Raw genomic sequence first — 115,343 nt, forward strand, 5'->3', positions numbered from 1 at the left:
GGTGCATCCGGGAGGATTCGAACCTCCGACCGCTCGGTTCGTAGCCGAGTACTCTATCCAGCTGAGCTACGGATGCAAATGGCGGTGAGGCGGGGATTCGAACCCCGGATGCAGCTTTTGACCGCATACTCCCTTAGCAGGGGAGCGCCTTCAGCCTCTCGGCCACCTCACCACACGCCTCTTATGAGTGCTTCGAAGAACTTGTTTATCGCTCATCGTCGCTGCGTGGCGCACATATTACTTTCTGAGACTTATAAGTCAAACAATTTTTCCCACACTTTTATCGTTTGCACACTTCGCGCTCAATTAGTCTGTAAAAACGTCAAAAAGAGTGTTTTATCAACAGAAAAACAGGCCTCTGACAGGTAGCAGTGATAGATAAAAATGGTGGCAAAAGTTAAATGAACGGGAGTAACGCGAAAAGAAAATGAAACGAAGGAGAAATTTTGAGGGTGCGTCTCACCGTTAAAGATGAGACGCGGAAAGATTAGTAACTGGACTGCTGGGATTTTTCAGCCTGGATACGCTGGTAGATCTCTTCACGGTGAACAGAAACTTCCTTCGGGGCGTTTACGCCAATACGTACCTGGTTGCCCTTTACCCCTAAAACTGTCACGGTGACCTCATCCCCAATCATGAGGGTCTCACCAACTCGACGAGTCAGAATCAGCATTCTTTGCTCCTTGAAAGATTAAAAGAGTCGGGTCTCTCTGTATCCCGGCATTATCCATCATATAACGCCAAAAAGTAAGCAATGACAAACACATTACATCTAAGCAGTCATGGCATTACATTCTGTTAAACCTAAGTTTAGCCGATATACACAACTTCAACCTGACTTTATCGTTGTCGATAGCGTCGATGCGAATGCCGTGAAGCAAGTCCACGGCATTGCCTGACGCTTATATTATTGCAATTTCGCGCTGACCCAGCCTTTCACACTGGCTAACGCTGCAGGTAAGGCCGCAGCATCCGTACCACCGGCTTGCGCCATGTCAGGACGTCCACCACCCTTGCCGCCCACCTGCTGAGCGACCATACCAATCAGTTCCCCTGCTTTCACGCGATCTGTGACATCCTTAGATACGCCTGCAATCAGAGAAACCTTACCTTCGGCTACCGTTGCCAGCACGATAATTGTCGACCCCAGCTGATTTTTTAAATCGTCAACCATGGTGCGCAACATTTTCGGCTCAACACCGCTAAGCTCACTAACCAACAGCTTAACACCATTAACATCAATTGCCTTACTGGAAAGATTCGCACTCTCCTGTGCAGCAGCCTGTTCTTTAAGCTGTTGTAACTCTTTTTCCAGCTGACGCGTACGTTCCAGTACTGAACGTACTTTATCAGCCAGATTATTGCTATCACCTTTCAGCAGATGCGCAACTTCACTTAAGCGATCGCTGTCTGCATGAACGGTGGCAATAGCGCCTTCTCCGGTTACCGCTTCAATACGGCGAACACCTGCAGCAGTACCCGATTCAGAAATGATACGGAACAGACCAATATCACCGGTGCGGCTAGCATGAGTACCACCACAAAGCTCAGTGGAGAAATCGCCCATGCTCAACACTCGTACACGTTCATCATACTTCTCGCCGAACAGCGCCATCGCACCTTTCGCTTTCGCCGCTTCGAGATCCATGATGTTGGTTTCGATAGGCAAGTTACGACGAATCTGCGCGTTGACCAGATCTTCGACAGCACGAATCTCTTCTGGTTTCATCGCTTCGTTATGCGAGAAGTCAAAACGCAGCACCTTGTCATTAACCAGTGAACCTTTCTGGGAAACATGAGTACCCAGAACCTGACGCAGCGCAGCGTGCATCAGGTGCGTTGCGGAGTGATTCAGACGAATACGCGCGCGACGTGCTTCATCTACATCCGCCTGTACCGCGTCGCCCACTTTCAGAGAACCCGCAGCAAGTTTACCGATGTGACCAATCGCCTGGCCGTATTTCTGCGTATCTTCCACCGCAAAGGAGAAGTTAGCACCTTTCAGTTCGCCTTTATCGCCAACCTGACCGCCGGATTCTGCATAGAATGGCGTTTGATCCAGCACGACTACTGCTTCCTGGCCTGCATTAATGGCATCAACAGCTTTACCATCAACAAACAGCGCAGTCACTTTGCCGTTCAGTTCCAGATGGTCATAACCTTTAAATTCAGATGCACTGTCAACACGGATCATCGCGTTGTAATCGGCACCAAAGCCGCTGGCTTCGCGTGCGCGACGACGCTGTTCTTCCATTGCTGCTTCAAAACCAGCTTCGTCAACTTTGATGTTGCGCTCACGACAAACATCAGCCGTCAGGTCAACCGGGAAGCCATAGGTGTCGTACAGACGGAAAGCAGTTTCACCATCCAGCGTATCACCAGAAAGTTTTGCCAGCTCTTCATCCAGCAGCGCCAGACCGCGCTCCAGAGTACGGGCAAACTGCTCTTCTTCAGTCTTCAGCACCTGCTCAACCTGCGCCTGTTGGCGTTTCAGGTCTTCACCCGCAGAGCCCATGACGTCGATCAGTGGCCCCACCAGCTTGTAGAAGAAGGTTTCTTTCGCGCCCAACATATTACCGTGACGCACCGCGCGACGAATGATACGACGCAGTACATAACCACGGTTTTCGTTGGACGGCATTACGCCATCCGCTACCAGGAACGCACAAGAACGAATGTGGTCAGCGATTACGCGCAGTGATTTGTTGCTCAGATCGGTCGCGCCAGTGACTTTCGCTACCGCCTGGATCAGCGTGCGGAACAGGTCAATGTCATAGTTAGAGTTAACGTGTTGCAGCACCGCAGCAATACGCTCCAGACCCATACCGGTATCTACGGACGGCTTCGGCAGCGGTTCCATAGTACCGTCAGCCTGGCGGTTGAACTGCATGAAGACGATGTTCCAGATCTCAATGTAGCGGTCGCCGTCTTCTTCCGGACTTCCCGGAGGGCCGCCCCAGATGTGGTCGCCGTGATCGTAGAAGATTTCGGTGCACGGGCCGCACGGACCAGTGTCACCCATCTGCCAGAAGTTGTCAGATGCGTATGGCGCACCTTTGTTATCGCCGATGCGAATAATACGTTCGCGCGGGATGCCGACTTCTTTTTCCCAGATTTCGTAGGCTTCGTCGTCGCTTTCATAGACGGTAACCCACAGACGTTCTTTCGGCAGGGCAAACCATTTTTCGCTGGTCAGTAATTCCCATGCAAACTGAATAGCATCGTGTTTGAAATAGTCGCCGAAGCTGAAGTTGCCCAGCATTTCGAAGAAGGTATGGTGACGCGCGGTGTAACCGACGTTTTCCAGGTCGTTGTGTTTACCACCCGCACGCACACAGCGTTGGGAAGTGGTAGCGCGGGAATAATTACGCTTGTCGAGCCCAAGGAACACATCCTTGAACTGGTTCATCCCGGCGTTGGTAAACAACAAAGTTGGGTCGTTGTGGGGTACCAGGGAGCTGCTGGCAACTACCTGATGTCCCTTACTATGGAAAAAGTCGAGAAACGCCTGACGGATCTCAGCGGTGCTCTTGCTCATAATTATCCTGAAATCAAGCTAACGAAATATCGCCACCAGCCATCGCGTGTCGTTAACCGCCCGGCTGGTAACTGAAAAAGTGGGAATAAGATAAGTTTTCTTGACTGGGAAGTAAAATACCGTATGCGTTCAGTCGGCAAAATTTCGCCAAATCTCCTGGATATCTTCCATCAGATAGCCACGATAGAGCAGAAAACGCTGGATCTTAACTTTTTCCGAAAAGACAGTTGGTAGCGGTTCGCCATATTTTCGCGTCGCCTGGTCGCGCGCCAGCGAGCACCAGTCGATATCACATTCACGCATCGCTTTTTCTGTCGCTTCGCGGGAAATACCTTTCTGGTTCAGCTCCTGACGAATACGCGCCGGACCATATCCTTTGCGGCTGCGGCTGGCAATAAAGCGCGCAACAAATCGGCTGTCATCGAGATAGCCGTTTTCATGGCACCAGGCAATAACGCGATCGTAATCTTCTGCCGTGGCATCAATCTCTTCCGGGCCATTTTTACCCATAATCGGTGCCGCGAGTTTACGTCGCAGTTCTTGCTCACTGTGATCGCGTACCGCCAGTATGCGTACCGCACGATCCAACAGGCGAGCATATGCCGGGCGACGGGACGTTGATTCTGTCATGGCATATCCTTACAACTTAAAAAGCAAAAGGGCCGCAGATGCGACCCTTGTGTATCAAACAAGACGATTAAAAATCTTCGTTAGTTTCTGCTACGCCTTCGCTGTCATCTACAGAGAAATCTGGCGTTGAGTTCGGGTTGCTCAACAGCAACTCACGTACTTTCTTCTCAATCTCTTTCGCAGTTTCCGGGTTGTCTTTCAACCATGCAGTCGCATTCGCTTTACCCTGGCCGATCTTCTCACCTTTATAGCTGTACCACGCGCCTGCTTTCTCGATCAGCTTCTCTTTCACGCCCAGGTCAACCAGCTCGCCGTAGAAGTTGATGCCTTCACCGTAGAGGATCTGGAATTCAGCCTGTTTAAACGGCGCTGCAATTTTGTTCTTCACCACTTTCACGCGGGTTTCGCTACCCACTACGTTTTCGCCCTCTTTCACCGCACCGATACGGCGGATGTCGAGACGAACAGAGGCGTAGAATTTCAGCGCGTTACCACCGGTAGTGGTTTCCGGGTTACCGAACATCACACCAATTTTCATACGGATCTGGTTGATGAAGATCAGCAGCGTGTTGGACTGCTTCAGGTTACCCGCCAGCTTACGCATCGCCTGGCTCATCATACGTGCCGCAAGGCCCATATGAGAGTCGCCGATTTCGCCTTCGATTTCCGCTTTTGGCGTCAGTGCCGCCACGGAGTCAACGACGATAACATCTACTGCGCCAGAGCGTGCCAGGGCGTCACAGATTTCCAGTGCCTGCTCGCCGGTGTCCGGCTGGGAGCACAGCAGGTTGTCGATATCGACACCCAGTTTACGTGCATAGACTGGGTCCAGCGCGTGTTCAGCATCGATAAACGCACAGGTTTTACCTTCGCGCTGGGCAGCGGCAATCACCTGTAGTGTCAGCGTGGTTTTACCGGAAGATTCCGGTCCGTAGATTTCGACGATACGGCCCATCGGCAGACCACCTGCCCCGAGCGCGATATCCAGTGAAAGCGAACCAGTAGAGATAGTTTCTACATCCATGGAACGGTCTTCACCCAGGCGCATGATGGAGCCTTTACCAAATTGTTTCTCAATCTGGCCCAGTGCTGCCGCCAACGCTTTCTGTTTGTTTTCGTCGATAGCCATTTTTACTCCTGTCATGCCGGGTAATACCGGATAGTCAATATGTTCTGTTGAAGCAATTATACTGTATAGTCATACAGTATCAAGTGTTTTGTAGAAATTGTTGCCACAGCGTATTTAAGGCATAAGCCGTCGCCTTCCGACGCACGGCATCGCGGTCACCGCTAAAGCATTCCCGGCGGGTAATGCCTTCACCGCTGGCAGAGGCAAAAGCAAACCAGACGGTGCCGACAGGCTTCTCTTCACTGCCGCCATCCGGCCCGGCAATACCGCTGATAGACACGGCATAGTCAGCACGAGCCGCTTTCAGTGCGCCTATCGCCATTTCCACCACGACAGGTTCACTCACCGCGCCATGCTGCGCCAGCGTCTCTTCGCGCACGCCGATCATCTGCGCTTTGGCTTCGTTACTGTAGGTGACAAATCCGCGTTCAAACCAGGCGGAACTGCCGGCAATATCGGTAATCACTTTCGCTACCCAACCGCCGGTACAAGACTCAGCGGTTGTTACGGTTGCGCCACGGGATTTCAGCGCCAGCCCTACCTGCTCGCTTAACTGCATCAGTTCACTGTCAGTCATCACAACCTCTGTCAGTCAAAAATTTATGCCGGACAAGATAGCACTTTCCCGCAGAAGATGGGGACGAGCGACTCATTTTACGAGTCGCATTCCGAAATAAGACTGTTACGACCAACCGGCAAAGAAAAAAGGCTACCATGCCGCATTCACATTGATATGTATTCACAAGGAGAGGAAAGCAATGGCAACAAAGAAAACGGATAACACCCCACAAAACGTGCTCAAACAGACCACACAAATGCGTATGTGGGTCACCATTGGCGGTGTCAGCGCCCTGGTTTCAGTGGTATGTAAGATTTTATCTTCTGGCTATCTTGAACCTTTCGATTTTGGCCAGGCTGCGTTAGGCGTTGTATGCCTGGGATATGCGATTTCGCTGTCGAAAAAAATCAAGCAATTACGTCATTCGAATAAACAGTAAGATAACAGAGGGAGATTTAACCTCCCTCTTGCCAATAGTTACTGTACGCGCGCCAGCGCTACGGCTTGTCCTAACTGCCAGACCGCCATTGCGTAATGGGTGCTGTGGTTATAACGGGTAATGGTGTAGAAGTTCGGCAGACCGTACCAGTACTGATACCCCGTCCCAACATCCAGACGCAGCAAGCTGGCCTGCTGATGATTGCCCAGCGACTGTTGTGGCGTCAGACCTGCCGCTGCAAGTTGTGAAATGCTGTACTTGGTTTTGAAACCATTTGGCAAGCCCGGAGCCTGACCGTTTGCCATTACAGCGACCTGATCGCCTTTCACCCAGCCATGCGCTTTGAAATAGTTCGCCACGCTACCAATGGCATCCACCGGGTCCCACAGGTTGATATGCCCGTCGCCGCTGAAATCCACGGCGTATTGTTTGTAAGACGATGGCATAAACTGACCGTAGCCCATTGCCCCGGCAAAGGAACCTTTCAGATTGAGCGGATCGTCCTGCTCATCGCGCGCCATTAGCAGGAAGGTTTCCAGCTCACCAGAGAAATATTCCGCGCGGCGTGGGTAGTTAAATGACAGCGTCGCCAGCGCATCGAGGATACGGGTTTTACCCATCACGCGTCCCCAGCGGGTTTCAACGCCGATAATCCCAACAATAATTTCTGGCGGTACGCCATACACCTGCCACGCGCGATTCAGTGCATCTTCATACTGGTTCCAGAAAACCACGCCGTTCTGCACGTTATCCGGAGTAATAAATTTTTTACGATAACGCAGCCATGCGCCGTTCGGGCCAGATGGCGGCTTCACCGATGTGGTTGGTGCCTGGTTATCCATCAGCCGCAGTACCGAATCCAGACGTTTCGCCTGGGAGAGGATTTCCTGCAATTGCTGACGATCGAAGCCGTGTTTTTTCACCATTTTGTCGATGAACTGCTGCGCATTCGGGTTGTTAGCGAAGTCACCGCCCATCTGCATCACATTGTGCTGCGGCTCAAGCAGGAAGCCGCCAGACGGCGTTCCGGTGGTCGTTTCAGTCTCGGTAGGTTTTGGCTTGCTGCTACAGGCGGCAAGCAACACAAAAAGGGGAAGCAATGTTACATAACGACGCTTGAACATGAGGAGTCCATTTAACAGATTCAACCAGGGGCAAGTATGGTAAAGCATCCCACCCCGCACAAGGAAGCGGTAGTCACTGCCTGATACAGACTTTACATAACACAAATCACCTTCATCACCATCCCTTTAGCTAAACTTTCAAATTAAAATATTTATCTTTCATTTTGCGATCAAAATAACACTTTTAAATCTTTCGATCTGATTATATTGGTTTGCTGTTTGGTAATGAAACAATAAATTTCAAAGGAGAGAACAATGATAGAAACCATTACTCATGGCGCAGAGTGGTTCATCGGGCTGTTCCAGAAAGGTGGAGAGGTGTTTACCGGGATGGTGACCGGCATTCTTCCACTGTTGATAAGCCTGCTGGTTATCATGAACGCATTGATTAATTTTATCGGTCAGCATCGTATTGAACGATTTGCTCAACGTTGCGCCGGTAATCCTGTTTCCCGTTACCTGCTATTACCGTGTATTGGCACATTTGTTTTTTGTAACCCGATGACTTTAAGCCTGGGTCGTTTTATGCCAGAAAAGTACAAACCCAGCTATTACGCGGCGGCCTCTTATAGCTGCCACTCAATGAATGGCCTCTTCCCCCACATCAACCCCGGCGAATTGTTTGTTTATCTTGGAATTGCCAGCGGTCTGACGACACTGAATCTGCCACTTGGCCCACTGGCAGTAAGCTATCTGCTGGTTGGGCTGGTCACTAACTTCTTCCGTGGGTGGGTGACCGATCTGACCACCGCCATTTTCGAGAAAAAGATGGGCATTCAACTTGAACAGAAAGTTCGCCTGGCAGGAGCAACATCATGACACGTATTCGGATCGAAAAAGGGACGGGTGGATGGGGCGGCCCGCTTGAACTGGACGCCACTCCGGGGAAAAAAATCGTCTATATCACCGCCGGTACACGTCCTGCGATTGTCGACAAACTGGCGCAGCTTACTGGCTGGCAGGCTATCGACGGATTTAAAGAAGGTGAACCCGCAGAAGCGGAAATCGGCGTTGCGGTAATCGACTGTGGCGGCACACTGCGCTGCGGCATCTATCCAAAACGGCGTATTCCCACCATCAATATCCACTCGACGGGCAAGTCTGGTCCGCTGGCGCAGTACATCGTGGAAGATATTTATGTCTCTGGCGTGAAAGAAGAAAATATCACAGTGATGGGTGCTGCAACGCCACAACCGTCTTCCGTGGGCCGTGACTACGACACCAGCAAGAAAATTACCGAACAGAGCGATGGTTTACTGGCAAAGGTGGGAATGGGCATGGGGTCTGCCGTTGCCGTACTGTTCCAGTCCGGACGCGACACCATCGACACCGTATTAAAAACCATTCTACCGTTTATGGCGTTTGTCTCGGCGCTTATCGGCATCATTATGGCCTCCGGTCTTGGAGACTGGATTGCCCACGGTCTTGCTCCGCTGGCCAGTCATCCTCTGGGGCTGGTGATGCTAGCGCTTATCTGCTCCTTCCCGCTGCTTTCACCTTTTCTCGGCCCTGGTGCCGTTATCGCGCAGGTTATCGGTGTATTGATTGGTGTGCAGATTGGCCTCGGCAATATTCCGCCGCATCTGGCTTTACCGGCGCTGTTTGCCATTAACGCGCAAGCCGCCTGCGACTTTATCCCGGTCGGTTTGTCGCTGGCGGAAGCCCGTCAGGATACGGTTCGCGTCGGTGTCCCTTCTGTACTGGTGAGCCGCTTTCTGACCGGCGCGCCTACTGTCCTGATCGCCTGGTTTGTCTCCGGTTTTATCTATCAATAGAGGCTGAAACATGACCGTTATTTATCAGACCACCATCACCCGTATCGGCGCGAGCGCCACTGACGCCCTCAGCGACCAGATGCTCATCACCTTTCGTGAAGGCGCGCCTGCGGATCTCGAAGAGTATTGCTTCATTCATTGCCACGGCGAGTTGAAAGGTGCGCTCCATCCCGGTTTGCAATTTTCTCTCGGGCAGCATCGCTATCCGGTGACCGCCGTTGGCAGCGTGGCGGAAGACAATCTTCGCGAGCTGGGTCATGTCACCCTGCGCTTCGATGGTTTAAGCGAAGCGGAATTTCCGGGCACTGTCCATGTGGCAGGCCCTGTACCCGACGATATCGCGCCGGGATCGGTTTTGAAGTTTGAATCTGTTAAGGAGTAAAAAATGAATCAGGTTGCCGTTGTCATCGGTGGTGGGCAAACCTTAGGCGCGTTCCTGTGCCACGGTCTGGCTGCCGAGGGGTATCGCGTGGCGGTTGTCGATATTCAAAGCGACAAAGCTGCAAATGTGGCGCAAGAAATTAACACCGAATATGGTGAAGGAACAGCGTACGGTTTTGGTGCTGACGCCACCAGCGAGCAGAGCGTTCTGGCGCTCTCTCGTGGGGTAGATGAAATCTTTGGTCGCGTGGATTTACTGGTCTACAGCGCCGGAATTGCAAAAGCAGCGTTTATCAGCGATTTCCAGCTTGGGGATTTTGACCGCTCGCTACAGGTGAATCTGGTGGGCTATTTCCTGTGTGCGCGTGAATTTTCGCGTTTGATGATCCGCGACGGTATTCAGGGACGCATTATTCAGATCAACTCAAAATCCGGCAAAGTGGGCAGCAAACACAACTCTGGTTATAGCGCCGCGAAATTTGGCGGTGTCGGTCTTACTCAGTCGCTAGCATTGGATCTGGCGGAATACGGCATTACAGTTCATTCACTGATGCTCGGTAACCTGCTGAAATCGCCGATGTTCCAGTCTTTGCTACCGCAATACGCGACCAAGCTGGGTATCAAACCGGATGAAGTCGAGCAGTATTACATCGATAAAGTGCCGCTCAAACGTGGCTGCGATTATCAGGACGTGCTGAATATGCTGCTGTTCTATGCCAGTCCTAAGGCGTCGTACTGCACTGGACAATCGATTAATGTCACTGGCGGTCAGGTGATGTTTTGATCAACAGCGGAGATCCTTAAAGGATCTCCGTGCGACTAATAAAATGCCTGATGCGCTACGCTTATCAGGCCTACAGGACTTCCTCCACGACATTAAGGAGAAGTTATGGTATCAGCTCTCATCACCGTCGCCGTTATCGCCTGGTGTGCGCAACTGGCCTTAGGCGGCTGGCAAATTTCTCGTTTTAATCGAGCCTTCGACGCGCTCTGCCAGCAAGGGCGCGTTGGCGTGGGACGTTCCAGCGGGCGCTTTAAACCGCGGGTCGTGGTCGCCATTGCTCTGGACGATCAGCAGCACATCGTCGATACCTTGTTTATGAAAGGACTGACCGTTTTCGCCCGACCACAAAAAATTCCCGCAATTACGGGTATGCATCGGGGTGATTTACGACCTGATGTGATCTTTCCCCATGATCCACTATCACAGAATGCTCTATCATTGGCGCTTAAACTGAAACGTGGATAATTTCGTTGTGAATGTTACTTGCTTGCGAAGTTATCATTTTGAAACCTAAATCAGGTAATCACACCCATGAAACCTCGTCAGCGTCAGGCCGCCATTCTGGAGTACCTGCAAAAGCAGGGGAAATGCTCGGTTGAAGAATTGGCGCAATACTTTGACACCACAGGCACAACCATTCGCAAAGATCTGGTCATTCTGGAACATGCCGGAACCGTCATTCGTACTTATGGCGGCGTGGTGTTGAATAAAGAGGAATCCGATCCGCCTATCGATCATAAAACTCTTATCAACACCCACAAGAAAGCGCTGATTGCAGAAGCTGCCGTCAGTTTTATTCATGATGGAGACTCGATCATTCTTGATGCTGGCAGCACCGTGTTGCAGATGGTCCCCATGCTATCGCGCTTTAATAACATCACGGTGATGACCAACAGTTTGCATATCGTTAATGCGCTATCCGAACTGGATAACGAACAAACCATCCTGATGCCAGGCGGAACATTTCGCAAAAAATCGGCCTCATTTCACGGGCAACTGGCGGAAAATGCCTTCGAGCATTTCACCTTCGACAAATTATTCATGGGTACTGACGGCATCGATCTGAATGCGGGCGTAACCACCTTCAACGAGGTTTTTACCGTCAGTAAGGCGATGTGTAATGCCGCGCGTGAAGTCATTTTGATGGCTGACTCATCGAAGTTTGGTCGTAAAAGCCCCAACGTGGTTTGCAGTCTTGAAAGTGTCGATAAGCTGATTACCGACGCAGGTATCGATCCCGCGTTTCGTCAGGCGCTGGAAGATAAAGGGATCGACGTGATCATAACCGGAGAAAGCAATGAGTGAAGCACTACTGAACGCGGGGCGTCAGACGTTAACGCTAGAGTTGCAGGAAGCAAGCCGTTTACCGGAACGTCTGGGCGATGATTTTGTTCGCGCCGCCAATATCATCCTGCACTGCGAAGGCAAAGTGGTGGTTTCCGGAATTGGCAAATCGGGCCACATTGGTAAGAAAATCGCCGCAACGCTTGCCAGCACCGGCACACCGGCTTTTTTTGTCCATCCGGCAGAAGCACTGCACGGCGATCTGGGGATGATTGAAAGCCGCGATGTGATGCTGTTTATCTCTTACTCCGGTGGCGCGAAGGAACTGGATCTGATTATTCCGCGTCTGGAAGATAAATCTATCGCGCTGCTGGCAATGACCGGTAAACCGACGTCACCGCTGGGCCTGGCAGCGAAAGCGATACTGGATATTTCCGTAGAACGCGAAGCCTGTCCGATGCACCTTGCGCCGACCTCCAGCACCGTCAATACCCTGATGATGGGCGACGCGCTGGCGATGGCAGTCATGCAGGCGCGCGGTTTTAATGAAGAAGATTTTGCCCGTTCACATCCAGCCGGAGCGCTGGGCGCTCGCTTGCTGAATAAAGTGCATCATCTGATGCGCCGTGATGACGCTATCCCGCAGGTGGCGTTAACCGCCAGCGTAATGGACGCGATGCTGGAACTCAGCCGTACCGGATTAGGACTTGTGGCGGTGTGCGATGATCAACAGCAGGTGAAAGGCGTCTTTACCGACGGCGATTTACGTCGCTGGCTGGTTGTCGGCGGCGCCCTCACCACGCCAGTTAATGAAGCGATGACGGCAGGCGGCACCACATTACAGGCGCAAAGCCGCGCCATCGACGCCAAAGAAGTTCTGATGAAGCGCAAAATCACCGCCGCCCCGGTGGTGGACGAAAACGGCAAACTCACCGGCGCGATTAACCTGCAGGATTTCTATCAGGCCGGGATTATTTAATCCTTCAATCCCAGACGTTTCGCCAACCGATGCAGGTTGGCGACGTCAGTTTCCAGCATCCGCGCACAGGCAGCCCAGTTGTGATTATTTTGTGCCAGTGCCTGGCGAATGGTTTCACGCTGGAACTCTTCTGTCGCTTCACGCAGGTTTTGCTTAACGACGGGCATTGTCGTCACTTCTGCCGGCGGCAACGTCACCTCAGGAAAAGCAAAATGTTGCGCCTCAAGAATCACTTCATCGCCGCTGCGGGTCGCTCTCGCCAGCACTACCGCCCGATGAATAGCATGTTCCAGTTCGCGCACGTTTCCCGGAAAACTGTAGTGTTGCAGTAAATTTCTCGCCCCGGAACTTAATACCACGCGGGAAAGCCCCAGCCGCAGACGGCACTGCTCACAGAAATACCCCGCCAGCAGAATGACGTCATCGCCCCGCTCACGCAGAGGCGGCACCGAAAGCGGAAACACGCTCAGGCGATGGAACAAGTCGGCGCGAAATCGCCCTGCCAGCACCTCTTCGCGCAAGTCGCGATTAGTCGCCGCCAACACGCGCACATCGACCCGCAAACTGCGGTCATCGCCAACGCGCTGAATATCGCCATACTGTAACACCCGCAGCAGCTTGGCCTGCAATGCCAGAGACAGCTCGCCAATCTCATCCAGAAATAGCGTGCCGTTATCCGCCATTTCAAACTTCCCGCTGCGGTTACTGATAGCGCCAGTAAACGCCCCTTTTACATGCCCGAACAACTCACTTTCCGCGACACTTTCCGGCAGTGCGGCACAGTTGAGATAGACCAGCGGATTCACCGCCCGCGGCGAGGCTTCATGAATCGCTTTCGCCACCAACTCCTTACCCGTTCCCGTCTCACCGCTGATTAAGACGTTGAGATCGGACGCCGCCACAATCTCAATCTCTTTTTTCAGTTGCGTCATGCCAGGCGACAGACCGATCATCTGCGTCTGTTTCACCGCTTCAAACGGCGCGACATCCCCTGGCAGCATATTCTGGCTTTCCAGTTGTTCAATCAGCAACGCATTGCTTAACGCCCCCGCCGCCAGCGCGGCAATCAGCCGTAACTCTTCATCGCTGAAAACATCGAACTGGTCGGGCTGCATCCCGTCGAGCGTCAGTGCGCCGATCAGGTTTTGTCCGGCAAACAACGGCAGGCCAACACAGGCGTGAACTTTCAGACTCTCCTGCCCGGGAATCAAACCGTCATAGGGATCGGGCAATTCACTGTCTGCGGGAAAACGCACCACATCACCCGCGCGGGCAATCGCTTCCAGCCGTGGATGTCCTTCCAGCGCAAAACGTCTGCCGAGTACATCCTTCGCCAGCCCGTCGATGGCAAGCGGAATAAACTGCCGCGAATCGTAACGCAACAGCGCGGACGCATCACACTCCAGCACCTGACGCAGCGTGGTGATCAGGCGCTGAAAACGATCCTGATGACCAATCCCACGCTGCAATTCGATGGCGATATTCGCCAGCACATCAACGGAAAAACTCATCTTTGCCTCACTGTCAATTTGACTATAGATATTGTCATATCGACCATTTGATGGATAGTCATTTTGACTACTCATTAATGAGCATAAATAAATTTATATAGCAAAAACAATCAGATAAAAAACTGGCACGCAATCTGCAATTAACAAGACATCTTTTTAGAACACGCTGAATAAATTGAGGTTGCTATGTCTATTGTGGTGAAAAATAACATTCATTGGGTGGGTCAACGTGACTGGGAAGTGCGTGATTTTCACGGCACGGAATATAAAACGCTGCGCGGCAGCAGCTACAACAGCTACCTCATTCGTGAAGAAAAAAATGTACTTATCGACACCGTTGACCATAAATTCAGCCGCGAATTTGTGCAGAACCTGCGTAATGAAATCGATCTGGCGGATATCGATTACATCGTGATTAACCATGCTGAAGAGGATCACGCCGGGGCGCTGACCGAACTGATGGCGCAAATTCCGGATACACCGATCTACTGCACTGCAAACGCCATCGACTCAATAAATGGTCATCACCATCATCCGGAGTGGAATTTCAACGTGGTGAAAACCGGTGACACGCTGGATATCGGTAACGGCAAGCAACTCATTTTTGTCGAAACGCCAATGCTGCACTGGCCGGACAGTATGATGACTTACCTGACGGGCGACGCGGTGCTGTTCAGTAACGATGCCTTCGGTCAGCACTACTGCGACGAGCATCTGTTCAACGATGAAGTGGATCAGACGGAGCTTTTCGAGCAGTGCCAGCGTTACTACGCCAATATCCTGACGCCGTTCAGCCGCCTGGTGACACCGAAAATCAACGAGATTCTGGGCTTTAATTTGCCGGTCGATATGATTGCCACCTCTCACGGTGTGGTGTGGCGCGATAACCCGACGCAAATTGTCGAGCTGTACCTGAAATGGGCGGCGGATTATCAGGAAGACAGAATCACCATTTTCTACGACACCATGTCGAATAACACCCGCATGATGGCTGACGCTATCGCCCAGGGGATTGCGGAAACCGACCCGCGCGTAGCGGTGAAAATTTTCAACGTTGCCCGAAGCGATAAAAACGAAATCCTGACCAATGTCTTCCGCTCAAAAGGCGTGCTGGTCGGCACTTCGACGATGAATAACGTGATGATGCCGAAAATCGCCGGGCTGGTGGAGGAGATGACCGGGTTGCGCTTCCGTAACAAACGCGCCAGTGCTTTCGGCTCTCATGGCTGGAGCGGCGGTGCGGTGGATCGTCTTTCCACGCGCTTGCAGGATGCAGGTTTCGAAATGTCACTGAGCCTGAAAGCCAAATGGCGCCCAGACCAGGACGCACTGGAGTTATGCCGTGAACACGGTCGCGAAATCGCCCGTCAGTGGGCGCTCGCGCCGCTGCCGCAGAACACGGTGAATACGGTGGTTAAAGAAGAAACTTGTGCCACCACAACGGCTGATCTCGGCCCACGGATGCAGTGCAGCGTCTGCCAGTGGATTTACGATCCAGCAAAAGGCGAGCCAATGCAGGACGTTGCGCCAGGAACGCCGTGGAGTGAAGTCCCGGATAACTTCCTCTGCCCTGAATGTTCCCTCGGCAAAGACGTCTTTGACGAACTGGCATCGGAGGCAAAATGAGCAACGGCATTGTGATCATTGGTTCGGGCTTCGCCGCCCGCCAACTGGTGAAAAATATTCGCAAACAGGACGCCAGTATTCCATTAACCCTGATTGCCGCCGATAGCATGGATGAGTACAACAAACCTGACCTCAGCCATGTTATCAGTCAGGGGCAACGTGCCGACGACCTTACCCGCCAGACGGCGGGAGAATTTGCCGAACAGTTTAATCTGCGCCTGTTTCCGCAAACCTGGGTGACGGATATCGATGCCGAAGCCCATGTGGTGAAAAGCCAGAATAATCAGTGGCAATACGAAAAATTAGTGCTGGCAACCGGTGCCAGCGCCTTTGTCCCGCCAGTGCCTGGGCGTGAGTTAATGCTTACTTTAAACAGTCAGCAAGAGTATCGCGCCTGTGAAACACAACTGCGGGATGCCCGACGCGTGTTGATTGTTGGCGGTGGTTTGATTGGTAGTGAACTGGCGATGGATTTTTGTCGGGCAGGCAAAGCGGTAACGCTAATCGACAACGCTGCAAGTATTCTGGCGTCGTTAATGCCACCGGAAGTAAGCAGTCGCTTACAGCATCGGTTGACAGAGATGGGTGTCCATCTGCTGCTGAAATCTCAGTTGCTGGGGCTGGAAAAAACGGATTCTGGCATTCAGGCAAGGCTGGACCGTCAGCGTACCATCGAAGTGGATGCGGTAATTGCCGCCACCGGACTACGCCCGGAAACCGCGCTGGCACGACGCGCCGGGCTGACGATTAATCGCGGCGTTTGCGTCGATAGCTATCTGCAAACCAGTAATGCCGATATTTACGCGCTGGGCGATTGCGCAGAGATTAACGGTCAGGTGCTGCCGTTCCTGCAGCCAATTCAACTTAGCGCAATGGTGCTGGCAAAAAATCTTCTTGGCAACAACACGCCGCTGAAACTTCCGGCGATGCTGGTAAAAATCAAAACGCCGGAATTACCGCTGCATCTGGCAGGGGAAACCCAGCGTCGGGATTTGCGCTGGCAGATTTGTACTGAAAGCCAGGGGATGGTGGCGCGCGGCGTTGACGATGCCGACCAGCTTCGTGCCTTTGTGGTCAGTGAGGATCGGATGAAAGAGGCGTTTGGATTGTTGAAAACGTTGCCAGTGTAGGCGGGCTACTGTACCTAAAATGTCGGATGCGACGCTGGCGCGTCTTATCCGACCTACGGGGATGTATGTGTAGGCCGGATAAGGCGTTTACGCCGCATCCGGCAATGGTGTCCAAATGCAACACGCTTTATCCGTTCTGGACTTCACCCGCTAACCAACGCGCCGCAGCAATCACCCCCTGCCCCAGAGACAACCCGCCATCACCCGCCGGTAAATTTTGCGGAAAGAGCAACGTGAAATCAGCGAGATAATGCGCCAGACGTGCACGCAGCAAACGGTTATGAATAACCCCACCACTAAATACCAGCGTAGTGATACCGCGCATCGTTGCCTGCTCACGCATCAACGCGGCAAAACCGTGCGCCAGCGCATCATGAAATACCCACGCTCGTTGATTAACCGGGGCGTGCCAGTTCAGCCACTGCTGCCAGAAGGTGGCGAGATCCAGTTGATTATCCACCAACGGCATCGTCACCGGATGCGTCACTCCGAGGCACGAAGCCGCCAGCGCCTCCAGAGCACAAGCCGCTTCGCCTTCATAACTTAACGTCGCTGGCGCACAGCCCAGCGCCGCCGCCACAGCGTCGAACAAACGCCCACACGATGACGCCAGCGGCGCGTTAATTCCACGCTCAATGGCCCGCGCCAGCACGCTCCAGTTTTGCTGTTGCACACTCGTCGTTTCGGGATAATTCTGCCACTCAGGCACAAAGCGCAGGCACTGTGCCAGCAGGTTTCGCCACGGCTGCTTTGCGGCAAGATCGCCACCAGCAAGCGCCACCGCAGGCAAGCCGCCCAGGTGCTCGCATTCACGATAGTTCACCCGCAGGCACTCGCCGCCCCACAACGCGCCGTTCTCCCCCATACCAATACCGTCGAGCGTCAAAGCAATGACATCACCGCCATCCAGCGGCCACTGATGCTCTGCCAGACACGCAGCTGCGTGGGCATGATGATGCAGCACCGTTTGCGTCGGCAGATTCATCTCGCGCGCCCACTGGCTGGAGACATAGCCCGGATGCGCGTCATGCACAACGTATTGCGGGGTGAAATCGTAGATGTTTTGCATCAGGCGTAACGCATCGCGCCACTGCATCTGGATGCCATCGTCACTTAAATCGCCCAGATGCTGACTCAACACCGCTTGTTCACCGCGCACCAGACAGAAGGTATTTTTCAGATCCGCGCCGAGGCACAGCACAGGCGGAACATTTTTAAAGCCCGGAGGCAAAGCCAGCGCGTCCGGTACATACCCCCGCGAACGGCGCAGCATTTCGCCGCTTTCGCGCACCACCGAATCATCCATCCGCTGAACGATGTCACGGTTATGTATCAAGAATCCGTCGGCAATGCCCTGCAAATCGTCCAGCGCCTGTTCGTTGCTGATAGCCGGTGGTTTGCCGCTCAGGTTGCCGGAGGTCATCACCATCGGGCATTGCAACTCCTGTAACAGCAAATGCTGGAGCGGGTTTGCAGGCAACAACACCCCCACTTCGTTAAGGCCAGGGGCGATATCGTCACAAAGTGCAGGAACGTATTTTTTATCCACCAGCACAATCGGCGCGGCGGGCGTGGTGAGTAACTGGCGGGCAGCGTCTGGTAAACCTTCTGCCGTTGGCAACATAACCGCCAGCGGTTTCGCCGGGCGATGTTTGCGCGCCCGAAGTGTCGCCACCGCGTTACTGTTACGCGCATCGCAGGCGAGATGAAATCCGCCAATTCCTTTGATGGCGACAATGTTGCCCGCTTTTAGCTGTGCGATAGCCGCCTGTAATGCCGCTTCTTGTTCGGCACGTTCGCCATGACTTACCCATTCAAGATGCGGACCACACTCCGGGCAGGCCACCGGCTGGGCGTGAAAGCGACGGTCAAGCGGGTCGCGATATTCTTTATCACAGGCCGGACACAACGGAAACGCCGCCATCACGGTAAACGGGCGGTCATAAGGCATCGCGCGAATAATGGTGAAACGCGGGCCGCAGTGGGTACAGTTGATAAACGGATAACGCCAGCGCCGCTCGCCTGGGGTATTCATTTCGGCAAGACACGCTGGACAAGTGGCGGCATCGGGAACAATTTGCGTATTCATGGCGCCGCCTGCGCTCTGGCGGATAGTGAACTCAGTGGGCAGTTGTGACCAGATAAACGGTTCACGCTCAACGCTATCGATACGTGCCAACGGCGGGCAGTGCAGATGCAATTGCGCAAGAAACGTTTCCGGGTCTTCCAGCAGTCGGACTTCTACGCCATCGCCGTCATTACAGACATCGCCGTGAAGATTTAATTGCTGTGCCAGTTGCCAGACAAACGGACGAAAACCGACGCCCTGCACTTTGCCACGAATACGCAGTTGGACACCGCAAGAAGTGTTTTTTGCCATTGAGTTATTCCCGCCATCATGAATTGCGTAACCCGCCCTGCCGGACACGACCGCATCGCATCCGGCAGTCACAGGTCGGCGATATCGCCCACTCCGTATTCTACGAATATTTCCGGGAATTCCTTTGATGCCAGAACAGTTCTGTAAGATTTTTAGAACATCAGCGCTGTGCGGCGGCGTTTTTCTGCGCTCAACTGTTCAAGTTTATTACGATCGACACAAATCAGCGCATGGGTCGGGCAAGCCGCCATACACGCCGGGCCGTCTTCACGATGGTTACAGAGGTCGCATTTATTAGCTTCGGCTTTGTCAGCTCGTACGTTAAGTCCCGCGCCGCTGTTGCGAATCACCGGACGCACCACCACTTCCATCGCGCCATACGGGCAAGCCACAACGCAGGTTTTGCAACCAATGCAGCGTTCCTGCATCACATGAACAAACCCTTTATCACGGCTGATAGCACCATTCGGGCAGACGTTAGCGCACGGTGCATCTTCACACTGACGGCAGACTGTCGCCGTGGAAATGTTCACACCTTTAATGACATGGATACGCGGTAAAAAAGTTTCCGGGGTCAGCGATGCACAGTCCTGATTTTCCTGATGAGAAACCACGCACGCCACTTCACAGGTACGGCAACCAATACATTTACTCGCGTCAGCAATGATGAAACGGTTCATCAAATTCTCCAGCAATGACAGTTAATGCGCCGATACATACACAAATCATGCCAATTCTTAATTGACTGTTATTTAAGGAAATTAAATTCTGTGGTGCAGGAAAAACGATGTCATCGACACTAGTGACGATGACATGTGATGACAGTGTTTATCGCAAAAGAGCAATGAGGGAGTCGCGGTGGATCAGTGTAGGCCCGATAAGCGTAGCGCATCGGGCAATCTGGCGTTTGCCATTAGTTCTGATTCACCCCATCAAGAACATCCCCCGTTATCAAACAACGTTGCGTCAGCGTCAGATCTTCCGTTTGCGGGTCGCGTCCAGCGATGGGTTTGAGAACGAGTTTACGGTTGGGGGTATAAGTAAAACGCGTGAGTGCGGGATAGCTTAACTTACCAAACCAGCCGTGAATACGCTGCCATTTGGCGTCTTTTACCTGATACAAACTGGTTAGCCAGTAACCGGAATCAAACTGCATATCCAGCAATTGCGTGTGACCATTACCTTGCAAATCCAGCAAATCATCAACGCCAGTTTCGCTTGCGGTGTAGAATCCCCAGGGTTCAAAGACACAGGGACGACCTTCGTGTGTGAACGTCAACAGGATTAAATGTGCATAAGGAGCCAGACCATTACCGGCACTGGGTAACCAGATAACCAGATCCTGAATGCCGTTACGATCAAGATCGGCGCGATAGAGTTGCCCATTGCCCGCCATGTTTGCCAGCATACCCACAGGCACAGTCCAGGATTTACCGGCGCGGTCTTTTGCGGTTAATTGCCAGTCATCCTCTTCATTTGGCATCTTCTCAAGCGTCACGCCAGCAACGCCGACTTTTCTAAAATGCCAGTTTTGCTCGGTATAATAAGGCATAGTCAGGAGAGGTATCAGCGCCCGCTTTTGCGCGTATTCGCTGTCACTCATTGGCAGATATTCGGTAAAGCTGGTGGCCTGCGCAGGCAACACTAAGCTCAATAAAAAAGCGCACATCCCTGTCCTGATTTTCAATTCCCTGTATTCCTTACTGAAAAACTACTCTTCTTCTACCGCTAACTGCGCGAAGCCGCCGTTTCCTTCCCAGCCTTCCAGTCGCTGATAAACCGTTTCTACCGCATCTTTAATCGGCTGGGTCATCGGGTAGTAAAAACCGACGATATCCGGCTGGATGCCGAGGAAAATCACTTCGCCAACGTCTTCTTTCAACTGGTCGATGAGATAGTTCAGCGGCATGTTATGGGTAGTCATCATAAACATCTCGGCGATGTCATCCGGGTCGATAATGCGGATCTCGCCGGGGTTTAGCCCCATATCCGTGGCGTCGACAATCAGCAGCCGTGTCGGGCGCAGTTCGCGGATGGCGACAATGTCGTTTTCCGGTGCGCTACCGCCGTCAATCACCACCCAGTTACCTTTCGGCGCGGCGGCGCACTTTTCCGCCAGCAGCGGACCTGCGCCATCATCGCCCATCATGCTATTGCCAACACAAAGTAAAACGTCAGTCACGCAGTCTCCTCACCATCAAATAGATGGCGTTTTCCTGATGAATATCATGCAGCATACTTAACAGCATTGTACTCCATTCCTTCTGCTGCGAAGTTTGCGTTGCCCGGGCTTTATCGAATGCGTTGGCCAGCATCGGCACATGGTTAATGTCGATGACGATCTCACCATACTTCGGCACGCCTTCCATTTTGCGGCGGGCTTCGCTGCCCGCCTCCAGAGTAGCAATCCATGCCAGATAGTCATCCCACGGGCAGGTGAGCGCCGCTTCCAGGCAATCGATAACCCCAAGGTGGTGACCAATCGCCAGGCTGTAATAGACCACCTGCTGCGCCTCGGCGGGCGTGGCATCGTTCTCATCAATAAATTTACGGCTCAGTTGACTGAACACCACCTTTTCACTCATCGGATACGCGCCTCTTCAACAACATGATTCAGATGGCTGACAATCTCGTTCAGACGCGGATCGTTTTCCGCTTCCAGCCAGCGTGCAACCTGCTCTTCGCCCTGCCCTAACTGTGTCAGGAAATCATCGGCAATCTGGCGACCATAACGGTAACCCGCCAGGCGGCGTGCTTCGCGATCTACTTTCACGCGCAGCGGCTGCACCATTTCCGGGTGCAGGATTTCTGCCGGTTGCTCATCCAGTTCGCCTGGCTCACGGGCGTGGATTTTCTGCTCCAGCAGGCCGAGCGCCATTGCAAAGCCGTACAGCGTAGCGGCAGGTGTTGGCGGGCAACCTGGAATGTAGACATCCACTGGGACGATTTTATCCGTACCGCCCCACACGCAGTAGAGATCGTGGAAAATGCCGCCACTGTTGCCGCAGGCACCGTAGGAGATACAGATTTTAGGGTCCGGCGCGGACTGCCACGCACGTAGCGCAGGGGATCGCATCGCACGGGTGACCGCGCCGGTAAACAGTAAAATATCCGCATGACGCGGGGACGGAACGACTTTAATGCCGAAGCGTTCTGCATCGAACAGCGGCGAAAGCGTGGCGAAAATCTCTATTTCGCAGCCGTTGCAGCCGCCACAGTCTACGCGGTAAACGTAGGCAGAACGTTTGATTTTTTTCAGTAACGACGCCTTCATGCTGGCGATGGATTCATCCACCGTCATCGGGACCGGAATGCCGTTGGCGTCACGGGGGCCTAATAAATTGCTCATCAGATGGCCTCTTTCATATGGCGAGTCAGTTCAATACGGTCGGACGGCACCAGGCATTTCTGGCGCTTACATTCCGGGCAAGTCTCAAAGCTTTCGCGGTGGTTTTCCGCGCGGCTGTCGCCATTGTGCTTAAGCAGCGCAATGGCGTAATCGATCTCTTTCTGGACGGCGAAAGGACGATTACAGACGCGGCAGTTGCACAGCGCGAAGCGGGACTGTTGCAGGAAGTCTTCTTTCTTCCACACTGCCAGTTCGTACTCTTGCGACAGTTTGATTGCCGCCGTCGGGCAGACTTCTTCACAGCGTCCACAGAAGATGCAGCGCCCGAGATTGAACTCCCACGCCAGCTCGCCGGTGGCGAGGTCAGTTTCAACCGTTAAGGCGTTTGACGGGCAGGCATTGACGCAGGCCGCGCAGCCAATGCACTGCTGCGGGTTCTGCTCTGGCTTACCACGGAAGTTTTTATCAACCGCAATCGGCTCCAGCGGATAAGACGAGGTCGCCGTGCCGGTTTTGATGACTTTTTTGATAAAGGTAAACATGGCGATTCCTTATTTCAGCGGCGAGTTTTTACGCTCAATGCTGTAGCGCTCGAGTTCTTTGTACGGCACCACTTTGCTCTTCTTCTTACGCACATCGACCACGGTCATGCGGTCAGTACAGGAGTAGCAAGGGTCGAGGCTACCGATAATCAGCGGCGCATCGGAAACGGTGTTGCCGCGCAGCATGTAGCGCAGGGTCGGCCAGTTCGCGTAGGTCGCGGCACGGCAGCGCCAGCGGTACAGCTTCTGGTTGTCACCAGTCATGCTCCAGTGGATATCATCGCCACGCGGCGCTTCGGCAAAGCCCAGCGCAAAGCGGTGTGGAATGTAGGTGAATCCTTCCACCGCCAGCGGGCCGCCTGGCAGGTTGTCCAAGCCGTAGTCGATCATATTGAGCGAGGTAAAGACTTCGTTGATACGCACTTTCAGACGTGAAATAACGTCGCAGCCCTGCTCGCTGTGAACTTCCATCGGCAGCAGACCATAACCAACAAACGGGTGATCGGCGCGGGTATCGCGGGCGTGACCGCTGGCGCGAACCATCGGGCCGACGTTACTGAAATCACGGGCGATTTCTGGGTCCAGACGGCCAATGCCGACGGTACGCTGTTCCATGTTTGGCGTACTCAGCAGCACATCCACCAGCTCCTGCACTTCACGACGCATTTGCTGCGCCAGCTGGCGGGTCTGGATCATGTCATCTTTCAGCAGATCGCGACGAATCCCGCCGATCAAGTTCAGACCGTAAGTTTTACGCGCCCCGGTAAGGATCTCCGCCATTTTCATGGAGGATTCGCGCACGCGGAAGAACTGCATAAAGCCGGAGTCAAAGCCAGTGAAGTGGCAGGCGAGGCCAAGGTTGAGCAGATGCGAGTGCAGGCGTTCCACTTCCAGCAGAATGGCGCGGATCATCTGCGCACGCTCTGGCACCTGAATGCCCATCGCGTTTTCCACCGACGTGGTGTAGGCGGTGCTGTGGGCGAAGCCACAGATCCCGCACACACGGTCAGAGAGGAACGTCACTTCGTTATACCCCATGCGGGTTTCCGCCAGTTTTTCCATGCCTCGATGGACATAGAACAGGCGGTAGTCAGCGTCGATAATGTTTTCGCCATCAACGAACAGACGGAAGTGGCCCGGTTCGTCGGAAGTGACGTGCAGCGGACCAATCGGCACGACGTTGTTTTTCTTGTCACCCAGTTCGTTGATGAACTCGTAGGTTTCAGCATCGGTGGTCGGCGCCGGACGCTGACGATAATCCATGCTGTCTTTACGCAGCGGGTAGAGTTCATCCGGCCAGTCATCCGGCAGCACCAGGCGCCGTTCATCCGGCAGTCCAACCGGAATTAAACCGTACATATCGCGCACTTCACGCTCGCCCCAGACCGCCGCCGGAACGCGCGGTGTCACGGACGGATATTCCGGTTTGTTGGCGTCAACTTCAACGCGAACCGTGATCCAACACTTGGTGCCTTTCTCCATCGACAGAACGTAGTAAACGGCGTAATGACCGTTCAGTTTGCGTTCATCGTTACCAAACAGCACCGACAGCCAGCCGCCCTGTTTGTAGTAGAGGAATTCCACCACTTCCGGCAGATAGTTCACCTTCACGGTGACAGTCAGCTGATCTTTCGTCTGCCAGGCGTGGTCCAGCACGACGCCCGGAAATGCCTCATTCAGCGCAGCGAGATAATGTTGACCTAATTTTTCTTCAGACATGCTCAAACTCTCTTTAATCACGCCGCCAGCAAGGAGACGAACGCTAAAAATGCAAAACCAAAACCAGCCCAGGTAATGCGCGGAGTAATATCAAGACGCAGACGGGCCATGCTGTTTTCGAATAGCGCGATAACCAGTACGCCGGCTACCAGTTTGACGATGGCAATCACCAGCGCCAGCAGCAGTCCACCAGCGGTGAAGGTTTCCATTTGTCCCCACGGAATAAACACTCCGACGAACATCTGCAACACCACCAGTTGTTTCAGGCTGATACCCCATTTCATTACGCCAAAACCGCTACCGCTGTATTCAGAGAGCGGGCCTTCCTGCAACTCCTGCTCGGCTTCCGCCAGGTCGAACGGCAGTTTGCCCATTTCGATGAAGGTGGCGAATGCACAGGCACAGAGCGCCAGCACCAGCGGAATGCTCTGGCTCAGAGGCCAGTGATAAACGGTGTCGGTGATGTTGCTGATGTTGGTGGAACCGGCAACCTGCGCGGCGACCCACAGGCCAAGCAGCAACATCGGCTCGACCAGCACACCGAGCATTGCTTCACGGCTCGCGCCGATAGCGGTAAACGGGCTGCCAGTATCCAGACCGGAAATGGCAAAGAAGAAACGCGCGATGGCAAAGAGATACAGTAAGGTGATCAAATCGCCCAGTTGCGGCAGCGGAGAACCGACGGTCACCACTGGCAGCGCGGTAGCGATAGTCAGCATTACGCCCACCATCACATACGGCGTCAGGCGGAACACCCAGCCGGAGGCATCCGGGCCAACACTCTGGCGGCCCAGCAGTTTGATAATGTCGCGATACTCCTGCAACACGCCCGGCCCGCGACGGTTATGCAGACGGGCGCGTGCCACGCGGGTAATACCGGAGAACAGCGGCGCAACGGCAAATAACACCAGCGCCTGAATTAACGGATATAAAACACTCATTCTCAGGCTCCTCGTGAAACAATAATCACCACCAGTACCGCCAGTTCAACCAGCGCCATCCGGCGGAACAGCAACGCACTCCCCTCGCACTGCCAACCCGGCACCAGCGACACCGGATTCAGCCATTTACGCAGTTTCAGCACTGGCGCAAACGCCTGTTTAACCGGCATGGCAAAACCGTGAGCGGTAATCACCATTGATTTTTCGTGGTCGTAGCCGCACACCCAGGCTGCGCCACGGGAACGTGACGGCAGACGGTCGCCTTTGCAAATCGCCATGATGATGAATGGCAGCAGCGGGCAGGCAATCAGCAGCAGTGTGATCATCGGTTGAGAAACGGTGGTGTTGGCAGGCTCCAGCGGCAGAGGTACAGCAGCCGACAGCATTGGCAGCAACCACGGCGCAGCAACACCGCCAATCACGCAGCAAATCGCCAGTGCCACCACGCTGATGCTCATCAGGAGCGGCGCACAGGTGGCGTTTTCGGCTTCTTTGGTACGCGGTGCGCCAAGGAAAGTGACGCCATAGACTTTCGCCATACACATCACCGCCAGCGCCCCGGTAATCGCCAGACCCACGGCGAGCAGCGGCCCCAGCAGACGGGCAACGAAGGTCCCGCTATTACTCAGTTTGAAGAAGGACTGGTAGATAACCCATTCACCAGCAAAACCGTTCAGCGGCGGCAGCGCAGCCATTGCCATCAGCCCGACTAGCATGGCGATAGAGATAACCGGCATTTTCTTGCCAATACCACCCAGTTTTTCGATATCGCGATGACCGGTACGGAACCAGACACTCCCCGCCCCAAGGAACAGTACGCTTTTGAACAGGCTATGGTTAAGCAGATGGTACAGACCACCGACCAGGCCAAGAGCAATCAGCGCCGGTTGTTCGAGCGCAATACCCGTTACACCCGCGCCCAGTCCCAGCAGGATGATGCCGATATTTTCCAGTGTGTGGTAAGCCAGCAGACGCTGGATATTGTGCTCCATCAGCGCATACAGACCGCCGACGAACGCAGTGATCATGCCGAGCACCAGCAGCGCAATTCCCCACCACAGCGGCGCATTACCGCCCAGCAGAGACAGAGTTAAAATACCCAGCAGTCCGATTTTCATCACCACCGTGGAAAACAGCGCCGCAGCTGGCGCAGAGGCGTTAGCATGAGCCTGCGGCACCCAGCCGTGCAGCGGGATAATCCCGGCCAGCAGGCCAAAACCAATCACGCCGAGCAGCCAGATATCGGAACCGAGCGGCAGTTGCTGCACACGCATATCCAGCAGGCGCAGATCCAGCGTGCCGTAACGCTGCCAGACCAGCCAGCAGGCAATCGCCAGCAGTAAAGTACCGAGGCGTCCCAGCGCAAACCACAGTTTGCCCTCTTTGCTGTTGCTGGTGAGGAACACCGCGCACAGAGCCATGATTTCAGCCATTACCACTAACATGCCCAGGTTGCTGGCGATGACGGCACACACGGCGGCAGCCATCAACATATTGATCTGCAAGCCGTTGCATTTCACCTGCGCATGGCGATGCCAGTCAATGTTGTAGAGGCTGACAAACAGACCGCACAGGCCGAGGGTAATCAGCCAAATCGCGTTAAGCGGAGAGATTTGAATATCGAAACTCACCAGCGAAAGCGCGCCGCTCACGCCAACCGCGCCAGTCAGCACGGTGAAACCCGCGGCTGCCGTGTACACGCTACCGACTGCGCCGCCAATTCCGGCAATCCAGCCACTTAGTGCCTTATGAAAAGAAAAGAGAAATGCCAGAACAGCGGCGGCGGCAAACCACGCCACGCCGCTATTGATCAGTGAAATTGCGCTCATTTAGCCTCTCCACTTTGAGCCTGCTGAAACAAGGTGAGATCGCCAAAGTCCGTGTTAAAGGTCAGCTCACGCTTACGTTTGCTGACGCGGGCGATATCGGTGTTATCCACCAGATGCAGGGCTTTGGTTGGGCACATCCGCACACAGGCCGGGCCTTGTTCATCAAAGCTACAAAGGTCACATTTGACGGCGATAGCGCGAATACCCGGCACCCAGTCAAGCAGCGTGCTGACACGCGCCGGAGCAGGCGGTGCCGGTGGCGCTTTCGGGGTATTGGCATTTGCCGGAATATCCAGCGGACGGCTGCCGGAAAACTCAATGGCGCCAAACGGGCAGGCGATGCCGCACAGTTTGCAGCTTACGCACAGACTTTCATTCAGCTGGACTGCACCATCAACACGAGTGATAGCGTTAACCGGGCAGACTACCGCACAGGGCGCATCTTCACAGTGGTGACAGAGCTGCGGCGCAGATTCTTTATCATTAAGCATCACTCTCAGGCGCGGCATAGACTGAAGGCCGTGCTGGCGATGCGTCTCTGAACAGGCGGCCTCACAGGTGTGGCAGCCGATACAGAGCGTGGAGTCAGCAATTACAAAACGATTCACCGGGCATTCCTCAGGTGATTGTCATTTTTGACGAAAACATGCCGATAAAATGTCATTTTCGACACTCATCGACACGCCCATCCCCAAACAGGCATGACGCCTGCAAAACAGACAAAGCTTCAGCTCATGCTGCTGAACTTTGTCCCTTTACCAGTTGGCTTAAACTCACCGGCGTATTGTTCTCAATGGCGGTGTATAAGCTGTCGTAAACACCAGCGATTTTTTCGAGATAGTGTTCCAGAACCTGTTCTCGATTACGGATGTTGACCTTGCCATCAATCATGCCGTCAATACTTAACTGAGCCTGTGCTATCCGCTGTTTATCTTCACCGTCTTTCGTTTCGACGTAGTACTCGATGGTGTGGCTGTTAAAACCATCCGCCAGGGTGACGTAAATGCGAAAATGTTCAAAAAGTACGAAACAGAGTTCTTTATCTGGCGCGCAGCTCATGGCGTGGTGCAGGCGCGCTTTTGATAACGTGATCCCCTGAACCAGCGAATTGCAGTAGATATGCCACTGGTCCTGTAGGCGACGATGCCGCTGTGCGATGTAATCGGCTTTCTCGCTTATTTCCCAAATAGTCATTGTCAGGTTACCCGTTTAACAGAGATGCCTGCCCTTAAGCATTTTCTGTGCCAATTTTTATCTTATTGTTATTTATGTGTTTTCCATAAAATAGTCGACTTTCGACGCCATGACGACGTGTCATTTCGACATCATCGACATTGTTCACATCAGGGATAATCAACACTGGCATAATTATTGCTTGTCACGGGCAACAGTTAATGGGAGGCGATATGCACGAAATAACCCTCTGCCAACGGGCACTGGAATTGATTGAACAACAGGCCGCAAAGCACGGCGCAAAACGCGTAACTGGGGTCTGGCTCAAAATTGGCGCATTTTCTTGTGTCGAAACCAGCTCTCTTGCCTTTTGTTTTGATCTGGTTTGCCGTGGCAGCGTGGCAGAAGGTTGTAAACTGCACCTCGAAGAACAAGAGGCCGAATGCTGGTGTGAAACATGCCAGCAATATGTGACGCTACTGACCCAGCGCGTCCGCCGCTGTCCACAGTGTCATGGCGACATGCTGCGCATTGTGGCAGACGACGGTTTACAGATTCGGCGGATAGAAATAGACCAGGAGTGAGCGATGTGTACAACATGCGGTTGCGGTGAAGGCAACCTGTATATCGAGGGTGATGAACATAACCCTCATTCCGCGTTTCGTAGCGCACCTTTTGCCCCGGCGGCACGGCCGAAGATGAAAATCACCGGCATTAAAGCGCCTGAATTTACCCCCAGCCAGACCGAAGAAGGCGACCTGCATTATGGTCACGGTGAAGCTGGCACTCACGCGCCGGGTATGAGCCAGCGTCGGATGCTGGAAGTCGAAATTGACGTGCTGGACAAAAACAACCGTCTGGCTGAACGCAACCGCGCGCGCTTTGCTGCCCGTAATCAACTGGTGCTCAACCTGGTATCCAGTCCTGGTTCCGGTAAAACCACGCTGCTGACTGAAACCTTAATGCGCCTGAAAGATAGCGTTCCGTGTGCGGTGATTGAAGGCGACCAGCAAACCGTGAACGATGCCGCCCGCATTCGCGCTACCGGCACACCAGCGATTCAGGTGAATACCGGTAAAGGCTGCCATCTTGATGCCCAGATGATTGCTGATGCCGCTCCGCGCCTGCCACTGGACGATAACGGCATTCTGTTTATCGAAAACGTTGGTAACCTCGTATGCCCGGCCAGTTTCGATCTGGGTGAAAAACATAAAGTGGCGGTGCTCTCGGTCACTGAGGGTGAAGATAAGCCGCTGAAATATCCGCATATGTTTGCCGCCGCCTCACTGATGCTGCTCAACAAAGTTGATTTGCTGCCGTATCTCAACTTTGACGTTCAGAAGTGCATCGCCTGCGCCCGCGAAGTGAACCCAGAAATTGAAATCATCCTCATTTCCGCTACCAGCGGCGAAGGGATGGACCAGTGGCTGAACTGGCTGGAGGCACAGCGATGTGCATAGGCGTTCCTGGCCAGATTCGCACCATTGACGGCAACCAGGCGAAAGTCGACGTCTGCGGCATTCAGCGCGATGTCGACCTAACGCTAGTCGGCAGTTGCGATGAAAACGGTCAGCCGCGCGTAGGCCAGTGGGTACTGGTCCACGTTGGTTTTGCCATGAGCGTAATTAATGAAGCCGAAGCGCGGGACACTCTCGATGCCTTACAAAATATGTTTGACGTTGAGCCGGATGTCGGCGCGCTGTTGTATGGCGAGGAAAAATAATGCGTTTTGTTGATGAATATCGCGCGCCGGAACAGGTGATGCAGTTAATTGAGCATCTGCGCGAACGTGCTTCACATCTTTCATACACTGCCGACCGCCCGCTGCGCATTATGGAAGTATGCGGCGGTCATACCCACGCCATCTTTAAATTCGGCCTGGACCAATTACTGCCTGAAAATGTTGAGTTTATCCACGGACCTGGTTGCCCGGTGTGTGTACTGCCAATGGGCAGAATCGACACCTGCGTGGAGATTGCCAGCCATCCGGAAGTGATTTTCTGTACCTTTGGCGACGCCATGCGCGTACCGGGGAAACAGGGATCGCTGTTGCAGGCAAAAGCACGCGGTGCCGATGTGCGCATCGTCTACTCGCCAATGGATGCGTTGAAACTGGCGCAGGAGAACCCAACCCGCAAAGTGGTGTTCTTCGGCTTAGGGTTTGAAACCACCATGCCGACCACGGCTATCACTCTGCAACAGGCAAAAGCCCGCGATGTGCAGAACTTTTACTTTTTCTGTCAGCATATTACGCTGATCCCTACGCTGCGCAGTTTGCTGGAACAACCCGATAACGGCATCGACGCGTTTCTCGCGCCGGGTCACGTCAGTATGGTGATTGGCACCGACGCCTATAATTTTATCGCCAGTGATTTTCATCGTCCTCTGGTGGTCGCTGGATTCGAACCACTTGATCTACTGCAAGGCGTGGTGATGCTGGTGGAGCAGAAAATAGCGGACCACAGCAAGGTTGAGAATCAGTACCGGCGGGTGGTGCCAGATGCGGGTAATTTGCTGGCACAACAGGCGATTGCTGACGTCTTCTGCGTCAATGGCGACAGCGAATGGCGCGGCCTTGGGGTGATCGAATCTTCTGGCGTGCACCTGACGCCGGATTATCAACGATTCGATGCCGAAGCCCATTTCCGCCCGGCACCGCAGCAGGTTTGCGATGACCCGCGCGCACGTTGTGGTGAAGTATTGACCGGCAAATGTAAGCCGCATCAATGCCCGCTGTTTGGTAACACTTGTAATCCTCAAACCGCGTTCGGCGCACTTATGGTTTCCTCCGAAGGAGCATGTGCCGCATGGTATCAGTATCGTCAGCAGGAGAGTGAAGCGTGAATAATATCCAACTCGCCCACGGCAGCGGCGGCCAGGCGATGCAGCAATTAATCAACAGCCTGTTTATGGAGGCGTTTGCTAATCCGTGGCTGGCAGAACAGGAAGATCAGGCACGTCTTGACCTGGCGCAATTAATGGCAGAAGGCGACCGTCTGGCGTTCTCTACCGACAGCTACGTCATTGACCCGCTGTTCTTCCCTGGGGGAAATATTGGCAAGTTGGCAATTTGCGGTACGGCCAATGACGTTGCGGTCAGCGGCGCTATCCCACGCTATCTCTCCTGTGGATTTATCCTTGAAGAAGGATTACCGATGGAGACGCTGAAAGCGGTAGTTACCAGCATGGCAGAAACCGCCCGTGCGGCAGGAATCTCCATCGTCACTGGCGATACTAAAGTAGTACAGCGTGGGGCGGCGGATAAACTGTTTATCAATACTGCCGGCATGGGTGCGATCCCGGCGAATATTCACTGGGGAGCACAAACGCTTACCGCAGGCGATGTTCTGCTGGTTAGCGGTACGCTCGGCGACCACGGGGCAACTATCCTTAACCTGCGCGAGCAGCTGGGGCTGGACGGCGAACTGGTCAGCGATTGCGCAGTGCTGACGCCGCTGATTCAGACGCTGCGCGACATTCCCGGTGTGAAAGCGCTGCGCGATGCTACCCGTGGTGGAGTGAACGCGGTAGTTCATGAGTTCGCGGCAACCTGTGGTTGCGGTATTGAACTTTCAGAAGCAGCGCTGCCGGTTAAACCTGCCGTGCGTGGCGTTTGCGAATTGCTGGGACTGGACGCCCTCAACTTTGCCAACGAAGGTAAGCTGGTGATTGCCGTAGAGCGTAACGCGGCAGAGCAAGTGCTGGCGGCGCTGCGTTCCCACCCACTGGGACAAGATGCGGCATTAATTGGCGAAGTGGTTGAGCGTAAAGGTGTTCGTCTCGCTGGACTTTATGGCGTGAAACGAACTCTCGATCTACCACATGCCGAACCGCTACCTCGTATATGCTAATAAAAATATAGCCCCTGGAATTTGTCATTTACCTTTTGCACCGCTTAGCGGTGCTTTCCTGGAAGAACAACATGTCGTATACACCGATGAGTGATCTCGGGCAACAAGGGTTGTTCGACATCACTCGGACACTATTGCAGCAGCCCGATCTGGCCTCGCTGTGTGAGGCTCTTTCGCAACTGGTAAAGCGTTCTGCGCTCGCCGACAACGCAGCTATTGTGTTGTGGCAAGCGCAGGCTCAACGTGCGACTTATTACGCGTCGCGTGACAAAGACAATCCCATTAAATACGAAGACGAAACCATTCTGGCACATGGTCCGGTGCGCAGCATTTTATCGCGTCCTGACACACTGCACTGCAGCTACGAAGAGTTTTGTGACACCTGGCCGCAACTGGCCGAGAGCGGGCTATACCCCAAATTTGGTCACTATTGCCTGATGCCGCAGGCAGCGGAAGGACATATTTTTGGCGGCTGTGAATTTATTCGTTATGACGATCGTCCGTGGAGCGAAAAAGAGTTCAATCGACTGCAAACATTTACGCAGATTGTTTCTGTTGTCAGCGAGCAAATTCAGAGCCGCGTCATCAATAATGTCGACTACGAACTGCTATGCCGGGAACGGGATAACTTCCGCATCCTGGTTGCCATCACCAACGCGGTACTTTCCCGCCTGGATATGGACGAGCTGGTCAGCGAAGTGGCTAAAGAAATCCACTACTACTTCGATATCGACGATATCAGCATCGTTTTACGCAGCGACCGCAAAAACAAACTCAACATTTATTCCACTCACTATCTGGATAAACAGCATCCTGCCCACGAACAGAGCGAAGTTGATGAGGCCGGAACTCTCACTGAGCGCGTATTCAAAAGCAAAGAGATGCTGCTGATTAATCTCCACGAACGAGATGATTTAGCCCCTTACGAACGCATGTTGTTCGACACCTGGGGCAACCAGATTCAAACCTTGTGCCTGTTACCGCTGATGTCTGGTAAAACCATGCTGGGCGTGCTGAAACTGGCGCAGTGCGAAGAGAAAACGTTTACCACCACCAACCTGAGTTTGCTGCGCCAGATTGCCGAACGAGTGGCAATCGCTGTCGATAACGCCCTCGCCTACCAGGAAATCCATCGCCTGAAAGAGCGCCTGGTTGATGAAAACCTTGCTCTGACTGAACAGCTCAATAATGTGGATAGTGAATTTGGCGAGATTATTGGTCGCAGCGAAGCCATGTATAGCGTGCTCAAGCAGGTTGAGATGGTAGCGCAAAGCGACAGCACCGTACTCATTCTTGGTGAAACGGGGACGGGTAAGGAACTGATTGCCCGCGCGATCCACAATCTTAGCAACCGTAATGGTCGGCGAATGGTGAAGATGAACTGCGCCGCCATGCCTGCGGGACTGCTGGAAAGCGATCTGTTCGGTCATGAGCGTGGTGCCTTTACTGGTGCCAGCGCCCAGCGCATCGGTCGTTTTGAACTGGCGGATAAAAGCTCGCTGTTCCTTGATGAAGTGGGCGATATGCCGCTGGAGTTACAGCCGAAATTGCTGCGCGTATTGCAGGAACAGGAGTTTGAACGCCTCGGCAGCAACAAAATCATTCAAACAGACGTGCGTTTAATCGCCGCGACTAACCGCGATCTGAAAAAAATGGTCGCCGACCGCGAGTTCCGTAGCGATCTCTATTACCGCCTGAATGTCTTCCCGATCCACCTGCCGCCGCTGCGCGAGCGTCCGGAAGATATTCCGCTGCTGGCGAAAGCCTTTACCTTCAAAATTGCCCGTCGCCTGGGGCGCAATATCGACAGCATTCCTGCCGAGACGCTGCGCATATTGAGCAACATGGAATGGCCGGGTAACGTGCGCGAGCTGGAAAATGTTATTGAGCGCGCGGTACTGCTGACTCGCGGTAACGTTCTACAACTCTCTTTACCCGATATCTCACTGCCAGAACCTGAAACGCCGCCGGCCGCGACGGTCGTCGCTCAGGAAGGCGAAGATGAATATCAACTGATTGTCCGCGTATTAAAAGAGACTAACGGCGTAGTCGCGGGTCCGAAAGGCGCTGCGCAACGTCTGGGGTTAAAACGCACCACCTTGCTGTCACGGATGAAACGGCTGGGGATTGATAAAGCGGCATTGGTTTAATCGTCTAGTGCCGGACAGGAAGATCTATCCGGCACGCTATTCACGTGGTTTTTTCGGGCGATATTTTTCCGGCAGTTCCGGCACCGGACGCTTATCATCAATCAGATGACGCACGGTTAAGATCGGATGACGCCACAGCATTCGCGGCCCCGCCCAACGCATAATCTGCTTCATCTCCTCACGCTTTGCAGGCTGATAACAGTGCACCGGGCACTGCTTACAGGCCGGTTTCTCTTCGCCAAACACACATTTATCCAGCCGTTTCTGCGCGTAAGCAAACAGCTCCTCGTAATGCTCCGGCTCGGCTGACGCCTCCGGGCATTGCGCTTGATAAAGATCGATCATTTTTTTAATCGTCAGTTTTTCACGAGAGATACGCTTGCCGGACATGCTGCCTCCACACTCTTAAGATGCATTTATATTACAACTTAATTTTAAAGGGGACTATGGCTCTGAAGGAGGAGGTTTCTTCAACCAACGCAATGTTGTACGCCTTCTTCACAGTCAACAAACAAACGCTGTAAAGCAGCATTTTTCCCGGAACCGACATCAAGAACTCACCTTTCGCGTCTTCCCCTGAAATGATTAACTCCGGTATCATGTGCGCCTTATGTGATTACAACGAAAATAAAAACCATCACACTACATTTAACATCAGGGAACCGGACCTAACTCCATGAGTGTAATAGAAAATTTCGACGCCCATACACCGATGATGCAGCAGTATCTCAAGCTGAAAGCCCAGCATCCTGAGATCCTGCTGTTCTACCGGATGGGTGACTTTTACGAGCTGTTTTATGACGACGCAAAACGAGCGTCGCAGCTGCTGGATATTTCACTGACTAAACGCGGCGCATCTGCGGGCGAGCCGATCCCGATGGCAGGTATTCCCTACCATGCAGTGGAAAACTATCTCGCCAAACTGGTGAATCAGGGCGAGTCGGTTGCTATATGCGAACAGATTGGCGACCCGGCGACCAGCAAAGGGCCGGTTGAGCGCAAAGTTGTACGAATCGTCACGCCAGGGACTATCAGCGATGAAGCCCTGTTGCAGGAGCGTCAGGACAACCTACTGGCGGCTATCTGGCAGGACAGCAAAGGCTTCGGTTACGCGACGCTGGATATCAGTTCCGGTCGTTTTCGTCTGAGCGAACCGGCTGACCGCGAAACGATGGCGGCAGAACTGCAACGCACCAATCCGGCGGAGCTGCTTTATGCAGAAGATTTCGCCGAGATGTCGTTGATTGAAGGTCGTCGCGGCCTGCGCCGCCGTCCGCTGTGGGAGTTTGAAATCGACACCGCGCGTCAGCAGTTAAACCTGCAATTTGGCACTCGGGATCTGATTGGTTTTGGCGTCGAGAACGCACCACGCGGGCTTTGTGCTGCCGGTTGCCTGTTGCAGTATGCGAAAGATACCCAACGCACCACCCTGCCGCATATTCGTTCTATCACTATGGAACGTGAGCAGGACAGCATCATTATGGATGCTGCGACACGTCGTAACCTGGAGATCACCCAGAACCTGGCGGGCGGTGTGGAGAATACGCTGGCCTCCGTGCTCGATTGCACCGTCACACCGATGGGTAGTCGTATGCTGAAACGCTGGCTGCATATGCCAGTGCGCGACACCCGCGTGTTACTTGAGCGCCAGCAAACTATTGGCGCATTGCAGGATTTCACCGCCGAGTTACAGCCGGTACTGCGTCAGGTCGGCGATCTGGAACGTATTCTGGCACGTCTGGCATTACGTACCGCTCGCCCGCGCGATCTGGCTCGTATGCGTCATGCCTTCCAGCAACTGCCGGAACTGCGCGCGCAGTTAGAAACTGTCGATAGTGCACCGGTACAGGCGCTGCGTGAAAAAATGGGCGAGTTTGCCGAGCTGCGTGACCTGCTGGAGCGGGCAATTATCGAGACACCGCCAGTGCTGGTGCGCGACGGTGGCGTCATCGCTCCAGGCTATAACGAAGAACTGGATGAGTGGCGTGCGCTGGCTGACGGCGCGACCGATTATCTGGAGCGTCTGGAAATCCGCGAGCGCGAACGCACCGGTCTGGACACGCTGAAAGTTGGCTTTAACGCGGTGCACGGCTATTACATTCAGATTAGCCGTGGACAAAGCCACCTCGCGCCAATCAACTATATGCGCCGCCAGACGCTGAAAAACGCCGAACGCTATATTATTCCGGAGTTGAAAGAGTACGAAGACAAAGTCCTCACTTCAAAAGGTAAAGCGCTGGCGCTTGAAAAACAACTTTATGAAGAGCTGTTCGACCTGCTGTTGCCGCATCTGGAAGCGTTGCAGCAGAGCGCGAGCGCGCTGGCAGAACTCGACGTGCTGGTGAACCTTGCCGAACGCGCGTATACGCTGAACTACACCTGCCCGACCTTTATCGACAAACCGGGCATTCGCATTACTGAAGGCCGCCATCCGGTGGTTGAACAGGTACTGAATGAACCGTTTATCGCCAACCCGCTGAATCTGTCGCCGCAGCGTCGCATGTTGATCATTACTGGTCCGAATATGGGCGGTAAAAGTACCTATATGCGCCAGACTGCACTGATAGCGCTAATGGCGTATATCGGCAGTTACGTACCTGCACAAAGCGTGGAAATTGGCCCGATTGACCGTATCTTCACCCGCGTAGGCGCAGCGGACGATCTGGCTTCCGGACGTTCAACCTTTATGGTGGAGATGACCGAAACCGCCAATATTTTGCATAACGCCACCGAGTACAGTCTGGTGTTGATGGATGAGATTGGACGCGGGACATCCACTTACGATGGTCTGTCGCTGGCATGGGCGTGTGCGGAAAATCTGGCGAACAAGATTAAAGCGTTGACGCTGTTTGCCACCCACTATTTCGAGCTGACCCAACTGCCGGAGAAAATGGAAGGCGTCGCCAACGTGCATCTCGATGCGCTGGAGCACGGCGACACCATCGCCTTTATGCACAGCGTGCAGGACGGCGCAGCGAGCAAAAGCTACGGTCTGGCGGTTGCTGCGCTGGCAGGCGTGCCGAAAGATGTGATTAAGCGCGCGCGGCAAAAACTGCGTGAACTGGAGAGCATTTCGCCGAACGCCGCCGCTACACAAGTGGATGGTACGCAAATGTCTTTGCTGTCAGTACCGGAAGAAACCTCGCCAGCGGTCGAAGCACTGGAAAATCTCGACCCAGATTCACTGACCCCGCGTCAGGCGCTGGAGTGGATTTATCGCTTGAAGAGTCTGGTGTAAAAATAATTCCCGATAGTCATTTGCTATCGGGAATATTAACGACAACTGACGAATCAAATAAAAATACCCTGTATAATAAGAGAGCTTATTTTACAGGGTAAAACCATGCCATCTACACGCTATCAAAAAATTGATGCTCATAACTATCGCCATATACGGGCCGTTGGTGATATTCATGGTGACTATCAATTATTACAATCCCGCCTACATCAACTCTCTTTTTGCCCTGAAACAGACTTACTTATTTCTGTCGGCGATAATATTGATCGTGGGCCGGAGAGCCTTAACGTGCTACGCCTGTTAAACCAGCCCTGGTTTACGTCGGTTAAAGGCAACCACGAGGCGATGGCGCTTGATGCCTTCGCGACTGGCGATGGCAATATGTGGCTTACCAGTGGCGGTGACTGGTTCTTTGAGCTAAATGATTCGGAACAAAAAGAGGCAATAGATCTGTTGCTGCGATTCCATAACCTTCCGCATATTATTGAAATCACCAACGATATTATAAAATATGTCGTCGTACATGCAGATTATCCTGGTGATGAGTATCAGTTCGGTAAAAAAATAGCGCAAAGCGAATTACTCTGGCCTGTTGAGCGTGTTCAGAAATCGCTTAAAGGTGAGTTAAAAAAAATAATCGGTGCCGATTTCTTTATCTTCGGGCATATGATGTTTACGAATATCCAGATATTTGCTAACCAGGTTTATATTGATACCGGCTCGCCGGAGAGCGGACGGTTATCGTTTTATAAAATTAAATAACGTGGCCGGGTAAGGCAAAGCCTCTACCCGGCACTTTTTTATTAACGCTTATCTTCCGCCAGCAGCGGTGGAATGCTCGGCACCATCGGCGCATCATCAATATCTTTCTGCGTCATACGAAACGCTTCCGGGTAATGTTCGCGACTGGTGCGGCGTAGCGGTTCGGTATCTCGCCAGGTATAAAGGCAATGCTGGCACTGGTAGACCGTCCAGACATCTTTCACCGGCGATTTCGCCATCACTTCAATCTGTTCATCGGCACAACGTGGACAAATCATCTTCTTCTCCTTATTGACGTGCGGCCAGCATAGCGGTCAGTTTTTCAGCCCAGGCTTTGGTTTCCGGTAAGTCCACCACCGGCTGGCTGTAGTGACCACGGTTGTCCGGGGCGACAGGCGTGGTGGCGTCGATAATCAGCTTGTCGGTGATCCCCGCCGGGCTTGAGCCAGGGTCGAGTTCCAGCACGGACATATTCGGCAACTGCACCAAATCCCCTGCCGGGTTCACTTTCGACGAGAGCGCCCACATCACCTGCGGCAGGTTGAACGGGTCAACGTCTTCATCGACCATAATCACCATCTTTACGTAGCCCAGACCGTGCGGCGTGGTCATCACACGCAGGCCCACCGCGCGGGCAAAGCCGCCGTAGCGTTTTTTGGTGGAGATTATCGCCAGCAGGCCATGGGTGTACATGGCGTTCACCGCCTGCACTTCCGGGAACTCGGCTTTCAGTTGCTGATACAGCGGCACGCAGGTGGCAGGCCCCATCAGGTAGTCGATTTCGGTCCACGGCATGCCGAGGTACAGCGATTCAAAAATCGGTTTGGTGCGGTAAGAGACTTTATCGATGCGCACCACGGTCATATTGCGCCCGCCGGAGTAGTGGCCGGTAAACTCACCGAACGGCCCTTCAATTTCACGTTTGCGGCTTTCGATAACGCCTTCGAGGATCACTTCCGAGCCCCACGGCACATCAAAACCGGTCAGCGGGGCGGTAGCTATCGGGTACGGGTTTTCGCGCAACGCGCCCGCCATTTCATATTCGGACTGATCATATTTCAGCGGAGTGGCCCCCATCAGGGTAATGATAGGATCGTTACCCAACGTGATGGCAATCGGCAGATCTTCACCGCGCTCTTCCGCTTTATGCAGATGCAGGGCGATATCGTGCATCGGCACCGGTTGCAGGCCGAGCTTACGTTTGCCCTTCACTTCCATACGGTAGATGCCGACATTCTGCTTACCGAAGTTTTCCGGGTCGAGTGGGTCGCGGGAAACCACGCAGGCTTTATCGAGATAGAATCCACCATCGCCGTCGTTTAAACGAAACAGTGGCAGGATATCGAACAGGTTAATCTCTTCGCCATCGACAGTGTTCTGCGCCCAGGCTGGATTTGCGCGACGCTCCGGGGCAATCGGGAAGTTATCCCAGCGGCGGATAAACTCATCAATCTGTTTTTTAACCGGCGTGTTTGGCGGCAGGCCGAGGGAAATCGCGTGGTTCTGCCAGGAACCGATGGTGTTCATCGCCACGCGGGCATCGGTAAAGCCGCGAATATTATCAAACCACAGTGCAGGCGCGCCGTCGCCGATGCGCCCGGTGGCGTTGGCAGCAGCGGCCAGATCTGGCTCGGCATTCACCTCTTCGCTGATTTTCAGCAACTGACCGTGGTCATCAAGCGCCTGTAAAAAACTGCGTAAATCATCAAAAGCCATTACTCATTCTCCTGAGAAAAACTCCCGGACTGCGGCAATCCTTGCCAGCGCCTGGCTTGAGGATGTTCGAGGCCAAACTGATCCAGCACGCGAGCTACCACGTGGTGGACAATGTCATCTACCGTTTCGGGATGGTTATAGAAGGCAGGCATGGGCGGTATCATCGCCACGCCCATACGGGAAAGCGCGAGCATATTTTCAAGGTGGATAGTACTGAGCGGCATTTCACGCGGCACCAGCACCAGCTTGCGCCCTTCTTTAAGAACAACATCAGCAGCGCGCCCCACCAGCCCATCGGCATAGCCAGCACGAATACCAGCCAGCGTCTTCATACTGCACGGAATGACGATCATTCCATCGGTACGAAAGGAACCTGAGGAGATAGTCGCCGCCTGATCCGCCGGGTTATGGCAGTAGTCTGCCAGGGCAGCGACATCGCGAACACTGTAGGGCGTTTCCAGTTCAATGGTGGTTTTCGCCCACTTCGACATCACAAGATGTGTTTCCACACCGGGCATCTTCTTTAGTGCCTGCAGTAATGCCACACCAAGAGGCGCACCTGTAGCCCCTGTCATCCCGACTATCAGTCTCATTTTTATTCCCTTAATTGTTCGTACACGAACGTTATTATTAACATACCCTTCTATTCACATAGCGGCAAGTGCGGAAAAGTAACAACATCCCCTTCGTCACTAAAAAACCGCTATGATAGCGACAGAAAGTTAGCCCGGAGTTTACATGGCGTTACGAAATAAAGCGTTCCATCAGTTACGACAGCTTTTTCAGCAGCACACGTCTCGCTGGCAGCATGAGTTGCCTGACCTGACCAAACCGCAGTACGCCGTGATGCGCGCCATTGCTGATAAGCCTGGTATCGAACAGGTGGCGCTGATGGAAGCAGCAGTCAGCACCAAGGCAACGCTGGCAGAAATTCTGGCAAGAATGGAAAATCGTGGCCTGGTCAGACGAGAGCATGACACCGTCGATAAGCGGCGGCGTTTTGTCTGGCTGACTGCCGAAGGAGAAAAGGTACTTGCTGCGGCGATACCGATTGGTGACAGTGTGGATGAGGAGTTTTTGGGACGTTTGAGTGGAGAAGAGCAGAAACTGTTTATGCAACTGGTGCGCAAGATGATGAACAAATAGGATGCTGATTGCCGGATGCGACGCCCGCGCGTCTTATCCAGCCTAAAAACCGACTCTCCAGACAAAAGAAAAAGGCCAGCCTCGCTTGAGACTGGCCTTTCTGACAGATGCTTATTATTCGCGGAACAGCGCTTCGATATTCAGCCCCTGAGTCTGCAAAATCTCACGCAGACGGCGCAGGCCTTCAACCTGAATCTGGCGAACACGTTCACGGGTGAGGCCAATTTCACGACCTACATCTTCCAGTGTTGCCGCTTCGTACCCCAGCAAACCGAATCGACGTGCCAGCACTTCACGCTGCTTGGCGTTCAGTTCGAACAGCCATTTGACGATGCTTTGTTTCATATCGTCATCTTGCGTGGTGTCTTCCGGACCGTTTTCTTTTTCATCGGCCAGGATGTCCAGCAACGCTTTTTCGGAATCACCACCCAGTGGGGTGTCTACCGAGGTAATGCGCTCGTTAAGACGAAGCATACGGCTGACGTCATCAACCGGCTTATCCAGTTGCTCTGCTATCTCTTCCGCACTCGGTTCGTGGTCCAGCTTATGGGACAACTCACGTGCGGTTCGCAGGTAAACGTTCAGCTCCTTTACGATGTGAATCGGCAAACGAATAGTACGGGTTTGGTTCATAATGGCCCGTTCGATCGTCTGGCGAATCCACCAGGTTGCGTATGTAGAGAAGCGGAAACCACGTTCCGGGTCAAACTTCTCAACCGCGCGGATCAGCCCCAGGTTGCCCTCTTCGATAAGGTCCAGCAGCGCCAGACCACGATTGCCATAACGGCGGGCAATTTTTACCACCAGACGCAAGTTACTCTCGATCATCCGGCGGCGAGAGGCGACATCACCACGCAGTGCGCGACGCGCAAAATAAACTTCTTCTTCGGCCGTTAACAGTGGCGAATAACCAATCTCACCAAGGTAAAGCTGAGTCGCGTCCAGCACACGCTGTGTTGCCCCCTGCGATAACAGCTCCTCTTCGGCCAAATCGTTATCACTGGGTTCCTCTTCAACTAAGGCCTTTTCGTCAAAAACCTCAACTCCATTCTCATCAAATTCCGCATCTTCATTTAAATCATGAACTTTCAGCGTATTCTGACTCATAAGGTGGCTCCTACCCGTGATCCCTTGACGGAACATTCAAGCAAAAGCCTGGTTCCGCCGATTTATCGCTGCGGTAAATAACGCAGCGGGTTTACGGATTTCCCCTTGTAACGAATTTCAAAATGCAAGCGTGTTGAACTGGTTCCGGTGCTACCCATGGTCGCTATTTTTTGCCCCGCCTTAACTTCTTGTTGTTCCCGGACCAGCATTGTGTCGTTATGGGCGTAGGCACTCAGGTAATCATCATTATGTTTGATGATAATCAGATTACCGTAGCCGCGCAGCGCATTACCGGCATAAACAACGCGGCCATCTGCGGTCGCGATAATTGCCTGTCCTTTGCTACCTGCGATATCAATCCCCTTGTTGCCTCCCTCAGAAGCGCCAAAGGTTTCAATCACTTTGCCCTCAGTCGGCCAGCGCCAGGTGGAGATCGGCGTACTGGTTGTTGTACTGCTGACAGTTGGCTCGGTTGTGCTTGCTGTTGGTACCGTTACAGGCGCTGTGACCGTGGTCGCAGTTGGCTTGTTGTTCGGCAACATTTTGTTAGCACTCTGTTCACCCGAAGATTCAGAATACGTAATTGTCGGTTGCGACGCAACAGCAACGGTGGAATTTTGTGCAGGCTTGATCACAACTCCTTGCTCTGCTGCATCGGCCTGGGTAATGGCATTTCCGCCAGTGATTGGCGTACCGGAAGCATTACCCACCTGTAAGGTCTGACCTACGTTCAGAGCGTAAGGAGCCTGAATATTGTTGCGTTGGGCAAGGTCACGGAAATCGTTGCCGGTAATCCAGGCGATATAAAAAAGTGTGTCGCCTTTTTTCACGGTGTAAGTGCTGCCGCTATAACTGCCTTTCGGAATATTCCCGTACTGACGGTTATAGACGATGCGTCCGTTTTCCATTTGCACCGGTTGCTGGGTAACAGGCTGTACCGGTTGGATTTGCGGCTGTTGAGCCGATTGAATTTGTGGCTGTTGTACCGGCTGAATTTGTGGTTGCTGCGTTGTAGACGTCGTCCCCATTTTCGGTGGCGGCGTAATCAACATACCAGAATTGGTATTTGCTGGCGCATTGCCATTAACGGAGCTGACCGGTGCCGGTGGATTTGAAGTGTCAGAACAGCCAGCCAACCATAGCGAAACCAGTGACAAAGCCGCAATACGGCGAACGGTGAATTTTGGGCTTCCCGCGCTCATTTATCCCCCAGGAAAAAATTGATTAATAACCAGTGACATAATTACCGTGCAAGGCACCCTACTGAACACTGGAAAAGATGTTCACGATACGCTGACCTGCTGCAAAATAACCAGGAAAATTCCAGGTATTTTCCTCACGCTTTAAGCCAGCTCCCCCTTTACTAAGGGAACAAAGCGCACCGCCTCCACAGTGTCGATAATAAATTCGCCTCCCCGACGACGCACCCGCTTTAAATACTGGTGCTCTTCCCCTACAGGTAAGACGAGAATGCCGCCTTCGTCCAGTTGCGTCATTAACGCTGTCGGAATTTCGGGCGGTGCAGCCGTTACAATGATAGCGTCAAACGGCGCACGTGCTTGCCAACCTTGCCATCCATCTCCGTGACGGGTTGAAACATTGTGTAAATCAAGATTTTTCAGACGTCTGCGCGCCTGCCACTGCAATCCTTTAATCCGTTCAACCGAGCATACATGCTGGACAAGATGTGCCAGAATTGCCGTTTGATATCCCGAACCAGTGCCGATTTCCAGCACTCGCGACTGCGGCGTCAGTTCGAGTAATTCGGTCATTCGCGCCACCATATACGGCTGCGAAATTGTCTGCCCCTGACCTATCGGCAACGCGATATTGTCCCAGGCTTTTTGTTCAAACGCTTCATCGATGAATTTTTCACGCGGCACGGCAGCAAGTGCATTAAGCACCTGCTCATCCTGAATACCTTGCGCACGTAATTGATCCAGAAGTGCTTGTACGCGTCTGCTTACCATTGCGTGCCAACTCCCACGCTGTTTAACCAGTCTGAAACCACATCTTGCGCGTTGTGCGCGGTTAAATCTACATGCAGCGGCGTGATGGAGACGTAGCCTTCATCTACCGCAGCAAAATCGGTCCCCGGACCGGCATCACACTTACCGCCCGGCGGGCCAATCCAGTACAGCGTATTACCGCGCGGATCCTGCTGCGGGATAACCTGATCTGCCGGATGTCGTGTACCGCAGCGAGTCACGCGGATACCTTTAATCTGATCCAGTGGTAAATCAGGTACGTTGATATTGAGAATACGTCCGGTACGCAGCGGCTCTTTACACAGTGCGCGCAAAATGGAACAGGTGACTGCTGCAGCAGTGTCGTAATGTTTATGCCCGTCAAGTGAAACGGCAAGCGCCGGAAAACCTAAATGACGGCCTTCCATCGCGGCGGCCACCGTACCGGAATAAATAACATCATCACCCAGATTCGGCCCGGCGTTAATACCCGAAACCACAATATCCGGGCGCGGACGCATCAGAGCATTCACGCCAAGATAGACGCAGTCGGTCGGGGTTCCCATTTGCACGGCGATATCACCATTTTCAAAGGTAAACGTGCGCAGGGAGGATTCCAGCGTCAGGGAGTTTGAAGCACCGCTGCGATTACGATCGGGGGCGACCACCTGAACGTCAGCAAACTCACGCAGAGCTTTCGCCAGCGTTTGTATACCGGGCGCATGTACCCCGTCATCATTACTCAGCAATATGCGCATAATCACCTGTTGTGTTGATAAGTTCCCTGACAACGCTGGTCGCAAAGCTTCCTGCCGGAAGCCAGAAACGGATTTCTACGGTGACGTCATCCCACCAGTTCCAGCTTAATTGTTGCGGATATAACAGCATCGCTCTGCGCGCGGCTTCTACTTTTTCGCGCACCAGTAGGGCTTGCAATTCAGTTTCGTCGGCTACCGCCGCTTGTTCGAATGCCAGCGCCTCACGCTGGGTTCCCCATTCGCCGCTACCCGGCATAGCAGCAGTAATCATCAGCTCTTTATCGTTCACGCGACGCTGTAATTCTGCCAGTTCTTCGTGAGTAGCAACAAACCAACTGCCGCGCCCGGCTAATTGTAGCGCATCACCGTCAACAACCTGATTAACTTCTGCTTTTTTGAGTCGTTCAGCAACAATCTGATTAAATAACGCACTACGAGCTGCCGACAACCAAAAACTACGCTTATTGCGATCGCGCACCGGAGTATTGGTTTGCGCCCAGCGCAACGCGCCCTGCAAGTTACTACCGCCAATACCAAAACGTTGCGCGCCAAAGTAATTCGGTACACCTTTCACGCAAATATCGATCAGTCGCTGTTCAACGTCATCACGATTGCTCACTTCTCGCAGCACCAGGGTAAAGGCGTTGCCTTTCAGCGCCCCTAAACGCAGTTTACGCTTGTGGCGCGCATACTCCAGCACCTGGCAGCCTTCCAGCTGAAACGCGCTTAGATCAGGCATCTCTTTGCCCGGTACGCGAGCGCATAACCACTGTTCCGTAACGGCATGTTTGTCTTTCTGCCCGGCGAAACTGACTTCGCGAGCATGAATTTTCAGGAATTTCGCCAATGCGTCGGCCACAAAACGGGTATTGCAGCCGTTTTTAAGAATGCGCACCAGGATATGCTCACCTTCACCATCAGGCTCAAAGCCTAAATCTTCCACCACCACAAAGTCTTCCGGGTTGGCTTTCAGCAGCCCGGTTCCTTGCGGTTTGCCGTGGAGGTAAGTGAGATTATCAAATTCAATCATTTTGTTGCCTTAATGAGTAGCGCCACCGCTTCACAGGCAATCCCTTCCCCACGTCCGGTAAATCCGAGTTTTTCCGTAGTAGTGGCTTTCACGTTAACATCATCCATATGGCAGCCGAGATCTTCGGCAATAAACACGCGCATTTGTGGAATATGCGGCAGCATCTTCGGTGCCTGAGCGATGATAGTGACATCGACGTTGCCGAGGGTATAGCCCTTCGCCTGAATGCGTCGCCAGGCTTCGCGTAGCAGCTCGCGACTGTCCGCACCTTTAAATGCCGGATCGGTATCCGGGAACAGCTTGCCGATATCCCCCAACGCCGCTGCACCAAGTAATGCATCAGTCAGCGCGTGCAGCGCCACGTCGCCATCAGAATGTGCCAGCAGCCCTTTTTCATAAGGGATGCGCACGCCACCAATGATAATTGGGCCTTCGCCGCCAAAGGCGTGAACATCAAAACCGTGTCCAATTCGCATTATGTATTCTCCTGATGGATGGTTCGGGTGAGGTAAAATTCGGCAAGCGCCAAATCTTCCGGGCGCGTGACTTTAATGTTATCCGCTCGGCCTTCGACAAGCTGTGGATGAAAACCGCAGTATTCCAGCGCCGAGGCTTCGTCAGTAATGGTAGCGCCTTCATTTAAAGCGCGCGTCAGGCAGTCATGTAACAGCTCACGAGGGAAAAATTGCGGCGTCAGCGCGTGCCATAAGCCGTTGCGATCAACGGTATGAGCAATGGCGTTTTTGCCAGGCTCCGCGCGTTTCATCGTATCGCGCACCGGCGCGGCGAGAATCCCTCCCGTGCGGCTGGTTTCGCTCAACGCCAACAGGCGCGCGAGGTCATCCTGATGCAGACAAGGGCGAGCGGCGTCATGCACCAGCACCCACTGTGCATCACCAGCGGCTTTCAGACCTGCCAGCACGGAATTAGCACGCTCTTCACCACCATCAACAACGGTGATTTGCGGATGATTCGCCAGAGGAAGTTGTGCAAAGCGGCTATCGCCAGGGCTTATTGCAATGACGACACGCGACACCCGGGGATGCGCCAGCAGCGCATGCACCGAGTGTTCAAGAATGGTTTGATTACCGATTAAGAGATATTGCTTAGGACATTCCGTTTGCATTCGGCGGCCAAATCCGGCCGCCGGAACCACGGCGCAAACATCCAAATGAGTGGTTGCCATGTTAATTCCCGGGCTGATTTATCGATTGTTTTGCCCCGCAGACTGTGCGCGCTTCGACGCGTCAGGCACCAGACGATAAAAAGTTTCGCCCGGCCTGGTCATGCTGAGTTCATTACGCGCACGCTCTTCGAGCGCCTCCTGGCCGCCATTGAGATCGTCAATTTCGGCAAAAAGCTGATCGTTTCGCGCTTTAAGTTTCGCGTTTGTAGCTTGCTGTGCCGCCACATCATCATTGACGCGGGTATAGTCATGTATACCGTTCTTACCGAACCACAGCGAATACTGTAGCCAGACCAGAATAGCCAGCAACAGCAGCGTTAGTTTACCCATCCTGCCCCCTGAAAAACGGCATCCTCATCCCATGCATCCGAAGACGACTCTACATCCTCTGTTGGGGATACCGCGACAACGCGGGCAAATGTACCACATTTGTCCATTGTTACGTATACCCAGGGCGCGCAGAACATAATCTCATTGTTGGTTACGGTTTGAATTATGGACAGAATGAACAGGAAAGAACAGATTAGCCCAACAACCACATAAACAGTGCACCAAACATAATGCCAACGGTGATAAAAGTGAAAACAATACTGTAGCGTAATTTTCCGTCCATCAAGGAATGCAGCGCAATACCTACCACCACCGCAACAGGCATCAGCGCCAGAAAGAAAGGCCAGGTGTAGATAAAGAAAAACAGCGTGTTAGAGCCATAAATCAACATCGGAATCGCCAGTGCACACAGCCAGGACACAAAACCGACCACGGCCCCAGGTAGCGACCATGTGGTTTCTTCGTCCTCAGTAAGGCTATCACTATTTGTTAGTGTAATGTTATGGCTATTACGCATATCGGATCCTGTCACTTTGACGAACCGGGCATGAAAACCCGGTGGTGTCTCAGGATCTGATAATATCGTTCTGTCTCAGTAGATCTAATAATTGCTGAACCAAATTTGTTACTAATTGTTCACCATTGAGATGAATTTCTGCCGATTCAGGCGCTTCGTAAATTGCATCTATTCCGGTAAAGTTGCGCAGTTCACCAGCGCGCGCTTTCTTATATAAGCCTTTTGGATCGCGAGCCTCGCAAATCGTCAGCGGCGTATCGACAAACACTTCGATAAATCGCCCTTCTCCTACGCGTTCGCGAACCGTCTGGCGTTCAGCGCGATGTGGCGAGATAAACGCGGTCAGCACCACTAGTCCGGCTTCAACCATTAAATTCGCCACTTCACCAACCCGACGGATATTTTCTTTGCGATCGGCATCGCTAAAACCGAGATCGCTACATAACCCGTGGCGAACGTTGTCACCATCCAGCAAATACGTACTGACGCCGAGTTTATGCAGTGCTTCTTCCAGCGCGCCCGCGACGGTTGATTTACCGGAACCGGAGAGCCCAGTAAACCACAGCACAACACCACGATGTCCGTGGTGTTGTTCGCGCTGTTGCACAGTTACTGGGTGGCTATGCCAGACGACGTTTTCGTCATGCAGCGCCATCATTTACCTCCCAGTAAATCGCGCGCGCCCCAGTGCGGGAAGTGACGGCGTACTAACGCATTCAGTTCAAGCTCGAACGCACTAAATTCCGATGGCGCAACGACGGCATCGTTTGTTGGCTCACGCACCATACCTGCACCAACAGTCACGTTGCTCAGACGATCGATAAAAATCAGCCCACCCGTCACCGGATTTTGTTGATAACGATCTAACACCAGCGGCTCGTCAAAGGTGAGATCCACCAGGCCGATCCCATTCAGCGGCAGGTTTTCAACTTCACGCTGGGTAAGGTTATTAATATCAACCTGATAGCGAATCCCATCAACACGAGCGCGCGTCTTCTTACCGGCGATTTTGATGTCGTAACTCTGGCCCTGGGAAAGCGGTTGTTCCGCCATCCATACCACATCAACTGACGCACTCTGCACCGCCGGCAGCGCTTCATCTGCTGTCAGCAGCAGATCGCCACGGCTGATGTCGATCTCATCCGTCAGCACCAGTGTGATCGCTTCTCCGGCAAAAGCTTCTTCGCGATCGCCATCAAAAGTAACGATCCGCGCGATGTTTGACTCCACGCCAGAGGGCAGTACTTTGACACGTTGCCCGACTTGCACGCGACCGGAAGCCAGCGTTCCGGCGTAGCCACGAAAATCGAGATTCGGGCGGTTAACGTATTGAACCGGGAAGCGCATCGGCTGGGCATCAACCACTCGCTGGATCTCAACGGTTTCCAGCACTTCAAGTAATGTTGGGCCGCTGTACCACGGCATACTTTCGCTTTGCGAAGCCACATTGTCGCCTTCCAGGGCAGAGAGCGGTACAAAACGAATATCCAGATTGCCCGGTAATTGTTCGGCAAAAGTCAGGTAGTCTTCACGAATGCGGGTGAATGTCTCTTCACTGTAATCCACCAGATCCATTTTATTGATCGCCACAACCAGATGTTTAATCCCCAGCAGCGTAGAGATAAAACTGTGACGACGGGTTTGATCGAGCACGCCTTTACGGGCGTCGATCAATAAGATCGCCAGCTCACACGTTGACGCGCCGGTCGCCATATTGCGGGTGTACTGCTCGTGCCCAGGAGTGTCGGCGATAATAAATTTACGCTTCTCGGTGGAGAAATAACGGTAAGCCACATCGATAGTGATGCCCTGTTCGCGTTCAGCTTGCAGGCCATCCACCAGCAACGCCAAATCCAGTTTTTCGCCCTGGGTACCGTGTCGTTTGCTGTCGTTATGCAGCGATGAGAGCTGATCTTCGTAGATTTGGCGAGTATCGTGCAGCAGGCGACCAATCAGGGTGCTTTTGCCGTCATCGACGCTGCCGCAGGTCAGAAAACGCAGCAGGCTTTTATGTTGTTGGGCAATCATCCAGGCTTCGACGCCGCCTTCATTGGCGATTTGTTGTGCAAGTGCGGTGTTCATCTTAAAAATACCCCTGACGTTTTTTCAGCTCCATGGACCCCGCCTGGTCGCGGTCAATCACGCGGCCCTGACGTTCACTGGTGGTGGAAACCAGCATCTCTTCGATGATTTCCGGCAGTGTTTGTGCGTTTGATTCCACCGCACCGGTCAGCGGCCAGCAGCCCAGCGTGCGAAAGCGCACCATCCGTTTTTTAATCACTTCGCCCGGTTGCAGGTCGATACGGTTGTCATCAATCATCATCAACATACCGTCGCGTTCCAGGACCGGACGTTCAGCGGCGAGATACAGCGGAACAATGTCAATATTTTCCAGCCAGATGTATTGCCAGATATCCTGCTCGGTCCAGTTAGAGAGCGGGAAAACGCGGATGCTTTCGCCTTTGTTGATCTGCCCGTTATAGTTGTGCCACAACTCCGGACGCTGGTTTTTCGGATCCCAGCGATGAAAGCGGTCACGGAAAGAGTAGATTCGTTCTTTGGCGCGGGACTTCTCTTCATCGCGACGTGCACCACCGAAGGCGGCATCAAAGCCGTATTTATTCAGCGCCTGTTTCAGACCTTCGGTTTTCATAATGTCGGTATGTTTGGCGCTGCCGTGCACGAACGGGTTAATCCCCATCGCTACGCCTTCTGGATTTTTATGTACCAACAGCTCGCAGCCGTAAGCTTTCGCCGTACGATCGCGGAACTCATACATCTCGCGGAATTTCCAGCCGGTATCGACATGCAGCAGTGGGAACGGCAGCGTACCAGGATAAAACGCCTTGCGCGCCAGATGCAGCATGACGCTGGAATCTTTGCCGATGGAGTAGAGCATCACCGGATTTGAGAATTCTGCCGCCACCTCGCGAATGATGTGGATGCTTTCCGCCTCCAGCTGTCGCAGGTGGGTAAGTCGTTTTTGATCCATAACCGTTCCTTTGCAATACCGCTATTTTCTTGCCATCAGATGTTTCGACTATAGGGAGCGCAGGAGAACGAATGAAATTACCAATTGGAATGAGTAGTTCCTTAACGGAATAACGCTTTGGCAAAGCAAATATCAAAAAGTGCTTAAGCTACCGGATTTCGGGCGTTTAGGAAGATTTGAAATTGTTTTAGCGCAGCAGCAGTTTCATACTATGGCGGTAAAAAATTTGCATGGTATTTAAGGACTCACTATGTTTTCCGCATTGCGCCACCGTACCGCTGCCCTGGCGCTCGGCGTATGCTTTATTCTCCCCGTACACGCCTCGTCACCTAAACCTGGCGATTTTGCCAATACACAGGCGCGACATATTGCCACTTTCTTTCCGGGACGAATGACCGGTACACCCGCAGAAATGTTATCAGCCGATTATATTCGGCAACAGTTTCAGCAAATGGGTTACCGCAGTGATATTCGGACATTTAATAGCCGATATATTTATACCGCCCGCGATAACCGCAAAAACTGGCACAACGTGACGGGAAGTACGGTGATTGCCGCTCATGAAGGCAAAGCGCCGCAGCAGATCATTATTATGGCGCATCTGGATACCTATGCCCCGCAGAGCGACGCAGATGCAGATGCCAATCTCGGCGGGCTGACGTTACAAGGAATGGATGATAATGCCGCAGGTTTAGGTGTCATGCTGGAGCTGGCTGAACGCCTGAAAAATACGCCAACCGAATATGGCATTCGTTTTGTAGCAACCAGTGGCGAAGAGGAAGGGAAATTAGGCGCTGAGAATTTACTCAAACGCATGAGTGATACCGAAAAGAAAAATACTTTATTGGTGATTAATCTCGATAATCTGATTGTTGGCGATAAGCTGTATTTCAACAGTGGCGTAAAAACACCTGAAGCAGTAAGGAAATTAACGCGCGACCGGGCGCTGGCAATTGCCCGCAGTCATGGAATTGCCGCCACCACAAATCCAGGTTTGAATAAAAACTATCCGAAAGGCACCGGATGTTGTAATGACGCAGAAATTTTCGACAAAGCGGGCATTGCTGTACTTTCGGTGGAAGCGACAAACTGGAATCTGGGAAATAAAGACGGTTATCAGCAACGCGCAAAAACAGCCGCATTCCCTGCGGGAACTAGCTGGCATGATGTAAGACTGGATAATCAACAGCATATTGATAAGGCACTTCCTGGAAGAATAGAACGCCGCTGCCGTGATGTTATGCGGATAATGCTACCGCTGGTGAAGGAGCTGGCGAAGGCGTCCTGATGGGTTTGAAATGATCACTCCCGAGCCTGCAGGAAATCAATGCCACCTGAAAAAGAGTATAAAAAACGGGTGCAGAAGGCCAAACTATAACAATTCAATACGCGGGGTTTTACCCCCGCGTGGTGGCTACTTCTTCGATTCGTAAGCGAGAACTGCCTTAAACTCCATACCACGTTCTCTGATACTCAACTCACACAATGAGTCGCCTACCATGAGCGTGAATCCCAGCACTGTACAACACAGTACGATGATTGCCACAAGGGCATATTTTGTCAGCATGTCTTGCCTCCCTGCAAAGAAGAGACTAACATCCGAATTGCTACGTTCGAACGCAGGCCTCAGGTTGATAGAAATATCGCCTGGGGCTTTTGTCCATCTGGAACCTCGCGAATGCTTAACGCCAGACAGCCTCAAGCACCCGACGCCATTCTATGCCTGTAGATTCCCCTTGCTACATTCACGTTTAAAAGCAGGAACGCTCCTCGCAAAATAAAAACGCCCCCATCTTTTCAGACAGAGGCGTTTATTAAGCGGAGCGAAGTTTTAGCCTTCGTGCAGCCCACATTCCCTTTTTAAACCAAAGAAACGCGTTTCTTCTTCTGCCATGCCGGGTTCCCATTTACGGGTTGTATGGGTATCTCCCACCGATAAATATCCTTCATCCCATAAAGGATGATATTTCAGGCCATGTTTTTGCAGGTACTGATAAATAGTGCGGTTATCCCAGTCGATAATAGGCAGCACTTTAAATACACCACGCTGGATAGCCAGTACCGGTAAATTGGCACGGCTGCCGGATTGTTCGCGGCGCAGGCCAGCAAACCAGGTTTGCGCATTCAGTTCTTTCAGCGCTCGGTTCATCGGTTCAACTTTGTTGATGTCATTGTATTTTTCAATGCCTTCAACGCCCTGCTCCCACAGTTTGCCGTAGCGCGCTTCCTGCCAGGCGGCGCTTTCGGTGGCGCGGTACACTTTCAGGTTGAGCTTGAGTTTGTCCGTTAACTCATCAATAAAACGGTAAGTTTCCGGGAACAAGTAACCCGTATCGGTGAGGATCACCGGAATATCCGGGCGAATCTGATTCACCAGATGCAGGCTCACCGCTGCCTGAATGCCGAAGCTGGAAGAAAGCACATATTCACCGGGCAGATTATCCAGCGCCCAGGCGACGCGGCCTTCGGCGTCCAGTTTTTCCAGTTGGGCATTAGTTTCTGCCAGTGCCAGAATGCAGTCTACCTTTGGCAGCTCATTCAGGGCGTTTAGATCGAGTCTGGACATAGGTTCCTCACTGTTTGCCTTGCCTGATGCGTGTTACGGTTCCGTAGGTCGGATAAGGCGTTTACGCCGCATCCGGCAAAGGCGCCACGATGCCTGATGCGACGCAGGCGCGTCTTATCAGGCCTACAAAACCAAGCAGAAGTGGCAATTCATGTTAATCCCACAAATCGCGCGCCGGATCGAGCACCGGGCGAATGATGCCCGCACGCACCGTAAAGTCGCCGAAGCCCTCACCCGCTTCGCGCTCTTTCGCCCAGCGCCCAATCAGTTCATCAAGCGACGCCAGGATTTCCGGCTCGGTGATGTTTTCTTTATACATTCGTGGGATACGTGTTCCCATGCGGTTGCCGCCAAGATGCAGGTTGTAGCGACCCGGCGCTTTACCCACCAGGCCAACTTCCGCCAGCATCGCGCGACCACAGCCATTTGGGCAGCCCGTCACTCGCATTACGATATGCTCATCGCTGACGCCATGTTTCGCCATTAAATTATCGATGTTGTCGATAAACGACGGCAAGAAACGTTCAGCTTCCGCCATCGCCAGCGGACACGTTGGGAACGACACGCAGGCCATTGAGTTTTCACGCTGCGGAGTGACGACATTCATCAGGCCGCTCACCAGCGCGATTTTCTCGATCTTCGCTTTCTGGCTTTCCGGTACACCGGCGATGATCAGATTCTGGTTAGCCGTAATGCGGAAATCGCCTTTGTGGATCTTCGCGATCTCCAGCAGGCCGGTTTTCAGCGGACGCCCCGGATAATCGAGAATACGACCATTTTCGATGAACAGCGTCAGGTGCCATTTGTCGTCGATCCCTTTTACCCAGCCGATACGATCGCCACGTCCGGTAAATTCATACGGGCGGATCGGCTCAAACTTGATCCCTGCACGACGTTCCACTTCCGCTTTAAACGTCTCAACGCCCACGCGCTCCAGGGTATATTTGGTTTTGGCATTTTTACGGTCGGTACGGTTACCCCAGTCGCGCTGGGTGGTAACGACCGCTTCCGCCACGGCCAGCGTATGTTCCAGTGGCAGATAACCAAACTCGCTTGCTGTACGGGCGTAGGTTTTTTTGTTGCCGTGTTCCATCGAAAGGCCGCCGCCAACCAGCAGGTTGAAGCCTACCAGCTTACCGTTTTCGGCTATCGCCACGAAGTTCATGTCGTTGGCGTGCAGATCGATATCGTTCTGCGGCGGAATAACTACCGTGGTTTTGAACTTACGCGGCAGGTAGGTCTGACCGAGGATCGGTTCTTCATCGGTGGTAGCAACTTTTTCCTGATCGAGCCAGATCTCCGCGTAAGCGCGAGTACGCGGCAGCAGATGCTCAGAGATTTTCTTCGCCCATTCGTAGGCTTCCGCGTGCAGCTGCGACTCGAACGGGTTTGAGGTGCACAGCACGTTACGGTTCATGTCGTTGGCGGTGGCTAATGCATCCAGACCGATCGAGTGCAGCATCTGGTGTGCCGGTTTGACGTTCTTTTTCAGAATACCGTGGAACTGGAACGTCTGGCGGTTGGTCAGACGAATGCTGCCGTAAATCGTGTTGTCTTCAGCAAATTTATCAATCGCCTGCCACTGTTTGGTGGTGATAACACCACCCGGCAAGCGGCAGCGGAGCATCATGGCATGACGTGGTTCCAGCTTCTGTTCAGCACGTTCAGCACGAATGTCGCGGTCATCTTGCTGATACATGCCGTGGAAACGGATCAGCAAGAAGTTGTCGCCTTTAAAGCCGCCTGTCAGGCCGTCGTTTAAATCTTCTGCAATGGTGCCGCGCAGATAGTTGCTTTCAAGTTTCATGCGCTCGGCATCTGCCAGTTTACCTTCGACCACTAAAGGCCCTGGATATTTTTCGCTCATTAGTAGACATCTCGCTGATAACGGCGCTCTACGCGCAGCTCACTTAAAAATTCATCCGCCGCTTCGGTGTCCATGCCACCAAATTCGGCAATCACTTCCAGAAGTGCCTGTTCAACGTCTTTCGCCATGCGATTAGCGTCGCCGCAGACATAAATGTGGGCACCGTCGTTGATCCAGCGCCACAGTTCTGCGCCCTGTTCGCGCAGTTTGTCTTGTACGTAAACTTTTTCTTTTTGATCGCGCGACCAGGCGAGATCGATACGCGTCAGCACGCCCTCTTTCACATAACGCTGCCATTCCACCTGGTAGAGGAAATCTTCCGTAAAGTGTGGGTTGCCGAAGAACAGCCAGTTTTTACCCGGCGCTTCGTCAGCTGCACGTTGCTGCATAAAGGCGCGGAACGGTGCGATACCCGTACCGGGGCCAATCATAATCACCGGCGTTTCCGGGTTAGCGGGTAAGCGGAAGTTGTCGTTATGTTCGATAAAGACGCGGACTTCGCCCTCTTCTTCCACGCGATCGGCGAGGAAGCTGGAGGCACCACCAGCACGGGCGCGGCCTTCCACGTCATAACGCACCACGCCGACGGTGACGTGCACTTCGCTCTCGACTTCCGCCTGCGATGAGGCGATGGAGTAAAGACGAGGCGTCAGCGGGCGCAGCAAGTTAATCAAGTCTTCAGCGTCAAGCTGTGCCGGAGAGAAACGCACCATGTCGACAATCGGCGTGGTCGCGGCGTAATGCTGTAACTTCGCTTTATCGCCCACCAGCGGCAGCAGCGTTTCACTGCGGGTAAGCGTGGCGTAGTTCTCAACGATGTTGGCGGTGTTAACCGTCAGTTCGTAGTGCCACTGTAGCGCTTCGCTCAGAGTCAGCGTTTTGCCATCAACGGTGACGGGTTCATCGCCTTTCAGCCACAGCAGTTCAACAAGTTCTTTAACCAGTGCGGGATCGTTCTGATACCACACCCCCAGCGCATCGCCCGGCTGATAGCGCAGGCCAGAGTCGCCTAAGTCAATTTCGATATGGCGAACGTCTTTTTCAGAGTTACGTCCAGTAATTTTCTGGTTAACCGAAAGGTTCGCCACCAGCGGCGCCTCTTTGCTATACGGGCTGGTGTGAATTTCATTTACCGCGCCAGTAGCGACGGGTTGGGAAGGTGCTGCGACAGGCGTGCGAGATTTCAGTACATCAACCACGCGAGCGCGCCATTCGCTGGCGGCAGCCTGATATTCCACATCCGCATCGACACGGTCGAGCAGGCGTTCACCGCCAAGATCCGCCAGCTTGCTGTCGAAATCTTTCCCGGACTGGCAGAAAAATTCATAAGAGCTATCACCGAGGCTAAACACGGCAAACGCGGTGTTTTCCAGCTTCGGCGCTTTTTTGGAGAACAGGAACTTATGCAGCGCGACGGCTTCTTCCGGCGGTTCCCCTTCCCCTTGTGTTGAAGTCACCACGATAAGCAGTTTTTCACTGGCGATTTGTTTGAATTTATAGTCGCCCGCGTTCACCAGCTTAACGTTCAGTTTTACCGCTAATAAGTCATCGCGTAATGCTTCGGCGACCCGACGCGCATTGCCAGTTTGCGAAGCAGAGATAATAGTTATACCCGGCATTTCTGCACCAGGAGCTGGCGTCGCCGCAAGCGCAGCAGGTTGCTGGTTGAGTACTCCCCAGAAATAACCAGATACCCAGGCAAGCTGGGTGGGTGTTAAATCGGTAGTGGCCGCCTGGAGGCGTGCCAGTTGCTCCGGGTTCAGCGGAAGCAAAGCGGAAGGTGGGACCTGTGTCGTCATGCGTCGTTATGTTCCAGTAAGCAAAGCTGTTTATCGGCCCTGTCAGCGCCCATAAAACAGAAGAGAAGGTAAGGTTAACGGCGCGAAGGGGGTGGATTAAAGACGGGATAGCGATAACTAATAACCAAATCGACTAACCTGTTTTAGCAATAGTCTTTAACAACAAAATAGATTTATTAACTCAATGAAAAATAGATAAATATCGACCGCAATTAAGTTAAATCGGTCATTTTGCGCAACAAACCTGTTTTTAGTAATGCGAAAAAACAGGCTTTCCGGTACTCTACGGCGGTTTTATCGTCCTGTAGAGAAATTATGATGTCCACCACGTTATTTAAAGATTTCACCTTCGAAGCCGCTCACCGTCTGCCGCACGTCCCACAAGGACATAAGTGCGGGCGCTTACACGGGCATTCTTTTATGGTGCGCCTGGAAATTACAGGGGAAGTCGATCCACATACGGGCTGGATTATCGATTTCGCTGAACTGAAAGCGGCGTTTAAACCGACCTACGATCGCCTGGACCACTATTATCTCAATGATATACCCGGTCTGGAAAACCCGACCAGCGAAGTTTTAGCAAAATGGATTTGGGATCAAGTTAAACCTGTTGTGCCGCTATTAAGTGCGGTGATGGTGAAAGAAACCTGCACTGCGGGCTGTATCTATCGCGGCGAATGATAAGAGTGTGTCGGCGGTCAATTTCCCTTAAGTAACGCCATGTTAGGGTGTTGCGCTCAGGATAACTGGAGCACACCATGGAAGATGACTGCGACATTATTATTATCGGTGCCGGCATTGCGGGCACCGCTTGTGCATTACGCTGCGCGCGAGCGGGTTTGTCTGTTCTGTTACTGGAACGCGCTGAAATTCCCGGCAGTAAAAATCTTTCCGGCGGACGGCTATATACCCATGCACTCGCGGAACTCCTCCCCCAATTTCATCTGACCGCGCCCCTTGAGCGTCGCATCACTCACGAAAGCCTTTCCCTGTTAACGCCGGATGGCGCAACGACATTTTCCAGCTTACTGCCCAGCGGCGAATCATGGAGCGTGTTACGCGCGCGGTTCGATCCGTGGCTGGTTGCAGAAGCCGAAAAAGAAGGTGTCGAGTGTATCCCTGGTGCGACGGTAGATGCGCTGTATGAAGAAAACGGCAGAGTGTGTGGCGTTATCTGTGGCGATGATATTCTCCGCGCCCGTTATGTCGTCCTGGCAGAAGGTGCCAATAGCCTCCTGGCGGAACGACACGGATTAGTTACCCGCCCTGCTGGCGAATCTATGGCGTTGGGTATCAAAGAAGTGCTGGCACTGGAGAGGTCCGTTATCGAAGAGCGTTTTCATCTGGAAAGCAACGAAGGTGCGGCAATGCTGTTCAGCGGCGAAATCTGTGATGACCTGCCCGGTGGCGCATTTTTTTATACCAATCAACAAACGCTATCAGTTGGGATTGTTTGCCCGCTCTCTTCCCTTGCACAAAGCCGTGTTCCGGCAAGCGAGCTGTTGGCTCGTTTTAAAACACATCCGGCAGTGCGCCCGCTTATCAAAAACACGCAATCGCTGGAGTATGGCGCGCATCTGGTGCCGGAAGGTGGTCTGCACAGTATGCCGGTACAATATGCTGGTTACGGCTGGCTGCTGGTGGGGGATGCGTTGCGTAGTTGCGTCAATACCGGAATTTCCGTGCGCGGTATGGATATGGCGTTGACTGGCGCACAAGCGGCGGCACAAACCCTGATAAGCGCCTGTCAGCAACGCGAACCGCAAAATCTGTTTCCGCTTTATCATCACAACGTAGAACGCAGTCTCCTGTGGGATGTTCTACAGCGTTATCAGCATGTTCCGGCGCTTTTGCAACGCCCAGGCTGGTATCGGATGTGGCCTGCGTTAATGCAGGATATTTCCCGTGATTTATGGAATCAGGGGGATAAACCTGTCCCGCCGCTGCGCCAGTTACTCTGGCGCCATTTACGTCGTCATGGCCTGTGGCATCTGGCGGGCGATGTTATCAGGAGTATCCGATGTCTGTAGCCCGTAATTTCTGGCGCGCTGCTGATGCGCCGCATATTGTTCCCGCTAAATACGTTGAGCGCCCGACGGCACAACGGTTGATTAACGCCTGTCCGGCAGGGCTTTTTGCGCTCACGCCGGAAGGGGACTTGCGCGTTGATTATCGCGGTTGCCTTGAGTGCGGAACCTGCCGTTTGCTGTGCGACGAAAAAACACTACAACAGTGGCGCTATCCGCCTTCCGGATTCGGCATCACCTACCGCTTTGGATAAATAACAAGGATAATTTATGTCCCTCTTACACCTGCTCCGTCAGAATCCGGTGATTGCTGCCGTTAAAGACAATGCCAGCCTGCAACTGGCAATCGACTCTGAATGTCGGTTTATTTCCGTGTTGTACGGCAATATCTGCACCATCAGTCATATCGTTAAAAAGATTAAAAATGCCGGGAAATATGCCTTTATCCATGTCGATTTGCTGGAAGGCGCATCGAACAAAGAAGTGGTGATTCAATTTCTGAAACTGGTGACCGAAGCGGACGGTATAATCAGTACCAAAGCCTCAATGTTGAAAGCTGCCAGAGCAGAAGGTTTTTTCTGTATTCATCGCTTGTTTATTGTCGATTCGATTTCGTTTCACAACATTGATAAACAAGTTGCGCAATCGAATCCGGATTGTATTGAGATCCTGCCAGGCTGTATGCCCAAAGTGCTGGGCTGGGTGACGGAGAAAATCCGCCAGCCGCTGATTGCAGGCGGGCTGGTGTGCGATGAAGAAGATGCGCGTAATGCAATTAACGCGGGTGTCGTGGCGCTTTCCACCACGAATACCGGGGTCTGGACGTTAGCGAAAAAGTTGCTTTGACGTGATAATCGTAACGAATTGAATTTGTGTTATTTATAGGCCGCACGCAACATCCGGCATTCAGCGTCTGATGCGACGCTAACGTGTCTTATCAGGCCTACCTGTCCCGAGCCCAGAACCGTAGGTCGGATAAAGCGTCCACGCCGCATCCGGCTGTATGTTATTGGCAATCTGAGTGAATATTTGCCACCAATGCCTCCAGCACGGCTTTCCAGTCATCCACCACACCAACATCTGCCTGTGAAAATACCGCCGCGCTGACGTCATGATTAATAGCCACCACAAACTTGCTATTGCGTACTCCCGCCATTAACGCTGCCGCACCGGATGCGCCCGCCACAATGCAAACATCTGGCGCCAGCAGATGCCCGGAAATACCAATGACCTTTTCGGCATCAAAACCACCGTTCATCACTCGCGCCCGACTGTAGCCCACTTCTGCTCCCAGCTTTTCAGCCAGCATAGCGATTTCCTGGCTATCTGCCTCGCCGCCCTGCCCCACCACCAGTACTCGTCTGGCCTCAGCTAATGGGTCACGGGTAACATTTTTCAGGTTTTCTATACCCACCAGCCAGTCGGGAAGCGCTCCGGGAACAATATTCAGTTGTTGCATACCTGATGGCAACGTGACGTTTTTCGCCACTCCAACCTGGCGCGTCAGGGAGATGCATAGCGGGCGTTTTTCTGTTTGCAGCGTCGCCGTTAGCGCATTTCCCCAGTGGGATTTGCGCACGCTTGCGGTCGGTATATCTAATGAAACCGCCTGGCAGACACTGGCTCCATGTAAACGCCAGGCCAGCCGGGTCGACAGTTCATCACCAAACGTTCCCGGAGGAAAGAGGACAACTTCAGCAGGCGTTCGCTGCCACTGTTCCACCAGCGCATCCAGCACCTGTTCCGCGACCATCGGCTGCGGCTCGATTTGCCAGTGGATTAGTGTGCTACCGCTGAAATCCTGCTCCGCCAGCCAGCTCGCTATTGCGGCATAATCCTGATTTATGGTCACTATTGCGATATTCATGGCTGCATCCTCTGGCACAAATAATCCCGCCACAGTTTTTGCGCTTTTTCTGCTACCGTTTGCCCATCAAGAAGCGTTGCACCGCGTCGTTGCTCTGGCCTTTCCAGCTGCAGGCACTGCATCGCTGGCGATTCGGCAGCAACAGTTTTGCGGATAATTTCCGCTTTCCCCGCCGCCATTCGCTGTCGCATTCCCGGTACTGGCAAAGCCACTTCACCGCACTGACGTACAGCAATCACCGCAGGCAAGCGGATACGGCAACAGCGCAGCCCGTTTTCAGTACGCTGTTCGAGAGTGATAAACAGCGCGTCGAGTGTAAAACGCTCCACCTGGGTGAAACAGGGCCAGCCCAGTATTTCCGCCAACAAAAATGGCGTTTGCCCGTTCTGCCCTTCGCTGCTTTGGCAGCCGGTAATGATCAGATCCAGCGGATTCTGGCGCTGCCATTCGGCAATATGTCGGGCGACAAATTCCGGCGCAAAACGCAGATCTGCCGCCGTCTCCAGCAATACAGCTTCCTCAACCCCAAGAGCCGTAAGATAACGCAGCCAGTGCAACGCCCGTTCATCGCCTATGCTTAACGCGGTTAAAGACATCGGCGTGCCGTTTTTTCTCTGCGCCAACAGCAGCGCGGCAGCGGCCTGTTCATCAGCACCGAGTAAACTTCGCAGCAGCGAAACATCCGGTCCGCTATTACCCTGAGCCGCCGCCTGCCACTCTTTTTCCGCCAACATCCCGGCATCCGGTTCGGCTTTAAACGCTAACAGAATGTTCATTCACACCTCCCTGTCGTTGCTCTACATTTCCCGCCGCCACCAGCGGGAGAGCTTTAGTTTCTGGCGCCCATAGCCAGGTCACAACAAAACCAACCAACAACACTGCCGCCAGGAGCAATAAGGTAACTTGCATTCCCCACTGCGCCAGCACCCACGGCAGCAGGCCAGTACTTACCGCCGCCCCCAACCGACTCATGGCGGTGGCAAAACCGACGCCTAACGAGCGAATGTCGGTAGGAAAACTCTCCGCAGGCAAAATGCCCACCAGATTACTGACCGCCGAAATGGTGGTACTGAAGAGAACAAAAAGCAGCAGCGTTAACGAGCTACCGGAAGGCAAACAGGCCATCACCATCAGCGTTGCCGCCAGTAGCAAAAAACTTCCCAGCAAAAATTTGCGATGGGCCAGCAGGTGCGTCAGAACTAATCCCAGTAGCGCGCCAACAATCAACAACGCATTAAGCATCAGGCTGGCAGTCAGCGCATCATCCAGACCAATAGTCTGGGCGATGGTCGGCAGCCAGGTATAAATAACAAACCACGGGATCACCAGGCAGACAAAGAACACGCTGTTAAACGCCGTGCGTCGCCAGTAGCGCGAAGAGAACAAAGTTTTGATGTGTTTATGGGTCGCCGTTGCGACTTCATCGCCCAATAAAACATGGGGACCAAAATAGCGATGCACGATAGCGTGAGCTTCTGCAAAACGTCCCTGGCGTAGCAGCCAGCGTGGCGATTCTGGCGTTCCCCAGCGTAATAACGTAATCAACAATGCGGGCAGAGCTGCCGATGCCAGCAGCCAGCGCCAGGCCTCCGGGTTTTCGGAAATAAAGTGATGTCCGGCAATACTTGCCAGCACATAGCCTACGGTCCACACCACGCTGAATGCACCCAGCAAAATACCGCGATGGCGGCGCGGGGAAAATTCAGCCAGCAAGGTGTGACCTACTGAGTAATCGCCTCCCAGACCAATGCCGATCAAAATGCGCAGCCCAATCAGCTGTTCTGGCGTAGTGGCGAAATATTGCAAAAACGAGGCGAACGTAATCAGCATAAAGCTGAAAGTGAAGATTTTTTGCCGACCAATATGGTCGGAGATCCAGCCCAGAACCAGGCTGCCGATAAACAGGCCAAGGAGCGCCGAGCCCCCTATCATTCCCGCCATAAACGGCGTCAGTTGCATGGCTGGAGTAAGCTGAATAATGGCGTAACCAATGACGCCAAGAACATAACCGTCTGTCAGGTGCGCGCCGAAAGTGAGCGCAGCAATTCGACAGTGAAAACGGTTAAGCGGTAAATCATCCATTCGCACCGGTGAAGTGTTCATCTTTACCCCTTCATTGTCCGGTAATAAGAACGGCTTCCCGGTTGAGAAGCCGAAAAGGCAACGCCCCGTCATTACGGAACGCTGCCTGACACATTATTTTTCAATCGGATAGATAGTACCCGTGTTCATAATGCCGTTAGGATCAAACTGTTTTTTCAGCCCTTCCAGCAACGCCCATGCGCTACCATGTTCCAGCTTGCTCCAGTGAACGCGATGTTTACCAATGCCGTGGTGGTGCACCATCGAACCGCCGAGGCGAATAGTTTCTTCGCAGATAATTTTGTTGAGCGGATTGTGGTACTTGTCGATTTCCTCTTCCGGCTTGCAGTCAACAACGTTGTAGTCGTAGACGAAATACATGTTGGTGCCGTTCTGGTAGCTGTGAGAGGAGTGACCGCCCAACATAGTGATGTCGTCGGCGTGGGGGAATTCAGTACGAATACGGTTTATAACGCTTTCGTAGATTTCGTGGATGCAGCTCCAGCAGCCGGAGACTTCGGTGGTAAAGCCCATGTTGCCGGTTTTGAGGATCTGCACACGTTCGGCAGCCACTTTATCTGGTCCCCAGTTCAGATGATTAAACCAGGTTTCGATAAGTTTGCTGTCCACGCGCTGGCATTGCGGGTAGCGGGCAACGATTTCTGCAATCCCTTCGCCCGTGGCCTGTGCGATGCGCGGATTGCCTTCAGCCATAAAGATCAGCACGCATTTACCATCGGCAAAATGGGTGAAGTGTTGTGTGCCATCTTCAGCGTCATACAAACGGGCAATCGACGGACGATACCCTTCCACCATGATTTCACGCAGGATGTTGAAGCCGGTTTTCATGTCTTCCAGGATATAGCCGTAGAAGAGGTTGTTTTCCGGGGTGAATTTAAAGATTTTCACTGTTACTTCAGTGATATAGCACAGTGCGCCTTCATTGCCGATGATGATGTGACGAATGTCGGGGCCAGCCGCGCGACGCGGCACGTTTTTAATGCGTGTTACGGTGCCATCTGCCAGTACCGCTTCCAGGCCAACGACCATATCCTCAATTGCGCCGTAGAGTGTGGAGAATTGCCCGATACTGCGGGTTGCCACCAGGCCGCCCATCTGCGCCAGCGGTTTTGACTGCGGAGAATGCCCCGTGGTGTAGCCTTTTTCACGCAACGCGTTTTCCAGCACTTCCAACGGAACACCGCATTGCGCCGTGGCCTGCATATTCTCAATATCAATATTAATGATTTGATTCATTGCAGAGCCGTCAAGCACTACCGAGTTTTCCACAACGGTTTCCAGCCCGCCTTCGGTCGCGGAAGCGCCGGTACGCGGCACACCGTTAATCTTGTGCGCATTCATAAAATTCAGCACACGGGATACTTGCTCTGTAGAGCCAAGTTTTACGACTGCTGCCGGAATAGGCAAAGTATAAATACCATGAATATCCGGAAATTTGCGAAAACGGTCAATACTGTTTTTCTTTAATACCGTTTCATCGGTAATTACGCGATCTGCACCAACAATTTCCTTTAGCTGGTCGACAATCGCTGCACGAGATAAAGACATAGTAATTCCTTCCTGATAATAAAAATGGAATGGTCATTAATAAAAGAAAGCAGAAACCACCGTTATGGATTAGCGCACTAAATAACCGCCATCGACCACTAATAAATGCCCGTTAACATAATTTGAAGCCGGGCTTGCGAGGAACACGGCTGCGCCCATTAAATCCTGAGTATCGCCCCAACGGTTTGCTGGAATATGATCAAGAACGCGCTGGTTAGTCTCTGGATTACTACGGGTCGCCAGGGTGATATCGGTAGCGTAATATCCAGGAGCAATACCATTCACCTGAATATTATATTGGCCTAATTCATCGCAATAGGCTTTGGTGAATCCGGCAAGGGCGTGTTTAGTTGCAGAATATGCGGGTGACCATTGGCCACCTAAGTAAGAGAACAATGAACAGATATTAATGATTTTACCGCTTTTCTGCGGGATCATAATTTTTGCTGCTTCATAGCTTAACTCGAATGCGGCGGTCAGATTCACATCAATCATTGGATCCCAGTCGGCACGACCGAAGTCCAGCACCTTATTCAGCTTACAAATACCGGCATTGTTAACCAGAATATCGACTGTGCCGAAACGCTCACAGCAGGCAGCGATAATCTTCTGCGGCACGCCTTCTGCGGTGATATCCACCTGCATGAAGTCCACTTCAACACCCTGTTTTTCAATCATTTCCTTTGTTTCGCCGTTATCTTTGACGAAGCTTGGAATAAAAATATTTGCACCTGCTTTGGCCAGCGCCATTGCAAATGCCTGGCCTAAACCGCTATTCCCGCCGGTAACAATTGCTGTTTTACCTTTCAGGGAGAAAAAATCCATTGAGAACGCATTGAGAGATTCGATTGACATAGTTAGCTCCAATTTCCGTAAGGCAAAAAAAAAGAAAGGTAACTTCCCCCGCGAGAGGGAAGTTACCTTTCTCATTATCTCTGGTAACTGGAGATAATTTTTAGCATAAGGGCATAACTGCTAATGTGATCGTAATCACAGAGTGTTGTTCGTATTATCAAATAGTTTTAAAAAGCAGAAGCGTGATTACTCTCACACAACACCTTTTCTTTCCATGTTATTTCTTATTGCAATTACTAGAGAGCTGAGAAAAGTAATCCACCTGAAAGGGCGGCTTACTTTTCTCTTTTTTTTGTCTATTATAAATGGGAATACGATATGCAACACAACTCATATCGCCGTTGGATAACCCTCGCGATAATTAGTTTTAGCGGCGGAGTTAGTTTTGACCTGGCTTATTTACGTTATATTTATCAAATTCCCATGGCGAAATTTATGGGATTCAGCAATACCGAGATAGGTTTAATAATGAGTACCTTTGGTATTGCGGCTATTATTCTTTATGCCCCCAGCGGGGTTATTGCCGATAAATTTTCACACCGCAAAATGATTACTTCCGCGATGATCATTACCGGATTGCTGGGTCTGCTAATGGCAACGTATCCACCACTATGGGTAATGCTCTGTATTCAAGTCGCCTTTGCGATAACGACGATTTTAATGCTGTGGTCGGTGTCGATAAAAGCCGCCTCATTGCTGGGCGATCATAGCGAGCAAGGGAAGATCATGGGCTGGATGGAAGGGCTACGTGGCGTTGGTGTAATGTCGCTGGCGGTGTTTACCATGTGGGTCTTTTCTCGCTTCGCTCCGGATGACAGCGCCAGCCTGAAAACGGTCATCATCATCTACAGTGTGGTATACATGCTGCTGGGGGTTTTGTGCTGGTTTTTTGTGAGCGATAACAACCAGTTGCGCAATACCAACAACGAAGATAAACAGTCATTCCAACTTAGCGACATCCTGGCCGTGTTGCGTATCAGCACCACCTGGTATTGCAGTATGGTCATTTTTGGCGTCTTCACTATCTACGCCATCCTGAGTTACTCCACTAACTATCTCACCGAGATGTACGGCATGTCGCTGGTGGCGGCAAGCTATATGGGGATTGTGATCAACAAAATCTTCCGCGCCCTGTGCGGCCCACTTGGCGGCATCATCACCACCTACAGCAAAGTGAAATCCCCTACCCGTGTGATCCAAATCCTTTCCGTGGTCGGTTTGCTGGCATTGATTGCCCTGCTGGCGACTAACTCTAATCCGCAATCTGTCGCGATGGGGATTGGCCTGATTTTGCTGCTGGGATTCACCTGCTACGCCTCACGCGGGCTTTACTGGGCCTGCCCCGGCGAAGCGAGGACACCGTCTTACATTATGGGAACCACCGTGGGGATTTGTTCGGTGATTGGTTTCCTGCCAGATGTCTTCGTTTACCCGATTATCGGCCACTGGCAGGACACCCTGCCCGCAGCAGAAGCCTACCGTAACATGTGGCTGATGGGCATGGTGGCGCTCGGCATGGTGATCGTCTTTACCTTTTTGCTGTTCCAAAAAATTCGTACTGCTGATAGCGCCCCCGCAATGGCTAACAGCAAGTAAGCCCCAAAAATTACAGGAGAAAAATCATGTCGAAAAAATACATCATAGGGATTGATGGCGGAAGTCAGAGCACAAAAGTGGTGATGTACGATCTGGAAGGTAACGTGGTTTGCGAAGGCAAAGGCTTATTACAACCGATGCACACGCCAGATGCCGATACCGCAGAGCATCCTGACGACGATTTGTGGGCATCATTATGTTTTGCCGGTCACGATTTAATGAGCCAGTTTGCCGGGAATAAAGAAGATATTGTCGGCATCGGACTGGGATCAATCCGTTGCTGCCGCGCGTTATTGAAAGCCGATGGCACGCCTGCCGCACCGTTGATTAGCTGGCAGGATGCCCGTGTCACCCGCCCTTACGAACATACTAATCCTGACGTGGCGTATGTCACCTCTTTTTCAGGTTACCTGACGCATCGCTTAACGGGCGAATTTAAGGACAATATCGCTAACTATTTTGGCCAGTGGCCGGTGGATTATAAGACCTGGGCATGGAGTGAAGATGCTGCGGTAATGGAGAAGTTTAATATCCCCCGCCAGATGCTTTTTGATGTGCAAATGCCTGGCACCGTCCTTGGGCATATCACACCGCAAGCCGCGCTCGCGACGCATTTCCCGGCTGGACTGCCCGTAGTTTGTACCACCAGCGATAAACCAGTAGAAGCACTGGGAGCCGGGTTACTGGATGATGAAACGGCGGTGATTTCTCTTGGCACCTACATCGCGCTGATGATGAACGGTAAAGCACTGCCGAAAGATCCGCTGGCGTACTGGCCGATTATGTCTTCTATTCCGCAAACGTTGCTGTATGAAGGTTATGGTATCCGCAAAGGCATGTGGACAGTGAGTTGGCTGCGCGACATGTTGGGCGAGTCGTTAATTCAGGATGCCAAAGCCCAGGATCTTTCACCGGAAGATTTACTCAACAACAAGGCATCTTACGTGCCACCAGGTTGTAATGGGCTGATGACGGTGCTGGACTGGCTGACCAATCCGTGGGAACCGTATAAACGCGGGATTATGATCGGTTTTGATTCCAGCATGGATTACGCATGGATTTATCGTTCGATTCTGGAAAGCGTGGCGCTGACGCTGAAGAACAACTACGACAATATGTGTCATGAAATGAATCACTTTGCGAAGCATGTGATCATTACTGGCGGCGGTTCGAACAGCGATCTGTTTATGCAAATTTTTGCCGATGTGTTCAACCTTCCTGCACGACGTAATGCTATTAACGGCTGTGCAAGCCTGGGAGCAGCGATCAACACGGCTGTAGGGCTTGGTCTGTATCCGGATTACGCAACGGCTGTCGACAAAATGGTTCGCGTGAAAGATATCTTTATGCCGATTGAGAGCAATGCCAAACGCTACGATGCGATGAATAAAGGCATTTTCAAAGAGTTAACCAAACACACTGATGTGATCCTGAAAAAATCGTATGAAGTGATGCATGGTGAGCTGGGGAAAACGGACGCTATTCAAAGCTGGTCGAATGCATAAGTGGAGAGAACGGGCGGGAAACTGCCCTGAACATACCTGAATGGTTATCCCCGCTGACGCGGGGAACTCTCTAAACATAATCTATTATTAATTAATGATTTTTTAAGCCAGTCACAATCAACCAAACTCCAACGTAATAATTTTCACTCCTACGAAAATTAACGCCACAGAATTTGTAGAGAATGACAATGATTAGTCCAGGATGGGCAAAATGGATGAGTTTTTAGAGGTGACAAACAATATAAATGAGTGGAGTTCTTTACAGGTTCCACCCATTTATAACGCTTATAAATGTTTAATCAGGCAATATTTAAATATTTATGCGTTTGCATAGACAAACGCCAGTTGCGCGCAATGCAGGTATCGATACATAAACGCGTAGCATCTTCCTTCTGGCTAATTGGCTGAAGTGCAATGACTCGCGGTTTATCATCGGTCAGCGTCGCCAGCAATTCATCCAGTGCTTCGATATCACGTACGCGTCCAACGGGGTGTTTGATTTCGTTAGCTCGCTCCAGTGCTTGCGATAACACCTCATAGCCGCCACGCATGTTCAGCTTTGGCGACACGGTGACCCAGGTATTCGGCGTACAACGCACTTCATGAGTACCGCTGGTTTCTATCTGGCAACTAAAACCGTTCTTTTCGAGCAGGTCTGTCAGTGGCAGCAAATCATGAATACAAGGTTCACCCCCCGTAATCACCACGTGACGCGCGGTGTATCCCTGACGACCAATGACTGCGAGCAAGTCTTCACTGCTTGCTGCTCCCCACTTATCACTCTCTTTCGTTTTACCCAGAATGCTGAAAAGTGAGACTTCCCGATCCTCAAGCTTTTCCCATGTGTGTTTGGTGTCGCACCAGGCACAGCCGACCGGGCATCCCTGTAAACGAATAAAAATAGCGGGGACGCCGGTAAAGTAACCCTCACCTTGCAGGGTCTGGAACATCTCGTTAATCGGGTACTGCATAGCATTCTCTGTAAAGTGGATAATTGTTAATTATTGCAGATCTCGCCGCAATATTCATGCTTTATTAACATTCTGTTACAGGCAGGTTTAACGTAAAAAGTGGCTCAGATCATTAAGAATAAAGTGAAACGGCGTATTATGTTTTAAAGGATTAAATAAAAGGAATTTAAACATGTTTAGAATATTCATCGTATTTATATTTATTTTCAATTTATCAGGTTGCGGTTATAACGATATTCAAACCTATGATGAACAGGTCAATGCCTCCTGGTCAGAAGTATTGAATCAGTATCAACGCCGTGCCGATCTTATTCCTAATCTTGTCGCCAGCATTAAAGGTTATTCCAGCCATGAAAAAGAGGTGCTGGAGGCCGTTACGTTAGCTCGTAGTCAGGCTAATCGTGCCAGCAGCGATCTTCAACAAACGCCAGAAGATGAGCAAAAATTACAAGCCTGGCAACAAGCTCAGGCCCAGGTGACTCGCACTCTCGGGCAGTTAACGATTATTAGTGAGCGTTATCCAGAATTAAAGGCCCAGGAACTCTATCAAAATTTAATGGTACAACTCGAAGGAAGCGAAAATAGAATTGCTGTCGCGCGAGGAAGATATATTAAAGCCATTGAACAATATAATGTCACCATCCGCAAATTTCCCGCTGTATTAACGGCAAAGGTCATGGATTACACACCAAAGAAAAATTATTTGCCGGATGATGTCGCCGCAGTAAGTAAAGCCCCGACAATAGATTTTAGCCAGAATACTAATACTCATTAAGCAGAGAAGTCATATGCGATATTTTATCTTTCTTATGGCTTTCTTCTGTTCATCTGCGTTTGCCACGCAAATTCCAGTACCTGAAATACCCAAGTATGTGAATGACTTAACTGGCACATTGACGAACAACGAAGCAAACACCCTGACCAACCAGATTAAAGCCCTTACGCAAAAAAGCCAGGCGCAACTGGTCGTGTTAGTGGTTGAAACAACAGGTGATGAAACCATTGAACAGTACGCAACGCGGGTATTCGATAGCTGGAAACCGGGTGATAAAGACCGCGATGATGGCGTACTGCTGTTAGTCGCCTGGCAGGATCATACCGTGCGTATTGAAATCGGTTACGGGCTGGAAGGCGTTATTACAGATGCGCAGTCCGGGAAAATTATTCGCAACAGTATTATTCCGGCATTTAAAAATGGCGACCTGGCTGGCGGCTTGCAAAAGGGGATCAGCGATATTGAAAGTCGTCTGACGGGGAATGATTTAGCAACGATAACACCGACCGATCACCCTTTGCCCTTTAGCGGTTGGTGGGCTTTGTTGGCCTGGGCGATAGTACTGACCTTTATTTCCGCCAGGGGATATATCAAAACGCTGGGATTGATTTGCTTCGCAGCTGTTGTACTAGCCTTTGTTTTACCTATTGCCGGTTTCAGCGGAAGCTGGGGAGTGCTCGCAACATTACTCTGCTTCGCCACACCATTTCTGGTTGTCGCCATCGCCTTTACCCCTTTCGGCAGAAAAGTGCGTGATTCAATGCGTAATGCCAACCAGCCATCACGTCATACCAGAAGCAATTCTAACTACAGAGATTCGTCGTCATCATCCTCTTCTTTCGACAATGACAATTTCAGCGGTGGCGGCGGTTCATCTGGTGGCGGTGGCGCTTCCGGGCGCTGGTAACGAAAGGAATTGCTATGCGTATTTTTATCCTGATTCTGGCGCTATTCGGTTTTCCTGTATTCGCTGAACAAGTGCCATATGTAACGGACTTGACCGGGACGTTAACGCCAGAGGAACAAACTGCTTTAACTCAACAATTACAGACTCTTGAGCAGCAAAACCACTTCCAGGTAGCAGTGTTGGTTGTGCCGACCACAGGGGGCAAAAACATTAAACTTGCAGCCTCGCAGAGCTACGGGGTATATCACTGGAAACCCGCTGGAGAGAAGCGGTACGGCGAAGGTATCCTAATTCTCGTCGTTTGGCCGGAAGGGCAGTCGTCAATGAAGATTGGACATGGACTGGAAGAAATGTTGCCACCGGAACAAGCTTCGCAAATTGTTCGTTACCGTATGCAATCAGGGTTTGAAAAAAACAATCTCTTTGCTGGATTAACGGGCGGAATTGAAAGCATCGCACAGTTTACCCATATCAAAGCGAACCTTAGCCCTTTGGATGCTTTAGCCAATCATCTGTTTGCTAATCCGCAACGTTCGCTGCCATGTCTTGCCTGGACACTGCTGATGATCGTTGCCATCGTTGTCCTCTGGCGATTTGCCAGCCGCCCAGGGCGTGGCATATGGATGATATCGATGATTACCCCTATGGTCTGGTTTTTCTCCTTTCAGGACGATGTCATCATTCGGCGGGTATCGGTCGTTTGTTTTAGTTTATTGTTAGCAGCAACCTGCAAGCAGCGTCTCGCGGTAGTTTTTAATATGTGCCGCGTATTTCCTATGATGCTGGCCCCAAAAAATAAAAACGCTAAAGTGAAAAAACAAAAGAAGACTCCGCAGGTTCGTGAATCAGGACGAAATTCATTGTTTGTCGTGATGCTGATAATTATTGTGGGATGGTGCCTGGTGTTCGCCAGTAATAAAGATATTGCATTCATCTCAACAATTATTGGGCTAATTGATCATTTTATCGGCCCAATAACCATTGCTGGCATCGTTCTGCTGATCATTGTGGCCAAATTTACTGGCAATCTTAAACTGGGGGCAGGAGAAAAAAGCAACAGGAAAACGGGGAATCGTAATGCTCATTCTCGCTCTTCGTCGAGAAATTCTTTCCGCGGTGGTGGTGGTTCTTCAGGAGGCGGCGGTTCATCCGGCCGTTGGTGATCGTAATGCGCTTAATCTTTATTCTACTTGCTTTGTGGAGCCTTCCCGGGCTTGCCCAGCAAATTGCTGTGCCGGAGCTGCGCCAACAGGTGACCGATATTACTGGTACGTTAAGCACGTCTGAACAGCAATCGCTAACACAGCAGCTGCAGGATATTACACAGAAAACACGGGCGCAGGTCGCTGTATTAATAGTGCCATCCACCGAAGATGATACCATTGAACAGTATGCAACGCGCGTTTTTGATAGCTGGAAGTTGGGCGATGCACAGCGTAACGATGGTATTTTACTCCTGGTCGCCTGGGAAGATCATACTGTTCGTATTGAAGTGGGCTACGGGCTGGAGGGCGTTGTTACTGACCTACAAGCTGCGAAGATTATCAGTGATATATTGATCCCCGCGTTCAAAAACAATGATCTTATGGGAGGGTTAACACTGGCCAGCGAAAATATCGGCGCGCTTCTGTCGAACGGAGAATTACCGGAAGGCAGGGGAAATCATTACAGTATCAAAACACCAATTCCATTATCGGTCGCTGTAATTATTTTACTGGCTGTACTTTCGTATTTTATTATTTTTACCGAACCATCAAATTTACCGTGGATTGCACTCACCGGCGCAATTTATGGGATGGTATTCCTCTATGTTGCAGAGCCAGGGCCATGGACATTTTTAATCGTTGCCTGCGGTATGTTAACGCCTTTTGCGATCGTACCACTGCTTATCTTCTGGCTTCTGGTGAATAAAAAGTTACGCGCCAAATACAAGAAACTCGGTAAAGAAAGAGCTTCAAGAAAAGGTTCTTCTTCATCCTCTTCCGGTGGAGGCTCAAGTGGCGGCGGATTTAGCGGCGGTGGCGGTTCTTCTGGCGGGGGCGGCGCGTCCGGTCGCTGGTAGCTCAACCATAAAAAATGCCAGCCCGAAGGCTGGCATTTTTAAATCAGATAAAGTCAGACTTATGCCTGGCCTTTGATCTCTTTACGACCGTTGTACGGAGCTTTTTCGCCCAGAGCTTCTTCGATACGAATCAGCTGGTTGTATTTAGCAACGCGGTCAGAACGGCTCATAGAACCAGTTTTGATCTGGCCTGCAGCAGTACCAACAGCCAGGTCAGCGATGGTAGCGTCTTCAGTTTCGCCAGAACGGTGAGAGATTACTGCAGTGTAGCCAGCGTCTTTCGCCATCTTGATTGCAGCCAGAGTTTCGGTCAGAGAACCGATCTGGTTGAATTTGATCAGGATGGAGTTAGCGATACCTTTTTCGATACCTTCTTTCAGGATCTTGGTGTTGGTTACGAACAGGTCGTCACCAACCAGCTGGATTTTGTCGCCCAGTACTTTGGTCTGGTATGCGAAACCGTCCCAGTCAGACTCGTCCAGACCGTCTTCGATAGAAACGATCGGGTACTGTTTGGTCAGTTCTTCCAGGAAGTGAGTGAATTCTTCAGAGGTGAAAGCTTTGTTGCCTTCGCCAGCCAGAACGTATTTACCGTCTTTGTAGAATTCAGAAGCTGCGCAGTCCATCGCCAGAGTGATGTCTTTGCCCAGTTCATAGCCAGCAGCTTTAACAGCTTCAGCGATAACAGCCAGAGCTTCAGCGTTGGAACCCAGGTTCGGCGCATAGCCACCTTCGTCACCAACAGCAGTGTTCATGCCTTTCGCTTTCAGAACTTTAGCCAGGTGATGGAAAACTTCAGAACCCATGCGGATGGCTTCTTTTACAGTTTTCGCGCCAACCGGCTGAATCATGAATTCCTGGATATCAACGTTGTTGTCAGCGTGCTCACCACCGTTGATGATGTTCATCATCGGAACCGGCATGGAGTATTTGCCCGGAGTACCGTTCAGTTCAGCGATGTGCTCGTACAGCGGCATACCTTTAGCAGCAGCGGCAGCTTTGGCGTTAGCCAGAGATACAGCCAGGATTGCGTTTGCGCCGAAGTTAGATTTATTTTCGGTGCCGTCCAGGTCGATCATGATCTTGTCAATGCCAGCCTGATCTTTGGCATCTTTGCCAATCAGTGCCTGAGCGATCGGGCCGTTAACCGCAGCAACAGCTTTGGTTACGCCTTTGCCCAGGAAACGGGATTTGTCACCATCGCGCAGTTCCAGTGCTTCACGGGAACCAGTAGAAGCACCTGACGGAGCAGCTGCCATACCGACGAAACCGCCCTCCAGATGTACTTCGGCTTCAACAGTCGGGTTACCACGGGAGTCGATGATTTCACGACCGATGATTTTTACGATTTTGGACATTAGGTTTTCCTCAAGTCACTAGTTAAACTGAAACTCCAGACAAACAACGCGTACCCAGGGTACGCGTTGCCGTTCTAACTTTTTTACTTACTTCGCCTGACGTTTCTGGAACTCGCTGGCGGCTTTTACAAAGCCAGCAAACAGCGGGTGGCCATCACGTGGAGTAGAAGTAAACTCCGGATGGAACTGACAAGCCACGAACCACGGGTGATTCGGAACTTCGATGATCTCGACCAACTGATCATCCCCGGAACGGCCCGCAACGCGCAGACCTGCATCTTCAATCTGTTTCAGCAGCATGTTGTTGACTTCGTAGCGGTGACGATGACGCTCAACAATTGTCGGCGCATTGTACAGCTGGCGAACCAGGCTATCGTCAACCAACTGGCACTGCTGCGCGCCAAGACGCATAGTGCCACCGAGATCGCTCTTCTCGCTACGAACTTCAACGTTGCCGTTTTCATCGCGCCACTCGGTAATCAGCGCCACAACCGGGTACTTACAGTCTGGCACAAATTCCGTAGAGTTGGCGTTCTCCATATTGGCAACATGGCGAGCGTAATCAATTAACGCCACCTGCATACCCAGGCAAATGCCCAGATAAGGAATATTGTTCTCACGCGCAAAGCGCGCGGTAGTAATCATGCCTTCTACGCCACGATAGCCGAATCCGCCAGGTACGAGGATCGCGTCCAGACCTTTGAGGATTTCAACACCACGCGTTTCAACATCTTGTGAGTCGATCAGTTTGATGTTGACGCTGACACGATTTTTCAGCCCGCCGTGTTTCAGTGCTTCAATCACTGATTTATAAGCGTCCGGCAGTTCAATGTACTTGCCGACCATACCGATAGTGACTTCACTCACCGGATTCGCTTCTTCAAAGATAACCTGTTCCCATTCAGACAGATTCGCTTCCGGGCAGTTCAAGCTGAATCGTTTACAAATATAATCGTCCAGCCCCTGAGATTTCAACAGGCCCGGAATTTTATAGATGGAATCGACGTCTTTCAGAGAAATAACCGCTTTTTCCGGAACATTACAGAACAATGCAATCTTCGCACGTTCGTTCGCCGGAACGGCGCGGTCAGAGCGGCAAATCAGGATGTCAGGCTGAATACCGATGGAGAGCAGCTCTTTTACAGAGTGCTGAGTCGGTTTAGTTTTGACTTCACCAGATGCTGCCATATACGGCACCAGCGTCAGGTGCATAAACAGTGTGTGTTCGCGGCCAATTTCAACAGCCAGCTGGCGAATCGCTTCGAGGAACGGCAGGGATTCAATGTCACCTACAGTACCGCCGATTTCGACCAGAACCACGTCGTGGCCTTCGCCACCCGCAAGAACGCGTTCTTTGATAGCGTTAGTGATGTGCGGAATAACCTGTACGGTTGCGCCAAGATAGTCGCCACGGCGTTCTTTACGCAGAACGTCAGAATAGATACGACCTGTGGTGAAGTTGTTGCGGCGGCTCATTTTGGTACGAATGAAACGCTCGTAGTGCCCCAGGTCCAGGTCGGTTTCAGCGCCGTCTTCAGTAACGAACACTTCCCCGTGTTGGATTGGGCTCATAGTACCTGGATCGACGTTGATGTACGGATCCAGTTTCATGATGGTCACATTGAGGCCACGGGCTTCAAGAATGGCTGCGAGGGAGGCTGCGGCAATGCCTTTACCCAGAGAGGATACGACCCCGCCGGTCACAAAAATATAGTTCGTTGTCATGCTGAACCTGAGAAGTTAGGTTGAAAAGACGATGGAATAACCAGGACGGGAAAGCAGTATACCCGAACATGACCTGTGCCACAAACTTTCATTATCCCTCCTCTTCGCCAGCGCACAATTGAAATCAGGAGTGAGAAAATAGCCCCTTTGGGGTAAATGTTTTTGACGCAAATCAAGCGCTTGTCATTTAAAAAATGACACAAAAGGCGCTTGACCGCGTAAATTCCTTAGAGATCAATTTCCTGTCGTTTTACCTGCTGCCAGACTTCTTCCATTGTTTCGAGATCAACGCCTGTCATTTCCAGGCCTCGCGCGGCAACAATCCTTTCCACTTCGCGAAAACGACGCTCGAATTTTTCGTTCGCTTTTTGCAATGCGATTTCTGCTTTCGTCCCTAAATGGCGAGCCAGATTAACCGTTGCAAACAGCAGATCGCCCATTTCCTCCTCCAGTTTAGCCTGGTCGACAACAGCCTGCCGCGCCTCGTACATCACCTCGTCGATCTCTTCGTAGACTTTATCGACCACCGGGCCAAGTGTCGTCCAGTCGAAGCCAACGTTGGCGCAACGTTTCTGGATTTTTTGTGCACGCATTAAGGCTGGTAAACTGCGAGGAATGTCGTCCAGTGCCGAATGCTGCGCTTTCTGTGCGCGTTCTTCGGTTTTAATCTGCTCCCAACGGGCGAGAACTTCACTGCTATTATCGGCAGAACTGTCAGCAAAAACATGCGGATGGCGGCGTTCTAGCTTATCGCTAATCGCGGCGCAGATATCATTAAAATCAAAGCGCCCTTCTTCCTGGGCCATTTGCGCGTAAAACACCACCTGGAACAGCAGATCGCCGAGCTCACCGCGCAGATCGTCAAAATCTTCGCGTGCGATGGCATCCAGCACTTCGTAGGTTTCTTCAAGGGTATAAGGTGCAATAGAGGCGAATGTCTGCTCTTTATCCCACGGGCAGCCGTTTTCCGGATCGCGCAGGCGCTGCATAATAGTGAGCAAACGGTCGATTTGATTCATTGGAATGTCCTGAAAATTGCGGGTCTGTCAGGTGTAACACCCTCGAGCAAAGATATCGCCGGATGCGGCTGACGCCGTATCCGGCTACGTAAGATTAATTCCCGTGCAGTCGACGCGCGTCGATAACATCCGGCACCTGATTGAGTTTACCCAGCACGCGTCCCAGCACCTGCAGGTTATAAATCTCAATGGTCATGTCGATAGTTGCCAATTGCTGTTTGGTATCGCTACGGCTGGCAACGCCAAGCACGTTCACCTTCTCATTGGCGAGAATTGTAGTGATATCACGCAACAACCCACTACGATCATTCGCCAACACGCGAACCACCAGCGAATATCCGGCGGAGTAGCTCTCGCCCCATACGGCGTCAACAATGCGTTCTGGCGCATGGGAGCGCAGTTCCACCAGTTGTTCACAATCGGCGCGGTGCACAGAAATACCGCGTCCCTGGGTAATGAAGCCAACAATCTCATCACCCGGAATCGGCTGGCAGCAGCGCGCGATGTGGTGCATCAAGTTGCCGACGCCTTCAACCACTACGCGACCGTTATCTTTACTGCGGTTTTGCGGCGTGTAACTTTTTTGCTGAAGCTGCTTCAGCGCGGCAGCATCCTGCTCTTCCGCGCTCGGCTTATTAAATTGCGATTGCAGGAAATTCACCATCTGATTGAGCCGGATATCCCCGCCCCCAATCGCCGCCAGCAACTCGTCGACATCATTGAAGTTGTAACGCGGCAGCAGGTGTTTTTCTGCTTCCTTCAGGCTGATCCCCAGATGTTCCAGTTCGTCGTCAAGGATTTGTCGTCCAGCCAGAATGTTTTTGTCACGATCCTGTTTACGGAACCAGGCGTGAATTTTCGAACGCCCACGGCTGGTTGTGACATAGCCCAGGTTTGGGTTTAACCAGTCACGGCTGGGGTTAGGCTGTTTCTGGGTGATAATTTCAATCTGGTCACCCATCTGCAACTGGTAAGTGAACGGCACGATACGCCCGCCAATCTTGGCGCCAATGCAGCGGTGCCCGACATCGCTGTGGATGTGATAAGCGAAATCCAGCGGCGTTGATCCCGCTGGCAAATCAACGACATCACCTTTCGGCGTAAAGACGTACACCCGGTCGTCAAAGACCTGGCTGCGGACTTCGTCGAGCATTTCGCCGGAGTCGGCCATCTCTTCCTGCCACGCAATCAGTTTACGCAGCCAGGCAATCCGGTCTTCGTGTCCCGAACGCGCCCCGCCAGCAGCCGCACCTTCTTTGTATTTCCAGTGCGCAGCAACGCCCAGCTCTGCATCTTCATGCATCTGTTTGGTGCGGATTTGGATCTCAACGGTTTTGCCACCCGGCCCCAGTACCACAGTATGAATAGACTGATAGCCGTTTGGTTTCGGGTTTGCGACGTAATCATCAAACTCATCCGGCAAGTGACGATAGTGAGTGTGCACTATCCCCAGCGCGGCGTAGCAGTCCTGTAAACGCTCGGCAACAATACGTACTGCGCGGACATCAAACAGTTCGTCAAAGGCGAGATTTTTTTTCTGCATTTTGCGCCAGATGCTGTAGATGTGTTTTGGGCGTCCATACACCTCAGCTTTAACGCCTTCAGCTTTCATCTCTGCACGCAGATGACCAACAAACTCTTCAATGTAGTGTTCACGATCGAGACGGCGCTCATGCAGCAGTTTGGCGATGCGCTTGTATTCGGTCGGGTGGAGATAACGGAAGCAGTAATCTTCCAGTTCCCATTTCAGTTGCCCAATCCCAAGACGGTTTGCCAGCGGCGCGTAGATATTGGTGCACTCTTTTGCTGCAAGTACGCGTTCATCTTCCGGCGCGTCTTTTACTTCGCGCAGATGGGCAATTCGCTCCGCCAGTTTGATGACCACGCAACGGAAATCATCGACCATCGCCAGCAACATCCGGCGAACATTATCGACCTGTTCGGAGGAAACAGAATCAGTGTGCGTAGCTTTTAGCTGGCGGATTGCCGCCATATCGCGCACACCGTGAATAAGATTAACGACCGACTTACCGACGCTCTCGCGCAGTACATCTTCGCTGACTACATTGGCATCAGCCAGAGGGAACAGCAGCGCCGCTCGCAGCGTGTCTATGTCCATACTTAATGTCGAGAGAATCTCCACCATCTCGACACCACGCCACAACAGCAAACTGGCATCCGGATGCCCCTGCGTCTGCTGCAGACAATACGCCCAGGTTTCGGCTAAGCACTCACACGACTTCTGGCTGGCAATCCCCAGACTTGCGATCCATTTGTCCGGATCAAATTCACCAGCCTTATTGATATGTGCACTTCTTACCGCAACCATTGTCCTCTCCTTTAGGGACCTGACCTGCCGAAATCAGCAAATCGGAACTATTTAACGCGCGAAAAAAGCACCATCGACTCCAGATGCCCCGTGTGTGGGAACATATCCAGCATCGCCAGTCGCGCAATGGTATATCCTGCTTTTAATAACGCCTCGCTATCCCGAGCCAGCGTCGCAGGGTTACAGGATACATAAACTATACGAATGGGTTCCAGTTTTATAATTTGCTGCATGACGCCAGCAGCCCCTGCTCGCGCTGGATCCAGTAACACTTTGTCAAAGCCGTTTTTAGCCCACGGCTGCTTTGTGACATCATCTTCAAGATTTTCATGATAAAACGTCACATTTTGTAAACCATTAAGTCGCGCATTTTCCTGACCTTTTTCCACCAGCGCCGCAACACCTTCTACACCCACCACGCTAGCCGCTCGTGTCGCTAATGGCAGTGTAAAGTTACCCATGCCACAGAACAGATCCAGCACGCGATCGTCAGGTTGCACGTCCAGCCATTCCAACGCACGCGCTACCATTTTCTGGTTCACGCCAGCGTTGACCTGAATAAAATCACGCGGGCTAAAAGTTAAACGCAACCCGTTTGAATCATACCAGGGCATCTCGCCAGAGACGGTTTCGAGTATCTCACTATCAGGGGCGAGAAACAGATCCAGGCCTTCAGAATGCGAAAAGCGTTCCAGTTTTTCACGATCTGCCGAACTTAGCGGTGCGGTATGGCGTAAAATCATCAGCGTGCCGCTGGTTGCCTGCACCAGTTCAACGTGGCCAAGATGGCGCATGGCTTGTAAGCTGGTCAGGCATGCCCTGACCTTGGGCAGCAATGCTTCAAGTTGGGGCACTAAAATAGGGCATTGCTTAACATCGACAATGTCACTGGAACCCGCTTTGCGAAATCCCATCTGTAATTGTTGTGTTTTCGGCTGATAGTTCAGGCTTAAGCGCGCGCGACGGCGATAGCCCCAGGGAACATCGGCGATCACTTCAGAGACGTCGTGTTTCATTAGCCGGGCGAGTGCCGCACTTTTGCTTCGCTGCTGGAGTTCGATGCTGGCGTGTTGTTGCTGGCAGCCACCGCATACGCCAAAATGAGGGCAGCGTGGCGTTTCGCGTTCAGGGCTATCGCTTAATCGGCGTACGACTTTAGCGCGAGCATACTGTTTTTTATCTTCAGTAACAGTCACTTCCGCGTTTTCCTGCGGCAATAATCCAGGAATAAATAACGCTTTGCCGTTATGTCGCGCCACGCCCTGACCAAAAGAGTCGAGGTCATTGACTGAAACGGTTATGATCTGACGCGTCGTCGTGCGTCGTTTTGCAGAGTAGAATTGCGCCATTGGCGAGACTTTCTCAATTTAACAGTGTGACCTTAATTGTCCCATAACGGAACTCCATGACCAACTACAGCCTGCGCGCACGCATGATGATTCTGATCCTGGCACCGACCGTCCTTATTGGTTTATTGCTGAGTATCTTTTTCGTCGTGCATCGCTATAACGACTTGCAGCGTCAACTGGAAGATGCCGGTGCCAGCATTATTGAGCCGCTTGCAGTTTCTACTGAATATGGCATGAGCCTGCAAAATCGCGAATCTATCGGTCAGTTGATAAGCGTTTTGCATCGTCGCCATTCTGATATTGTTCGCGCCATTTCAGTTTACGATGAGAATAACCGACTCTTTGTCACCTCCAATTTTCATCTCGACCCTTCATCAATGCAGCTCGGTAGTAACGTGCCATTTCCGCGCCAGCTCACTGTCACACGTGATGGCGATCTTATGATTTTGCGTACGCCGATTATCTCCGAAAGTTATTCTCCCGACGAATCGCCCATTAGCGATGCTAAAAATAGTCAGAATATGCTGGGGTATATTGCCCTTGAGCTGGACCTTAAATCGGTGCGCTTGCAGCAATATAAAGAGATTTTTATTTCCAGCGTGATGATGCTGTTTTGTATTGGTATTGCACTTATTTTTGGCTGGCGACTCATGCGCGATGTAACCGGCCCGATTCGCAACATGGTGAATACTGTCGACCGCATCCGCCGAGGGCAACTCGACAGTCGGGTGGAAGGTTTTATGCTCGGCGAGTTGGATATGCTGAAAAACGGCATCAACTCGATGGCAATGTCTCTGGCGGCTTATCACGAAGAGATGCAGCACAATATCGACCAGGCGACGTCGGATCTGCGTGAAACGCTGGAGCAGATGGAAATTCAGAACGTTGAGTTGGATCTGGCGAAAAAGCGCGCCCAGGAAGCGGCGCGTATTAAGTCCGAGTTTCTGGCGAATATGTCACATGAGCTGCGCACGCCGCTGAATGGGGTTATTGGCTTTACCCGCCTGACGCTGAAAACAGAACTGACGCCGACCCAACGGGATCACCTGAACACGATTGAACGCTCGGCAAATAACTTGCTGGCAATTATTAATGATGTTCTCGACTTCTCGAAACTGGAAGCAGGCAAGCTGATTCTGGAAAGTATTCCGTTCCCGCTGCGCAGCACGCTGGATGAAGTGGTGACGCTACTGGCACATTCTTCTCACGATAAAGGGCTGGAATTGACGCTCAATATAAAGAGCGACGTGCCAGATAACGTGATTGGTGACCCACTGCGTTTACAGCAAATCATCACTAACCTGGTGGGGAATGCGATTAAATTCACCGAGAATGGCAACATCGATATTCTGGTGGAAAAACGTGCGCTGAGTAATACCAAAGTTCAGATTGAAGTGCAGATCCGCGATACCGGTATTGGTATTCCTGAACGCGATCAATCGCGCCTGTTCCAGGCCTTCAGACAGGCAGATGCCAGTATTTCACGCCGTCATGGCGGCACCGGGCTGGGGCTGGTGATTACGCAAAAACTGGTTAATGAGATGGGCGGAGATATCTCGTTCCATAGCCAGCCGAATCGTGGTTCAACCTTCTGGTTCCATGTTAATCTCGATCTGAACCCGAATATTATTATTGAAGGACCATCCACCCAGTGCCTCGCTGGCAAACGCCTGGCTTATGTCGAACCGAACTCGGCTGCCGCGCAGTGCACGCTGGATATTTTAAGCGAAACACCGCTTGAGGTGGTCTACAGTCCAAGCTTCTCGGCACTTCCTCCCGCGCATTACGACATGATGTTGTTAGGGATTGCGGTGACTTTCCGCGAACCGCTAACGATGCAACATGAACGGTTGGCGAAAGCGGTGTCGATGACCGATTTTCTGATGCTCGCCCTTCCTTGCCATGCACAGGTTAATGCCGAAAAGCTCAAGCAAGATGGTATCGGCGCGTGTCTGCTGAAACCCTTAACGCCTACGCGCCTGTTGCCTGCACTGACGGAATTTTGCCATCAAAAGCAAAACACGCTTTTGCCTGTTACTGATGAAAGTAAGCTGGCAATGACGGTTATGGCTGTTGATGATAACCCAGCAAACCTGAAACTTATCGGCGCATTGCTGGAAGATATGGTGCAACATGTGGAGCTTTGCGATAGCGGGCATCAGGCGGTTGAACGAGCGAAACAGATGCCGTTCGATTTGATCTTAATGGATATTCAAATGCCGGATATGGACGGCATTCGGGCGTGTGAACTCATCCACCAGCTTCCGCACCAGCAACAAACGCCAGTCATCGCGGTGACTGCACATGCGATGGCTGGGCAAAAAGAGAAATTACTTGGCGCGGGGATGAGCGATTATCTGGCGAAACCGATAGAAGAAGAGCGATTGCATAATTTGCTGCTGCGCTACAAACCCGGCAGCGGCATTTCTTCCCGCGTTGTGACACCTGAAGTGAACGAAATTGTGGTGAACCAGAATGCGACTCTGGACTGGCAACTGGCGCTACGCCAGGCAGCTGGCAAAACCGATCTGGCGCGCGATATGCTGCAAATGTTGCTCGATTTCCTGCCAGAAGTTCGCAACAAAGTTGAGGAACAACTGGTTGGGGAAAATCCGGAAGGCCTGGTTGATTTGATTCATAAACTGCATGGCAGTTGCGGCTATAGCGGTGTGCCGCGTATGAAGAATCTCTGTCAACTTATCGAACAACAGCTACGAAGCGGTACTAAAGAAGAAGATTTGGAGCCGGAGCTTCTGGAACTGTTGGACGAGATGGATAATGTGGCGCGCGAAGCCAGCAAAATTCTCGGGTAATAAATATTCTACCGAGTAAAAACCGGCTTCTTATGAAGTCGGTTTCAGATTGGTGATAAAGTGCCTGTGTTTATGCCGGATGCGGCGTTAACGCCTTATCCGGCCTGCAAAACCATTCAAATTCAATGAATTAAAAAAGAATTTAGGCCAGATAAGCGTAGCGCATCAGGCAATTTTGCGTTTGTCATCAGTCTCAAACCAGCTCCTGGCAGAGCCGGTTTTTGTTTTCTGCCTTAACGCACCATGCACGGACGCTTGTTATCGAACGTCCAGCCAGGGATCAGGTACTGCATTCCTATCGCATCGTCACGCGCACCAAGCCCGTATTTCTGATACAACTCGTGCGCTTTCATCACCTGATCCATATCGATTTCTACGCCCAACCCCGGTTTTTCAGGCACCTGTACCAGACCGCCTTTAATCTCAAACGGTTCTTTGGTCAGGCGCTGATTTCCTTCCTGCCAAATCCAGTGCGTATCAATAGCAGTAATTTTACCCGGTGCAGCAGCGGCAACATGGGTAAACATCGCCAGAGAAATATCGAAGTGGTTGTTAGAGTGTGAACCCCAGGTCAGTCCAAATTCATGGCACATTTGCGCCACGCGCACTGAACCTTGCATCGTCCAGAAATGCGGGTCCGCCAGCGGAATATCGACTGATTGCAGAGAGAGAGTATGGCCCATCTGCCGCCAGTCGGTGGCGATCATGTTGGTTGCGGTCGGCAGACCTGTCGCGCGACGGAACTCTGCCATCACTTCACGTCCGGAGAAACCCTGCTCCGCACCGCACGGGTCTTCTGCATAAGCCAGCGAACCTTTCAGGTACTTACCAATTTTAATCGCTTCATTCAGCGACCAGGCACCGTTAGGATCGAGTGTAATACGCGCCTGTGGGAAGCGTTTCGCCAGCGCTACGATAGACTCAGCTTCCTCTTCACCAGCCAGTACCCCGCCCTTCAGTTTGAAATCGTTAAAGCCATATTTTTCATACGCCGCTTCAGCCAGGCGCACCACCGCTTCCGGCGTCATGGCTTCTTCGTGGCGCAGGCGATACCAGTCGCATTTGTCATCCGGCTGGCTTTGATACGGTAACGGTGTGGCTTTGCGATTACCGACAAAGAACAGATACCCCAGCATTTCCACTTCGCTACGCTGTTGACCATCGCCCAGCAGCGACGCCACGTTAACCCCAAGGTGTTGTCCAAGCAAATCCAGCATTGCCGCTTCGATCCCGGTTACCACGTGGATAGTGGTACGCAGGTCAAAAGTCTGTAAACCGCGCCCGCCAGCATCACGATCGGCAAAAGTGTTACGTACCAGCGTCAGAACGTTTTTGTATTCACCCAGCGTTTTCCCCACCACCAGCGGAATCGCATCTTCCAGCGTTTTACGAATTTTCTCGCCGCCGGGGATTTCTCCTACGCCGGTATGACCGGAGTTATCTTTAATGATCACAATGTTACGCGTGAAGAATGGTGCGTGTGCGCCACTCAGGTTCATCAGCATACTGTCGTGACCCGCTACCGGGATGATCTGCATTTCAGTAACAACAGGCGTCGTAAATTGAGAACTCATATTTATGTCCTTATTCAAAATCAATGACGGCCGAAAACGGGACGTTTACGGTCAAAGGTCCAGCCAGGGATCAAGTATTGCATCGGCCCCGCGTCGTTACGCGCGCCGCCAGGCAGACGTTTATAGGCTTCATGCGCCTTCTGTACCTGTTCCCAGTCCAGTTCCACGCCCAGACCGGGCGCATCAGGAACGACTATTTTTCCGTTTTTAATCTCCAGCGGATTTTTGGTCAGGCGGCAATCGCCCTCCTGCCAAATCCAGTGGGTATCGATAGCAGTAGGATTACCCGGCGCTGCCGCCCCCACATGGGTAAACATCGCCAGAGAGATATCGAAATGGTTGTTGGAATGACAGCCCCAGGTCAGCCCCCAGTCGTCGCAAAGCTGCGCCACGCGGACTGCACCGGAAAGCGTCCAGAAATGCGGGTCGGCAAGCGGAATATCTACAGCATTGAGCATCACCGCATGACCCATTTCGCGCCAGTTGGTGGCGATCATGTTGGTCGCGACGGGCAAGCCGGTCGCTCGCCGAAACTCCGCCATCACTTCACGCCCGGAGAAGCCCTGCTCTGCGCCGCACGGATCTTCGGCGTAGGTGAGAACATCATTCAGCCCCTTGCACAGAGAAATGGCTTCATCAAGCAGCCATGCACCGTTGGGATCAACGGTAATTCGCGCATCCGGGAAGCGTTTCTTCAACGCGCGAACGGTGTCGATTTCCTGCTCGCCGGGTAATACGCCACCTTTAAGTTTGAAATCTTTAAAACCGTAGCGATCCTGCGAGGCTTCCGCCAAACGCACAACGGCTTCGCTGTTCATCGCTTTCTGGTGACGCAACTGATACCACTCGTGGTTGCCTGGAGTACAGTCCAGATAAGGAAGATCGGTTTTAGTCCGATCACCGATATAAAACAGATAACCGAGGACGGTAATAGCGTCGCGTTGCTTGCCTGGGCCTAGCAGTTCACAGACGGGAACATTCAGCGCCTTACCTAACAGGTCGAGCAAAGCGGCTTCCAGCGCCGCCACGGCATTAACGCGCAATTCAAAGGTCCAGGCCCCTTTGCCGAAGGTATCAAAATCGGCGGCCTGATTGCCTTTATGCACCTGCTGGACCACTTTATTCAGTCGCGCGACTTCCTGGCCCAGAACCATCGGAATAGCATCGACAAGCGTCTGATAAATCACCTCTCCGCCCGGCGCTTCACCAATGCCGGTATTTCCGGCATTATCGGTGAGCACCACGATATTGCGGGTGAAGTATGCGTTATGCGCACCACCAATATTAAGCAACATGCTGTCATGTCCAGCGACCGGAATGACTTTCATATCAGTAATGACTGGACTGGATTGTGTCGTCATCTTATTGCCCCGCGACAGGTTTCAACTCGATACGCTTAATATCGCCCACCAGCACCAGATAGCTCAGAACCGCGATTAAGGCATGAACCCCGACGTAAATCAGCGCCCCATTAAAGGAGCCAGTAGTGCCAACGATATAACCAATTGCGATTGGCGTGACGATACCGGAAATGTTACCGAACATATTGAACAGGCCGCCGGAAAGACCGCTAATCTCTTTCGGCGCAGTATCTGCCATTACCGCCCACCCCAGCGCCCCGATGCCTTTACCAAAGAAGGCCAACGCCATAAAACCGATGATCATCCACTCAACGTCGACGTAGTTACAGAACACCATCACCATCGACAACAACATGCCCATCACGATCGGTGTTTTACGCGCAATGTTCAGTGAACCAGTGCGACGCATCAACCAGTCGGAAATAATTCCCCCCAGCACACCGCCGATAAAACCGCAAACCGCCGGTACTGACGCGACGAATCCCGCTTTCAGAATCGACATCCCGCGCGCCTGCACCAGATAAACCGGGAACCAGGTAATAAAGAAGTAAGTCAGGGCGTTGATACAATACTGGCCGATATAAACACCGATCATCATCCGCGAACCGAGCAACTGTTTGATCTGCCCCCACTTCACGCTGAACGGTACTTTAACTTTGGTGTTTTGCTGATCCATATTGATCAGCGCTCCGCCCGCGGCGATGTACTCCAGCTCTTTCTGATTTACGCCCGGATGTTGATTTGGTTCGTGGATAACTTTCAGCCAGACAAAACTGATAACTACGCCCAGGCCTCCCATAAAGAAGAAGACGTGTGACCAGCCCACTTCATGAGTCAACCAGCCCATAATCGGCGCGAAGATAACCGTCGCAAAGTATTGTGCGGAGTTAAAAATCGATACCGCCGTTCCCCTTTCCTGCGCCGGGAACCAGGCTGCCACGATTCGGCTGTTGCCGGGAAAAGAAGGTGCTTCGGCAAGCCCTACCAGGAAGCGGAGAGTAAACAGGGCAACGATAATGCCGAATCCACTAAAGATATCGACGAAACCTTGCAGTAAGGTAAACATCGACCAGATAAAGATCGACCAGAAGTAGACGCGTTTTGAACCAAAGCGGTCCAGCAACCAGCCGCCAGGGATCTGTCCGATAACATAAGCCCATGAGAAAGCAGAGAACACATAGCCCATTCCCACCGGATCAAGGCCGATATCTTTGGCCATTTCTGAACCGGCAATGGAAAGCGTAGCGCGGTCACCGTAGTTGAAGGATGTGACGATAAACAACATCACCACTATCCAGTAGCGGGCATTCGTGCGTTTTTCCACACTGCTCGCAGCCTGACTTAAAGAACTCATTGTTGCACTCCTGAAAATTCGCGTTAGCCACGCTCGCTCTGGACTGCGACATCGCCAGGAAATCAGAGGTGACGTAGGGTATTTTTTGCCGTTTTTATAGGTCGTTCGCCGAATACGGCGCGTGTTTATATCTGGCTGTAGCAGTATAAAAAGCACGCCATAGCGGCTCACCGTGCAACAACACAACATTAATGCGTTCAATGAGGCTCGATTTTGGCATTAGCCCTGGACGGTGGAATCCACTTCACGGAAATGAAAACAAGAACAAGAAAGGAAGGGTTAAAACAGAGAAATAAAGAAGAGTATGAAATAGATCGCTTGACTCCAGGCAAACGCCAATAAAAATCCGCGCTAATAAGCAGTTTTTACTGGCATTTGCCTGAAAAGACTCGATTCAGCGCCGCTAAAACGACATTTTTCTGATCGCAGGACATTACAACAAATCAGGACAACAGCGTACCCCACTGTTCAACCCACGGATTGGATTCCGATTCTGGTTCTGGGGTTTCACTGGCATCAATCAGTAGCATTTCCCCTACCCGCTGCGCGCTCTGTTCCTGTAACAAAGCATCGAACTGTTTACCACCGTTGCAAAAATTCACATAACTGCTGTCGCCGAGCGCAATCACGCCGTAACGCAGATTCGGCTGGAAGCCCAGGCTATCCTTGATTCCCAGAAAGAGCGGCACAATGCTGTCAGGAAGGTCGCCCTGCCCGGTCGTGGACGTAACCACCAGAACATATTTGTCCTGATAGGGTAACCAGTCGCTCAATTCTGGGTCTTCAAACACCGTTGCTTTGTGGCCCTGTGCGGTCAGAATCGCTTCCGCTTCTTCGGCCACTAGCAGTGAATTCCCGTACATGGTGCCCACAAAAATACCAATTTCCGCCATACCGTTTTCTCCCTGGATTAGGAACTTATCTCACCATCCTGACCCGATGGCGCGCTGAACTCAACCCTTTCATTTTCAGGAAGCTGACCGCGCCAGCCAAATTGTGATAATGCCTGCATCCAGGTGTCGTCCAGACCGGCGTGAATAGTCAGCGGCTCGCCAGTAAAAGGATGCGTCAATGACAACTTGCTGGCGTGCAACATTAACCGCCGGAGGCCAAAATGTTCAGCCGCGCTGCGATTCTGGCGTAAATCGCCATGTTTGCTGTCGCCAATAATCGGATGGCGCAAATGGGCGAGATGGCGACGAAGCTGGTGTTTTCGTCCGGTTTTCGGCTCCAGTTCCACCAGACCGTAGCGTGTCGTCGGGTAACGCCCGGTCGCGACGGGCATTTCTACGCTCGCCAGTCCGCGATAACGCGTTACCGCCGGCTGCGGGCCTTTATCTTCGCGGGCGAATTTATCAGCAATTTTATCCAGTTCCTCCACCAGCGGATAATCCAGTTCCGCCTCTTCCATCAGCCAGCCGCGCACAATCGCATGGTAGCGTTTCTGTATTTGGTGCTGTTCAAACTGTTGCGCTAACAGCCGCCCGGCCTCGCTGGATAATCCCATCAGCAATACACCGGAAGTCGGTCGGTCCAGACGATGTGCGGTAAAAACGTGCTGACCAATCTGGTCACGCACGGTTTGCATGACCACCACTTTCTCGTCGCGATCCAGCCAGCTTCGGTGGACCAGCCAGCCAGACGGTTTGTTAACCGCAACCAGCCATTCATCCTGGTAGAGTATTTCCAGCATCAGTTTGTATCATCCGCAAAAAGCGCATCCAGTTTTTCCAGCTCCGCCAGAATAAGCGCGCGCTGGGGATGGTCCGTCGCCAGCGCCATTTCATAATACGGCGCCACGGCAAAAGCCCCCGGCAATGGCTGATTATTATCTAAGAGATCGAGCATTCGCGGGATCAGTACCCATTGCAACCACTCCAGTGGCTCCATGGTGTCCATAAAGAAAGGTTGGGTACTGTTGAATTGATGCGGCTGCGGTTCATCGCTCCGCCAGTGCTGATGTTCACGCAGTAATGTTTCAAGCGCCTGCAACTGAAGACGAACGCGGTCATGAGTGGTCATAAAGCAACCTCAAGAAGAAAAAACTGCCGCGAAGGATAGCAGGAATAAAAAAAGGGAGCACTGTATTCACAGTGCTCCCGGTTCGTTTCGCAGCATTCCAGCTACTTTTGTTGCTCCCTGCTCATCCTTGACAACTTTTCCTGTGGCCTTGCGACCAATCGTTCATCCTGAACTAATGCTTCCTGCTCACACCACCCCGATGTGATACTTCATCCTGAAGTGTCCCTGGCCATCCTGACCCACCGAATCATCCTGACCGGTTCTCATTCTCCATCCTGGAGGTGTCCTTTAACGCATCCCGCGTTTTCCTCTTCGCTTCATCCAGAAGCCTTTCCCTGAAACACCATCCTGGCGTGTCCTTTAGAAGTGTCATCATCCTGATGTTCACTTCGTTGTCTGACTCCCTGTCGACGAAGATAGAATCGTCTTTTTCGCTGAGTCTTACAAGGCGCTTACAGACAATGCCTTAAGGAAAATTTCATATAAAAGTTAAGAATCTGCCGTCAATACATTGATTTAAAATAGAAATATCGATTCTTATCTTTTTAAGTATTCACTTACTTCCTGGCGATCTCTTACAGGGTCTGTAAGAGATCTCTCACAGCCAGACGGGGTATTTGGATTACAGAAGAGGCTTAAGCTGCGTAAGGAATTCCGCAAGATTTGAGGCTAATTGCGTACGATTCCGCGTACCCAGCGTCTCTTTGCATACTTCGCCAGAGAGATTACACACCGAAATCACTTCCAACTCTTCTTCCAGTGTGGCGATAAATAACGTGGGGGACAGTTTTAGACGTTTCTGGGTAACCAGATGTCCAATCAGGTTTTCCTGCACCCGGTGGAAGTCATCTTCGCTCCAGGTTTGCAGTAATGTCAGTTTGATATCGCCAAACTGCGCATACATATCCCCGGCAAACTGGGTCGTATAGAAGGCATGAATTGCGGGTTGTATCACAATGTCAAACGCACGTTCAACCGCGTTTACATTTTGCTCACCGCTAAACGGCTGCGGTTGCCAGAACACAGCATCATTAGTGGTTGAAATAATGCATGGTGAAGGAACGCCATATAGCTCCTCGCTTAACGGCCAACTATTGTGCTGTTCGTGCCAGGCATCGCAGTAACGCGTGGTAAAATCTCTCAAGGCTTGTGCGGTCAATTCGTCCACTAATTTCTCTCTTCACTTAAACCGGATACACTTGTCGTTTAGTTTATCTGGTTTATGACGGTGAAACATGTCTTCTTATGCAAACCATCAGGCACTTGCGGGCCTGACTCTTGGAAAATCAACTGATTACCGGGATACCTACGACGCCAGCCTGCTACAAGGCGTTCCACGTAGTTTGAATCGCGATCCGCTGGGCCTGAAAGCAGATAATCTGCCTTTTCACGGTACGGATATCTGGACGCTGTATGAACTTTCCTGGCTGAATGCGAAAGGTTTGCCGCAGGTTGCCGTGGGTCATGTTGAACTTGATTACACCAGCGTAAATCTCATTGAGTCGAAGAGTTTTAAGCTCTATCTCAACAGCTTTAACCAGACTCGCTTTAACAACTGGGAGGAAGTGCGCCAGACGCTGGAGCGCGACTTAAGCACCTGCGCCCAGGGTAACGTTAGCGTGGCGTTATATCGTCTTGATGAACTGGAAGGTCAGCCGGTGGGGCATTTCAATGGCACCTGCATTGATGACCAGGATATCGCTATCGATAACTATGAATTCACCACTGACTATCTTGAGAATGCCACCAGCGGCGAGAAAGTGGTGGAAGAAACTCTCGTTAGCCACCTGCTGAAATCAAACTGCCTGATTACTCATCAGCCAGACTGGGGATCTATCCAAATTCAGTATCGTGGGCGCAAGATTGACAGGGAAAAACTGCTGCGTTATCTGGTTTCTTTCCGTCATCATAACGAGTTCCATGAACAGTGCGTAGAACGCATTTTTAATGACCTGTTACGCTTCTGCCAGCCAGAGAAATTAAGCGTTTACGCACGTTATACCCGTCGTGGCGGTCTGGACATTAACCCGTGGCGCAGTAACGGTGATTTTGTCCCATCAACAACCCGTCTGGCACGGCAATAAAATTTTTCTCAATTTTGCGTGCTGGATTCACGCATAAGGTTGTGAAAGGTCATCAGGCAGGGCTATTGTAATCAAAGGGAATGACGATAAACGTCCCATAAGGAGTTTTTCTTGATTACACATATTAGCCCGCTTGGCTCCATGGATATGTTGTCGCAGCTGGAAGTGGACATGCTTAAACGCACCGCCAGCAGCGACCTCTATCAACTATTTCGCAACTGTTCACTCGCTGTTCTGAACTCCGGTAGCCTCACCGATAACAGCAAAGAATTGTTGTCCCGTTTTGAGAATTTCGACATTAACGTGCTACGCCGTGAACGCGGCGTTAAGTTAGAACTGATCAACCCCCCGGAAGAAGCTTTTGTCGATGGGCGTATAATTCGCGCCTTGCAGGCCAACTTGTTCGCTGTCCTGCGCGACATTCTCTTCGTCTATGGGCAAATCCATAACACCGTTCGTTTTCCAAACCTGAATCTCGACAACTCTGTTCACATTACCAACCTGGTCTTTTCTATCTTGCGCAATGCTCGCGCGCTGCATGTGGGCGAAGCGCCAAATATGGTGGTGTGCTGGGGCGGTCACTCGATCAACGAAAACGAGTATTTATATGCCCGTCGCGTTGGTAATCAGTTGGGGCTGCGTGAGTTAAATATCTGCACTGGCTGTGGTCCAGGTGCGATGGAAGCGCCGATGAAAGGCGCGGCAGTTGGACACGCCCAACAGCGTTACAAAGACAGCCGTTTTATTGGTATGACTGAACCATCGATTATCGCCGCTGAACCGCCTAACCCGCTGGTTAACGAACTGATCATCATGCCGGATATCGAAAAACGTCTGGAAGCGTTTGTCCGTATCGCCCACGGCATCATTATCTTCCCTGGCGGTGTGGGTACAGCGGAAGAGTTGCTGTATTTGCTGGGAATTTTAATGAATCCAGCCAACAAAGATCAGGTCTTGCCATTGATCCTCACCGGCCCGAAAGAGAGTGCTGATTACTTCCGCGTACTGGACGAGTTTGTCGTGCATACGTTAGGAGAAAACGCGCGCCGCCATTATCGCATCATCATTGATGACGCTGCAGAAGTAGCCCGTCAGATGAAAAAAGCGATGCCGCAGGTGAAAGAAAACCGTCGCGATACGGGCGATGCCTACAGCTTTAACTGGTCAATGCGTATTGCGCCAGATTTGCAAATGCCGTTTGAGCCGTCTCACGAGAATATGGCGAATCTGAAGCTTTATCCGGATCAGCCAGTTGAAGTGCTGGCCGCCGACCTGCGTCGTGCGTTTTCAGGCATTGTAGCCGGTAACGTAAAAGAAGTCGGCATTCGCGCCATTGAAGAGTTTGGGCCATATAAAATCAACGGTGATAAAGAGATCATGCGCCGTATGGACGACCTGCTTCAGGGGTTTGTTGCCCAACATCGTATGAAGTTGCCTGGCTCTGCTTACATCCCTTGCTACGAAATCTGCACCTAATCTCCCTTCCCCCGGTAACATTCGTTGCCGGGTTTTTCTCTTTTTTAGTCGCTCACTAATCAATCTATTTCATTTGTTATCTGAATGTTTCAGCGCGTCATCAGGTAATTAATATCACCACCTGTAATATGTCATACAATTTATGCTATAACGCAAACGTTTACCTTGATTTGAAGACCGCATTTTATCTCTGCAAAAAAGAAAATCCTGCAATCATTAACTAAAAGTATTGATTTTTGCAGTTCAACCTACATATATTGCGCGCCCCGGAAGAGGCCAGATGTCGTTAATCTGCCAAATATTGCCCTTAAATTCTCTTTTACTTTTGATTTACAGAGTAAAGCGTTGGGATTATCTATCTTCCAAGTAGATTATTGTATTTGAGATCAAGATCACTGATAGATACATAACTTGTGTGTATCTTTCCGCCCTCAAATTATTACGGCGGAAAATGATTAAGCCATCGCCGATAGACAGATTTCATTTTTACGGCCAGGCACCTTCCCGGGCTGAACTGGCTAAAAGCTGAATTATTTGCATTCCTCCAGGAGAAATAGATGGAAACGACTCAAACCAGCACGATTGCGTCGAAAGACTCTCGCAGTGCCTGGCGCAAGACAGACACTATGTGGATGCTGGGCCTTTACGGCACGGCGATCGGCGCGGGTGTGCTGTTCCTGCCAATCAACGCCGGTGTTGGCGGTATGATCCCGCTGATCATCATGGCTATTCTTGCGTTCCCGATGACGTATTTTGCGCACCGTGGCCTGACTCGCTTCGTGCTGTCTGGTAAAAACCCAGGCGAAGACATCACCGAAGTTGTAGAAGAACACTTTGGTATTGGCGCAGGTAAGCTGATTACCCTGCTCTACTTCTTTGCTATCTACCCGATTCTGCTGGTTTACAGCGTGGCAATCACCAACACGGTTGAAAGCTTCATGTCTCACCAGCTGGGTATGACGCCGCCGCCGCGTGCGATTCTGTCGCTGATCCTGATCGTGGGTATGATGACCATCGTTCGCTTCGGTGAGCAGATGATCGTTAAAGCGATGAGTATTCTGGTATTCCCGTTTGTTGGCGTACTGATGCTTCTGGCTCTGTACCTGATCCCGCAGTGGAACGGCGCAGCACTGGAAACTCTGTCTCTGGACACTGCATCTGCAACCGGAAACGGTCTGTGGATGACCCTGTGGCTGGCGATTCCGGTAATGGTGTTCTCGTTCAACCACTCTCCGATCATCTCTTCTTTCGCCGTTGCGAAGCGTGAAGAGTACGGCGATATGGCAGAACAGAAATGCTCGAAGATCCTGGCATTCGCACACATCATGATGGTGCTGACCGTAATGTTCTTCGTATTCAGCTGCGTACTGAGCCTGACTCCGGCAGACCTGGCTGCGGCTAAAGAGCAGAACATCTCGATTCTGTCTTACCTGGCTAACCACTTTAACGCGCCGATCATCGCGTGGATGGCTCCGATTATCGCGATTATCGCTATCACCAAATCCTTCCTGGGCCACTACCTGGGCGCACGTGAAGGCTTCAACGGTATGGTGATCAAATCACTGCGTGGTAAAGGTAAGTCTATCGAAATCAACAAGCTGAACCGTATCACCGCGCTGTTCATGCTGGTAACGACCTGGATTGTTGCCACCCTGAACCCGAGCATCCTGGGTATGATTGAAACCCTGGGCGGCCCAATCATCGCGATGATCCTGTTCCTGATGCCGATGTACGCAATTCAGAAAGTACCGGCAATGCGTAAGTACAGCGGTCACATCAGCAACGTATTCGTTGTCGTGATGGGTCTGATTGCAATCTCCGCAATCTTCTACTCTCTGTTCAGCTAAGTTCTTTCGCGCCGCTTTCGGGCGGCGCTTCCTCCGTTTTAACGCGATGTATTTCCTATGATTAGCGTATTCGATATTTTCAAAATCGGCATTGGCCCTTCCAGTTCTCATACCGTTGGACCAATGAAAGCGGGTAAACAATTTACCGACGATCTGATTGCCCGTAACCTGCTTAAAGACGTAACCCGCGTGGTGGTTGACGTCTATGGTTCGCTCTCTCTGACCGGCAAAGGGCACCACACTGATATCGCCATTATTATGGGCCTGGCGGGAAATCTGCCGGATACCGTGGATATCGACTCCATCCCTGGTTTTATTCAGGATGTAAATACTCACGGTCGCCTGATGCTGGCAAACGGTCAGCACGAAGTCGAGTTCCCGGTTGATGAATGCATGAACTTCCATGCCGATAACCTTTCTCTGCATGAGAACGGCATGCGTATTACCGCACTGGCTGGCGATAAAGTCGTTTACAGCCAGACTTATTACTCCATCGGCGGTGGTTTTATCGTTGATGAAGAGCATTTTGGCCAGCAGGATAGCGCACCGGTTGAAGTTCCGTATCCGTACAAAACCGCTGCGGATCTGCAAAAACATTGTCAGGAAACCGGGCTGTCACTCTCTGGCCTGATGATGAAAAACGAACTGGCGCTGCACAGCAAAGAAGAACTGGAGCAGCATCTGGCCAACGTCTGGGACGTGATGCGCGGCGGTATTGAACGCGGTATCACCACCGAAGGTGTGCTGCCGGGCAAACTGCGTGTTCCACGTCGTGCGGCGGCGCTGCGCCGAATGCTGGTCAGCCAGGATAAAACCACCACTGACCCGATGGCGGTTGTTGACTGGATCAACATGTTCGCACTGGCAGTGAACGAAGAGAACGCGGCAGGTGGTCGTGTGGTGACTGCGCCGACTAACGGTGCGTGCGGGATTATCCCGGCAGTGCTGGCGTACTACGACAAGTTTATCCGCGAAGTGAACGCTAACTCACTGGCTCGCTATCTGCTGGTGGCAAGCGCCATTGGTTCTCTTTATAAGATGAACGCGTCGATTTCTGGTGCCGAAGTAGGTTGCCAGGGTGAAGTTGGCGTGGCGTGCTCAATGGCGGCGGCTGGTCTGGCTGAATTGTTAGGCGCAAGCCCGGCGCAGGTGTGCATCGCGGCGGAAATCGCCATGGAACATAACCTCGGTCTGACTTGTGACCCGGTTGCTGGACAGGTTCAGGTACCGTGCATCGAGCGTAACGCCATTGCGGCAGTGAAAGCGGTGAACGCCGCGCGTATGGCGCTTCGCCGTACCAGCGAACCGCGCGTCTGCCTCGATAAAGTTATCGAAACCATGTACGAAACAGGTAAAGACATGAACGCCAAGTACCGCGAAACCTCTCGCGGCGGCCTGGCGATGAAGATCGTTGCCTGCGATTAATCTCTCTTCTGAGGCCTCGTTTTGCGAGGCCTCACATTGTTGAAAATGTACCTGTTGTTTATGTCGGTTGCGGCGTAAACGCCTTATCAGACCTACAAAACAGCGCTAATTCAATAGATTGCGATTCTTTTGTAGGCATGATAAGCGTAGCGCATCAGGCAATTTGGCGTTGTCGTCAATATCAGACCTCGTTTTGCGAGCCCTCTTCCTGTTTTCTCATCCAGTCGTAGCCTCTTCCGGTATCGAATGTTACCCTTATCGCCTGATCTTTAAGGGGGAATATCGTGGCTGTTCATTTGCTTATCGTCGATGCACTGAATCTTATTCGTCGCATTCATGCCGTGCAGGGTTCACCCTGTGTCGAAACCTGCCAGCACGCCCTTGATCAACTTATTATGCACAGCCAGCCGACCCACGCCGTCGCCGTTTTTGATGATGAAAATCGCAGTAGCGGCTGGCGTCATCAGCGCCTGCCAGATTACAAAGCGGGTCGCCCGCCAATGCCGGAAGAGTTGTACAACGAAATGCCTGCATTACGCGCAGCATTTGAGCAACGCGGCGTCCCGTGCTGGTCAGCCAGCGGCAACGAAGCCGATGACTTAGCCGCCACACTGGCGGTCAAAGTGACCCAGGCAGGGCATCAGGCAACCATTGTTTCGACAGATAAAGGCTACTGTCAGCTACTTTCACCTACATTGCGTATTCGTGATTACTTCCAGAAACGCTGGCTGGATGCGCCATTTATCGATAAAGAATTTGGCGTTCAACCGCAGCAATTGCCCGATTACTGGGGGCTGGCGGGGATCAGTAGTTCAAAGGTGCCAGGCGTTGCGGGGATTGGGCCCAAAAGCGCCACGCAGCTGCTGGTCGAGTTTCAGAGTCTGGAAGGGATCTATGAAAATCTGGACGCGGTTGCCGAAAAGTGGCGCAAGAAATTAGAAGTCCATAAAGAGATGGCGTTCCTTTGCCGTGATATCGCCCGCTTACAGACTGATTTGCATATCGACGGCAATTTACAGCAATTACGGTTGGTACGGTAAAACCGTGCCGGATGCGGCACAAACGTCGCATCCGGCATTATCACATCAGCGCAATTACCAGGCGGTATGGTAAAGCTCTACAATATCCTCAAGCGTTGCTTCACGCGGGTTGCCACCGGTACAAACATCGTCCAGTGCCGCCTGCGCCAGTGCCGGAATGTCTTCCTTGCGTACACCAACATCACGCAAATGTGGCGGAATACCGACATCACGGTTGAGAGCAAACACCGCTTCAACAGCGGCATTACGTGCGTCCTCCAGGCTCAAACCTTCCACTTTTACGCCCATTACACGCGCAATATCGCGGTACTTCTCGCCAGTAAATTCGGCGTTATAACGCATAATATGCGGTAACAAAATGGCGTTAGCGACACCGTGAGGGGTGTTGTAAAACGCGCCCAGCGGATGCGCCATACCGTGCACCAGCCCCAGTCCAACGTTCGAGAAGCCCATACCCGCAACATACTGCCCGAGCGCCATCTCTTCTCCGGCATCCTTATCACCAGCAACCGAACCACGCAGCGCACCGGCAATAATTTCAATGGCTTTAATGTGCAACGCATCGGTCAGCGCCCATGCGCCACGGGTAATATATCCTTCGATAGCATGAGTCAGCGCATCGACACCCGTCGCGGCTTTCAGCGCCGGAGGCATGCCGTCCATCATGTCAGCATCAATAAACGCCACCTGCGGAATATCATGCGGATCAACGCAAACAAACTTACGACGCTTTTCTTCATCAGTGATCACGTAGTTAATGGTCACTTCCGCCGCAGTGCCTGCCGTGGTGGGGATTGCCAGAATCGGCACGCTGGGTTTGTTGGTCGGTGAAAGCCCTTCCAGGCTGCGTACATCGGAAAACTCAGGGTTATTGCTGATGATACCAATTGCTTTACAGGTATCCTGCGGGGAACCACCGCCGATGGCGATTAGATAATCCGCACCACTGTTCTCAAATACGCCAAGCCCTTCTTTTACTACGCTGATTGTCGGATTCGGAACTACACCGTCGTAAATCGCCCACGCCAGCCCTGCGGCGTCCATCTTATCGGTCACTTTCGCGACCACGCCGCATTGCATCAGCGTTTTATCAGTCACGATCAGCGCCTTGTTGTAACCACGGCGTTTTACCTCATCAGTAAGAGCACCAATCGCACCGCGCCCAAACCATGCCGTTTCGTTCAGAATCATTCTGTTAGCCATCGTCCTTCTCCTTGTTGCTTTACGAAATTACTCTTCAATCCGTAATCCATAGGTTTTGAATTTTTCCAGCACCACGACAATCTCTTCATCGCTCAGTACCGGTACAGGGTCTTTAATCGCCAGAGTACTCAGATAAAGCTGTGCCAGCACTTCAACTTCTTGCGCCAACCATAACGCTTTCTCCAGATTAACCTCACAAGCGATAAGCCCATGATGTTGTAACAAAATTGCTTTACGGTTTTTGAGAGCCAGCGCAACATGTTCGGAAAGTTCGCGAGTCCCAAAGGTCGCATAAGGCGCGCAAGGAATAGAGTTACCGCCAGCGGCCGCAATCATGTAGTGGATAGCGGGGATAGGTCGGTTGAGTATGGAAACAGCCGTGCAGTGGATGGCATGGTTATGGACAACCGCGTTGGCATCCGGTCTGCTTTGATAGGCCGCCATATGGAAACGCCATTCGCTGGACGGAATTTTGCCCTCTTCGTATTTGCCGTTGCTATCAACATAGACAATCATATTTTCCGTCATTCTTTCATAAGGAATACCGCTTGGCGTAATTAACATGCCATTTTCAAAACGCGTACTCACATTTCCAGCGGTACCCTGATTTAACCCGAGACGCGTCATTTCCAGACAAGTTTCAATTATTTCACGGGATAAACGAGTTCTTTCCATCTCTATTCTCCAGATACAGGTTCAGCTCGTCTTATTGCGTAAGACCGCACCGCAAATGAAGACGGGTTATGAGAGTAACCATTGAATATTTTTATCCAATGGCTGATTGTTTTTCCGCGATGATTATTTTTTTCTTCTACGTTTAATTAACTTCATTTCTACTTTAACCGTTTTTTTCACCGGTCTTTCTTCAAGGGCGCTTAACATCATTTCGAATGCTTTTTCAGCCCACGCATTTTCATCCTGCTGCATTGACCAGACATTATTAGCGAGAAATCCCAACATAGGATGTTCATCGAACGTACCTATATTGATTTCTGGTGGTACAGCGCCAAAGCGATCGCGAATCGCACGAACGGCTCCCTCAAGCACAGGTAAAGAAGAGGCGATAAATGCCTGCGGACATCCCTGCTCTTCAATGAGTTTTTCCATAATGACATAGCCGCCTTCAGGAGTATTTACCGGGCCTTCCCGCACCCAATCGCGATGGGTAATCCCTTTTTTTGCCAACGCATTCAAATAACCTGTCAGACGATCGCTAATACTCGGCAAACCGGCATCTCCAAGCAAAAACCATACTGGTGTCTGCCCTGCGTCTAAAATATTTTGTGTCAATCTTTCGCCGCCAGATATATTGTCACTCTCTACCAGTGCGTTATCGGTATATTTAAAATCACGGTCGAGTAACACCATCGGCTTACGAATTTTACGTAAATGATGTTGTTGATTTTCCAGTGTCGAAGGAACAATAAACAGGCCATCGACATTTCGCGCAATAAAAGCTTTTGTTAATTTATTTTCATAGTCAACATCATCATAGGTACAGCTAATAGTGAGTTGATATCCCGAACGTCGACAGCGTTGTTCGAGCTTTTCAGCCAGCGTTGCAAAAAAGACATTGGATATGTTGGGAACAATCAAGCCCAATGTATCTGTTTTGTTAAGTTTAAGGCTGCGGGCAGAATAATTAATGGTATAGCCATAGCGGTCAACATATTCATTGATACGCGTTTGGGTTTTGACGCTGATTCGATATTGTTCCGCTTTTCCATTTAGCACCAGTCGCACGGTCGTAACCGATAACTTCAGGTCACTGGCTATCTGCTCTACTGTTTTAGCCATAGGTATTTCCCAATTAACATCCAGACGTCAAATCACAATCATAAAAGTATTTTTAACTTTTGTCTTATTGCATCAGTTGGTTAACCGCCTGTTGTTGCTCCCAAAGCGTCAGGTAAACCTGGTATTTACGCTCTAAAAATTCACGGCGTTGTGGGTTTGCCCGAATAACCTCTCCGGCTTCAACCATTGCTTTGCACGCAGATGAAAAATCCCCCCATGCTCCGCAGGCCACAGCACCGCTAATTGCTGCGCCCAACGTAACTGCATCTTCTTCTTGTATCAGGTGGATATCGCAGCCTGTCACGTCTGCATATTCGCGTAGCCACAATGGATTGTGTGTTGCACCGCCACATAAGGTTAATCGGGTAATGTTATGGCCATTTTCCCTCAGGGTTTCAATAATATGTCTGGTGCCAAAGGCTATCGCCTGCAAGGTCGCAAGATAGAGTCGCGCGAGCTGATTTTCACCACGCTCCAGCGTTAAGCCATAGACACTTCCTCTGGCATCAGGTTTTGCTCGTGGCGAACGATTACCGTGATGATCGGCAAGCACATGTAGATTTCTCGTGGGTTCAGATTCGTTCTCTTCGAGTGCGGCTACCCATTCATTAATCAGTTGAATCGGATGACACCCGCGTTGCTGCGCCTTGTTAAAGAGATCCGCACTTGCCCCGGACTCCTGAAGCGTCCACTCCACCAGCGCACCGGCAGCGCTTTGCCCACCTTCAGTTAGCCAGTAACCAGGTAGCATGGCCGACCAGTATGGTCCCCAGACGCCAGGTGTGAATATCTTTTTTTCACTGCACAGCATGTGGCAATTCGACGTTCCGCTTATCAATGCCAGCGTTCCTGATGGCTGCGCGCCTGCCAACGCCACACCACCGGCATGGGCATCAATCAGACCGCTCGCCACCACGACATCCGTCGTTAACCCTAGTTCATCCGCAGCATTAGCACTCAATGTCCCTACCGATGTGCCAGGGGGAAGAATGTCAGAAGGAATTTTGTCGAGTAAATCCAGCATGCCTGTAGACTCCAGCAAGCTATGGCTAAAACGTTGCTCATGAGCCAGATAATTCCATTTACACGTTAGCGTGCACAATCCCGCTACGTCTCGCCCTGTCGCCTTCCAGACCAGAAAATCCGCAAGGTCGAAAAAGCGATGAGCGGCCTGCCAGGTTTGCGGTAAATGTGTTTTTAACCAACGTAGCTTTGGTAACTCCATCTCTACGCTCACTTCACCACCAACGTAACGCAGTGCAGAGTCCTTCGTCGCGTTAATCTGCGCCGTCTCGACAGTTGCACGATGATCCATCCACATAATGATGTCGTGTTCCGCAGGTTCCCCGGGGGATACGGCCAGACCTTTACCTTGTGCATCCAGAACGACCAGTGAACAGGTGGCATCAAAACCAAGTGAACGAATCGCCGTCGTCGGAATTTCCGCCAGTGTTATCGCCTCTTTCACCGCTTTACAGACCTGTTGCCAAATCTCAGCCGAAGACTGCTCGACACGCTCGCCGCCAGGACGAAACTGGGAGACGGGTGCAGTAGCGAATGCCAGCCTGCGGCCGCTGTCACTGTAAACACCAGCCCTGACACTGGCCGATCCGACATCGACACCGAGAAAATAACCGTTATGCATAAAGCCTCCCTGACGCTGGAGCTCACGGGGGTGAAAGCTCACCCCCAACATTTTATTTCTTACCGAACGGGTGCAGCAGTTTGTCAATTTCAGGTGTGTTAATGTTTTCAGCATTCACATACTTCACCGGGATATCGATCTCTTTTTCAACGCTTTGCCCTGAAAGCGCAGCATTTAAAGTTTTAATCCCCTGATAGCCAATCTGGTATGCATCCTGAACAACAAAGCCCTGAATGACGCCATTTTTCAGGAAGTTAATAATCGCTTCCGTACTATCGAAACCAATCGCCTTCACCTTACCTTTCAGATTCTGGCTATCAATGGCATTCGCGACTCCGAGCGTTGCACCTTCATTGGTAGCATAGATACCCGCAAGATCGGGGTTTGCCTGAACCAGGTCAATAGTTTTATCCATCGCTTTTTGTGGATCACCATCGCTGTATTGAACAGGTAATACGTTGATGTCCGGGTATTTTTCTTTCATCCGCTCTATAAAACCTTCAGAGCGTTCGATGGCGGAAGAGGTTCCTGCGACATGTGCGATAATTCCCACTTTCCCTTTATTATTCACCTGAGCGGCTAAGGCATCGGCGGCCTGAGCACCGGCTTTACGGTTATTGGTCGCGACAAAACTCACCGGGATGTCCGAATTAACGCCGGAATCAAAGGTCACTACTTTAATCCCACGAGAATTTGCCGTTTCTACCAGTGGAGCGAGCGCGTTCTCGTCGAGGGCTGCCAGTAATAAGCCATTCGGCTTTTGCGCCATTGCGTTTTCAACTAATTGAATCTGCTCGGCAATTTGCGTTTCATCCGCCGGACCGACATAGCTGGTTTTATCCCCCATTTCTTTGGCGGCAGCTTCAGTACCCATTTTTACGGTTTGCCAAAATTCATGCTGGAAACCTTTACTGACGACCGGAAGATTAAAATCCTTTGCCTGTGCGCTGGTAGTCATGCAAGCCAGCAGAGATAACGCATAGACAAAATTCCTGGTTTTCATTGTTGTACTCCGTTTTGAGTGAGTCACCCTTAACGTCAGGGCAGTTATTTCCCGATAAAACAGGGAGCCTTAGTCAACGAATCTTTTTACGTAGGGTATCGAGATAAACGGCTGCCACGACAACGACTCCCATCGCAACCATTTGCCAGAACTGGGAGACGCCCATTAAATTGAGGCCATTTTTCAGGACACTCATAATGAAAGCGCCAATGATGGTGCCGCCAATAGTGCCAATACCGCCCATTAAGCTGGTTCCGCCAATCACCACCGCCGCAATCGCTTCCAGCTCATAACCCACACCTACCGTTGGCTGCCCGGAGTTCAGGCGAGATGCGAGGATGACGCCAGCAATCCCCGTTAATAAGCCACAGAAGGCATAGACGAAAATTTTCACGCGCTGAACTTTAATACCGGAAAGATGGGCGGCAACTTCATTACTGCCAACGGCATAGACGTAGCGACCGATAACGGTTTTCTTCAAAATGTACGCAGCAACAAGCGCTACTATCACGAGGTAGAAGACGGGATAAGGAAGTACATCAAACAAACGCCCCTGGGCGAGCGTTTTGAACGTCGGGTAATCGGCAAAATAGATTGCGCGCCCGTCGGTCATCACCATATTGATGCCCCTGACGGACATCATCAGACCCAACGTGGCGATAAACGGTGGAATGGTCATTTTTGTGACCAACAAACCATTCACATAGCCGCATAATCCACCTGCTAAAACACCGGCAATAATACAAACAGGCAGCGGTAGACCCAGCGTGGCGCAAATACCCACGGCGACACCAGAGAACGCCACCACCGACCCCAGTGAAAGGTCGATTCCGGCAGTAATAATGACGAAAGTTACGCCAATAGCCATGATGCCGATTACCGACGTTTGCAGAGCAATCGTCATGATATTTTCGGTATTAAAGAAAAATGGCGAGCTAAAGCTAAAAAACAGGACAAGAATAATCAGGCTGAAAAGTGGTGCCAGGCGCATCAAGAGTTCTTTATTAATTTTTATTTTCTTATTATTGCTGTCTGAAGAGGTTACAGAGATAGTCATATTTTAATCCTCTAACGTCGCGTATTGCATAATTTTTTCTTGTGTGGCTTCATTCGCGCTAAGTTCACCAGTAATTCGACCACTGCGCATCACTAAAATACGGTCGCACATCCCTAACACTTCCGGTAATTCAGAGGAGATCATGATAATTGATTTCCCCTTAGCCACGAGGCGATTCATTAACTCATAAATTTCCAGCTTGGCGCCAACATCAATGCCGCGAGTAGGCTCATCGAAAATTAAAATATCAGTATCTTTACAGACCCAGCGCGCAATAATAATTTTCTGCTGATTTCCTCCACTTAGATTTAATGCTGCCTGTTCAAGATGTGGTGTTTTAATCCTTAACGCTTTTACCTGTTGCTCACTGGTTTGTTGGCAACGACGCGAATCGACATTACCAAAACGATCGGAATATTCAGGATAATTTCCCAACATAATATTCCGTTCCACAGACAAGTTAAGTGCCAGACCTTCTTTTTTGCGGTCTTCCGTCAGGTAACTGATCCCTTGCTGAATAGCATCCGAAATATCCTTAATAACAGTTTCCTTACCGTTCAATTTTAGCGTTCCGCTGTCAATGGCGTCCGCACCAAAAATCGCGCGCGCAAGCTCAGTACGGCCAGCGCCCATGAGTCCGGCAAAGCCGAGGATCTCGCCACGATAAAGCGTGAAATTAATATCGTTAAGTACGCCTTTGCGCGTCAGTCCATTCGCCTCCAGTACTGGAATCTTCTGCTGCAACGCCTCGCGGCGAGGGTAAATATTCCCTAAATCGCGACCGACCATCATGGCAATCAAATCGCTGATATTTACGCATTCATAATCCACAGTGCTGATGTACTGGCCATCACGCATTACGGTCGCACGATCGGCAATAAGCGCCAGTTCTTCAAGGCGGTGAGAAATATAAACTATTCCAGTGCCCTGCTCTTTCAATAATCGGGTAACGCGAAATAAGCTTTCAATTTCAGTTTCTGTTAACGCCGCGGTGGGTTCATCCATAATTAATATCTTCGCGTTAACAGAAATAGCTTTAGCTATTTCCACCATTTGCTGCTGGGCAACCGTAAGATCGGCAACCAGAGTATCTGGTGAGATTGCCAGATTTAATTTTTGCAAAATCTCAATCGTCGCCTGACGTTGCTGTTTTTCGTCCAGCCGCCAGCGATTCTTTTTACAAAACTCTCTACCAATAAAAATATTTTCTTCTACCGTGAGTTCTGGAAATAAGTTGAACTCCTGATGAATAATTGTAATACCAACGCGCTGTGCACTTAATGGATCCAAGAATGAAACAGGTTGGTCTTCAAAAATCATTTCACCTTCGTCAGGTTGATAAACCCCCGACAAAATTTTCATTAAGGTAGATTTTCCTGCACCATTTTCCCCCAATAATGCATGAACCTCGCCCCGACGTAGGGTAAATTGCACGTCATTAAGCGCCAACACTCCAGGAAAGCGTTTGGTGATATGCTTCATTTGCAAAAATGTTTCGGACATTGCAGCTTTCCTCAATAATCAGAAACTGAAAATGTGAAGTACGGCATAAACGTCGCTACTAAAGCCATCTCCACTGTGATACGAATAACGTTTGAATAGATATTTATCGCATCAATTTATTTTCCGCATTTGCTAACTCGAGTTAGCGTCCACCTTTTAAAGGCTATTTTAGGTCTACAAATTAGCCAAATCATTTGAGGTAAAACTGTGATGCATAACCATTAAAATGTAATAACCACATGATTATTAAAAATATTGTTTTTTATCCTGGTAAATAACAATTTGACAGAGATCGAATTTTAACCACTTCTCGTGAACCCACTCACATTTCAACAACAAAAAAGTTGTGTATAAAAAGCCTACACACCTAAGCTAACTCGAGTTAGCAATTAATGATCAATACTACTGCTTCGGTGGTTTCCTTTCTCCGCCTTAGCAGAGCGCCAATAAAGCGAAATGAGGAATCCTGATGAAAATTAACACGTTACCGAAAGTTGGCATCCGTCCGGTTATCGACGGTCGTCGCATGGGCGTGCGTGAGTCGCTTGAAGAACAAACGATGAATATGGCGAAAGCCACGGCCGCACTACTGACCGAGAAACTGCGCCATGCCTGCGGCACTCCCGTTGAATGCGTGATTTCAGATACCTGCATCGCCGGTATGGCCGAATCTGCTGCCTGCGAAGAAAAATTCAGCCGCCAGAATGTGGGGCTCACTATTACCGTAACGCCTTGCTGGTGCTACGGTAGCGAAACCATTGACATGGATCCAACGCGCCCGAAAGCCATTTGGGGATTTAACGGTACTGAACGTCCTGGCGCCGTTTATCTGGCTGCCGCACTGGCTGCCCATAGTCAGAAAGGTCTGCCCGCGTTTTCTATTTACGGTCATGACGTACAGGATGCCGGAGATACCTTGATTCCTGACGACGTTGAAGAAAAACTGCTGCGCTTTGCCCGCGCAGGCCTGGCGGTTGCCAGTATGAAGGGCAAAAGCTACCTGTCGCTGGGCGGCATTTCAATGGGTATCGCCGGATCCATTGTTGATCATAACTTCTTTGAATCCTGGCTAGGAATGAAAGTCCAGGCGGTGGATATGACCGAACTGCGTCGCCGCATCGATCAGAAAATTTATGATGAAGCAGAACTGGAACTGGCGCTGGCCTGGGCCGATAAAAACTTTCGCTTTGGCGAAGACAAAAATGCCAAACAATATCAGCGTAATGATGAGCAAAACCGCCAGATTTTACGCGAAAGCCTGCTGATGGCGATGTGTATTCGCGACATGATGCAGGGCAACAGCAAACTGGCTGATATTGGTCGTGTTGAAGAATCACTTGGCTATAACGCCATTGCCGCTGGCTTCCAGGGCCAACGTCACTGGACCGATCAATACCCAAATGGCGACACCGCAGAAGCAATTCTTAACAGCTCTTTTGACTGGCATGGCGTGCGTCAGCCGTATGTCGTCGCGACAGAAAACGACAGCCTGAACGGCGTGGCAATGTTAATGGGTCATCAGCTTACCGGTAGCGCCCAGGTTTTCGCCGATGTTCGCACCTACTGGTCACCGGAAGCAGTAGAACGCGTCACAGGCCAAAAACTGAGTGGTCTGGCGGAACATGGCATCATCCACTTGATTAACTCGGGCTCCGCTGCACTGGATGGCTCCTGTAAACAGCGTGACAGTGAAGGTAAACCGACCATGAAGCCGCACTGGGAAATCACCCAGCAAGAGGCAGATGCTTGCCTGGCCGCCACTGAATGGTGCCCGGCAATCCATGAGTATTTCCGTGGCGGCGGCTATTCGTCGCGTTTCCTTACCGAAGGCGGCGTTCCGTTCACCATGACCCGCGTCAACATCATCAAAGGGCTTGGGCCAGTACTACAAATTGCTGAAGGCTGGAGCGTTGAGTTGCCGCAGGAAGTGCACGAAATTCTCAATAAACGTACTGATTCCACCTGGCCGACCACGTGGTTTGCACCGCGCCTCACCGGCAAAGGACCATTTAGCGACGTCTACTCGGTGATGGCTAACTGGGGGGCTAATCATGGCGTGTTAACTGTCGGTCATGTTGGCGCGGACTTTATCACCCTCGCCTCAATGCTACGTATTCCCGTTTGCATGCATAACGTCGAAGAAACCAAAGTGTATCGCCCTTCAGCCTGGGCCGCACACGGTATGGATATTGAAGGGCAGGATTATCGCGCTTGCCAGAACTACGGCCCGCTATATAAACGTTAATTGCTGGCGCCCGGTGGCGTAACGTCTACCGGGTTTATCCAAGCAGGAGCGACTATGAAACAAGACGTTATCCTGGTGCTCGACTGCGGGGCGACCAATGTCAGGGCGATCGCAGTTGATCGGCAGGGAAGAATTGTTGCCCGCGCCTCAACACCTAATGCCAGCGATTTAGCAACGGAAAACAGTGTCTGGCACCAGTGGTCTATAGATGCCATTTTGCAGCGTTTTGCTGATTGTTGTCAGCAAATCAGCAGTGAACTGGATACTTACCAGATTCGCGGGATAACCGTAACCACCTTTGGCGTGGATGGTGCGCTGGTCGACAGGCAAGGAAATTTGCTCTATCCGATCATTAGCTGGAAATGTCCGCGCACTGCGGCGGTAATGGAAAACATTGGACGATTCATTTCTGCGCAACAGTTACAGACCATTTCTGGCGTCGGCGCTTTCAGTTTCAACACGTTATACAAACTCGTATGGTTAAAAGAAAACCATCCACAGCTATTGCAGCAAGCGCATGCCTGGTTATTTATTTCGTCCCTGATAAATCAGCGTTTAACGGGAGCATTTACCACTGATATCACCATGGCCGGAACCAGTCAGTTGCTGGATATTCAACAGCGTCATTTCAGTCCACAAATCTTACACGCTACCGGCATTCCACATCATCTCTTCCCGCGCCTGGTTGAAGCGGGTGAACAAATTGGCACACTACAAAACAGCGCCGCAACACAACTTGGTTTACCAACAGGTATCCCTGTGATCTCCGCAGGCCACGATACCCAGTTTGCACTTTTTGGCGCCGGTGCCGGGCAAGACGAACCCGTGCTTTCCTCCGGCACCTGGGAAATTTTGATGGTCCGTAGCGCACAGGTTGATACGTCACTGCTTAGTCAGTATGTCGGTTCTACCTGTGAACTCGATAGCCGGGCTGGCCTGTACAATCCGGGCATGCAGTGGCTGGCTTCGGGAGTGCTGGAATGGGTCAGAAAGCTGCTCTGGAATACAGATACTCCCTGGCAAATGCTAATTGAGGAAGCGCGCCTTATTCCACCGGGAGCGGATGGTGTGAGCATGCGGTGTGATTTGTTATCGAGCCAGAACGCCGGCTGGCAAGGCGTCACTCTCAATACGACGCGTGGGCATTTGTATCGCGCAGCACTGGAAGGATTAACAGCACAGTTACTGCGTAATCTGGAGATGCTGGAAAAGATTGGCCACTTCAAAGCCACTGAATTGCTGCTGGTAGGCGGCGGAAGTCGTAACACGTTGTGGAACCAGATTAAAGCCACGGTACTAAATATTCCGCTAAAAGTGCTCGATGACGCTGAAACGACCGTCATAGGTGCAGCCCTGTTCGGCTGGTACGGTGTCGGAGAATTTAGCAGCCCGGAAGAGGCACGCGCGCAGATCCAGTATCAGTACCGCTACTTCTATCCACAAACGGAAGCCGAATTGATAAAGGAAGCATGAAATGTTGAAAACGATTTCGCCGTTAATTTCTCCCGACTTGTTAAAGGTGTTGGCAGAAATGGGGCATGGTGATGAGATTATTTTTTCCGACGCCCACTTTCCTGCCCATTCTATGGGACCACAAGTCATTCGCGCCGACGGCCTGCTGGTGAGCGACTTGCTACGGGCGATTATCCCGTTATTTGAACTGGATAGCTACGCACCGCCGCTGGTGATGATGGCGGCGGTAGACGGCGATGTTCTTGATCCAGAAGTCGAGCAACGTTATCGCGATGCGCTGTCGCTGCAAACACCCTGCCCGGAAATCACGCGTATTGACCGTTTCGCTTTTTATGAACGATCACAAAAAGCCTTTGCGATCGTAATTACAGGTGAACGTGCGAAATACGGGAATATATTGTTAAAAAAAGGGGTTACGCCCTCATCGTAAAAATTATGGCCGGAGCAGACGCCCCGGCTATGTCTTTTATCGTTCATCGCGACGGCCACCCACAGCAGCCCAGATACGGCGGACGTGCACCGTCACTTCTTCGCGATCGTGATACAACTGACGCGCCTGAATCTGAGCATTGATGCCATGTTCATCAAGCTGTGCCTGAATGTACGCCAGATTGTGTGATACTTCTTCGTAGCGTTTTTTCATTGGCAGTTTGAGGTTGAAGATAGTTTCACGACACCAGCCATTAACCAGCCACTGCGCCATCAAAGCCGCGACCTTCGCCGGTTTCTCTACCATATCGCATACCATCCAGGAAATATTGCTGCGTGTCGGACGGAATTTGAAACCGTCTTCCCGCAACCACGTCACCTGCCCGGTATCCATCAGACTTTGCGCCATCGGGCCGTTGTCGACAGAGTAAACCCACATGTTGCGCTTCACCAGTTGGTAGGTCCAGCCGCCCGGACAAGCGCCTAAATCCACCGCCCACATCCCGTTCGCCAGGCGTTCATCCCATTCATCCGCAGGAATAAACACATGAAATGCCTCTTCCAGTTTGAGCGTGGAACGACTTGGTGCCTCTGCCGGAAACTTCAGGCGCGGAATGCCCATATAGAACGGCGAGTTATTATTGCTCCAGGAGTAGCCGGTATAACAGCAGCCTGGTGCGATAAAGAACACATGCACAACCGGACGCTTCGGCGTTTCATAATTCGCCAGCACACCCGCCTCGCGCAAGGCAGCCCGTAGCGGTACGGTAAATTTACGGCAGAATTTCAGTAACTCTTTGCTTTCGTTGGTATCAGCGACTTCAACGCGCAACTCTCCGCCCTTCTCTACCACACCCTGCAACATGCCAACTATTGGCGTAATACGGTCTTCCGGCGGCAAATGCTGGAGCAGTTCCCCCACCACAAACCACTGGCGGGCAAAAATTAATGAACTAAATGGCAGTTCACGAATTAACTTATCGCCATCTTCCGCTTGATAACATTCATAAATCACATAACCCGCATTCTCTTTTACACGGGCAAAACCGAATATTTCCCGCTGACCGGCCTTATCGGTAATTTCTGCGGCGCACTCTTTTTCAAAGCCCGGACGGCACAACAATACAACCTTATTCATGACTTACGCCCTTGCGCTTTAAACGGATAGCCCCAACTAACATTAACGCCCAGCCCGCGAGAAAACTCACACCGCCGACCGGAGTGACAAACGCCCACAAACGCAGATGAGACAGCGCCAGGCAATAAAGGCTGCCGCTGAACAGCACCGTACCTAGCGCCAGAAAGACGCTACTCCAGTAAAACCAGATACTGATGCGACGTTGCATCGCCACCGCCAGACCTAAAATCGCCAGCGTATGGAACGCCTGGTATTCGAGGCCGGTCTGGATCCAGCCCATTTCAACAGCGCCCATGGTTTTACTTAAAACATGCGCACCAAAAGCACCCAGAGCGACAAAAATGAAGCCGCTAATGGCGGCGAAAATCAGCATAAAACGGCTGGTCATGGTCGTACCCTACATAAATTATTGTTCATAACGAAAGCGAAATTTTTCTTGTTCAGCAGCGGCTTTCGCCAGGATCCATTGGCGAAAGGCGGCTATTTTACCCAGTTCTGCCTGGCTGTCATGACATACCAGATAAAAAGCATTTTTACTGACCAGTACATCATTAAACGGGCAAACAAGGCGTCCGGCCTCGATTTCAGATTGCGCCATCACGTTATTTGCCAGCGCCACTCCCTGCCCGTGAATGGCTGCTTGTAGCACCATGGCGCTATGGCTGAAGATAGGCCCTTGCTGAACGTTGATATGAGCTAGCCCCAACTGGCGGGTATATGTCTGCCAATCTCGCCGGGACGCATCGTGTAATAAAGTATGTTTAGCCAGATCTTCCGGCGTCTTCAAGGATTTCTCACCGGTTAATAGTAAAGGCGAACACACTGGCAACAGGTATTCGGCGTAAAGCTTTTCCACCCGAAGTCCCGGCCAGTTGCCCCGGCCATAAAATATCGCCACATCGACATCATCCGCCAGTTTATCTTCCTGGCGATCGACCGCCTGGATTCGAACGTCGATTCCCGGATAAGCTGAGTTAAAGCTGGAAAGTCGCGGCACCAGCCAGTGGATGGCAAAACTGGGGAGTAAACTGACCGTCAACGCCCCCTTGGCGCTACGGGCCTGGAGTTTACGCGTCGCTTCGGTTAATTGCGAAAATATCTCTTTGATATCGAGAAAATAGCTTTGCCCTTCCTCGGTCAACAGAAGTGAACGATTACGGCGGCGGAACAGTTTTAGCCCCAGAAAATCCTCAAGGGACTTGATTTGATGACTTACTGCGGCCTGGGTCACAAAAAGCTCTTCTGCTGCGCGCGTGAAGCTTAAATGGCGTGCGGCGGCATCAAAAACTCGTAAGGCATTTAGCGGTGGTAATCGTTTTGACATGGCTTTTAAACTTTGATGTTAAATGAATTTAACAATTAGATCACGGTATGTAACCTATTAGTTTTTTTTATCTGAGCCATTATAAATTGTCCGTTGAGCTTCTACCAGCAAATACCTATAGTGGCGGCACTTCCTGAGCCGGAACGAAAAGTTTTATCGGAATGCGTGTTCTGGTGAACTTTTGGCTTACGGTTGTGATGTTGTGTTGTTGTGTTTGCAATTGGTCTGCGATTCAGACCATGGTAGCAAAGCTACCTTTTTTCACTTCCTGTACATTTACCCTGTCTGTCCATAGTGATTAATGTAGCACCGCCTAATTGCGGTGCTTTTTTTTACCCTGCGATCGTGAATTACTGATCCAGCTCGACCATCTCTTTCACGTCGGTACGGTTGATCTGCTGTTTGTTGCCATTAGCGTCTTTATAAGAAATCATACCGGTTTCATCATCCGTCATCGGCTTGCCATCGGCAACAATAGTGCGTCCATCGTTGGTGTGCATCACATAGTTCGAACCGGAACAGGCGCTCAGGGCAAAAGTCAGCATACAGGCAGAGATAATTGCGGCAGTCTTTTTCATCTTCTTCTCCTTAAAGCGATTACTAAATCTTAACAAGATTGATTAACAGGCTAAAATTAACGCCTAACACTATTCAGCATATGTTACTGACGCGGCTTCGACAGGATATCCAGACGATTCCGAGGGTTAGCACTCACCTTGTATCAAAGTGAATTTTGCGTCACGATCGGCGAATCAAGCCGAGGAGTCTCATGAACGTTTTTAATCCCGCGCAATTTCGCGCCCAGTTTCCCGCGCTACAGGATGCGGGCGTTTATCTCGATAGTGCTGCGACCGCACTCAAACCTGAAGCTGTGGTTGAAGCTACCCGGCAGTTCTATAGCCTGAGCGCCGGAAACGTTCACCGCAGCCAGTTTGCCGAAGCCCAACGCCTGACCGCGCGTTATGAGGCCGCACGGGAGAAAGTGGCGCAATTACTCAATGCACCGGATGATAAAACTATCGTCTGGACGCGCGGCACCACCGAATCCATCAACATGGTGGCGCAATGTTATGCCCGCCCGCGCTTGCAACCGGGTGATGAAATTATTGTCAGCGTGGCAGAGCATCACGCTAATCTCGTTCCCTGGCTAATGGTCGCCCAACAAACCGGTGCTAAAGTGGTGAAATTGCCGCTTAATGCGCAGTGGTTGCCGGATGTCGATTTATTGCCGGAATTAATTACTCCCCGTAGTCGAATTCTGGCATTGGGCCAGATGTCGAACGTCACTGGCGGTTGCCCGGATCTGGCGCGAGCGATTACCTTTGCTCATTCAGCCGGGATGGTGGTGATGGTTGATGGTGCTCAGGGCGCAGTGCATTTCCCTGCCGATGTTCAGCAACTGGATATTGATTTCTATGCTTTCTCTGGTCACAAACTGTATGGCCCGACGGGTATCGGCGTGCTTTACGGCAAACCAGAACTGCTGGAAGCAATGTCGCCCTGGCTGGGCGGTGGCAAAATGATTCACGAAGTGAGTTTTGACGGCTTCACCACTCAATCCGCACCGTGGAAACTGGAAGCTGGAACGCCAAATGTCGCCGGTGTCATTGGTTTAAGCGCGGCGCTGGAATGGCTGGCAGATTATGATATCAACCAGGCAGAAAGCTGGAGCCGTAGTCTGGCAACGCTTGCAGAAGACGCTCTGGCAAAACGTCCTGGCTTTCGTTCAT

Annotated in this window: 107 protein-coding genes, 2 tRNA genes and 1 pseudogene (1 of these 110 cut by a window edge); 40 read left to right on the plus strand and 70 right to left on the minus strand. The window is 51.7% G+C overall.

Annotated elements, in window-relative coordinates; translation table 11 throughout:
* Positions 1–2: 2 nt before the first annotated feature.
* The 7 genes from H9644_RS05780 to pncC form a co-directional block, all read right to left on the minus strand.
* Positions 3–76: transfer RNA gene (locus tag H9644_RS05780), tRNA-Arg, on the minus strand.
* 3 nt (positions 77–79) lie between these two features.
* Positions 80–172: transfer RNA gene (locus H9644_RS05785), tRNA-Ser, on the minus strand.
* Positions 173–487: 315 nt separating this feature from the next.
* On the minus strand, positions 488–673 hold the full coding sequence (gene csrA, locus H9644_RS05790) for a carbon storage regulator CsrA (protein WP_000906486.1): 186 nt from the start codon (positions 671–673) through the stop codon (positions 488–490).
* A gap of 234 nt (positions 674–907) precedes the next feature.
* Positions 908–3,538 (minus strand): alanine--tRNA ligase, encoded by a 2,631-nt coding sequence (gene alaS / locus H9644_RS05795; protein WP_021553817.1) that lies wholly within the window; start codon positions 3,536–3,538, stop codon positions 908–910.
* A gap of 129 nt (positions 3,539–3,667) precedes the next feature.
* Positions 3,668–4,168, minus strand: a complete 501-nt coding sequence (gene recX, locus H9644_RS05800; protein ID WP_191773709.1) for a recombination regulator RecX — start codon at positions 4,166–4,168, stop codon at positions 3,668–3,670.
* A 67-nt stretch (positions 4,169–4,235) separates the two neighbouring features.
* Positions 4,236–5,297 carry a recombinase RecA gene (recA, locus tag H9644_RS05805; RefSeq protein WP_000963153.1) on the minus strand — a complete coding sequence of 354 codons (1,062 nt, stop codon included), beginning with the start codon at positions 5,295–5,297 and terminating at the stop codon, positions 4,236–4,238.
* Between the two features lie 79 nt (positions 5,298–5,376).
* Positions 5,377–5,874, minus strand: a complete 498-nt coding sequence (gene pncC, locus H9644_RS05810) for a nicotinamide-nucleotide amidase (RefSeq protein ID WP_130236047.1) — start codon at positions 5,872–5,874, stop codon at positions 5,377–5,379.
* A gap of 181 nt (positions 5,875–6,055) precedes the next feature.
* Here pncC and H9644_RS05815 point away from each other — a divergent pair, with 181 nt between their 5' ends.
* Entirely contained in the window at positions 6,056–6,295 is a 240-nt protein-coding gene (locus H9644_RS05815) for a hypothetical protein (protein ID WP_191773711.1), read from the plus strand.
* Positions 6,296–6,333: 38 nt separating this feature from the next.
* On the opposite strand, the gene mltB is transcribed toward H9644_RS05815, so the two are convergent.
* The gene (gene mltB, locus H9644_RS05820; RefSeq protein ID WP_191773713.1) at positions 6,334–7,419 is read right to left on the minus strand and encodes a lytic murein transglycosylase B; all 1,086 of its coding nucleotides are present in this window, start codon (positions 7,417–7,419) and stop codon (positions 6,334–6,336) included.
* A 255-nt stretch (positions 7,420–7,674) separates the two neighbouring features.
* Between mltB and srlA the strand changes: the two genes are divergently transcribed.
* From srlA to gutQ, 7 genes are all read left to right on the plus strand, one after another.
* Entirely contained in the window at positions 7,675–8,238 is a 564-nt protein-coding gene (srlA, locus tag H9644_RS05825) for a PTS glucitol/sorbitol transporter subunit IIC (protein WP_000573324.1), read from the plus strand.
* Complete coding sequence (gene srlE, locus H9644_RS05830; protein ID WP_191773715.1) at positions 8,235–9,194, plus strand: PTS glucitol/sorbitol transporter subunit IIB; 960 nt, start codon at positions 8,235–8,237, stop codon at positions 9,192–9,194. Before srlA ends, srlE begins: the two co-directional genes overlap by 4 nt.
* Before the next feature lie 10 nt (positions 9,195–9,204).
* Positions 9,205–9,576 (plus strand): PTS glucitol/sorbitol transporter subunit IIA, encoded by a 372-nt coding sequence (gene srlB / locus H9644_RS05835; RefSeq protein WP_000216203.1) that lies wholly within the window; start codon positions 9,205–9,207, stop codon positions 9,574–9,576.
* 3 nt (positions 9,577–9,579) lie between these two features.
* Entirely contained in the window at positions 9,580–10,359 is a 780-nt protein-coding gene (gene srlD / locus H9644_RS05840) for a sorbitol-6-phosphate dehydrogenase (RefSeq protein WP_191773717.1), read from the plus strand.
* A gap of 105 nt (positions 10,360–10,464) precedes the next feature.
* Positions 10,465–10,824 carry a transcriptional regulator GutM gene (gene gutM, locus H9644_RS05845; protein WP_191773719.1) on the plus strand — a complete coding sequence of 120 codons (360 nt, stop codon included), beginning with the start codon at positions 10,465–10,467 and terminating at the stop codon, positions 10,822–10,824.
* Positions 10,825–10,890: 66 nt separating this feature from the next.
* Positions 10,891–11,664 (plus strand): glucitol operon DNA-binding transcriptional repressor SrlR, encoded by a 774-nt coding sequence (srlR, locus tag H9644_RS05850; RefSeq protein WP_064528056.1) that lies wholly within the window; start codon positions 10,891–10,893, stop codon positions 11,662–11,664.
* Positions 11,657–12,622 carry an arabinose-5-phosphate isomerase GutQ gene (gutQ, locus tag H9644_RS05855; RefSeq protein WP_064528058.1) on the plus strand — a complete coding sequence of 322 codons (966 nt, stop codon included), beginning with the start codon at positions 11,657–11,659 and terminating at the stop codon, positions 12,620–12,622. Before srlR ends, gutQ begins: the two co-directional genes overlap by 8 nt.
* Here the strand turns inward: gutQ and norR are convergent.
* Positions 12,619–14,133, minus strand: a complete 1,515-nt coding sequence (gene norR, locus H9644_RS05860; RefSeq protein WP_064528060.1) for a nitric oxide reductase transcriptional regulator NorR — start codon at positions 14,131–14,133, stop codon at positions 12,619–12,621. The two genes, gutQ and norR, sit on opposite strands and share 4 nt — an antisense overlap.
* Before the next feature lie 186 nt (positions 14,134–14,319).
* Between norR and norV the strand changes: the two genes are divergently transcribed.
* Together norV and norW are read left to right on the plus strand one after the other, a co-directional pair.
* On the plus strand, positions 14,320–15,759 hold the full coding sequence (norV, locus tag H9644_RS05865) for an anaerobic nitric oxide reductase flavorubredoxin (protein ID WP_064528062.1): 1,440 nt from the start codon (positions 14,320–14,322) through the stop codon (positions 15,757–15,759).
* On the plus strand, positions 15,756–16,889 hold the full coding sequence (gene norW / locus H9644_RS05870; protein ID WP_064528064.1) for an NADH:flavorubredoxin reductase NorW: 1,134 nt from the start codon (positions 15,756–15,758) through the stop codon (positions 16,887–16,889). The genes norV and norW overlap by 4 nt, the downstream gene beginning before the upstream one ends.
* A gap of 127 nt (positions 16,890–17,016) precedes the next feature.
* Here the strand turns inward: norW and hypF are convergent, their stop codons facing one another.
* From hypF to hycA, 12 genes are all read right to left on the minus strand, one after another.
* On the minus strand, positions 17,017–19,269 hold the full coding sequence (gene hypF / locus H9644_RS05875; protein ID WP_191773722.1) for a carbamoyltransferase HypF: 2,253 nt from the start codon (positions 19,267–19,269) through the stop codon (positions 17,017–17,019).
* Positions 19,270–19,421: 152 nt separating this feature from the next.
* Positions 19,422–19,949 (minus strand): electron transport protein HydN, encoded by a 528-nt coding sequence (gene hydN, locus H9644_RS05880; RefSeq protein ID WP_001078777.1) that lies wholly within the window; start codon positions 19,947–19,949, stop codon positions 19,422–19,424.
* Between the two features lie 233 nt (positions 19,950–20,182).
* Positions 20,183–20,938 (minus strand): hypothetical protein, encoded by a 756-nt coding sequence (locus H9644_RS05885; RefSeq protein ID WP_064528068.1) that lies wholly within the window; start codon positions 20,936–20,938, stop codon positions 20,183–20,185.
* Positions 20,939–20,980: 42 nt separating this feature from the next.
* A complete protein-coding gene (gene hycI, locus H9644_RS05890; protein WP_064528070.1) occupies positions 20,981–21,451 on the minus strand; it encodes a hydrogenase maturation peptidase HycI in 471 nt (156 codons plus the stop codon).
* The gene (gene hycH / locus H9644_RS05895) at positions 21,444–21,854 is read right to left on the minus strand and encodes a formate hydrogenlyase assembly protein HycH (protein ID WP_064528072.1); all 411 of its coding nucleotides are present in this window, start codon (positions 21,852–21,854) and stop codon (positions 21,444–21,446) included. Before hycH ends, hycI begins: the two co-directional genes overlap by 8 nt.
* Positions 21,851–22,618 (minus strand): formate hydrogenlyase subunit HycG, encoded by a 768-nt coding sequence (gene hycG, locus H9644_RS05900; protein WP_191773724.1) that lies wholly within the window; start codon positions 22,616–22,618, stop codon positions 21,851–21,853. Before hycG ends, hycH begins: the two co-directional genes overlap by 4 nt.
* Positions 22,618–23,160 carry a formate hydrogenlyase subunit HycF gene (gene hycF / locus H9644_RS05905; RefSeq protein WP_000493785.1) on the minus strand — a complete coding sequence of 181 codons (543 nt, stop codon included), beginning with the start codon at positions 23,158–23,160 and terminating at the stop codon, positions 22,618–22,620. The genes hycG and hycF overlap by 1 nt, the downstream gene beginning before the upstream one ends.
* 9 nt (positions 23,161–23,169) lie before the next feature.
* Positions 23,170–24,879: a formate hydrogenlyase subunit HycE gene (gene hycE, locus H9644_RS05910; RefSeq protein ID WP_001288118.1), complete on the minus strand. Its 1,710-nt coding sequence runs from the start codon at positions 24,877–24,879 to the stop codon at positions 23,170–23,172.
* Between the two features lie 17 nt (positions 24,880–24,896).
* Positions 24,897–25,820, minus strand: coding sequence for a formate hydrogenlyase subunit HycD (hycD, locus tag H9644_RS05915; RefSeq protein ID WP_191773726.1), 924 nt, complete (start codon positions 25,818–25,820; stop codon positions 24,897–24,899).
* A gap of 2 nt (positions 25,821–25,822) precedes the next feature.
* Positions 25,823–27,649 carry a formate hydrogenlyase subunit 3 gene (gene hycC / locus H9644_RS05920; RefSeq protein ID WP_191773728.1) on the minus strand — a complete coding sequence of 609 codons (1,827 nt, stop codon included), beginning with the start codon at positions 27,647–27,649 and terminating at the stop codon, positions 25,823–25,825.
* Positions 27,646–28,257 (minus strand): formate hydrogenlyase subunit HycB, encoded by a 612-nt coding sequence (gene hycB, locus H9644_RS05925; RefSeq protein WP_059268566.1) that lies wholly within the window; start codon positions 28,255–28,257, stop codon positions 27,646–27,648. Before hycB ends, hycC begins: the two co-directional genes overlap by 4 nt.
* A 124-nt stretch (positions 28,258–28,381) precedes the next feature.
* Positions 28,382–28,843 (minus strand): formate hydrogenlyase regulator HycA, encoded by a 462-nt coding sequence (gene hycA, locus H9644_RS05930; RefSeq protein ID WP_064528080.1) that lies wholly within the window; start codon positions 28,841–28,843, stop codon positions 28,382–28,384.
* 212 nt (positions 28,844–29,055) lie between these two features.
* On the opposite strand from hycA, the gene hypA reads away from it, so the two are divergent.
* From hypA to flhA, 6 genes are all read left to right on the plus strand, one after another.
* Entirely contained in the window at positions 29,056–29,406 is a 351-nt protein-coding gene (hypA, locus tag H9644_RS05935) for a hydrogenase maturation nickel metallochaperone HypA (protein WP_001516945.1), read from the plus strand.
* 3 nt (positions 29,407–29,409) lie between these two features.
* Positions 29,410–30,282 (plus strand): hydrogenase nickel incorporation protein HypB, encoded by an 873-nt coding sequence (gene hypB / locus H9644_RS05940; protein WP_191773730.1) that lies wholly within the window; start codon positions 29,410–29,412, stop codon positions 30,280–30,282.
* Complete coding sequence (gene hypC, locus H9644_RS05945) at positions 30,273–30,545, plus strand: hydrogenase 3 maturation protein HypC (protein WP_000334881.1); 273 nt, start codon at positions 30,273–30,275, stop codon at positions 30,543–30,545. The genes hypB and hypC overlap by 10 nt, the downstream gene beginning before the upstream one ends.
* Positions 30,545–31,666, plus strand: a complete 1,122-nt coding sequence (gene hypD, locus H9644_RS05950; protein ID WP_064528083.1) for a hydrogenase formation protein HypD — start codon at positions 30,545–30,547, stop codon at positions 31,664–31,666. Before hypC ends, hypD begins: the two co-directional genes overlap by 1 nt.
* The gene (gene hypE / locus H9644_RS05955) at positions 31,663–32,673 is read left to right on the plus strand and encodes a hydrogenase maturation carbamoyl dehydratase HypE (RefSeq protein WP_191773739.1); all 1,011 of its coding nucleotides are present in this window, start codon (positions 31,663–31,665) and stop codon (positions 32,671–32,673) included. The genes hypD and hypE overlap by 4 nt, the downstream gene beginning before the upstream one ends.
* Positions 32,674–32,744: 71 nt before the next feature.
* Positions 32,745–34,823 (plus strand): formate hydrogenlyase transcriptional activator FlhA, encoded by a 2,079-nt coding sequence (flhA, locus tag H9644_RS05960; protein WP_191773742.1) that lies wholly within the window; start codon positions 32,745–32,747, stop codon positions 34,821–34,823.
* A 36-nt stretch (positions 34,824–34,859) separates the two neighbouring features.
* Here the strand turns inward: flhA and H9644_RS05965 are convergent, their stop codons facing one another.
* Complete coding sequence (locus tag H9644_RS05965) at positions 34,860–35,213, minus strand: nitrous oxide-stimulated promoter family protein (protein ID WP_191773745.1); 354 nt, start codon at positions 35,211–35,213, stop codon at positions 34,860–34,862.
* Between the two features lie 286 nt (positions 35,214–35,499).
* Here H9644_RS05965 and mutS point away from each other — a divergent pair, with 286 nt between their 5' ends.
* Both mutS and pphB read left to right on the plus strand, forming a co-directional pair.
* Entirely contained in the window at positions 35,500–38,061 is a 2,562-nt protein-coding gene (gene mutS, locus H9644_RS05970; RefSeq protein WP_064528097.1) for a DNA mismatch repair protein MutS, read from the plus strand.
* Positions 38,062–38,166: 105 nt separating this feature from the next.
* Positions 38,167–38,823 carry a protein-serine/threonine phosphatase gene (gene pphB / locus H9644_RS05975; RefSeq protein WP_191773747.1) on the plus strand — a complete coding sequence of 219 codons (657 nt, stop codon included), beginning with the start codon at positions 38,167–38,169 and terminating at the stop codon, positions 38,821–38,823.
* 41 nt (positions 38,824–38,864) lie between these two features.
* On the opposite strand, the gene H9644_RS05980 is transcribed toward pphB, so the two are convergent.
* Genes H9644_RS05980 through H9644_RS05990 form a run of 3 tightly spaced genes read right to left on the minus strand, consistent with a single transcriptional unit; the run spans position 38,865 to position 41,132 of the window.
* Positions 38,865–39,101 carry a non-oxidative hydroxyarylic acid decarboxylases subunit D gene (locus tag H9644_RS05980; protein ID WP_015963262.1) on the minus strand — a complete coding sequence of 79 codons (237 nt, stop codon included), beginning with the start codon at positions 39,099–39,101 and terminating at the stop codon, positions 38,865–38,867.
* Positions 39,102–39,111: 10 nt separating this feature from the next.
* A complete protein-coding gene (locus tag H9644_RS05985) occupies positions 39,112–40,539 on the minus strand; it encodes a non-oxidative hydroxyarylic acid decarboxylases subunit C (protein ID WP_191773750.1) in 1,428 nt (475 codons plus the stop codon).
* A complete protein-coding gene (locus H9644_RS05990) occupies positions 40,539–41,132 on the minus strand; it encodes a non-oxidative hydroxyarylic acid decarboxylases subunit B (RefSeq protein WP_064528105.1) in 594 nt (197 codons plus the stop codon). Before H9644_RS05990 ends, H9644_RS05985 begins: the two co-directional genes overlap by 1 nt.
* A 145-nt stretch (positions 41,133–41,277) precedes the next feature.
* Here H9644_RS05990 and H9644_RS05995 point away from each other — a divergent pair, with 145 nt between their 5' ends.
* Positions 41,278–41,685 carry a MarR family winged helix-turn-helix transcriptional regulator gene (locus tag H9644_RS05995; RefSeq protein ID WP_064528108.1) on the plus strand — a complete coding sequence of 136 codons (408 nt, stop codon included), beginning with the start codon at positions 41,278–41,280 and terminating at the stop codon, positions 41,683–41,685.
* A 114-nt stretch (positions 41,686–41,799) separates the two neighbouring features.
* Here the strand turns inward: H9644_RS05995 and rpoS are convergent, their stop codons facing one another.
* The 12 genes from rpoS to cysD all read right to left on the minus strand — a co-directional run bounded on the left by rpoS (position 41,800) and on the right by cysD (position 51,572).
* A complete protein-coding gene (gene rpoS / locus H9644_RS06000) occupies positions 41,800–42,792 on the minus strand; it encodes an RNA polymerase sigma factor RpoS (protein ID WP_000081550.1) in 993 nt (330 codons plus the stop codon).
* A gap of 62 nt (positions 42,793–42,854) precedes the next feature.
* Positions 42,855–43,943, minus strand: a complete 1,089-nt coding sequence (nlpD, locus tag H9644_RS06005) for a murein hydrolase activator NlpD (protein ID WP_225221319.1) — start codon at positions 43,941–43,943, stop codon at positions 42,855–42,857.
* 192 nt (positions 43,944–44,135) lie between these two features.
* A complete protein-coding gene (gene pcm / locus H9644_RS06010) occupies positions 44,136–44,762 on the minus strand; it encodes a protein-L-isoaspartate O-methyltransferase (protein ID WP_000254703.1) in 627 nt (208 codons plus the stop codon).
* Entirely contained in the window at positions 44,756–45,517 is a 762-nt protein-coding gene (gene surE, locus H9644_RS06015; RefSeq protein ID WP_001516955.1) for a 5'/3'-nucleotidase SurE, read from the minus strand. Before surE ends, pcm begins: the two co-directional genes overlap by 7 nt.
* Entirely contained in the window at positions 45,498–46,547 is a 1,050-nt protein-coding gene (gene truD, locus H9644_RS06020) for a tRNA pseudouridine(13) synthase TruD (RefSeq protein WP_191773754.1), read from the minus strand. The genes surE and truD overlap by 20 nt, the downstream gene beginning before the upstream one ends.
* Positions 46,544–47,023 carry a 2-C-methyl-D-erythritol 2,4-cyclodiphosphate synthase gene (gene ispF / locus H9644_RS06025; RefSeq protein WP_001219242.1) on the minus strand — a complete coding sequence of 160 codons (480 nt, stop codon included), beginning with the start codon at positions 47,021–47,023 and terminating at the stop codon, positions 46,544–46,546. The genes truD and ispF overlap by 4 nt, the downstream gene beginning before the upstream one ends.
* The gene (gene ispD, locus H9644_RS06030) at positions 47,023–47,733 is read right to left on the minus strand and encodes a 2-C-methyl-D-erythritol 4-phosphate cytidylyltransferase (RefSeq protein WP_191773756.1); all 711 of its coding nucleotides are present in this window, start codon (positions 47,731–47,733) and stop codon (positions 47,023–47,025) included. Before ispD ends, ispF begins: the two co-directional genes overlap by 1 nt.
* Before the next feature lie 18 nt (positions 47,734–47,751).
* A complete protein-coding gene (ftsB, locus tag H9644_RS06035) occupies positions 47,752–48,063 on the minus strand; it encodes a cell division protein FtsB (protein WP_000517476.1) in 312 nt (103 codons plus the stop codon).
* 193 nt (positions 48,064–48,256) lie between these two features.
* On the minus strand, positions 48,257–48,580 hold the full coding sequence (locus tag H9644_RS06040; protein WP_064528120.1) for a DUF3561 family protein: 324 nt from the start codon (positions 48,578–48,580) through the stop codon (positions 48,257–48,259).
* A 49-nt stretch (positions 48,581–48,629) separates the two neighbouring features.
* On the minus strand, positions 48,630–49,235 hold the full coding sequence (gene cysC, locus H9644_RS06045; RefSeq protein ID WP_191774055.1) for an adenylyl-sulfate kinase: 606 nt from the start codon (positions 49,233–49,235) through the stop codon (positions 48,630–48,632).
* On the minus strand, positions 49,235–50,662 hold the full coding sequence (cysN, locus tag H9644_RS06050) for a sulfate adenylyltransferase subunit CysN (protein WP_191773758.1): 1,428 nt from the start codon (positions 50,660–50,662) through the stop codon (positions 49,235–49,237). The genes cysC and cysN overlap by 1 nt, the downstream gene beginning before the upstream one ends.
* A 1-nt stretch (position 50,663) precedes the next feature.
* Positions 50,664–51,572: a sulfate adenylyltransferase subunit CysD gene (gene cysD / locus H9644_RS06055; RefSeq protein ID WP_000372392.1), complete on the minus strand. Its 909-nt coding sequence runs from the start codon at positions 51,570–51,572 to the stop codon at positions 50,664–50,666.
* A gap of 250 nt (positions 51,573–51,822) precedes the next feature.
* On the opposite strand from cysD, the gene iap reads away from it, so the two are divergent.
* Entirely contained in the window at positions 51,823–52,860 is a 1,038-nt protein-coding gene (gene iap / locus H9644_RS06060) for an alkaline phosphatase isozyme conversion aminopeptidase (protein WP_064528124.1), read from the plus strand.
* A gap of 126 nt (positions 52,861–52,986) precedes the next feature.
* On the opposite strand, the gene H9644_RS06065 is transcribed toward iap, so the two are convergent.
* From H9644_RS06065 to cysJ, 4 genes are all read right to left on the minus strand, one after another.
* Positions 52,987–53,139: a Hok/Gef family protein gene (locus H9644_RS06065; RefSeq protein ID WP_000956458.1), complete on the minus strand. Its 153-nt coding sequence runs from the start codon at positions 53,137–53,139 to the stop codon at positions 52,987–52,989.
* Between the two features lie 264 nt (positions 53,140–53,403).
* On the minus strand, positions 53,404–54,138 hold the full coding sequence (cysH, locus tag H9644_RS06070; RefSeq protein ID WP_064528127.1) for a phosphoadenosine phosphosulfate reductase: 735 nt from the start codon (positions 54,136–54,138) through the stop codon (positions 53,404–53,406).
* 154 nt (positions 54,139–54,292) lie between these two features.
* Positions 54,293–56,005, minus strand: coding sequence for an assimilatory sulfite reductase (NADPH) hemoprotein subunit (cysI, locus tag H9644_RS06075; protein WP_191773765.1), 1,713 nt, complete (start codon positions 56,003–56,005; stop codon positions 54,293–54,295).
* Positions 56,005–57,804, minus strand: a complete 1,800-nt coding sequence (gene cysJ, locus H9644_RS06080) for an NADPH-dependent assimilatory sulfite reductase flavoprotein subunit (protein WP_191773767.1) — start codon at positions 57,802–57,804, stop codon at positions 56,005–56,007. The genes cysI and cysJ overlap by 1 nt, the downstream gene beginning before the upstream one ends.
* A gap of 315 nt (positions 57,805–58,119) precedes the next feature.
* On the opposite strand from cysJ, the gene queD reads away from it, so the two are divergent.
* From queD to H9644_RS06100, 4 genes are all read left to right on the plus strand, one after another.
* Positions 58,120–58,485: a 6-carboxytetrahydropterin synthase QueD gene (gene queD / locus H9644_RS06085; protein WP_016159619.1), complete on the plus strand. Its 366-nt coding sequence runs from the start codon at positions 58,120–58,122 to the stop codon at positions 58,483–58,485.
* A gap of 77 nt (positions 58,486–58,562) precedes the next feature.
* Entirely contained in the window at positions 58,563–59,834 is a 1,272-nt protein-coding gene (locus H9644_RS06090; RefSeq protein ID WP_191773769.1) for an FAD-dependent oxidoreductase, read from the plus strand.
* Positions 59,825–60,085 carry a ferredoxin family protein gene (locus H9644_RS06095; RefSeq protein WP_191773771.1) on the plus strand — a complete coding sequence of 87 codons (261 nt, stop codon included), beginning with the start codon at positions 59,825–59,827 and terminating at the stop codon, positions 60,083–60,085. Before H9644_RS06090 ends, H9644_RS06095 begins: the two co-directional genes overlap by 10 nt.
* Before the next feature lie 16 nt (positions 60,086–60,101).
* Positions 60,102–60,677, plus strand: coding sequence for a glycerol-3-phosphate responsive antiterminator (locus tag H9644_RS06100; protein ID WP_130214505.1), 576 nt, complete (start codon positions 60,102–60,104; stop codon positions 60,675–60,677).
* A 160-nt stretch (positions 60,678–60,837) separates the two neighbouring features.
* On the opposite strand, the gene H9644_RS06105 is transcribed toward H9644_RS06100, so the two are convergent.
* The 5 genes from H9644_RS06105 to H9644_RS06125 form a co-directional block, all read right to left on the minus strand.
* Entirely contained in the window at positions 60,838–61,698 is an 861-nt protein-coding gene (locus H9644_RS06105) for an electron transfer flavoprotein subunit alpha/FixB family protein (protein WP_191773774.1), read from the minus strand.
* Positions 61,695–62,474 (minus strand): adenine nucleotide alpha hydrolase family protein, encoded by a 780-nt coding sequence (locus H9644_RS06110; RefSeq protein ID WP_191773775.1) that lies wholly within the window; start codon positions 62,472–62,474, stop codon positions 61,695–61,697. Before H9644_RS06110 ends, H9644_RS06105 begins: the two co-directional genes overlap by 4 nt.
* Positions 62,452–63,873 (minus strand): MFS transporter, encoded by a 1,422-nt coding sequence (locus tag H9644_RS06115; RefSeq protein WP_191773777.1) that lies wholly within the window; start codon positions 63,871–63,873, stop codon positions 62,452–62,454. The genes H9644_RS06110 and H9644_RS06115 overlap by 23 nt, the downstream gene beginning before the upstream one ends.
* 21 nt (positions 63,874–63,894) lie before the next feature.
* Positions 63,895–65,349: an FAD-binding oxidoreductase gene (locus H9644_RS06120; RefSeq protein WP_064528154.1), complete on the minus strand. Its 1,455-nt coding sequence runs from the start codon at positions 65,347–65,349 to the stop codon at positions 63,895–63,897.
* 69 nt (positions 65,350–65,418) lie between these two features.
* On the minus strand, positions 65,419–66,204 hold the full coding sequence (locus tag H9644_RS06125; protein ID WP_137566600.1) for an SDR family oxidoreductase: 786 nt from the start codon (positions 66,202–66,204) through the stop codon (positions 65,419–65,421).
* Positions 66,205–66,522: 318 nt separating this feature from the next.
* Here H9644_RS06125 and H9644_RS06130 point away from each other — a divergent pair, with 318 nt between their 5' ends.
* Positions 66,523–67,800 (plus strand): MFS transporter, encoded by a 1,278-nt coding sequence (locus H9644_RS06130; protein ID WP_064528160.1) that lies wholly within the window; start codon positions 66,523–66,525, stop codon positions 67,798–67,800.
* A 26-nt stretch (positions 67,801–67,826) separates the two neighbouring features.
* Positions 67,827–69,305 carry an FGGY-family carbohydrate kinase gene (locus tag H9644_RS06135; protein ID WP_064528163.1) on the plus strand — a complete coding sequence of 493 codons (1,479 nt, stop codon included), beginning with the start codon at positions 67,827–67,829 and terminating at the stop codon, positions 69,303–69,305.
* Positions 69,306–69,604: 299 nt separating this feature from the next.
* Here the strand turns inward: H9644_RS06135 and queE are convergent, their stop codons facing one another.
* Positions 69,605–70,276, minus strand: a complete 672-nt coding sequence (gene queE / locus H9644_RS06140) for a 7-carboxy-7-deazaguanine synthase QueE (RefSeq protein ID WP_064528168.1) — start codon at positions 70,274–70,276, stop codon at positions 69,605–69,607.
* A gap of 172 nt (positions 70,277–70,448) precedes the next feature.
* Between queE and H9644_RS06145 the strand changes: the two genes are divergently transcribed.
* From H9644_RS06145 to H9644_RS06160, 4 genes and pseudogenes are all read left to right on the plus strand, one after another.
* Positions 70,449–71,051, plus strand: a complete 603-nt coding sequence (locus H9644_RS06145) for a LemA family protein (RefSeq protein ID WP_064528171.1) — start codon at positions 70,449–70,451, stop codon at positions 71,049–71,051.
* 13 nt (positions 71,052–71,064) lie between these two features.
* Positions 71,065–71,736, plus strand: a pseudogene (locus H9644_RS06150) (TPM domain-containing protein); the annotation flags it as partial.
* A gap of 236 nt (positions 71,737–71,972) precedes the next feature.
* Positions 71,973–73,121: a TPM domain-containing protein gene (locus tag H9644_RS06155; RefSeq protein WP_064528177.1), complete on the plus strand. Its 1,149-nt coding sequence runs from the start codon at positions 71,973–71,975 to the stop codon at positions 73,119–73,121.
* Positions 73,118–74,020: a TPM domain-containing protein gene (locus H9644_RS06160; protein ID WP_123057964.1), complete on the plus strand. Its 903-nt coding sequence runs from the start codon at positions 73,118–73,120 to the stop codon at positions 74,018–74,020. The genes H9644_RS06155 and H9644_RS06160 overlap by 4 nt, the downstream gene beginning before the upstream one ends.
* 59 nt (positions 74,021–74,079) lie before the next feature.
* Here the strand turns inward: H9644_RS06160 and eno are convergent, their stop codons facing one another.
* The 5 genes from eno to rlmD form a co-directional block, all read right to left on the minus strand.
* The gene (eno, locus tag H9644_RS06165; protein WP_064528183.1) at positions 74,080–75,378 is read right to left on the minus strand and encodes a phosphopyruvate hydratase; all 1,299 of its coding nucleotides are present in this window, start codon (positions 75,376–75,378) and stop codon (positions 74,080–74,082) included.
* A gap of 87 nt (positions 75,379–75,465) precedes the next feature.
* Positions 75,466–77,103 carry a glutamine hydrolyzing CTP synthase gene (gene pyrG / locus H9644_RS06170; protein WP_064528186.1) on the minus strand — a complete coding sequence of 546 codons (1,638 nt, stop codon included), beginning with the start codon at positions 77,101–77,103 and terminating at the stop codon, positions 75,466–75,468.
* 227 nt (positions 77,104–77,330) lie between these two features.
* Complete coding sequence (gene mazG, locus H9644_RS06175) at positions 77,331–78,122, minus strand: nucleoside triphosphate pyrophosphohydrolase (protein ID WP_001071626.1); 792 nt, start codon at positions 78,120–78,122, stop codon at positions 77,331–77,333.
* A 94-nt stretch (positions 78,123–78,216) separates the two neighbouring features.
* Positions 78,217–80,451 carry a GTP diphosphokinase gene (gene relA, locus H9644_RS06180; protein WP_064528189.1) on the minus strand — a complete coding sequence of 745 codons (2,235 nt, stop codon included), beginning with the start codon at positions 80,449–80,451 and terminating at the stop codon, positions 78,217–78,219.
* Positions 80,452–80,498: 47 nt separating this feature from the next.
* Positions 80,499–81,800, minus strand: coding sequence for a 23S rRNA (uracil(1939)-C(5))-methyltransferase RlmD (rlmD, locus tag H9644_RS06185; protein WP_191773785.1), 1,302 nt, complete (start codon positions 81,798–81,800; stop codon positions 80,499–80,501).
* A 56-nt stretch (positions 81,801–81,856) separates the two neighbouring features.
* Between rlmD and barA the strand changes: the two genes are divergently transcribed.
* Positions 81,857–84,613 carry a two-component sensor histidine kinase BarA gene (barA, locus tag H9644_RS06190; protein WP_064528194.1) on the plus strand — a complete coding sequence of 919 codons (2,757 nt, stop codon included), beginning with the start codon at positions 81,857–81,859 and terminating at the stop codon, positions 84,611–84,613.
* Positions 84,614–84,846: 233 nt separating this feature from the next.
* Here barA and gudD read toward each other — a convergent pair whose 3' ends face one another.
* The 7 genes from gudD to syd form a co-directional block, all read right to left on the minus strand.
* Positions 84,847–86,187: a glucarate dehydratase gene (gene gudD / locus H9644_RS06195; protein WP_064528197.1), complete on the minus strand. Its 1,341-nt coding sequence runs from the start codon at positions 86,185–86,187 to the stop codon at positions 84,847–84,849.
* 20 nt (positions 86,188–86,207) lie between these two features.
* Positions 86,208–87,548, minus strand: coding sequence for an enolase C-terminal domain-like protein (locus tag H9644_RS06200; RefSeq protein ID WP_191773787.1), 1,341 nt, complete (start codon positions 87,546–87,548; stop codon positions 86,208–86,210).
* Position 87,549: 1 nt separating this feature from the next.
* On the minus strand, positions 87,550–88,902 hold the full coding sequence (gene gudP / locus H9644_RS06205) for a galactarate/glucarate/glycerate transporter GudP (RefSeq protein ID WP_064528202.1): 1,353 nt from the start codon (positions 88,900–88,902) through the stop codon (positions 87,550–87,552).
* A gap of 443 nt (positions 88,903–89,345) precedes the next feature.
* Complete coding sequence (locus H9644_RS06210; protein ID WP_191773789.1) at positions 89,346–89,795, minus strand: flavodoxin; 450 nt, start codon at positions 89,793–89,795, stop codon at positions 89,346–89,348.
* 17 nt (positions 89,796–89,812) lie between these two features.
* Entirely contained in the window at positions 89,813–90,595 is a 783-nt protein-coding gene (gene truC / locus H9644_RS06215; protein ID WP_191773791.1) for a tRNA pseudouridine(65) synthase TruC, read from the minus strand.
* Complete coding sequence (locus H9644_RS06220; RefSeq protein WP_064528212.1) at positions 90,595–90,924, minus strand: YqcC family protein; 330 nt, start codon at positions 90,922–90,924, stop codon at positions 90,595–90,597. The genes truC and H9644_RS06220 overlap by 1 nt, the downstream gene beginning before the upstream one ends.
* A gap of 622 nt (positions 90,925–91,546) precedes the next feature.
* On the minus strand, positions 91,547–92,092 hold the full coding sequence (gene syd, locus H9644_RS06225; protein WP_191773793.1) for a SecY-interacting protein: 546 nt from the start codon (positions 92,090–92,092) through the stop codon (positions 91,547–91,549).
* A gap of 67 nt (positions 92,093–92,159) precedes the next feature.
* Here syd and queF point away from each other — a divergent pair, with 67 nt between their 5' ends.
* From queF to xni, 5 genes are all read left to right on the plus strand, one after another.
* The gene (gene queF / locus H9644_RS06230) at positions 92,160–93,008 is read left to right on the plus strand and encodes an NADPH-dependent 7-cyano-7-deazaguanine reductase QueF (RefSeq protein WP_064528222.1); all 849 of its coding nucleotides are present in this window, start codon (positions 92,160–92,162) and stop codon (positions 93,006–93,008) included.
* A 111-nt stretch (positions 93,009–93,119) separates the two neighbouring features.
* On the plus strand, positions 93,120–94,484 hold the full coding sequence (gene ppnN, locus H9644_RS06235) for a nucleotide 5'-monophosphate nucleosidase PpnN (RefSeq protein WP_064528225.1): 1,365 nt from the start codon (positions 93,120–93,122) through the stop codon (positions 94,482–94,484).
* Between the two features lie 557 nt (positions 94,485–95,041).
* On the plus strand, positions 95,042–96,331 hold the full coding sequence (sdaC, locus tag H9644_RS06240; RefSeq protein ID WP_064528228.1) for an HAAAP family serine/threonine permease SdaC: 1,290 nt from the start codon (positions 95,042–95,044) through the stop codon (positions 96,329–96,331).
* A 57-nt stretch (positions 96,332–96,388) separates the two neighbouring features.
* On the plus strand, positions 96,389–97,756 hold the full coding sequence (sdaB, locus tag H9644_RS06245) for an L-serine ammonia-lyase II (RefSeq protein ID WP_064528231.1): 1,368 nt from the start codon (positions 96,389–96,391) through the stop codon (positions 97,754–97,756).
* 284 nt (positions 97,757–98,040) lie between these two features.
* On the plus strand, positions 98,041–98,796 hold the full coding sequence (xni, locus tag H9644_RS06250; RefSeq protein WP_064528235.1) for a flap endonuclease Xni: 756 nt from the start codon (positions 98,041–98,043) through the stop codon (positions 98,794–98,796).
* A 54-nt stretch (positions 98,797–98,850) separates the two neighbouring features.
* On the opposite strand, the gene fucO is transcribed toward xni, so the two are convergent.
* The 7 genes from fucO to H9644_RS06285 form a co-directional block, all read right to left on the minus strand.
* Positions 98,851–99,999, minus strand: a complete 1,149-nt coding sequence (gene fucO / locus H9644_RS06255; RefSeq protein WP_105289277.1) for a lactaldehyde reductase — start codon at positions 99,997–99,999, stop codon at positions 98,851–98,853.
* A gap of 27 nt (positions 100,000–100,026) precedes the next feature.
* On the minus strand, positions 100,027–100,674 hold the full coding sequence (fucA, locus tag H9644_RS06260; RefSeq protein ID WP_191773795.1) for an L-fuculose-phosphate aldolase: 648 nt from the start codon (positions 100,672–100,674) through the stop codon (positions 100,027–100,029).
* Between the two features lie 123 nt (positions 100,675–100,797).
* Entirely contained in the window at positions 100,798–101,796 is a 999-nt protein-coding gene (locus H9644_RS06265; protein WP_064528243.1) for a LacI family DNA-binding transcriptional regulator, read from the minus strand.
* Between the two features lie 64 nt (positions 101,797–101,860).
* The gene (locus H9644_RS06270; protein ID WP_064528245.1) at positions 101,861–103,441 is read right to left on the minus strand and encodes an FGGY-family carbohydrate kinase; all 1,581 of its coding nucleotides are present in this window, start codon (positions 103,439–103,441) and stop codon (positions 101,861–101,863) included.
* Positions 103,442–103,493: 52 nt separating this feature from the next.
* Entirely contained in the window at positions 103,494–104,444 is a 951-nt protein-coding gene (locus H9644_RS06275) for an ABC transporter substrate-binding protein (RefSeq protein ID WP_064528248.1), read from the minus strand.
* 73 nt (positions 104,445–104,517) lie between these two features.
* The gene (locus H9644_RS06280) at positions 104,518–105,501 is read right to left on the minus strand and encodes an ABC transporter permease (RefSeq protein WP_064528251.1); all 984 of its coding nucleotides are present in this window, start codon (positions 105,499–105,501) and stop codon (positions 104,518–104,520) included.
* 3 nt (positions 105,502–105,504) lie between these two features.
* Positions 105,505–107,004 carry a sugar ABC transporter ATP-binding protein gene (locus H9644_RS06285; protein ID WP_105289276.1) on the minus strand — a complete coding sequence of 500 codons (1,500 nt, stop codon included), beginning with the start codon at positions 107,002–107,004 and terminating at the stop codon, positions 105,505–105,507.
* Between the two features lie 469 nt (positions 107,005–107,473).
* Here H9644_RS06285 and fucI point away from each other — a divergent pair, with 469 nt between their 5' ends.
* The 3 genes from fucI to fucU are packed head-to-tail and all read left to right on the plus strand — an operon-like array spanning position 107,474 to position 111,152.
* A complete protein-coding gene (gene fucI, locus H9644_RS06290) occupies positions 107,474–109,249 on the plus strand; it encodes an L-fucose isomerase (protein WP_105289275.1) in 1,776 nt (591 codons plus the stop codon).
* Between the two features lie 54 nt (positions 109,250–109,303).
* Entirely contained in the window at positions 109,304–110,722 is a 1,419-nt protein-coding gene (fucK, locus tag H9644_RS06295) for an L-fuculokinase (protein ID WP_064528259.1), read from the plus strand.
* 1 nt (position 110,723) lies between these two features.
* Complete coding sequence (gene fucU / locus H9644_RS06300) at positions 110,724–111,152, plus strand: L-fucose mutarotase (protein WP_064528261.1); 429 nt, start codon at positions 110,724–110,726, stop codon at positions 111,150–111,152.
* 36 nt (positions 111,153–111,188) lie between these two features.
* Here fucU and rlmM read toward each other — a convergent pair whose 3' ends face one another.
* From rlmM to H9644_RS06320, 4 genes are all read right to left on the minus strand, one after another.
* Positions 111,189–112,289, minus strand: a complete 1,101-nt coding sequence (gene rlmM, locus H9644_RS06305) for a 23S rRNA (cytidine(2498)-2'-O)-methyltransferase RlmM (protein ID WP_064528264.1) — start codon at positions 112,287–112,289, stop codon at positions 111,189–111,191.
* Positions 112,282–112,677, minus strand: coding sequence for a DUF423 domain-containing protein (locus tag H9644_RS06310; protein ID WP_000203905.1), 396 nt, complete (start codon positions 112,675–112,677; stop codon positions 112,282–112,284). Before H9644_RS06310 ends, rlmM begins: the two co-directional genes overlap by 8 nt.
* A gap of 18 nt (positions 112,678–112,695) precedes the next feature.
* Positions 112,696–113,613, minus strand: a complete 918-nt coding sequence (gene gcvA / locus H9644_RS06315) for a glycine cleavage system transcriptional regulator GcvA (protein WP_064528267.1) — start codon at positions 113,611–113,613, stop codon at positions 112,696–112,698.
* A 350-nt stretch (positions 113,614–113,963) separates the two neighbouring features.
* Positions 113,964–114,191, minus strand: a complete 228-nt coding sequence (locus H9644_RS06320) for a YgdI/YgdR family lipoprotein (protein ID WP_000750396.1) — start codon at positions 114,189–114,191, stop codon at positions 113,964–113,966.
* 191 nt (positions 114,192–114,382) lie between these two features.
* Between H9644_RS06320 and csdA the strand changes: the two genes are divergently transcribed.
* Positions 114,383–115,343 carry the 5' portion of a cysteine desulfurase CsdA gene (csdA, locus tag H9644_RS06325; protein ID WP_191773797.1) on the plus strand. It continues 245 nt past the right edge of the window, so 961 of the gene's 1,206 nt are visible here — the first part of the coding sequence; it begins with the start codon at positions 114,383–114,385; the stop codon falls past the right edge of the window.

Origin of the sequence: Escherichia whittamii, assembly GCF_014836715.1 — a bacterium.
Classification (GTDB): domain Bacteria; phylum Pseudomonadota; class Gammaproteobacteria; order Enterobacterales; family Enterobacteriaceae; genus Escherichia; species Escherichia whittamii.

Excerpts from the sequence above, each read along its gene's own strand:
- csrA (WP_000906486.1), bottom strand. The coding sequence starts at position 673 with ATGCTGATTCTGACTCGTCGAGTTGGTGAGACCCTCATGATTGGGGAT.
- alaS (WP_021553817.1), bottom strand. The coding sequence starts at position 3,538 with ATGAGCAAGAGCACCGCTGAGATCCGTCAGGCGTTTCTCGACTTTTTC.
- recX (WP_191773709.1), bottom strand. The coding sequence starts at position 4,168 with ATGACAGAATCAACGTCCCGTCGCCCGGCATATGCTCGCCTGTTGGAT.
- recA (WP_000963153.1), bottom strand. The coding sequence starts at position 5,297 with ATGGCTATCGACGAAAACAAACAGAAAGCGTTGGCGGCAGCACTGGGC.
- pncC (WP_130236047.1), bottom strand. The coding sequence starts at position 5,874 with ATGACTGACAGTGAACTGATGCAGTTAAGCGAGCAGGTAGGGCTGGCG.
- H9644_RS05815 (WP_191773711.1), top strand. The coding sequence starts at position 6,056 with ATGGCAACAAAGAAAACGGATAACACCCCACAAAACGTGCTCAAACAG.
- mltB (WP_191773713.1), bottom strand. The coding sequence starts at position 7,419 with ATGTTCAAGCGTCGTTATGTAACATTGCTTCCCCTTTTTGTGTTGCTT.
- srlA (WP_000573324.1), top strand. The coding sequence starts at position 7,675 with ATGATAGAAACCATTACTCATGGCGCAGAGTGGTTCATCGGGCTGTTC.
- srlE (WP_191773715.1), top strand. The coding sequence starts at position 8,235 with ATGACACGTATTCGGATCGAAAAAGGGACGGGTGGATGGGGCGGCCCG.
- srlB (WP_000216203.1), top strand. The coding sequence starts at position 9,205 with ATGACCGTTATTTATCAGACCACCATCACCCGTATCGGCGCGAGCGCC.
- srlD (WP_191773717.1), top strand. The coding sequence starts at position 9,580 with ATGAATCAGGTTGCCGTTGTCATCGGTGGTGGGCAAACCTTAGGCGCG.
- gutM (WP_191773719.1), top strand. The coding sequence starts at position 10,465 with ATGGTATCAGCTCTCATCACCGTCGCCGTTATCGCCTGGTGTGCGCAA.
- srlR (WP_064528056.1), top strand. The coding sequence starts at position 10,891 with ATGAAACCTCGTCAGCGTCAGGCCGCCATTCTGGAGTACCTGCAAAAG.
- gutQ (WP_064528058.1), top strand. The coding sequence starts at position 11,657 with ATGAGTGAAGCACTACTGAACGCGGGGCGTCAGACGTTAACGCTAGAG.
- norR (WP_064528060.1), bottom strand. The coding sequence starts at position 14,133 with ATGAGTTTTTCCGTTGATGTGCTGGCGAATATCGCCATCGAATTGCAG.
- norV (WP_064528062.1), top strand. The coding sequence starts at position 14,320 with ATGTCTATTGTGGTGAAAAATAACATTCATTGGGTGGGTCAACGTGAC.
- norW (WP_064528064.1), top strand. The coding sequence starts at position 15,756 with ATGAGCAACGGCATTGTGATCATTGGTTCGGGCTTCGCCGCCCGCCAA.
- hypF (WP_191773722.1), bottom strand. The coding sequence starts at position 19,269 with ATGGCAAAAAACACTTCTTGCGGTGTCCAACTGCGTATTCGTGGCAAA.
- hydN (WP_001078777.1), bottom strand. The coding sequence starts at position 19,949 with ATGAACCGTTTCATCATTGCTGACGCGAGTAAATGTATTGGTTGCCGT.
- H9644_RS05885 (WP_064528068.1), bottom strand. The coding sequence starts at position 20,938 with ATGTGCGCTTTTTTATTGAGCTTAGTGTTGCCTGCGCAGGCCACCAGC.
- hycH (WP_064528072.1), bottom strand. The coding sequence starts at position 21,854 with ATGAGTGAAAAGGTGGTGTTCAGTCAACTGAGCCGTAAATTTATTGAT.
- hycG (WP_191773724.1), bottom strand. The coding sequence starts at position 22,618 with ATGAGCAATTTATTAGGCCCCCGTGACGCCAACGGCATTCCGGTCCCG.
- hycF (WP_000493785.1), bottom strand. The coding sequence starts at position 23,160 with ATGTTTACCTTTATCAAAAAAGTCATCAAAACCGGCACGGCGACCTCG.
- hycE (WP_001288118.1), bottom strand. The coding sequence starts at position 24,879 with ATGTCTGAAGAAAAATTAGGTCAACATTATCTCGCTGCGCTGAATGAG.
- hycD (WP_191773726.1), bottom strand. The coding sequence starts at position 25,820 with ATGAGTGTTTTATATCCGTTAATTCAGGCGCTGGTGTTATTTGCCGTT.
- hycC (WP_191773728.1), bottom strand. The coding sequence starts at position 27,649 with ATGAGCGCAATTTCACTGATCAATAGCGGCGTGGCGTGGTTTGCCGCC.
- hycA (WP_064528080.1), bottom strand. The coding sequence starts at position 28,843 with ATGACTATTTGGGAAATAAGCGAGAAAGCCGATTACATCGCACAGCGG.
- hypA (WP_001516945.1), top strand. The coding sequence starts at position 29,056 with ATGCACGAAATAACCCTCTGCCAACGGGCACTGGAATTGATTGAACAA.
- hypB (WP_191773730.1), top strand. The coding sequence starts at position 29,410 with ATGTGTACAACATGCGGTTGCGGTGAAGGCAACCTGTATATCGAGGGT.
- hypC (WP_000334881.1), top strand. The coding sequence starts at position 30,273 with ATGTGCATAGGCGTTCCTGGCCAGATTCGCACCATTGACGGCAACCAG.
- hypD (WP_064528083.1), top strand. The coding sequence starts at position 30,545 with ATGCGTTTTGTTGATGAATATCGCGCGCCGGAACAGGTGATGCAGTTA.
- flhA (WP_191773742.1), top strand. The coding sequence starts at position 32,745 with ATGTCGTATACACCGATGAGTGATCTCGGGCAACAAGGGTTGTTCGAC.
- H9644_RS05965 (WP_191773745.1), bottom strand. The coding sequence starts at position 35,213 with ATGTCCGGCAAGCGTATCTCTCGTGAAAAACTGACGATTAAAAAAATG.
- mutS (WP_064528097.1), top strand. The coding sequence starts at position 35,500 with ATGAGTGTAATAGAAAATTTCGACGCCCATACACCGATGATGCAGCAG.
- pphB (WP_191773747.1), top strand. The coding sequence starts at position 38,167 with ATGCCATCTACACGCTATCAAAAAATTGATGCTCATAACTATCGCCAT.
- H9644_RS05980 (WP_015963262.1), bottom strand. The coding sequence starts at position 39,101 with ATGATTTGTCCACGTTGTGCCGATGAACAGATTGAAGTGATGGCGAAA.
- H9644_RS05985 (WP_191773750.1), bottom strand. The coding sequence starts at position 40,539 with ATGGCTTTTGATGATTTACGCAGTTTTTTACAGGCGCTTGATGACCAC.
- H9644_RS05990 (WP_064528105.1), bottom strand. The coding sequence starts at position 41,132 with ATGAGACTGATAGTCGGGATGACAGGGGCTACAGGTGCGCCTCTTGGT.
- H9644_RS05995 (WP_064528108.1), top strand. The coding sequence starts at position 41,278 with ATGGCGTTACGAAATAAAGCGTTCCATCAGTTACGACAGCTTTTTCAG.
- rpoS (WP_000081550.1), bottom strand. The coding sequence starts at position 42,792 with ATGAGTCAGAATACGCTGAAAGTTCATGATTTAAATGAAGATGCGGAA.
- pcm (WP_000254703.1), bottom strand. The coding sequence starts at position 44,762 with ATGGTAAGCAGACGCGTACAAGCACTTCTGGATCAATTACGTGCGCAA.
- surE (WP_001516955.1), bottom strand. The coding sequence starts at position 45,517 with ATGCGCATATTGCTGAGTAATGATGACGGGGTACATGCGCCCGGTATA.
- truD (WP_191773754.1), bottom strand. The coding sequence starts at position 46,547 with ATGATTGAATTTGATAATCTCACTTACCTCCACGGCAAACCGCAAGGA.
- ispF (WP_001219242.1), bottom strand. The coding sequence starts at position 47,023 with ATGCGAATTGGACACGGTTTTGATGTTCACGCCTTTGGCGGCGAAGGC.
- ispD (WP_191773756.1), bottom strand. The coding sequence starts at position 47,733 with ATGGCAACCACTCATTTGGATGTTTGCGCCGTGGTTCCGGCGGCCGGA.
- ftsB (WP_000517476.1), bottom strand. The coding sequence starts at position 48,063 with ATGGGTAAACTAACGCTGCTGTTGCTGGCTATTCTGGTCTGGCTACAG.
- H9644_RS06040 (WP_064528120.1), bottom strand. The coding sequence starts at position 48,580 with ATGCGTAATAGCCATAACATTACACTAACAAATAGTGATAGCCTTACT.
- cysC (WP_191774055.1), bottom strand. The coding sequence starts at position 49,235 with ATGGCGCTGCATGACGAAAACGTCGTCTGGCATAGCCACCCAGTAACT.
- cysN (WP_191773758.1), bottom strand. The coding sequence starts at position 50,662 with ATGAACACCGCACTTGCACAACAAATCGCCAATGAAGGCGGCGTCGAA.
- cysD (WP_000372392.1), bottom strand. The coding sequence starts at position 51,572 with ATGGATCAAAAACGACTTACCCACCTGCGACAGCTGGAGGCGGAAAGC.
- iap (WP_064528124.1), top strand. The coding sequence starts at position 51,823 with ATGTTTTCCGCATTGCGCCACCGTACCGCTGCCCTGGCGCTCGGCGTA.
- H9644_RS06065 (WP_000956458.1), bottom strand. The coding sequence starts at position 53,139 with ATGCTGACAAAATATGCCCTTGTGGCAATCATCGTACTGTGTTGTACA.
- cysH (WP_064528127.1), bottom strand. The coding sequence starts at position 54,138 with ATGTCCAGACTCGATCTAAACGCCCTGAATGAGCTGCCAAAGGTAGAC.
- cysI (WP_191773765.1), bottom strand. The coding sequence starts at position 56,005 with ATGAGCGAAAAATATCCAGGGCCTTTAGTGGTCGAAGGTAAACTGGCA.
- cysJ (WP_191773767.1), bottom strand. The coding sequence starts at position 57,804 with ATGACGACACAGGTCCCACCTTCCGCTTTGCTTCCGCTGAACCCGGAG.
- queD (WP_016159619.1), top strand. The coding sequence starts at position 58,120 with ATGATGTCCACCACGTTATTTAAAGATTTCACCTTCGAAGCCGCTCAC.
- H9644_RS06090 (WP_191773769.1), top strand. The coding sequence starts at position 58,563 with ATGGAAGATGACTGCGACATTATTATTATCGGTGCCGGCATTGCGGGC.
- H9644_RS06095 (WP_191773771.1), top strand. The coding sequence starts at position 59,825 with ATGTCTGTAGCCCGTAATTTCTGGCGCGCTGCTGATGCGCCGCATATT.
- H9644_RS06100 (WP_130214505.1), top strand. The coding sequence starts at position 60,102 with ATGTCCCTCTTACACCTGCTCCGTCAGAATCCGGTGATTGCTGCCGTT.
- H9644_RS06105 (WP_191773774.1), bottom strand. The coding sequence starts at position 61,698 with ATGAATATCGCAATAGTGACCATAAATCAGGATTATGCCGCAATAGCG.
- H9644_RS06110 (WP_191773775.1), bottom strand. The coding sequence starts at position 62,474 with ATGAACATTCTGTTAGCGTTTAAAGCCGAACCGGATGCCGGGATGTTG.
- H9644_RS06115 (WP_191773777.1), bottom strand. The coding sequence starts at position 63,873 with ATGACGGGGCGTTGCCTTTTCGGCTTCTCAACCGGGAAGCCGTTCTTA.
- H9644_RS06120 (WP_064528154.1), bottom strand. The coding sequence starts at position 65,349 with ATGTCTTTATCTCGTGCAGCGATTGTCGACCAGCTAAAGGAAATTGTT.
- H9644_RS06125 (WP_137566600.1), bottom strand. The coding sequence starts at position 66,204 with ATGTCAATCGAATCTCTCAATGCGTTCTCAATGGATTTTTTCTCCCTG.
- H9644_RS06130 (WP_064528160.1), top strand. The coding sequence starts at position 66,523 with ATGCAACACAACTCATATCGCCGTTGGATAACCCTCGCGATAATTAGT.
- H9644_RS06135 (WP_064528163.1), top strand. The coding sequence starts at position 67,827 with ATGTCGAAAAAATACATCATAGGGATTGATGGCGGAAGTCAGAGCACA.
- queE (WP_064528168.1), bottom strand. The coding sequence starts at position 70,276 with ATGCAGTACCCGATTAACGAGATGTTCCAGACCCTGCAAGGTGAGGGT.
- H9644_RS06145 (WP_064528171.1), top strand. The coding sequence starts at position 70,449 with ATGTTTAGAATATTCATCGTATTTATATTTATTTTCAATTTATCAGGT.
- H9644_RS06155 (WP_064528177.1), top strand. The coding sequence starts at position 71,973 with ATGCGTATTTTTATCCTGATTCTGGCGCTATTCGGTTTTCCTGTATTC.
- eno (WP_064528183.1), bottom strand. The coding sequence starts at position 75,378 with ATGTCCAAAATCGTAAAAATCATCGGTCGTGAAATCATCGACTCCCGT.
- pyrG (WP_064528186.1), bottom strand. The coding sequence starts at position 77,103 with ATGACAACGAACTATATTTTTGTGACCGGCGGGGTCGTATCCTCTCTG.
- mazG (WP_001071626.1), bottom strand. The coding sequence starts at position 78,122 with ATGAATCAAATCGACCGTTTGCTCACTATTATGCAGCGCCTGCGCGAT.
- relA (WP_064528189.1), bottom strand. The coding sequence starts at position 80,451 with ATGGTTGCGGTAAGAAGTGCACATATCAATAAGGCTGGTGAATTTGAT.
- rlmD (WP_191773785.1), bottom strand. The coding sequence starts at position 81,800 with ATGGCGCAATTCTACTCTGCAAAACGACGCACGACGACGCGTCAGATC.
- barA (WP_064528194.1), top strand. The coding sequence starts at position 81,857 with ATGACCAACTACAGCCTGCGCGCACGCATGATGATTCTGATCCTGGCA.
- gudD (WP_064528197.1), bottom strand. The coding sequence starts at position 86,187 with ATGAGTTCTCAATTTACGACGCCTGTTGTTACTGAAATGCAGATCATC.
- H9644_RS06200 (WP_191773787.1), bottom strand. The coding sequence starts at position 87,548 with ATGACGACACAATCCAGTCCAGTCATTACTGATATGAAAGTCATTCCG.
- gudP (WP_064528202.1), bottom strand. The coding sequence starts at position 88,902 with ATGAGTTCTTTAAGTCAGGCTGCGAGCAGTGTGGAAAAACGCACGAAT.
- H9644_RS06210 (WP_191773789.1), bottom strand. The coding sequence starts at position 89,795 with ATGGCGGAAATTGGTATTTTTGTGGGCACCATGTACGGGAATTCACTG.
- truC (WP_191773791.1), bottom strand. The coding sequence starts at position 90,595 with ATGCTGGAAATACTCTACCAGGATGAATGGCTGGTTGCGGTTAACAAA.
- H9644_RS06220 (WP_064528212.1), bottom strand. The coding sequence starts at position 90,924 with ATGACCACTCATGACCGCGTTCGTCTTCAGTTGCAGGCGCTTGAAACA.
- queF (WP_064528222.1), top strand. The coding sequence starts at position 92,160 with ATGTCTTCTTATGCAAACCATCAGGCACTTGCGGGCCTGACTCTTGGA.
- sdaC (WP_064528228.1), top strand. The coding sequence starts at position 95,042 with ATGGAAACGACTCAAACCAGCACGATTGCGTCGAAAGACTCTCGCAGT.
- sdaB (WP_064528231.1), top strand. The coding sequence starts at position 96,389 with ATGATTAGCGTATTCGATATTTTCAAAATCGGCATTGGCCCTTCCAGT.
- fucO (WP_105289277.1), bottom strand. The coding sequence starts at position 99,999 with ATGGCTAACAGAATGATTCTGAACGAAACGGCATGGTTTGGGCGCGGT.
- fucA (WP_191773795.1), bottom strand. The coding sequence starts at position 100,674 with ATGGAAAGAACTCGTTTATCCCGTGAAATAATTGAAACTTGTCTGGAA.
- H9644_RS06265 (WP_064528243.1), bottom strand. The coding sequence starts at position 101,796 with ATGGCTAAAACAGTAGAGCAGATAGCCAGTGACCTGAAGTTATCGGTT.
- H9644_RS06270 (WP_064528245.1), bottom strand. The coding sequence starts at position 103,441 with ATGCATAACGGTTATTTTCTCGGTGTCGATGTCGGATCGGCCAGTGTC.
- H9644_RS06275 (WP_064528248.1), bottom strand. The coding sequence starts at position 104,444 with ATGAAAACCAGGAATTTTGTCTATGCGTTATCTCTGCTGGCTTGCATG.
- H9644_RS06280 (WP_064528251.1), bottom strand. The coding sequence starts at position 105,501 with ATGACTATCTCTGTAACCTCTTCAGACAGCAATAATAAGAAAATAAAA.
- H9644_RS06285 (WP_105289276.1), bottom strand. The coding sequence starts at position 107,004 with ATGTCCGAAACATTTTTGCAAATGAAGCATATCACCAAACGCTTTCCT.
- fucI (WP_105289275.1), top strand. The coding sequence starts at position 107,474 with ATGAAAATTAACACGTTACCGAAAGTTGGCATCCGTCCGGTTATCGAC.
- fucK (WP_064528259.1), top strand. The coding sequence starts at position 109,304 with ATGAAACAAGACGTTATCCTGGTGCTCGACTGCGGGGCGACCAATGTC.
- fucU (WP_064528261.1), top strand. The coding sequence starts at position 110,724 with ATGTTGAAAACGATTTCGCCGTTAATTTCTCCCGACTTGTTAAAGGTG.
- rlmM (WP_064528264.1), bottom strand. The coding sequence starts at position 112,289 with ATGAATAAGGTTGTATTGTTGTGCCGTCCGGGCTTTGAAAAAGAGTGC.
- H9644_RS06310 (WP_000203905.1), bottom strand. The coding sequence starts at position 112,677 with ATGACCAGCCGTTTTATGCTGATTTTCGCCGCCATTAGCGGCTTCATT.
- gcvA (WP_064528267.1), bottom strand. The coding sequence starts at position 113,613 with ATGTCAAAACGATTACCACCGCTAAATGCCTTACGAGTTTTTGATGCC.
- H9644_RS06320 (WP_000750396.1), bottom strand. The coding sequence starts at position 114,191 with ATGAAAAAGACTGCCGCAATTATCTCTGCCTGTATGCTGACTTTTGCC.